Consider the following 110,604-nt stretch of genomic DNA (forward strand, 5'->3'; position numbering starts at 1 on the left):
CCTCGTCGACGACGACCTGCCCGGGCTCGCCGCCCTGCCGCGGCGTCCCGACGACGGTGACGTGCTCGTCGGCGGGGACGAACTGCTCGATGAGGGTCAGCGATTTCTCCCGGTCGTCGGGGTCCGGTAGCGCCTCGTGGTCCCGGAGGAACGCCCCGTCCGTCCTGCCGGGGAGGTCCTCGTCCGGGTCGACGGTCCGGTGTAACTCGGCGTCGGTGAACGCCCGGGCGCGTCCGGCCTCGACGCGGACCGCACCATCTCCGAGCGTGAACGGGACGTGCTCGACGCCGCTCGCGATAGCGCTCCACGTCTTCCGGAACCCGATCCGTCGCCGACGCTGGACCATCCACTCCGTGTGGACGGCGGGGACGCCGGAGAACGGAGTCGTCGCGTCAGTCTCGTGCTCGACGGACGGTACGCCCGAAATCGCCACGACGTCGTCGCTCGCGCCGGGTGGGACAGCGTCCGGTCCGTATCGCGTCGCCCGATCAAGGAGGCGGTGTTCGTCGAGCGAACTGGCCGCGACGGCGACCAGGTAGAACCCCCCGCCGGCCACGGCCGAGCCCGCCACCCACAGTTCTCCTTCTCCCGCCTCCGCGCCGCCAAGGAGCGGCAGGAACATCCACAGGACCGCGACTGCGAACAGTCCGATACCCTTCGTGCGGTCGAGTTCGACCTGCCGCGACAGGTGGTCGACGACCGCCGGTTCGAACCGCGGAATCGCGAACCCGACGACGATAACTATCCCCACCACTCCTGCGTACGAAACCACGCCCATGGCCGTTCAAGAGAGCAATCCACCAAAAGTCTATCCGCCACGGCAGGCTTTCTCGTCACCGTTTCCGGCCGCTCCTGATCAGTCGGCCACTTCACCGACGGCGCGCTCGCGTAACTCACCGGTCATGTGCAACCCGTGTTTGTCCGTCCGGCGGATGATCCGCTTGGCGGCCGACGACGAGAGGTACTTGTCTTCGATGGCCGCTCGCGCCACGACCCCGTAGCTGCTCGTGACCGTCGCGCCGAGACCGTGGGCCAGCGCCCGGAGGTGGGTGTCCTCCGAGAGGACGGCGACGGCGGTCCGGTCGTCGCCGTCGCGGTGGGCGAGCACGCCCGCCAGGACGGCCGCCTCGTGGGTCTCATCCTCCGTGTCGAGCATCGACTTCGCGCGCTCGAGCGCCTTCGAGGGAACTGCCGTCGAGACGTCCTCGTCTTCGAGGAACTCCGCGACGCCCGTCCGCGCGGGCTCGGAGTCCACCTCCGCCGTCACGGCGTCGGGAATGACGAGTCGCCCGTCGAGGTGCGTGAGCAGCGGGAGCTCGCCGATCTGGCCCAGCGAGTGGAGCACCGTGGGCCCGACGTAGATGCGCGTCATAGCTCGGTGGCTTCCTCGACGTCGCGCTCGACGTCCTCCGGCGAGAGGTGCGAGGTCAGGTGCGTGTCGTGGGCGTAGGCCAGCCACTCGGCCACCGAGCAGTCCGCGATGCGAGCTGCCTCGGCGATGGAGACGTCGTTCGACTGGTAGCGCTCTGCGGCCACGCGGAACCGCATCGTCTCCAGTCCCTCCCTGAGCGCCTTCCTGATCGTCGTACTGCGGTCCTCCGCGAGCAACTCCGCGACCTCGTCGAGGTCGGCTTTCTCCTCTCTGGGCAACCGGGCGCTGATGGTCGGCATGTGTACGCTTTCACACACCGTCCGACATAAATCCGTAGGGTGTCCGGGACCCCCCGGTAGAGGGTTTATCTGGTCGGCGAACCAACACGAACCACCGATGGAACTCGATAGCGAGGCCCTCGACACGGCGGAGGAGCGCGGCCAGTACCTTCTGGCGAAGGAGTTGCTGACCTTCATCGAGGAGTACGACGACGAGGTCGAACGCGGCGTCCTCGTCGACCGGCTGGAAGCCTACGCCGACGCGCTGGACGAGCGAGGCGTCCAGTCGGTCGACGCCGAGCAGATGGACGAACTCCTCGAGGCCGACCGAACGGACGCGGAGACCTGGGTCGATTCGGACGCCATCTACGACGTCGGCGACGGGTTCAGCGCGTTCCCGGCGCGGTGGCACGACGAGCTACGGGGGGAAGCCGACGTCCTGCGGTACGTCGACGTGATTGACGACGACCTGGCGGGCGGCGAGAAGGAGACGGCGACGGGGGCGACCGGCGACGGCGTACCCCAGGACCTCCTGCTTGACGCGGTGAGCGCGCTCGGACCCTATAGCCGCGACGGGGCGAAGTCGGAGATAGAGCGACTGCGCGAGGAAGGATACGTCGAAGAACTCGCCGACCAGCACCCGCACGCGCGCATCGTGCCGACCCACGAGTGACGACCGGATCTTTCCTCGCGGCGGAGTAACTGCCAAGGATTTTACCCCGGCCCCACCGAGAGGTGGCCAATGACCGACGTTGCGACGGCGTACGTGCCCGGCCACGTCACCGGCTTCTTCACCAGCGAGCGGGACGACGACCCGACGAAGGCGGGCTCCCGCGGCGGCGGCATCGCCCTCGACGACGGCGTCGAAGTGACGGTCCGACCCGCCGACGAGACCGCGATCTCGCTCGACGGCGTCGACCTGGAGATGGGCGCCGTCGAGCGAGTGCTCGACGCACTCGAAGCGACGGCGACCGTGACGGGCGAGACCGACCTGCCGCTGGGTGCCGGATTCGGCGTCTCGGGAGCGATGGCGCTCGGCACCGCCCTCGCCACCAGCGAGGCCTTCGACCGACCCCTGTCCGAGAACGAACTGGTTACCATCGCCCACGGTGCCGAGGTTCAGGCCGGGACCGGTCTGGGTGACGTCGTCGCGCAGGCACGCGGTGGGATCCCCCTCCGGCTCGACCCCGGCGGGCCACAGCACAACTACATCGACGCTATCCCCGAACGCACGCGCGTGGAGTACTACGTCATCGACGAACTCTCGACGGAGGACGTCCTCTCCGGCGACACCCACACGCTCTCGACCGCCGGGCAGCGCGCCCTCTCCCGGGTCGTCGGCGAACCCACCCTGTCGAGTTTCATGCGCGCCTCGCGCCAGTTCGCCCGCGAGGCCGAACTGCTCACGCCCGACGTCCGCGAGGTGGTGATGGACGTGGCCGACGCCGGCGGCGAGGCGTCGATGGCGATGCTCGGCGAGACGGTGTTCGCCCCCGGAAATGGGCTAACTGACGCCGGCTACGACGCTCAGGTGACGAGCGTCCATCCGGGTGGGGCGACGCTGCTGGACTGACCTGACGGTCGGTCGCCGAAAGAGCGCTCCTTGCGGGCTCGTGGGTCTGTGTCGCTTGCGAACAGGCGACGCGTCTGGACCGCGAAGCGGGGCGTCGCGCTCCCGCGGACCGCTTCGCGGCGACTCGTCAGGACATCGGCGGCTTTGGTCCCCCGATCTGACATAAAGCTGTGTACCGACCACGACCTCCGGTCCTCGTCTGAGGCGATGCCTTTTCTACAGTCGACGGTGAGCTAATTCTATGACCGACGTCGACGTCCCCGAGAGCCACCCACGGTACGAGTCCCTCCTCACGCGCCATCGCATCGAGGAGGGCGTGGAGAAGGGGATCACCTCGAAACAGGGCCTCATCGCACAGGGGCGAGGCGAAGCGTACGACTATTTGCTCGGCGAGCGGACCATCCCGACCGCCGACGCCGCCGCCCGGGCCGCCGCCGCCCATCTCCTTCGGGCCGACCACGCCGTTCTCTCGATCAACGGTAACGTCGCTGCGCTCGTCCCGGGTGAGATGGTCGAACTGGCCGAGGCGACCGGCGCGGACCTCGAAGTGAACCTGTTCAACCGGACGGAGGAGCGGATGGGAGCCATCGCAGACCACCTCCGCGAGCACGGCGCCGAGGGCGTCAAGGGGCTCACCGCCGACGGGCGCATCCCCGGCCTCGACCACGAGCGAGCGAAGGTCGACGCCGACGGCATCGGCGACGCCGACGTCGTGCTCGTCCCGCTGGAGGACGGCGACCGCGCCGAGGCGCTCGCGGAGATGGGCAAGACCGAACTCGTCGTCGACCTGAACCCCCTCTCCCGGTCGGCACAGACGGCGACGGTCCCCATCGTCGACAACATCATTCGCGCGATTCCGAACGTCACCGAGCACGCCCACGACCTCGACGGCGACCCCGAAGCCCAGAAGCAAGCCATCGACGAGTTCGACGCCCAGGCGGCGCTCGACGCCGCCGAACGGGCTATCCGCGGAGGTGACCTCGAATGAGCCTCCCGACGTACGTCTACGCCGACCGTCGGATACCCGACGAAGAGAGCGTCCGGGAGACCCTGGACTCGGAGACGCTCACGAAATTCGGCGACGACGAACGCCTCGAACGGCTCCACCGCGTGTTCTACCCGGCGTTCCGCGTCGAGTACGAGTACGAGACCGGGAAGGGGAAGCTCTTCGGGACGGAGACGAAGGGGGCCGTCGCCCTGCTCGACGGCCTCTGGGACGACAACGACCGCGCGCTCTCCCAGTACGCCGACGGGACCGACGATCTCGTCCGCCGGGCGACGAACGACTACGACTTCGGCGCCGACGTCCCGGGACTGGGCCGGTCCGTCCTCCTCCAGTTTCAGGTGACAAACGACCGGGCAGAGTCGCTGCTGCACAACCGGGTCACGGAGTATCGCGAACACGACCGCGACGGCCGGGCGGAGACGGCGAACGTCTTCCTGCGGAAACTCCGGGAGGCCTACGGCCTGCCGGGCGACTTCGACCCCGACGGATTCGAGGAAGTCCTCGGTATCGAGCGGATCTACCTCCCGTTCTGGCTCGCCGAGTTCCACTCGCCCCACAGTGACGACGTCGTGATGGTGAGCTTCCGGGACCCCGGGGAGTCGGTCGAGGCAATGCGACGCGACGCCTGGCTCTCGGAGTACGTCAGCGAGGACCCTCGCAGGCTCGCGACCTACGGATACGAGGTCGACAGGGACCGGCTCGAACGGAACATCCGCGAGCGGACGAACCAGGACGGGCAAAGCGGTGAGGGGGTCGACTCGATACCGGACGACCGCCGGACGCAGCCGACGAACCGTCCGGACGACGGCGCCCCGACGATCAACCGGGAGTCGCCCGACCCCACCGAGGAACGCGAGGTGGTCCAGCCCGACGGCATCGAGTTGCAGGCCGACCAGCTTGTCGAGCTCGATCCGGACCGGAGCTTCGCCGACGTCGGCGGGATGGCCGGCCTGAAGGAGACGCTCAACCACAAGGTCGTCCGGCCGCTGGAGGACCCCGAGGCGTTCGAGGAGTACGGCATCGGCGTCGTCAACGGCGTCCTCCTGCACGGCCCGCCGGGCTGCGGGAAGACGTACGTCGCCGGCGCGCTGGCCGGCGAGGTCGACCACGCGTTCGTCGAGGTGTCGCCCGCTGACGTGACGAGCAAGTACATGGGCGAGCCCGCACAGAAGGTTCAGGAGCTGTTCGCAGTCGCCCGCGCGAACGCGCCGTGTATCCTCTTCATCGACGAAATCGACGGCATCGCGGGCTCGCGCGACGGGGACAATAACATGAACTCCAGCGAGCAGCAACTCGTCAACCAGCTGCTGACCGAACTGGAGGGGATCGCCGACGAGGACGTCGTCGTCGTCGGCGCGACGAACCTCGTCGAGGACGTGGACGGCGCCATCCGGCGGTCGGGCCGGTTCGACGAGCGCGTCGAGGTGCCCCACCCCGGCGCCGAGGCCCGCCGAGAGATACTCAAGATACATCTCGCTGGACGCCCGACCGCGGAGGACCTCGACCTCGAACCGGCCGTCGATGAGACGGCCGGCTTCGCGGCGAGCGATCTGGAACTGCTCGCCGAGGACGCCGCCCGGCAGGCGCTCCGCGAGGACGCTCCCATCGGCACCGACCACTTGCTCTCGGCCGCCCAGGAAGCGGAGACGAGCATCGCCGAGTGGGTCGACCCGGCGGCGGTCGCCGAGGACGGCGTCGTCCAGCCCGACGGCGTCGACCTGCAGGCCAGTTCCCTCGTCGACGCCGACCCCGACCGGACCTTCGAGGACGTCGGCGGAATGAGCGAGCTCAAGGAACGGCTCGAAGAGACCGTCCTCGACCCGCTGGAAAACGCCGAGGAGTACGAGACGTACGGTATCGACGTGCTGTCGGGCCTGCTCCTCTACGGCCCGCCGGGCTGCGGGAAGACGTACCTCGCGGGCGCGCTCGCCGGCGAACTGGACCACAGCTTCGTCGAGGTGTCGCCGGCCGACGTGACGAGCAAGTGGATGGGCGAGCCCGCCCGGAACGTCGCCGACCTATTCGAGGTAGCGCGGGCCAACGCCCCCTGTGTGCTGTTCATCGACGAGATAGACGGCATCGCCGGCTCCCGCCGCGGCGGGATGAACACCAGCGAGCAGCAACTGGTGAATCAGCTGCTGACCGAACTCGAGGGGGCCGCCGAGGACGACGTCGTCGTCGTGGGCGCGACGAACTTCGTCGACGACGTCGACACCGCGCTGCGGCGCTCGGGACGGTTCGACGAACGCGTCGAGGTGCCGCCGCCGGACGCCGCGGCCCGCCGCGAGATACTCCAGATCCACCTCCGGGACCGCCCCGTCTCTGACGATATCGACTGGGACGCCGTCGTCGAACCGACCGACGGCTACGCCGCGAGCGACCTCGAACTGCTGGCCGAGGACGCCGCTCGCCACGCCCTGCGGGACGACTCGCCGGTCTCCCGGGAACACCTCGAAATCGCCGTCTGGGAGACCCAGTCCAGCATCGCCGACTGGGGCGGGCGAGACCGGTACCGGGAGGCCGAGGGAACGACCGATCTGGATCTCTCGGAGTAACTCTCTTCGTATCACCGCTATCAGCACCGATTGCACGTGGTGAGCTGACTGGTTGCTCGCACGCACGCTGTTCTCCTGACTGGTGCTGACAGGCGCATCGTCTGTTGGTTAGCAGCCGAGCGACCGGCACTTGGTTCACCCCCGAAATCGGGGTATACCGGCGCTCTCGTGGTTCGAACACGGGTATCTCTCCGGCGCTTGGCCAGGACACAGCCATCACTCCGCCGCCCGGACAGAACACAGTCATCGCCTCGGCGCCCAGCCAAACGGAAGGACTATGGTTTCAGCAGTGGTACCACTGGGTGGTATGACTGAGTTCGATCAGTTCAGCGACGTCGGCGAAGCGGAGGTAACGCGCGCCATCGGGCAGGAGTGGACCGAGGAGTTCATGGACTTCTCGGATTCGGACGTCATCATCGTCGGGGGTGGCCCCTCCGGGCTGATGGCTGCGAAGGAGCTCTCTGAGCGCGGCGTCCAGACGATGGTCGTCGAGAAGAACAACTACCTCGGCGGGGGATTCTGGCTCGGCGGGTTCCTGATGAACAAGGTGACCGTCCGATCGCCCGCCCAGGAAGTCCTCGAGGACCTGGACGTCGACTACAAGCAGTCCCAGGACAGCGAGGGGCTCTTCGTCGCCAACGGCCCGGAGGCCTGTTCCGGCCTCATCAAGGCCGCCTGCGACGCCGGCGCGAAGATGCAGAACATGACGGAGTTCACCGACATCGTCATCCGCGAGGACCACCGCGTCGGCGGCATCGTCATGAACTGGACGCCGGTCCACGCGCTCCCGCGCGAGATCACCTGCGTCGACCCCATCGCCGTCGAGGCCGACCTGGTCATCGACGCCACCGGCCACGACGCGATGGCCGTCAAGAAACTCGACGAGCGGGGCGTCCTGAACGCGCCGGGCATCGAGGACTCGAAGACCAACGCCGGCATGGACCAGACCGGGGACGACTCCTACGGCGCCCCCGGCCACGACTCGCCCGGCCACGACTCGATGTGGGTCGGTGAGTCCGAGGACGCCGTCGTCGAGCACACCGGCCTCGCCCACGACGGCCTCGTCGTCACCGGCATGGCCACCGCGACGACCTACGGCCTCCCGCGCATGGGCCCGACGTTCGGCGCCATGCTCGTCTCCGGCAAACGCGCCGCCCAGGTCGCCCTCGACGAACTCGACGTCGACGCCCCGGAGGTCGAACTGACCTCCCGCAACGTCGCGACGCCCGCCGACGACTAGCTTCCAGACCGACGGAAGTCGCCTCTGACACCTTCTTCCGTTTCCGTCCGTGACGAGCGACGGCGCCGTTTCGTTCCCGCCGGACCGGATAGAATGTATTACGGGGCTGCACGGAGAGAACCGTCTATGCTTCGGGAGGCAGGGTGGTATTCGTCCGCGATCGAATCGGGTGATCCCGCGTCGGTGGGGGCGGCGCTTCGGGCCGTCCGCATGACCTGGCCGAGCGACCGGGCCAGACTCGTCGAGGAGAACGTCGACTGGTGCCGGGCGAGCTACCGCGACGGCGACCCGTTCCAGCGTCGAGCAGTCGTCCGTTTCCTGCGGGAACTTGCCCGGGCGACGGCGGGCCTCGACGGGGCGGACCGGCCGCGGCCGCGGTCTGCTGCCGACACGTGGTGGGTCGTCGAGGAGATCCTCCTGGCGGCAGTTCGGGACGACGACCCGTCGGTCCGGCGGACGGCCGTCCGCGCGACGGCGGCCCTGGCGACGGCCTACGAGCGTTCGCTCGACGACCGGTCGGTCGAGCGCCTCGCCGGCCGCCTCAACACGCTCGCGACGGCCGGTAGCGACGGCGATACCGCCGTGGCGGTCCTCGCGGCCCTGCGGACCATCCGCGAGGAGACCGACCGCGACGTCGCGACCGACGGCCTCGCCTGTCCCCGGTGTGGCGACCACGTCGAGCGGTACGAACTCCAGGGGAGCCAGTCGCTGTCCTGTGTCGGCTGTGGCTACCTGGGCGTCCCCGTCACGAGCCCGGACGAGCCGACGACGCGGGAGACGTGGCCCGAGGCCGTCCAGCGATTCCGCGAGCGAGCGGCGGCGGACTAGCGTCGGCGCCGGACGACGATCGACCCGGACCGACCGTGCGGTGCCTGCGACTCAGAGTTTGAAGTCGTTCTCGTCGTCCTGCTCCTCCTCCGTCTGGAACTCCTCGGGTGACCGGCCGGCCGCGTCGACGACTTCGTCGGAGACGATCAGCGGACAGTCGGTCCGCAGCGAGAGGGCGATGCCGTCCGAGGGGCGGGCGTCGAACACCATCTCCTTGCGCCGGTCGTCGAGGTACTGCTCGGTGTCTATCTTCGCGTAGAACGTACCGTCGGCGAGGTCGTCGATCCGGACGCGGTCGATGGCCGCGCCGAACTCGGCGACCATCTCCACCATGAGGTCGTGGGTGAGCGGCCGCTCGAAGGGCTCGCCGTCGATCGCCAGTTGCATCGACTGGGCCTGGTCGGAGCTGACAAAGATGGGGACGACCTCCCCGCGCGCACGCAGGAGGACGACCGGCGCACCAGATCCCTCGTCGCCCACCCCGATGCCGACGCCCTCGACGATGGCCTCGTGTTCCATGTCAGTTGATTGGGAGTCGGGGTATGAAAAGCCTCGGCGTTTCGGAGGATCACGAACTGGGAACTGTCGAGATACCTCGGACAGCAACGGCTTGAAAGCCCCGAGCGTCTGAACTCGGGGAACTCGTTGCGCTCCTCGGCTTCGCCTGCGGTGCTTACTTCGTTCGCCTTCGTTCAGACGCTCGCCCCTTTCAGTCCTGCCCGAAGTCAGCTGATCGGTGTGCCGACTACCCTTGAACGCCGAGCCGTGGCCGACCCGTTTACGGTCCCCCGCACGAAAGGGACCGATAGTGATCGAGGAGAGCGCGGCGAACGAGAAGAGCGATGCCGACGACGACGCCGTGGCCGACGAGGGCTACGTGGTCGCGGTCAAGCCCTCGGCGCGGAAGTCGAACGCCGCCGTCGGGCGGTGGGTCAACCGGAACGGTCCGACGCGTCGGTTCCCGTCCAAGGCTCACGCTCGGGAGTGGGCGCGGGAGTGCGCCGGCCCGGGCGCGTTCGTCTGGATACAGGACGCCGTCCCGTGGGACGACGGGGAGACGGACGGCTATCTGGTCGGTGGCTCCAGGTGGCCCACTCCGGCGGAGACGCCGCCCGGGAACCAGGCCACGCTGGAAGACCAGTAGGACCGAATTGGTCCGGGCCGTGTGGCCGGCGACGCGCCATCCTCGTGGTCGTTTCTAAAGGTACACAAGGCCAGGCACAGAAGGAATCGCCATGAGCAATATCGACGTGGAGGCGGTCGAGGACATCGACGCGCCGGAGGGAGTCGAGGCCCCGGACTACGTGCTCTACGGGGGGAAAGGCGGAGTCGGCAAGACGACGATGGCCGCGGCGACGGCGCTGGCCAGCGCCCGCGACGGGACGGCGACGCTCGTCGTCTCGACGGACCCGGCCCACTCGCTGTCGGACACGCTGGAGACCGACGTCCCGGGCGAGCCGACGCAGGTCCGGGACGATATTCCGCTCTACGCCGCAGAAATCGACCCGGAGGCGGCCATGGACGAGGGGCCGTTCGGGATGGGCGGCGACATGGGTGGGCTCGAACAGCTACTCGGCGGGGGCGGCCCGATGGGCGGCGAGGGCGCCCCGTTCGGGGGTGGGGATGGGTCGGCCGATGACGGGCCGCTCGGCGAGGACGCCAACCCGCTCAGTTCGATGCCCGGATCCGACGAGGCGGCGGCTATCAGGCTCCTGCTGGAGTACATGGACGACCCCCGCTTCGACCGCGTCGTCATCGACACCGCGCCGACGGGCCACACCCTCCGCCTGCTCGAACTTCCGGAGGCGATGGACTCCATGCTCGGGAAGATTCTGACCCTGCGCGAGCGCCTCTCGGGGATGCTCGACGGACTGGGCGGGCTGTTCGGCGGCGACGACGGACCCGACGCGGAGGAAGAGATGCAGGACCTCGAGGAAGTCCGAAAACAGATCGAGAAGCTCCGGGACGTCCTCCGGGACCCGAACAAGACGGACTTCCGCATCGTGCTGGTTCCCGAGGAGCTCTCCGTCATGGAGTCCGAACGACTCCTCTCTCGCCTGGAGGGGTTCGGCGTCCCCGTCGGCACTATCGTCGTCAATCGCGTGATGCAGGATCTCTCGGACGTCGTCGACGCCGACGTCGCCGACGCCTACGTCGGTCCGAACCTCGACCACTGCGAGTTCTGCGCCCGCCGCTGGCAGGTCCAGCAAGGGGCGCTCCAGCGCTCCCAGGACCTGTTCCGCGGCCACGACGTCAAGCGGGTGCCGCTGCTGGCCGAGGAGGTCCGCGGCGAGGAACTGCTGCGCGTGGTCGCTGCGTGTCTGGACTGACGGCTCAGGCGCGTTGATACACGTCCCGGCTCCGTTCGTACTCGAGTTCGGTCGACACGGCGTCGGCGACGTCCGCCCCCCACTCGCGCTCGACGAGCCACAGCGCCAGGTCGATGCCGGCGGTGACGCCGCCGCAGGTGAGCACGTCGCCATCGTCGACGACGCGCGCGTCGACGACGTCCGCCTCACCCTCCCGGAGTTCCGCGAGTGCGCCGCCGTGGGTGACTGCGGGCCGACCGTCGAGCAATCCCGCCCGGTCGAGGATCATCCCACCGGTGCAGACCGACGCGACCGTCGTTCCCTGCTCGTGGCACCCGGCGATTCGGTCCGGCAGGACACCTCGCTCCGCCTCGGCCCAGGCACCGGCCTCCTCTCGGCTGTTCCACCCGCCGCCGGGGACGACGAGGTACTCGGACGCGTCGTCGACGGCGAGCACGCCATCAGGTTCGACGCGGAGTCCCTTGCTCGCCGTGACCAGATCGGCTACGTCGACGGCAAGCAGTTCGACGGTTATCGGGGCGCCTTCGCGGGCGGCCGTCTGCAACACGTCGTACGGACCCACGGCGTCTAGTTCCTCGAACCCCTCGAAGACGACGACGCCGACGGTCGAATCGCCGGACATGGCGGAACACAGGCGGAGGACGGCAAAATCGGTGTCGGAAGGGTTCTCACCGGTTCGAGGACGATTCCGGGACCCGTCGACGGCGTTCACTCCGCACGAGTAGCGAGGGTGTTCCATCGGACGCGTCGTCTCGATGGTCCTCGAGTAGTTCCAGTAGCGGTCGCAGGTCGTCGAAGTCGGCCCCACGCGACACGACGCAGGCACCCTCGTCCCATTCGACGTACCGGTAGTCGACGAGCTTCGGCAGGTGAACGTGGTGGGCCCGGACAGCTTCCTTGTCGACGTCGGGGATCTCGATAGCAGAGGAGAGGTACTCCGCGAGATACGCGTCGTTGGCCGCCACTATCTCCTGTGACGCGCTCGACAATCTCGGGACGGCTCTCGGTTCGTGGTCGAGCAAGTCGAGTAACAGCAGCCGTCGCTGGCGGTCCGCCAGTGCGTCGAACAGACGGTCGTTCGGTACCATTCCTGCCACTCCCCACGGCGCGCCGATGGACGGAAAGGTGTTAAAAAGTCCACAATTTCACGCGCATCGTTCGTATCGAGTAAACGGGTGACAGACTGATCTCGGTGGGTCGGGTCCCGGCGTGGGGCGATCGCAGCGTCGCGTACCGTCCAACGGAGGGGAGTACTGGCAGGGCTCTCGGGCAGCGCTGGTCGACGGCGCGAAACCGACCGTTCCTTTCGCACAGAAAGGATTTATATCAGGTGGACGAGGTCCGTTCATGCGCCGCCGAGGCCTCCTCGCGGTCGCCTCTAGTGCCCTCGCCGGCGTCGCTGGCTGTACCAGCGACGGGGGCGGCACCGAGTCGATGCCTGGTACGAACGCCTCATCGACCGACAGTGACGACAGCAGAACGCCCCCGGAAACGGACAGTCCGGAGACGGCCGGCGTGACGGACAGGTCCGTCAGCGTCGTGCTCGAGAGGGTAGAGTACGTCGTTAGTGCGTTCCCGATCTCGAGCGGTCGAGGGATCGACCCTGAGGACATCGTCCCCGCGGACGAAATTCCGGCGGTACTCCGTGATCCCCTCTTCGAGGCCCGCGACGGCGACTTCGAGACGGACTCGGTCTCGGACGCGATGCTGTCTGGCCTCGACGAGTTCCGCGATTACGCTCAGGGCACTCTCCACCCGTACGTCGAACTCGACGGGACGAGATACGAGTTCGATCCGTCGTTCCCGACGTTCGTCGCCGAACTCGGGGACGAGGCACTCGACGAGTACGACGCGGACAGACTTCTCCGGGAGGACGAGCAACGGGACGTCGAATCCGAGGCGGTGGACGACTTCGTGAGGGCGCTGACCACCCAGGGGACCCACGTACCACGGAGCGAGTACCGACGGTCGGTGGTCCCGGACGCAGTCGACGAGTTCCTCGCGGAGTACGACTACCTCGAGGATCACCACGGCGTCTCTCGGATCCAGACGGAACGACGGCACGCGGATCCGCCGTACACCATCGAACTGCGGGAACTGACGGACGAAGACATGTGGGGCCACCCGGTGGTCGAGGACACCGAGCTGGACGACGACCTCCTGGCGTTCTTCGAACGCGCACTGGCCTCGAACCACCGCGAACTCGTGACACCGTCACCGCGTCACATCCGGTACTTCACCGACGACGTGCCGGAATCGTACTTCGACTTCGTGGGTGAGCGGGGACCGCCGTACTTCCGGCTCGACGGAACTGTCTACTTCATCAGCGCCGGACGACCGCAGTACGACGGCGCCCCCGTCTCGGTTTCGGTCGACGACGGGGGCGCGGGTCGGAAGTTCACGCTGACAGTCTCTCCGTCGCCCGAGAAGGCGAACACGGACGTCGAGGACTCGTTCACGCTCACGAGCCGCGGTGCGCTGCCGAGCGTCCTGTCGGTCACGCACGAGGGAGAGCGGCACCTGCTGGACAGTCCCGCCTACGAGAAAGACCGATGGCGGGACGCTCCCGACGACCCGGACCGTGCCAGGCGCGCCACCAACGAAGTGCTGGAAACCGCAGACCCGGGGGACGAGTTCTCCGCGACCTACACCGTTCCCGACGAACTCCCCGGCGGGACGTACGTGAGTCGCGGTGAATTCGGCATCTCGTGGAGCCTGCCTGACCAGGTCCCGGGAGAAGGCGCTTCCTATCCCTTCGAACTCCTGATAACGGTCGAGTGAGAACCGGACTCGCTATTCCAGCACGAGCACGCGAAGGTCGTTGACGTTCGTTCCGGTCGGTCCGGTTCGAACCGTCGCGTCGCGTTCGTCGAGATAGCTTCCCGCATCGTTACGAGCCAGCGCGTCGCGGGCGGTTGCCCGGTCCTCGACCGTCGACGCGTCCACGATTGCGCCGGCCACCTCCGAGAACCCGTCGACGCCGTCGGTGTCGACGCAGGCGAGCACGGCCTCGGCTGGGAGTTCGACGGCGGCGGCGAGCGCGAACTCCTGGTTGGGGCCGCCCGACCCGTCGCCCTCGACGGTGACCGTGCACTCGCCGCCGGAGAGGACGACGGCGGGCGGTTCGACCGGGTCGCCCTTCGACAGCGCTTCCTCCGCTATCGCGACGTGGGTGAGTGCGGCTTCGCTGGCTTCTCCCCGGACCGTGGACGAGAGCACGAGCGGTCGGTAGTCGGCATCGCGCGCGACTTCGCGGGCGGCGTCGATGGCGGTCCGCCCGCTGGCCAGGACGTAGTTCTCGACGCGGTCGAACGCCGGGTGGTCGGCGGCGGCGGTCTCGGGGAAGTCGCCGACGTCGCCGTGTTCGAGGTGGAGGCGGACGTCCGGCGCCTCGACGTCGTACCGGTCGAGGACGGTCAGGGCGTCGGCGTAGGTCGACTCGTCCGGCGCCGTCGGGCCGCTGGCGATGACGGACAGGTCGTCGCCGACGACGTCGCTGAAGACGAGGCCGGCCACCGTCGCTGGCGCGGCCGTCGTCGCCAGCTGGCCGCCCTTGATGCGCGAGCAGTGCTTGCGAACGGCGTTTATCTCGTCGATGGTGGCGCCGCACGAAAGCAGGAGTTCGGTGACCGTCCGGAGCGGCGAGAGCCCGACACCGGAGACGGGCGCAGGCAGGAGGGCGCTGGCACCCCCGGTGATGACGGCGAGGACGAGCGTGCCCTCCTCGGCCGCGGCGGCGGCATCGAGGACCTGGCGAGCGCCTTCCAGCCCCCGCTCGCTGGGGACCGGGTGGTCGCCGACGACGACGTCGATTGGGCCGGTGTCGACGTCACTCGCCGGCAGTTCGTCGGTGACGACGACGCCGCCGGTGAGCCGGTCGCCGAGAACGGCTTCGAGCGCGGCGGCCACGCCAGCGGCGGCCTTGCCGCCACCGAGGACGACGACGTCGTCGAACGCCGCCAGGTCGTACTCGCCGTCGGCGATGCGGAGGACGTCGCCGTCGAGCGAGACCCGGTCGCGGATCACGCGTTCGGGCGTCGCCGCCTCGATACCGGCTTCGACGCACTCCAGCGCGAGGTCGTGGGCCGGCGTTCGCGCGAGGGACGGCCGGTCGTCGATCATACCAGCTTCTGCAAGAGCCGGAAGGCGAAGTCGCGGTACTTGCCGGGGAGGAACCTGGTCATGAGGGCAATCTTCGCGAACTCGCCGACGGGGTAGCGGGGCTCGGGGTCCGAAGCGTAGGCGGCGTCTCGGATCGTGAGGGCGACGGCCCGGGGCGGAATCGATAACGTCCCGCCGCCGCCCACCAGCGAGGCGTCGTCGTACATCTCGTAGAGCCAGTCGTACTCGGGCGTGTGATCGCCGGCTTCGAGTTCCTTCTCGAACCGGTCGTCGAAGGCGGTGTCGACGGGCCCGGGTTCGACCACCACCACGTCGACGCCGAAGCCGTCTACTTCGGCCCGGAGCGAGTCGCTCATCGCCTCGAGGGCGAACTTCGACCCGCTGTAGGCGCCGTTGCCCGGCGTCGCGATGCGCCCGGAGACGCTGGAGACGTTGACGATGGTCCCGTCGCCGCGCTCGCGCATGTGCGGGAGCGCCTCGCGGACGAGCCGATGGGGGCCGTAGACGTTGACGTCGAACTGGGCGTGGAGTTCCTCGAGAGAGACGTCCTCAAGTGGCCCGTACTGGCCGTAGCCGGCGTTGTTGACCAGACAATCAATCCGGCCCTCGGTGTCGAGGACTCGTTCGACGACACGCTCGCAGTCGCGCGCGTTCGTCACGTCGAGTTCGGCAGTCCGGCACCCCTCGTCGGCCAGGTCGGCGACGTCGTCTTCGTCGCGCGCCGTCGCCCAGACGGACCACGATTCGTCCAGGAACGCCAGCGCCGTCGCGCGACCGATCCCCGAGGAACAACCCGTAATCAGCACGGTCTTCGCCATACGCGGTGTGACGAAGCCCTGTCAGTTAAGACTCTAGTAGTTACGTCCGCTGATAGGTCGTCTCGCGAGCCCCTACGTCCGGAACTCGGCTTTCGACTCGTCGGCGTAGGAGTCCGCCATCCGGGTCGGCTCGGGGAGCTTGTACCCCGCACAGCAGCCCTCGACGACGTCGGCGGCCGTCTCGGCGCTGAAGCGGTGGCCCGGGCTGACGTACAGCGGGTTGACGTAGCGGTCTGCGTTCGCGTACTGGCGCGTCTGGAGCGCGTAGCCGATGACCGTTCCGGCTTCGGCCGTCTCGACCTTCGCGTTGGCCTCGATAGGAATTCGGGTCCCCACGTCGAACTTCTCGTCCAGCGACTGCGCCGGCGTGCCACAGAGCAGGCTCTTTGCGACGCCGACCGCTGGCAGGTCGAACAGGAGGCCGACGTGGGTCGCCAGCCCGGCCTCGCGGAAGTGGATCCGGCCGCTGCCGTCGACTAGCGCGAGATCGGGCTCGGACTCGAGCGCCTCGAACGCGGCGACGATGGCGCCGCCCTCGCGGAAACTGAGCAGGCCCGGAATGTAGGGGATCTCCGTGTCGACGACGGCGGAGACGCGCTCGACCACCTCGTCGCCCCGCGAGACGACGATAGCCGAGACGGCGCGGTCGTCGACGAACGCCTGGTCGACGCCGGCGACGAGCGGGGGGTCGGCGGACGCTTCCGTTGACGCCGTCGGCTCGCCGAGTCGCTGCTGGTCGGCGTCGTCTTCGCACACGTGTCCGACGTCGAACGCGAAGTCGTCGAGAAAGGTTGCCTCCCCGGCGATGTCGCGCTGGAGGGCCTCCATCTCCTCGCGGGAGAGCGCGGGGTCGGGGAGGAACTCGGGGCGAACGACCTCCATCGCTCAGAACCGACCGCGGCCGGGCCCCCCGGGACCGCCCGGTCCGCCCGGGCCCCGGCCGCCGCCGAACTGGAGTTGCTGTGGGGCCCGTTGTTGCCCTTTCATCTTAATCCCGTAGAGCAGACCGATGATCAGGCCGGCGAGATGGCCCATGTTGGCGACGTTCCCGGTCAGGATGCTCGGTCCCGTTCCGAAGATGCCGCCGACGCTCAGCGCGAAGTAGCCGATGGTAATGACCCAGATCGGGACCGGGATCAGGAACCAGATGTAGACGCGGAGGCTCGGGTTCAGGACGCTGAGGAAGGCCATGATAGCCAGGCCGGCACCGCTGGCCCCGAGAACTCCGTAGGGGGACCCCTGGAGCACGTTCAGCGCTATCTGTGATAGTCCTGCGAGTGCCCCAGAGACGATGAAGAGGGCAGTGAAGCGCTTCGAGCCGAGGTAATCCTCGACGATCCGGCCGAAGAAGAAGATGATGATGCTGTTGCCACCGATGTGCCAGAAGCCGCCAAGCGAGTGCGAGAAGATGGACGTGAACCAGGTCCAGACGTACTCGGGATGTTGTGGTGTCAGGACGAAAACGTCCCTGTAAACGTCAGCGCCGGCGGTGAACGCGACAATATGCTGCAGCAGGAACGTGATCCACATCAGCCCGAGGAACACGTAGGTCATGTTACCCCGGAAGTACCCGAAGAGTCCACCGGGGCCGGTGTTCAGCGACAGCCGGTCGGCGAGCCCACCCGACCCGCCGCGGTCCTCGACGCTGTCGTCGAACCCGCTGTCGAACACCCCTCCCGGGTCGTTCCATTGGTCCAGCCCGGGACAGTCGTGCGCCTCGGGGAGCCGGTGTTCGGCGCAGAAGGTCCCGCCGCAGTGGTGACACTGGTACGGCATGTTTTCGTTCTTGCCGCACACGTCGCAACTCGACATTGATGGGGAATTAGCGAGGCCGGTGCAAAGGGATTGTGCTTCGACGGATCGGGAGACGCCCAGCTGGATGTACTGGGGTTCCAGAATGGTCGTTCGCTGTCCATTTCACGGTGGCGTCGTGCGCTTCGGCGACGGTCGCGAGTCGACCGCTGGGGGTGGTCTCTGTCGAGTGAAGGTCCTCAGTCCAGGGAATCGACCCGGAACGCCGCCTCGGGAGTTCCCGCCAACCACTACTTCTACGTGGGGTCCCTACGCTCAGCCATGGCGGGTAACTCGAACGAACGGCTCGAATACGAGTGTGTCACCCTGCTCAAGGAGTTCGGCTTGAGCGAGTACGAGGCCTACACGTTCGTCTATCTCCTCCGGCTCGGATCCGGGACCGCAAAGGACGTCGCAGACATCGATGGCGTTCCCCGAACCCGCGTCTACGACGCGGTTGACACACTCCACGAGGCCGGTCTCGTCGACGTCCAGTATTCCTCGCCCAAGCGATTTACGCCCGTCTCACGCGAGACGGCGATCCGCAAACTCGAACTCCAGCGTGAGAACTACCTCACGAAGCTGCGCGCACTGTTCGACCAGCTCGAACCCGCCGAACCCCACCCCGAAGAGTTCGGCGTCTGGACAGTCGTCGATAGAGCGGCTGTCGCCAGTCGACTCGTCGAGTTCGTCGACGACGCCGAGGACGAAATTATCTACATGACGGTCGACGAACTCCTCACGGACGACCACCTCGCCGCGCTGAGTGCGGCCGAGGCGCGAGGCGTCGATATCCACCTCGGCAACGTCTCGGCAGACGTCGAATCCCGAATCCTGGACCGCGTCCCCTCCACGAAGAGCTTCGAAACCGCATGGAAGTGGGCCGAAGAGGGTGCGGGAAGCCTGCTCGTCACGGATAGGCGAACCGCCCTCGTGAGCGTCCTCGTCGACCGTGCGGACGCGTCTTCCATCGAGGAGACGGCGATCTGGGGAACGGGCGAGCGGAACAGCCTCGTCGTGGTGCTGCGAACCATCTTCACCTGGCGACTGTAACACCAGGCCGCCTGCTCCCGTTCGTTCGGGAACGCCCTCGCTCGCGCGGCTTTCACACTCGCTCGCGTCGTGCGGAAACGCTTCTGTTTCAGTGGCTCGACAGACGAGCGAAGCGAGTAAGGTCCCTCGAACCAAACGAATCGCCAATGAAGGAATTCGAGCGCAAGCAGTTGCTCGAACGCCTGGACCGGGAGGGCGCGACGGTGGGGGCGTCCATCCCCGAGGAGATCGAGGTCCAGGGCGAGGACCTGGACCTCCAGTCGTTCGTCTTCGAGATCAAGCGCCGGGACACCATTCCGAAGGGCGAGCGCGAGCGCGTGGAGACGGCGAAGAAGAACCTCCGGCGGGAACGGCTCCAGCGTCGCCAGCTGGTCGAGGAGGGCGAGGTCAGCTTCGAGGAGGGCGAAGCGCTGGTCGAGGACGTCGTCGGGATCGACCGGGCGCTCAATGCGCTCGAACAGCTCGGACCGGCCAACATCGAGGGCGAGGCACAGGCCCAGGAGATGGCCGATCGCAAGCGCTGGATGAAGTTCCTGCAGAAGGCGCTGGGCCACGAAGCCGCGGATTCGGGCACCGGACGAGCGAGCAGGGGACGATGAGCCGGAGCGAGCAGGGGACGATGACGGAGAGAGAAAGACAATGAGCCGAAACGCCGAAATCGCGAGCCGACTCGAAGAGTTCGCCGACCTGCTGGACGCGAAGGGCGTCGAGTACAAACCGCGGGCCTACCGCCGGGCGGCCGAGAACATCCGGGAGTACCCCGGCGCCATCGAGACCCTCGCGGCGGAGGGCGAGGACGCGCTCGACGACATCGAGGGCGTGGGCGACGCCATCGCCTCGAAGGTCGTCGAGTACGTCGAGACCGGCGACATCGAGGAGTTGAACGACCTCCGGGACGAGTACCCGATGGACATCGCCGCCATCACGAGCGTCGAAGGTGTCGGGCCAAAGACTGCGGGCACGCTGTACGAGGAACTCGGGATCATGGACCTGGACGACCTGGAGACCGCGGCGGAGGCCGGTGAGATACAGGAGGTCTCGGGCTTCGGCGCCAAGACCGAGCAGAACATCCTCGACAACATCGAATTCGCCCGCCAGACCCAGGAGCGCCAGTTGCTCGGGACCGCCCGTCCCTCCGGCGAGAGCATCGTCCGCTTCCTCGACGGTGTCCCTGCCGTCGACGACGTGGCGCTCGGTGGGTCGCTCCGGCGCTGGAAGGCCACCATCGGCGACGTCGACGTGCTCGTCGGAAGCGAGGACGGCGAGGCGGTCGTCGACGCCTTCACTGACTGGCCTGAGGCGGACTCCCTCATCGAGGCCGGAGACACCAAGGCGAGCGTCCGCGCCGACGGGGTTCGCGTCGACATGCGCGTCGTCGTCCCGCGGGAGTTCGGCAGCGCGCTGCAGTACTTTACCGGGAGCAAGGAGCACAACGTCGCCGTCCGGAACGTGGCGATCGACGCCGGCCTGAAGATGAACGAGTACGGGATGTTCGACGTGAGCGACCTCGACCGCGACGAGGCCGAGGCGGGCCAGCGGGCCGGTGAACGCGTCGCGGGCGACACCGAGGAGTCGATGTACGACGCGCTGGACATGCCCTGGATCCCACCGGAGATGCGCGAGAACCGCGGCGAGATACAGGCTGCCGTGGACGGCGACCTGCCCGACCTGATCGCGGAGGACGACGTCCGCGGCGACCTCCACACCCACACGGAGTGGTCCGACGGCGCCGACACCGTCGCGGACCACGTCCGGGCGGCGGCGGACTTCGGCCACGACTACGTCGGCATCGCCGACCACGCCACTGGTCCGGGCATGGTCGGCGGCGTCGGCCTGGACGACGAGGAGATCCGCGAGCAACTGAGCGAAATCAGGACCGTCGCCGACGACGCCGCAATCGACGTGTTCGCGGGCGTCGAGGCCAATATCGACGCCGACGGGGACGTCTCCGTCGGTGACGACCTGCTCGCGGACCTCGACTGCGTCGTCGCCTCGCCCCACTCCGGGCTGGACGGCGACGGCACCGAGCGGCTCGTCGCCGCGGCCGAACACCCCGCCGTCGATATCATTGGCCACCCGTCGGGGCGAATGTTGAACCAGCGGGCCGGCCTCGACGTCGACGTCGAGCGACTGGCGACTGCCGCCGCCGACCACGGCACAGCGCTCGAGATCAACGCCAATCCTTCGCGACTCGACCTCTGGGGCGGCGCCGTCAAGACCGCGATAGCGGCGGGCGCGACCATCGTGATCAACACCGACGCCCACTCGCCGCCGGAGTTCGCCAACGTCCGCTACGGCGTCCACACCGCTCGCCGCGGCTGGGCCGAGGCCGCCGACGTGCTCAACGCCCGCGACGCCGACGGCGTCCGCGAGTTCCTCCACGACTGACTCCGCGCTCGCCCCTTTCGTACCCATGCCGGACCGGCTCCTCCTCGATACGATGTGTGGCAAACTCGCCACCTACCTGCGGATGTGCGGCTACGACGCCGCGTACGCCCTCGACGCGGGTGAGGGGGAGTCGCTCGACAGCGACCGCGCCCCAAGCGACGACGACTTACTTGCACGTGCCGAGACCGAGGACCGCCGTATCGTCACCAGGGACCGTCAGCTCGCCGACCGTGCCGGGGACGCGGTGTTGCTGAAATCGAGAGACGTCACGGGCCAGCTTCGGGAACTCGCCGACGCTGGCTTCGATCTTGCCTTGCCCGACGAACCGTCGCGCTGCGGGAACTGCAACGGTCGCGTCGAGGCGGTGGACCCGATCGAACCGACGCCCGAGTACGCGCCGGACTCAGCGGAAACCGACGTCTGGTGCTGCGTCGACTGCGGCCAGCACTTCTGGAAAGGCAGCCACTGGGACGACGTGGCCGAGACGCTCGTAGGGTTGTGAACCTTCTCGCTACACTGACAGGGACTCCGCGACCTCGACGGCGCGGTCGGTCGATCCCTCGACGATGACGACCGTCGTGACGTCGTCCTCGGTCCAGAAGACGGCGGAGCGGTCGCCGAAGTCGGTCACGGACGCGTTCTGTCCGTCGACTTCGACGGTCGAGGCGTTCTCCGTCTCGCCGCTGAAGCGGTCGCTCGTCGTCGAGACGACGGTCACGTTCTCGCCGTCGAGTTCGTAGCGCTGGGAGACGACGGTCTCGCCCCCCTGGACCGTGACCGTGGCCTCGGAGAAGCTACTACCGTCGAGGCCCGGGAGGTCGAGGTCAGTGGCGTCCTGGGCCGCCGCGAAGCTCTCGTACCGGTCGAACGACCACGCCGTCAGCCGGTCCTCGGGCGGCTGGAACGTGCTCTCGTCGATGCTGACGTCGAAGAAGGTCTCCGTGACGTCAACCGTGGTCGTGTTCGTCCCGTCGGTGGTTTCGACCCTCAGGACGCGGTAGTCTTCCTGGGCGACCCACAGCGCCGTCACGTCGCCGACCTCCCCGCCGCCGGCGGGTCGGAGTTCGAGTTCGTAGGCCGGGACGCCGTCGACTTCGGTCGTGCCAGCCAGGGTCGCGGAGACGTTGTCCGTCTCGTTGCCGTCAGTCGGGACCGTCCACTCCAGTGCGTCGTCGTCCCCGGGAACCTGGCCCTGGTCGAACGGCGCCGCGCTGTCAGCGTCCCAGACGAACGTGCCTGCGGGCCCGACCGTCCACGTTACCGTCCCGTTGGTCCCGTAGCGGTACGTCTCGTCGCCGCGCTCGACGACCAGTCGCGAACTGTCCGGGTCGGCGACGGCGAAGGAGACGTTCGCCGTGGTCGTCGCCGACGCGTTGCTCGTGGTGAGGACCGCACGCCCGGCGATGGTGTCTGCGCTCTCGTATCGTTGCTCGACGCGGTCGAGGATCTCGTCGCCCGTCGGCTGCTGGCGCTGGTCGACGGCGTCGATGGCGCCGGCCGCGCCCGTCCCGATGCTACCGACGACCACGACCGCCAGGAGCAGGGCGACCGTGGTCCGAACGCTGTGGTGACGTCGTTCCATCGGGTGATCTTGGCCCGGGGCTGGAAAGTTGATTCTCGCCAGTTACGGGCCACTCGTTCTCACCAAACCTGATACCGTTCCAACACGACGGATCGACCGATGGGCTCCGCCAGCGCCGCGCCCGTGGTCGAACTCGCCGACGTCCGGAAGACGTACTACGTCGGCGGCGTCGTCGAGGCGATGGCCGGCGTGTCGCTCTCGCTCGACGCCGGGTCCTACACGGCCGTGATGGGACCGAGCGGGTCGGGCAAGAGCACCCTGCTCAACCTCGTCGGCGGCCTGGATACGCCCGACGAGGGTCGCGTCACCGTCGACGGGCGCGACCTCTCGACCGCCAGCGAGGACGAACTCGCGGCGGTCCGGGGAACCGACGTCGGTTTCGTCTTCCAGACGTTCAACCTGATGCCGCGGCTCACGGCCGTCGAGAACGTCGCCCTGCCGCTGGTCTTCGACGGCTGGGGCCGCGCCGACCGTAGCGAGCGCGCACGCGAGCTGCTCGAAGACGTGGGACTGGGCGACCGCCTCTCACACCTCCCGACCGAGCTGAGCGGCGGTCAGCGACAGCGCGTCGCCATCGCGCGTGCGCTCGCGACGGATCCCGCGATCATCCTCGCCGACGAACCGACCGGCAACGTCGACACGGAGACCGGCGACCGGATCATGGCGCTCCTCGGCGAGTTGCACGCCGGCGGCCACACCATCCTGCTGGTGACCCACGAGCGCCGCATCGCCGAGCACGCCGAGCGTATCGTCCACGTTCGCGACGGAACTATCGAGCGGATAGAGGACCTCGGCGACCGATGAACCCGCGAGAAGCGGTCTCGATGGCGGTGCGGTCGATCCGGTCCCACAGGCTCCGGTTGGTCCTGACCGTCCTGGGTATCGTCATCGGCATCGCCTCCGTCGTCACGTTCGCGACGTTCGGTGCCAGCGTCGAGGCGGAGGTCCTGGGTGACCTGGAGGGCTCGGGCGCGAACAACGTCTACGTCTTCGCGTCTCCCGAAGACGACGACGGGTTCGACCGGGCGGTCCAGCCGCTCTTTACGGCCTACGACGTGAACCAGATACGCGACATCGACGGCGTGCGGGCCGTCGTCCCCCAGGGGATCGTCCAGGTGGGCGCCGTCACCCACGGGAACGAGACGGTCGCCAGGCAACAGGTGACAGCGACGGTGCCCGAGACGTTCTCGAACGGTTCGACCGTCGCCGGCCGGCCGTTCGAACTGGGCGCCGCGGAAGCAGTGGTGAACGAGGAGGCTGCGACCGGGTTTCGGGACAACCTCACTGTCGGCGACGAACTGCGGCTGGAACTGTCCGACGGCGGGGCCCGGAACGTGACCGTCGTCGGTATCGTCAACGGGACAGCGGGCGAGTTACCCGTCGGCGGGTTCGGCCAGCAACCCCGGATCTACGTCCCAGCCGACCCGTTCTACCGGACCGTCGTCGAGAGCCCGACCGTCGGCGTCAACCAGCTGGCGTACCCACAGGTGACCGTCGTCGCCGACCCTGCCCGGACCGAGGCCGTCGAGCAGTCGGTCGCGGCGTACCTGGCGAACGAGTCGGACGCCGGCCAGCTGAAGAGCGACGACGTTGAACTCGTCGCCCGGACCAGCGGCGACTTCGCCGAACAGATCGGCGACGTGATCGGCCAGATCACCCGCTTCGTCACCGGTATCGCCGTGATCGCCCTCGTCGTCGGGGCCATCGGCATCGCCAACATCATGCTCGTCAGCGTCACCGAGCGGACTCGCGAGATCGGGATCATGAAGGCCGTCGGCGCCCGCAACCGCGACGTCATGCAGCTGTTCCTGTTCGAGGCCGCGCTGCTTGGGCTGGCCGGCTCCGCGGTGGGTGTCCCGCTCGGCCTCGTCGTCGGGTGGGCCGCGACGCGATACGCCGAGGTGTCGTTCGCGCTCGCACCGGTCTGGATGGCCCTCGCCGTCGCCGTGGGCGTGCTCGTCGGCGTCGTCTCGGGGCTCTACCCGGCCTGGCGCGCCGCCCGCGTCGACCCTATCGACGCGCTGCGCCACGAGTGACGGGGCTACTCCAGAACCACCTTATAGCCCCCTCGTCGTACCAACACGCGATGGCACTCTCGGAGGAGGCACGGGAACGGCTCGTGGACGTCGTCGAACTCCAGCCCACGAAGAACGCCGAACTCCAGGACCGGTGGGACATGGAGAGCGGGAGCGAGGTCCACCAGTTCCTCGAGAACGAACTCAAGGAGTACTACTACCGCAACGAGGACAGCCTCATCTGCGCGACGCCGGAGGCGGTCGAACTGGTCGGCGGCCCCGACGCCGAAGGGCAGACTATCGCCGTCACTGCGCTCCAGTCGGCGATTCTCGAGGTCATCGCCGGCCCCGACGAGGACAGCCAGAGCGTCGTCTCGGTGCTCCACGACGTGCGCGAGACGGGACGGGACCCGACCGTCGACGAGGTCCGCTCGGCCCTGCGAAGCTTGGTCGACAAGGGCGTCGTCGAGACGGTCAAGAAGACGGTGCCCACGTTCCGGCTGGCCGTCGAGCGCGACCAGCTCGACGTCGAGACGCTGGAGGAATAGTCGTCGTTCTCCGGGGTTCGTCGACGGTCACACGGGATTGCCGTCCACTGAAACCAGGCATTACAGGGCAACGATATAACACACCTGCCTGGGACCCAGAGAGTTACATTCGGCTAACTAATCCGCAGTGGTAATGGTGTCTTCATAGCCATCGATCGGCGCCGATTCAGCGAGGAAGCGATCGAGTCCGTCCGGTGCCGCAAGTACAATGGAGTCCATGGTTGGACCAACTGTAATGAAGCCGGCCTCCGCGAGTTTCGGGAGGTGGGTGTGATACAGCTTCGTCTTGATCTCGTCAATACTGGTGGCCCGTTCCATCCCCGGGTGGACCTCGTCCGAATCGGCAATCGCGGCTGCAAGTGGCTCGATGCCAACGTCTCCGGTTTTGTTTTTCAAATGATACAACACGTACCGACGATGTGGATGAGTCAGAAGGTCGAAGGTCTCGTTCAGTCGTGATGTATTCATCGTTGTCATCATCTATCGATTGGGCCGAAGCCGTATAATGTCTCCCTAGTTGTAATTATACACTTTTGATAAATCTACGTGGGGAGCGATGATTGATTGACTTTCCCAAGCAAAACGAACGGTAGCAGTCAAGCACGCCGTCATACCTTCAATAGTCCAACTAATGGCGCATTACTGGCGAAGATTATTCCTCAGTAGATTCGCTTTCTGACAGTGTGTCGGGTTTACCAGCCATCTCCTGGTGGAAATGATTCCAGGGCTGGATATGCTCCTCTGCAAGTATATTACTACTTATAATGCGGAGTCCAAGTGCGTCTAACTGCTCAGTACTTTCTTTCACGTCGGAGGTTGCTTCGGCCACGACTTCGATGTGGAGGTTCTCCTCACCCGACAACATCTCCCGGACATTGACGACGCCCTGTACGTCAAGTGCTTTCTCGGCCATTTCCGACCGTTTGGAGAGTTCAGTCGAACAGATAAACAGGACGCGCATCGGGTAGCCTGCCTCCTCGTAATTGATCTCTGGATTATACCCGAGAATGACCCCTTGCTCCTCGAGTTGCTTGATCCGATTATGGACTGTCGTCCCGGTCACGTCAGTTTCCTCGCCAATGTCTGTGTCAGTGGCACCACGGGCATCCACCTGAAGCAGGTGCAGGATACGGCGGTCGAGATTGTTGAGTGGATCATCGGCCATGTCACCTCATTCGGGAGCAAGTCAGTTGAATTACTTGCCCGGTTGGAGTGAGAAGGAATTGCGACAGGGTTTGCGGAGTCATTTCCCGACAAAACCGATTATGTCCGAGATAAAAACCAGTGATCTGTTTAGAGGTCTACCGATCGACGATTCGTCGGGATAGCCTCTGAAGAGTCAGAGACCATAGATACCGCTACTCCAGTCCCGGCCGCTCACGCCGTCGCTGGTCGGCGAGCAGTCGCTTGATACCCTTTCCAGGGCCGCCCTCGATTGGCCAGCCACGCGAGCGCCAGACCGGTGGTTCGGGTTCGAACGACGGACAGGAGTGTCGACACTCGCTGGCGGTCGGCGTCCGCCCCTTCGCCGTGCAGTGGGGGACGAAGCCCGTCTCGTCAGCCCGAAGCTGGAAGTGCCGGCAGTCTGGTCGCATCGTGTCGGCGAACGACCGCCAGCCACGTTCGTAGGCTCGCTCGGCGATTTCCAGGCGCTTCTGTGCCTTCCACTCGGGGTCGGCGTACTCGAACCGGCCCGCCGTCGTCGCGTGCTCGCTCGGACCGGGATTCTCCAGGATCTGGGTCCCGGGCTCGTCGACGGCGAGCGTCCGTGGATGCCAGGAAGTCTCGGCCTCGTCCGCGTCGACGTCGAGCGTCAGGACGCCGGCGTCGACCGGCAGGTCCTCCAACAGGATGGGTTCGACCGTCTCGCCGGTGGCGGCTGTGGCGACCCACACCTCGTCGGCCAGGCCGAGGGCGACGTCGCGGTGGAGTTGCGGCGCCAGGTCGCGGGCCGCGCTGGCGTCCAGGTCCGGTTTGTTCTCGATGGCGACGACGCGCTCGACCCAGTCGGGATACTCGTACGTGCGCCGAATTTCTATCTTGTTCCCGCGCTTGCGGGTGTCGAGAATGCCCCGGTCCCCCGCCCGATGTATCGCCTCGCGGACGTACTGCCAGGGGTAGCCCGGGTCCGGGAGGGCGTCCTGGTACCACTCCCACTCCGCGGGCGCGTGGGGAAGGATATCGAGGAGGTCCGAGTCGAGGCGCTTCTTGCCGAAGCGGGCTCGCTGGCGGAGCCCCGCGGGGTCGCACTCGACGACGATGGTGTCCCACCGGCGTCGTTTCGTGCCGAGCTGCCGGGCGACGATGGCGGGTGGGTCGTTCGAACCAGTGGGTGGCCAGTTGTCCTCGGCCCACTGGCAGACCCGCAGTTCGAACGCGAACTCGCTGTCGACCACACCGGCCGAAAGACCCGGGGCGTAATATACTGCCCGACGCGGGAGCGAGGGACCGGTTCCGATATCGTACCGTTGCGAGACGAGCTCTAGCGTCTGGTTTCGACCCGCCTCGACGGCAGTTTTAAGACCGTGACGCGTAGCTTCACGGGTATGTCTGAGGACGAACGGGAGGACGATCGGGACCAGACGGCCGCGGAGACGTCGGACGACGCGGTGACCGAGGACGACCGCAATGCCGGCGGGGCTGCGTCGGCCACCGGAGCGGCCGAATCGGCTGCCGATGGCTCCTCGACCGCCAGCACGGGTGCATCTTCGGCAGCCAGCGACGCGGTCGGTGACACCAAGTACTGCACGGACTGCGGTGCCGAGATCAGTCGCGACGCGGAGATCTGTCCGGAGTGTGGCGTCCGCCAGGTGACCCCCGGGTCCGGATCGAGCGACGAGAAGGAGTCCGGCGTCAGCGCCGTCCTCTCCTTCCTCCTCCCCGGCGTCGGGCAGCTGTACAACGGACAGGTCAGCCGCGGTGCCATCGTCTTCGTCGGCTGGATGGTGTGGGAGTTCGTCGCGTTCGTCGTCACGACGCTGACGCTCGGCATTTTCTTCCTCGTCTGGGCCCCCGTCGAACTGTTCGTCCACGTCGTCGCCGCCTACGACGCCTACGACCAGGCCGAGAAGATCAACGCCGGCCGGATCGTCGTCGACTGATAGTGGTGGTTGTAACTTTGTACCGGCGTTCGACGGTACCGGCCACGTCGAACGACAGTACGGGCTTATAACCACCACTATGATCCGGATGCGCCGCTCTCGGACCGGGGTGAACTGGGAACGGGACCGCGTTATCGGACCCGCTACTCCTCGACTTCTTCTTCGTCCTCGCCCGCTTCGAGTTTCTCGTCGAGGAACTCGTGGGCCTCTTCGAGGATCTCGCGGGGGCCGTCCTGCGTGACCGTGTTGATCGCCTGTTCGTAGTCGCGCCACTGCAGGTCGCGGTGTTCGTTGGACAGTTCTGCCGACGCCTCGTACGATTTCGCGACGAACAGGTGGACCGTCTTGTGGATGGTCTTCCCGTTCGCCTCGAAGACGTAGTCGTAGTCTTTGCGAAAGCCGTCTAACAGCCGGAAATCGCCGATTCCGGCCTCCTCTTTCACTTCGCGTATGGCGGTCTGTTGTAGCTCCTCTTCGCCCTCGACCCCACCTTTGGGGAACTCCCAGTCACCCGGGCGGCTCTTGAGCAGCAGGTACTCCCGCCGGCCACGCGTGTCGCGAAAGAGGATGGCTCCCGCGCTCGTGGCCTCTATCATTATCAACGGGTATACGACCGTAACTTAAGAGCATATCGGACGCCCGACGGCCAGACCGGGTGCAGCGACGCGCGCGTGGCCACTAGTGGTGGACGAGTGACATGCCGCCCACGAAGAGGTGCGCTTTTCACCCTCGCATTCGGACGGATCGACAGATGCCGTTCGTCACCAAACTCACCCTGGAAAGCGGGGACCGGCACCGTCTCGACGACGTCGTCGACGACATCAAGCGCCGCGCCTCGCGCAAGGGCGTCGAGTTGAAGGGGCCACACCCGAGCCCCCCCGAGCACCTCCGGGTGCCCCAGTCGAAGACACTCGGCCCAGGGAGCGCCCGCTTCGAGTCCTGGGAGTACACCGTCTACACGCGCACCATCGAGATCGTCGGGTACGAGGACTTCGCCCGCGACGTCGCCGGCAGCGAGTATCCCGAGGGGATCCACGTCGAGGCCGAAGTCGAACAGCGAACGCACGCAGGCAACTGATCCCCGGCTCTCAGGCAACTGATCCCCGGACCCCCGGCAACTGATCCTAAGTTCTCCGGCGTCGTCGCTCGGGTATGGACGACGACCGCTTCGACCGACTCGTCTCGCTCCGACGCGAGTTACACCGCCATCCAGAGCCCGCGTGGTGCGAGTTCTACACGACCGCGCGAATCATCGAGGAGTTAGACCGCATCGGCGTCGACCGCCAGTACGTCGGTCCGGACCTCTACTCGCCCGAGGACCGCCTCGCCGTCCCCGACGCCGACGAACTCGACCGCTGGTACGACCGCGCACGCGATGCCGGCGCTGACCCCGACGTCCTCGAACGACTCCGAGGTGGCAACACCGGGGTCCTCGCCATCCTGGAGAAAGGGGACGGACCGACCGTGGGCCTGCGCGTCGACATCGACGGACTCCCGCGCGAGGAGTCGACCGACCCGGGTCACGTTCCCGCGGACGAGGGGTTCCGTTCGGAGACCGGCGCGATGCACGCCTGCGGCCACGACGCCCACGCCGTCTTCGGCCTCGGCGTCCTGGAGGCCGTCGCCGAGAGCGACTTCGAGGGGACGCTGAAAGTTCTCTTCCAGCCAGCCGAAGAGGTCGTCGGCGGGGCGAAACCCGTCGCCGAGAGCGGCCACCTCGACGACGTCGACTCGTTCCTGGCCGTCCACGTCGGTCTCGACCACACGACCGGCGAGGTCGTCGCCGGCATCACCGACTTCCTCGCCGTCAGCCAGTTCGCGGCGAACTTCACCGGCGAACCGGCCCACGCCGGCGGTCACCCGGCCCAGGGCCGCAACGCCGTCCAGGCGATGGCAGCCGCCGTCCAGAACCTCTACGCCATCCCGCGAAACGAGGGCGGCGCGACCCGCGTCAACGCCGGCGTCGTCGAGGGCGGCACCGCGACGAACATCGTCCCCGAGCAGGCCACCATCGAGGGCGAGGTCCGCGGCGAGACGACCCAGCTCATGGAGTACATGCGCGAGCGCGCGGACGACGTCCTCGACCACGCCGCCGGGATGCACCAGTGCGAGGTGTCGGTCGAGACGACGGGTGAGGCTCCCAGCGCCGAGAACGACGACGTGCTCGTCGACCTGGCCTACGACGTCGCGGGCGAGATTCCGTCGATATCTTCACGTCTTCGAACCGACCCGCTGGGCGGGAGCGAGGACGCGACCTTCCTGATGCGCCGGGTGCAAGAGCAGGGCGGGCTAGCGGCGTACGTCGCCGTCGGAACTGATCATCCGGGCGGGCATCACACGGCGACGTTCGACGTCGACGAGGACTCCATCGCTATCGGTGTGGACTGGCTGAGTGCCGTCGTCGAGAAACTCGGCACGAATGCAGGAAACTGAACCGGGACCGGAGTACACTCAGTACTTCGCGTCGGCGCCGGTGACCTCGTATATCTCGTCCATCAGGTCGTCGCGCTCGGACTGCCACTGGTCGAACCTGTCGGGACTCGACGGGTACGACTCGTAGTGGTCCTTCAACTGGTCGGCGAGCCCCTTCGCCTTGTAGAGGTCGTAGATGGTGCCCCAGTGGCCGAAGCTCTTCATCGCTGTCTTGAGCTTGAGTCCCAGGCTGATCTCCGCAGACCCCGAGTACAGCGCGTCGGCGATCTTGTTCGCGGGCAGCGAGGCGAGCAGCCCCATCAGGTCGTCGACCTCGACGGCGGTCGTGAAGATGTTGTAGACGTCCAGCGCCGCGTAGCGGGCGCCGAAGTGGTCCATCACGCGCTCGTTGTAGCGCCAGAGGGCGGCCTCCTGGTCGGTGGTGCCGTCCTCGATGGCCTCGATGGCCTGCTCACCGGCGTACTGGCCGGCGTAGGCCGCGCCGGCGATGCCGCCGCCGGTGGTGGGGTTGACGTGACCAGCGGCGTCGCCGACAGCCATGTAGCCCGGGGCGACCGCCGAGTCGTAGGGCCGGCGGGTCGGGAGAGCGGCGCCGAGTTTGTCCTTCACCTCTGCGTTGCGGAACTCAGAGCGCCCCTCCAGGTCTTCCTTGAGGTCGTCGACGAGTTCCATGGGCTCTTCGTTCATCTGGAAGCCGAGGCCGACGTTTATCTCCGTGTCCGTGCGCGGGAAGTACCAGAGGTAGCCTGCGGCGCGGTCCGTGGGCTTGAAGACGAGCGCGTCGTCCCAGGGGACGGGCTCCTCAGTCTCGACGATCTCGCGGTACGCCGAGCAGAACTGCGAGTAGGTGACGTTGGTGTCGAACGTCGCGTCGTCGAAGTCGACCTTGTCCTGGAGCAGCGAGAGCGACCCCGCGGCGTCGACGACGACGTCGGCCTCGTAGGTGACGGGGTCGCCCTTGCGGACGGCCGATAGGCCAGTGACGACGCCATCGTCGTCCTGGGTGACGTCTTTGACGACGGTGTCGTAGTGGAACTCGACGCCCGTCTTCGCGGCGCCCTCGATGAGGAGGCGGCCGTACTCCCAGCGGTCGATGACGGCCAGTTCGCCCGGGACGGGAATCTCGAGGACGGTGTCCTCCTGTGGGATCTCGAAACGACCGTGGTCGACGCCGGTGTTGGTGAAGGCGTCCTCGATCTGTGATTTGGGGATGGCGTCGGGGAAGTTGCTCGCCCCCTTGAGCGCGTCCCCACAGGCGATGTGACCCGCCTCGGACTCGTCTTTGCGCTCGACGACGACGACGTCGTACCCCTCGCGGGCGAGCGTGGCCGCGGCGTAACAGCCGGAGGTCCCCGCGCCGACGACCGCGACGTCGACGGACTCGGTGCGGGGCGTCGCCGACGCGCCGTCGGCGGAACCGGGCTTCGTAGTGGTCATGGCATGGTCTGCTGGCCCGAGGGAGAAAACTCTTTATTCACTTCGCGGATACCTGTCGCTTCGCTGGGGTTAGGTGCCGATTAGCCAGTGACAAACGTTTTGTCGGGCGGTTCCGAACCCCGGGGCATGACCGACTACACCGTGGAGTTCGTCGGGACGGGGGAGACGATCACCGTCTCCGACACCGAGACGATCCTGGGGCGATGCATCGAGGAAGGGATCGCCCAGGAGTACTCCTGTCGCGTCGGGATGTGTCTCGCGTGTTCGGCGGAAATCGTCGAAGGCGAGGTCACCCAGCCCGCTGCCAGGGGACTCTCGGAGAAAGAACGGGAAGCCTACGCGCTGACGTGCATGGCCAGGCCGGCATCCGACCTCGTTCTCGACCGTGGAAAGTACCCACCGTCTATCGAAGGCGGCACATCCGCGGTCGCCGGCGACGACGCGGCGGCGGCCGACGACTGACGAGTTTCGGTTTCTGGCGGAAATTAAAGAAACAAAGTATTATGTGGTCCTTTTGCCGGTAAACGGTCTGTTAACTCCGTCTGAGCGATTCTAGATCGCGGTCTGTGGAAGGACAGGTCATATATGGTAGTGGTGCGTATGGGGTAGTAGACACCTGCACCTTCGCCAGGGGACGGCTGTCGAAGACTGACACACGTTCACAACCATGACCAGCCGCGTATACAGACTTCACTCGACGCTCGAACTGCCACTGGAAGACACATACGACTTCTTCGAGGACGCCGATCTCCCCCCAGAGATCAACGACGTGGACATCACCCGTCGGAACAACACGCTCATCATCAGCGCGGTGTCGGACGACGAAGAGATCAGCAAGTACACGCCGACGGCTCAGCTGAAAGCCAGCGTCACCGAGAACCGCGTGTACGAGGAACTTCCCGAGGAAGAAGAGAGCGGTCCTGGCCCGAGCAGCGGCCCGGGTGGCCCCCAGTGGGGCGCGCTGGAAGAGGAAGAGGAGGAGATTCCCTCGGAACTCGTCGAATACGCCTGTTTCAAGGGCGACCGGGAGACCGTCCTCCAGAACACGGCCCTGCAGTATCCGATGTTCCTGGTACTGTGTGAGGTCGCGCGGAACGCGGAGAAAGGGACCCTTACCGCCATCGCGTGCGTCGACGACGAGCTCGAGGCGGTCCGTATCGTCGACGGCGAGGACCGACCCGCGACGATCAACGTCGTCGAAGAACCGCGCGAGGACGAGGCCGCCGAGGGCGTCAACTGGCGCGACAACAAGTTCATCTCGTAGCCGTTTGACGGGCTATTCTTTCGCCGACCAGCGTTCGCGGAGTCACGACGCTGTCCTGCACTCGGTGACCACCACCGGATACAATTAAGGCCGTACTTCCATAATCACTGCATATGCCCGAGCGCGGCCCGGAGGGGACGTTCCGATCGACGGTCACCACGGCGGACGTCGTCGAACTCTTCGACGTCGTCGACGGCCCGGTCTTGGGCTCCGCCGACGTCGCGAATCACCTGGGATGTACGCGTGATACGGCCAGGCGGAAACTCGATTTGCTGGAGAAGCGCGGCCTGGTCGCCTCGCGGATGGTCGGACGTACCAAGGTGTTCTGGCGCGTCGACCGGTCCAGCGACCTCCGGGAGTGGCTAGACCGCGGCGAGGGAGCGTAGCGGAAACTGGCTTTCGGAGCCGGTCACAGAGCGACGAAAACGAAGAGTACGGATGCGGCTCCGACGAGGACGCTCGGAAGCGCGACGGCGACGTAGACGAGTCCGTTCCACATGTACACTTTCCCACCGTCGAGCGGACCGACCGGGAGCATGTTGAACCCCGCGAGAATGCAGTTGATCAGGACCCCCGCTCCGCCGATGGTGAGTAGTAGGCCCGAATACGAGTAGTCGACGCTGCCGATTCCGAGGGTTCCGCCCGGGACGACGAACGAAGCGGCGAGGATAACTCCGAAGCCGACCGCCAGAACGAGGTTCGACACCGGTCCGGCCAGGGCGATGAGCCCGCGTTCGCGGCGCGGGACGTCGCGTCGGTGGTAGACGCCGCCGGGTGCGGCGAAGATGAACCCGCCGAGGGCGGTGGCGACGCCGAGTACCAGCATGCCGTAGTGGGCGCGAAACGCCGCGGCACGGCCGAACTGGATGGCAACCATCCGGTGGGCCAGCTCGTGTACCACGAACCCGACGCCGGCGGTTAGAAAGCTGAGCACGAACAGGTAGGCCGTTAGCTCCGGCATCTCTCTCGCCGAGTCCAGCAGGCCCCGCCCGCCACCGGCGAACAGGACGCCGAACGAGATGCTCAGAACGACGTAGGAGAGGGCGAAGTCCCGAAGCTCCCACCGGCTCGGACGATATCCCGATTCGACGTCCGACGTCGACCGTATCTCCTTCGGCGGCGGCGCCCGATTACCGCCCGGGCGCCAGCTCACGGCCGGTCACCGATAGTTCCCCTCGTGCGTTCACTCACCTTTTTCCACCCAGATACAGTGAGAAATTGGACTGGTTGTAAAAAGTTACCGCTCACTCTTCGGCGCCAGCGCCCCACGTCCAGGCGGATACCGCTATCTCGGCCTCTCCGACCGCCGCCGGTCGCGTCGTCTTTCCGGGCCCGGAATCCAACCTGATTAACGGGTTGCTAAGGACGGCCTACCGTGAAAACAGTGGCTATGGGGTGCCTAACTCCCCCGGCATCCAAAAAGTACTTACAGCCTCTCCTAATTACATCTCATTACCGATGTCAGAGTCAGAGAGTTTCCCCGACTACCTCGACGTCGACTACGCCGACGGCGAGGGCGAGTCGCCCGAGGACTATCCCTCCGTCAACCACAAGATCGAGAAGGCGATCGAAGTCACGAAGGAAGGCCTCGAACAGTACGACAACCCGGTCATCATGTGGACCGGCGGCAAGGACTCGACGCTGACGCTGTACTTCGTCAAGGAAGTGGCCGACCGTTTCGACCTGGAGGTTCCCCCGGTCGTCTTCATCGACCACTACCAGCACTTCGACGAACTCATCGACTTCTGCAAGCACTGGGCCGACGAGTGGGACCTCGACGTCATCTGGGCGCGTAACGAGGACATCGGCGACTACGTCGACGAACACGGCCTCGAACCGGGCGACGACATCCCGGTCGACGCGCTCTCGGAGCACAACCAGCATCACGTTCGCAACCTGCTCGAGTACGAGGAGGACACGTTCCCGTTCCTGCTCGACACCTACGTCGGGAACCACCTGCTCAAGACCGTCGCGCTCAACGACACGCTCGAGGAGTACGACGTCGACGCCGTCCTCTCTGGCGTCCGCTGGGACGAACAGGAGGCCCGTGCCGACGAGACGTTCTTCTCGCCGCGACACGACCCCGACATCTACCCGCCCCACGACCGCGTCCAGCCCATCCTCCAGTTCGCCGAGGCCGACGTCTGGGAGGCCTTCTGGAACTTCGTCGTGCCGGACACCGTCGAGGACTTCCCCGACGAAGGCTACGTCCCGCAGGGGCAGGACGACCTTCCCGAGGGCATCGAGAAGGACGACGTCCCCGTCTCGCCGAAGTACTTCGCCGGCTTCCGCTCGCTCGGGAGCGAAGTGAGCACCGACAAGTCCGCCCAGGAGCCCGCGTGGCTCCAGGACATGGAGAACACCACCGAACGCGCCGGCCGCGCCCAGGACAAGGAGGACCTCATGGAGCGCCTCCGCGACCTGGGCTACATGTGACGTAGGCGAGTCGTTTTCGAGCGGTTTTCTTCTAGCCGCGTGCGCGGTCGTGACACAACACTCAACAGTCCACCCGTTGCAGGGTCAGTCATGAGCGAGGAGTACGACTGGCTGACGCTGGACGACGACGAGGAGATACTCTGGGAGGGAAAGATATCCCAGAAGTCGATGATAGGCACCTACGTCGTCGGGGTGCCGCTGATCCTCTTGCTTGGCCTCGGGCTGTTGATAATCGTGCCCTCGTACCTGATCGTCAAGCACACGGACTACGTCATCACGAGCAAGGGCGTGTACAAGAAGACCGGCATCCTCAGCCGCTCGGTCACCGCGATCGAGTACGAGAAGATCCAGAACACGGCCTTCTCCGCGGGGCCGGTGGCCCGGTACTTCGGCTACGGCGACGTCGACATCAGTACGGCTGGCGGGTCGGGCGTCGAGATGAAGCTTCGCGCCGTCGAGGACCCACAGGACGTCCAGAAGCGCCTCTCCCGGCTCGTCAAGCGCGCCCAGGGCGCCCGTGGCGAGGAGGAGTCTGACGGGAAGGCGGACGTCCTCGACGATATCCTGGTCGAGCTCCGGGCGATCCGCCAGTCGGTCGAGACCAGCGGCGCGGACGGCCCGCGAGAGACGAGCGGCCGCGCCGACAGATGAGTCTCCCCGACTGGGCCCCGGCGTCGGCCGACGAGACCGCAGTCTGGCAGGGAAAACCGCGCGCTCGCGTCGTGCACTGGGGCGTCGTCGTCGGCGCACTGGTCGCGGTGACGATCCTCGGCGTCGGCGGGTTCCTCTGGCAGACCGGTGCCATCGGACCCCTCCTCCTCACCGCGTTCCTCGCGGTCGCCGTGTTGGGATTCGCCGTGCCGGCCGGTTCCGCCTATCTCTGGCGGGCCCACACCGACTACCTCCTGACGGAGGCGGCGCTGTACCACCGGACCGGTGCCGTCTGGGTCACGGTCACCGAACTCGGTCTCGACAAGGTCCAGAACAGCGCCTACTCACAGGGCGTCTTCGGGGCGATGTTCGACCACGGGACCGTGACGGTGGACACCGCCGGGAGCGAGGGGGCCGAACTCCGGCTCCGCGCACTCGACGACCCGGACGACGTCCACCGCCTCGTCGCGGAGCGGGCGGGGGCGGCCGGCGGCGAGGACCATATTCCCGGGACGGTCGAGCAGTGGCGAGTGGTGCTTGACGAGGTTCGACGGCTCAGGATCGTCCTCACGGCTGACTGAACCGGTATGGGGTCCGGCCGCCAGCTGGAAATCGTGGCCCGAAAGCGGCACAATATATTCATACGGTTGGCCACAGAGTCACAGACATGGCGACAATTTCGACCGACGTCAACCGCCCATACCTTCCCTCCGACGGTGCGAAAATCACGGCAGAGATCGACGTAGAACCGGGCGAACAGGACCAGAGCGTGCGCCGACACGTCGCGCTGTGCATCGACACCAGCGGATCGATGGGCGGCGCGAAGATCCAGCAGGCCCGTGACGGGGCCGCGTGGGTGTTCGGACTGCTCGACGACGACGACTACGTCAGCCTCGTCGGCTTCGACACCGACGCGACGGTCCACATCCCCACGACGCGCTGGGGCCGACTGGAGCGCGACGAGGCGATGGACGCCGTCGAGGACCTGACTGCAGGCGGTGGCACCGACATGTTCGGTGGGCTGGCGTCGGCCCGCGAGGAACTCGCGTCCTCGCGCGCCGGCCCAGACGCCGTCAAGCGCCTCCTGCTGCTCTCGGACGGCAAGGACAACGAACACGAGCCCGACGACTTCGAGGAACTCGCCCGCGAAATCGACAACTCGGGCGTCCGCATCCAGTCCGCCGGCATCGGCGAGGACTACAACGAGGACACCATCCGGACGCTCGGAACGACCGCCCGCGGCACCTGGACCCACCTCGAAGCGCCGGGCGACATCGAGGAGTTCTTCGGCGACGCCGTCGAGCAGGCCGCCTCCGTCGTCGCGCCGGACGCACAGGTCGAACTCGACGTGGCCCCCGGCGTCGAGGTGAGCGAGGTGTACCGCGCGCTCCCGCAGGCCCAGGAGGTCGACGTCGAGTGGGAGGAAAACGCCGCGGTGGTGAAGCTTCCCGACCTCACCGAGCGCGAGCACCAGCGCGTCGTCCTGAAGATACACGCGCCCGCGCGTCGTGAACTCGAAGAAGTGACCCTCGCCGACGTGACCCTCTCCGCGCGCGGCGACACCGCGAACGACGACGTCACGGTCGAGTACACCGACGACCAGGAGTTGCTCGCCGAGCACGACGAGTCGGTCTCCATCGACCACAAGCAGACCGTCATCCGGACGGAACTCGGCAAGGGCAACGTCGAGGCCGCCGAGACCCAGGTCGAGAAGATGACCGTCGTCCACGGCGAGGACGCCGAGGCCGTCCAGGAGGCCGACCGCCAGACCCAGATCGTCAAGGAGGGCGGCCGCGCCGAGCAGAGCCAGGCCACCCAGATCGTCGACGACGGCGACCGGCTCGGATGACCGGTCGACGGGACGATACGGGAGGTATCCGCCGATGAGCGCCACCGCGCTCGCCAGCGGCGACCTCGTCGCCGGCCGTTACCGCATCGAGAACGAGGCCGGCAGCGGCGGCTTCGCCATCGCGTACGAGGCCGTCGACACGCAAACCGGTGACACGGTCGCAGTGAAGGTTCCCAACACCGCCGGGTCGAGCAACGACGCGGCCGTCGTCGAGGAGTACTTCCTGAAGGAGGCCACCGCGCTGGAGAGCATCCGCGACGCGGGCGGCCACCCGAACGTGATGAACCTCCTCGACCGCCACGAGGACGACGACGGCCCCGTGCTCGTCGTGGAGTTCGTCGACGGCTACGAACTGGACGACGCCATCGACAAGACCGGGCCGCTCGACCCCGCAGAAGTCCGCGAGGTGGGCGTCGGCCTCTGTGGCGCGATGTCGTTCCTGCACGAGAACGAGATCGTCTATCGCGACCTGAAGCCGGACAACGTCATGCTTACTGAGCGGAACGGACGCGTCACGCCGGTGCTCATCGACTTCAACACGGCCACGGGCTTCGACGCCTCCGGGGAGGCCGAGGACTCAGGGACGACGATCCTGGGCCCCTACAAACCCCGGGAGGTCGCCGACGCGAGTCGCTCGGAGGCCCGCCAGGGCCCCTGGTCCGACGTCTACTCCATCGGGAAGATCCTCCTCTTCCTGCTGAAGGGGACGGTTCCGAAGATGGACGGCGTCGACCCGCGGGACTTCGGCGTCGACTGTCCGCCCTACCTCGCCGAAATCGTCGAGCGGGCGACGGCGACGAGCTACGAGGACCGCTATCACAACGCGACGGCGATGGAGCACGTCCTCCGCGAGAAGGACCCGACGCCGCCGCCGCAGGCCTCGGTCCGCTACCTCCAGCAGGAGGACCGCTACACCATCCACGTCGGGGACACCATCGGTCGCGAGGACGCGGTGGGCCCCTCGCCCGCCGTCGCCATCCAGGACGACGACGAGTACATCTCGACCGTCCAGGTCCAGTTCGACGTCGACGACCACGGGAACTGGGTGTTGCGCGACCGGAGCCTCAACGGGACGTACGTCCAGACCGGCGACGGCTGGCAGCGCGTCCTCGGCGAGGCCGGCCGCGAGCGCCTGCGCGAGCAGGGCGAGGACCCGACGGACCGCCACGGCAACGTCCCGCCGACCACCTTCCGCCTGCAGGACGGCGACCTCGTCGCGCTCGTCCACCCGAGCTACGGGGTCACCTTCGAGTTCCACCAGCACTGAACCATGGACTACGCTACCAACTACGACGTCGGGGACCGCAAGCGCGGCGGGGGTATCAACGAGGACAGCGTCGCGCTGTCCGTCTTCGAACAGGGCCACCGGTCGGGAGTGACCACGGACGGGGTCGGCGAAGATCGAACCGGCGAGCGAGACGACGAGGACCCGCCGGCGAACCGGAGCGCCGCGGTGTTCGCCCTCGCCGACGGCGCGGGCGGCCACGACGCCGGTGACGTCGCCTCCTACCTGGCGACGACGGTCATCTGTGAGGAACTGGCACCCGTCGTCGCCGAGGCGAGCAGGCGGAACCCCGACGCCTTCGCTGTCGATATCGACGAGTCGCTGCTGCCCGACCGGCCGACCGCCACTGACCTCCAGACGGCCGTCGCGGATGCCATCGTCGCCGCCCACCGTGAAGTCGTCCGGTACGCCGCCGAGAGCGGGACCCAGGCCTACACGACGGCCGTCGCGGGCGTCGTCGTCGACGGCGAAGTCCACTACGGCTGGGTCGGCGACAGCCGCGCCTACCTCGTCAACGGCGCGCGCCAGTCCATCGAACTGCTCACGAAGGACCACGGCGTCGTCCAGGAGCTACACGACCGGGGCGAAATCGACGACGTCGCGGCCCACGTCCACCCCAGGGGCAACGAGATAACGCGCGCACTCGGCGGCGCCGGCGACGGCGACCCGGAGACGGCGTCGGTCCCCGTCGAGACCAACTCCGTCACGCTGTTCGCCGAGGACGTCCTGCTCGTGACGAGCGACGGGCTGATCGACGCCCAGACCGACGCGCCCGCGCTGTACGAGCGATACGTCGAGGCAGGCCGGAGCGACGAGGCCGCCGAGGTCGTGCGCGAGGCCGTCGTCACGGACGAGGAGATCCGCGACCTGGTTCTCGGGTCGGACTCGCTGGACGACGCCGCGTCGGGCCTGATCGACCTGTCGAACGAACGCGGCGGAAAGGACAACCTGTCGGTCGTCCTGGCCCGCGACCCCGAACTCCCGTCGACCCCTGGCGATGACGAAGGGATGCCGGTCAGGGCCGTCGACCCGGACGACCCGGTCGAGGACCGGGAGACCGTGATCGTTCCCGAGGAGTGACTGCCTCCGAAGCTTTCCGAGGAGCGGCTGACCCCGAAGCGTGAGCGCCCCCGTCTCGGGCCCACTGGAGTGTATTTTTCCGGTTCGCTGACGGAAACTATTTTCACCACCTGGGTATAGTGTATTCCCAGGCATGTCCGAGAGTGACACGGCGTCGGTCGAATGCCCGCTCTGCGGCGAGGCGTTCGACCCGGCGGCCGCTGGGGGCTGGTGTACAAACTCCGACTGTGGCGAGTGGCAGTACGAAGCCGACGCCACGTCGGACGAGCAATCGGTGGGTGCGGAGGATTCGGGCGACGACGGCGACCCGCTCGCCGACGTCGCCGACGATTCGGAGTCACCGGACCCACCGTCGTGGATGGAGGAGTCCGACGACGAATCGGCCGACGAGGAGGCCGACGCCGCCAACTCCGACGAGAACACGGAGTCGGACGAGTCGGCGGCAGGCGAGGAATCCGCTGACGAGTGGGGCGGTGCTGACGCGGACGCCGAGGCAGACGTCGAGGAAACCGAAACAGACGACGCGTCGGCGGCAGACGCGGACGACGGCGCGGCCGACGCGGAGTCGTTCGACTGCCCGGGCTGTGGCACCGAGCTCGCGGCCGACGTCAACTTCTGCCCCGACTGCGGCGCGGACGTGAGCAGTTTCCCGGCCGACGACGGCGCCGGCGACGAACTCGCCGCCTGTCCGTCCTGTGGCGGCGACGTCGACGCGGACGACAGCTTCTGTGCGCAGTGCGGCGAGGACCTCGACGCCCACCGCGGCGGCGCGAGCGTCCTGACGGAGTGTCCCGACTGCGGAACCGACGTCGGTCCGGACAACAGTTTCTGTGCGGGTTGCGGGGCCGACCTCGACGCCGCCCGCTCGGGTGCCGCTGTGGGAGCCGGCGACGCATCGTCCGGCGATAGCGCGCCCAGTGCGCTCGCGCTGACCGCCCACGGCAAGACCGTCGTCGCCGGTGATGGCGACATCGTCGGCCGGGAGATACGGTCGTTACTGACCGAGGCCGGCCGTCCGGAGGACGAGGCGGTTCGCGTCCACCGCGAACACGTCCGGTTCGTCCGCGAGGACGGCCAGTTCTACGCGGTCGCGCTCGGCCAGAACCCGACCCGCGTGAACGGCACGTCGCTGACGAAAGGCGACCGGGAGGCGGTCGCGCCAGGCGACGAACTCGAACTCTCCGACGTCGTCACCCTGGACGTCGAAGCGGCCTGACCACGCTGCCGGTAGTTTCCCCGTTCCGATCGCAGCGTATAACGCGGCGAGTCGAAGCTGTCGCGTAACAGCTTTCCCACCCGGCGAAAAACACCCTCCAAGCAATGTCAGGACGCCGACGGCGCGAACTCGCCGATTCGTTTCGCCTCGTCACTGGTGACGAGCAGTGGTTCCTCCGCGACCTGCTGGTCGGCGTCGTCGCGGCCGTCGTCTGGATCGGCGGGACGGGTGCGCTCGCCGTTCAGGTTGCCGACGTACTCGGGGTTTCACTCGGGCTCGCGGCCGGGGAGAGCCCGTCGCCGCTCGCGGTCGGCCTCTTCGCCGTCCTCTGGCTCGCCGTCCCGGCCGTCGCCGTCACGGTCCGTATACGGCGACGGACGCTGAACCTCCGCGGCAACGTCGAACAGTACTACCGCTTCGAACATCCGGCCACGTTACTCGCGCCGCCGACGCTCCTCGTCGTCGTGGCAGTCGTGGTCGGACTGGCCCTCGGCGGGTTCCCGTGGTACTTCTCCCTGGTGTTGCTCCCCGTCGGCCTGTTCGCCCTGGTCCGGACGCTCGCCTTCACGTACCGGGTGTACTCCTTTTCGCACCCGCTCGTGGTGCAGTTCCTCGCCGTCGTCTCGACTGTCGTGGCGTTCGGAAGCGCGCTGGCGGCCGTCGGGACGGCGACGGGACGGGGCCAGCTCGCGGAACGGGCGCTCCGCGCGGCGGGGCTCCCGGCGTGGGTACTCGGGTCCGTTTCTGTGGAGGGGTTCGTCGTGTCGGGCGTCGCCGCGGTGGCGGCGTTCCCGCTCGCCCTGGCCCTGGCGTACGTACTGGTCCAGACGGTCGTCTCGCTCGGCGTTCGGCTGGTCGAACCCGACGTCGACCGGTCTTCGATGCGGACTGGCCAGCGATACCCGCCATTCCTGGACTCGACGACGCCGGTCGGGACCCCCGCCGATACGTCGGATTCGTCAGCCGGGTCGACTGGCACGGACACCGACACCTCGACTGCCGACCGGGGGCCGACCGAATCGGACGGGGACGGGACGGATTCGGAGGATTCGGTGGAATCCGACGACGACGGGGAGGACCTCGACGACGTCAGTAACACGCGCGTGTTCACGCCGCCCGCCGACGACGGAGACGGCGGGTTCGGGTCCACTACGGCCGGCGAGACGCATGCAGTCCCGGGGACCGGCGACGAGGGGCCGTCCGCGACCGGCGGCCGTGACCGCTGTGACGCCTGTGGCGAGTCCTTCTCGATGGAGGCGGACGTCCGGTTCTGTCCCAACTGTGGAACCGCGCTGGACGGCGAGTGAGCGACCGCGGGTTTCGCGGCTCCTGACGCGTCAGGCCAGCGGCCGGAACCACACGGCCGCGAGCAACAGGGCGAGAAAGACGTAGGACCCGCGGATGAGGAGCATCGTCGCGAGTTCGGCGTCGGCGTTCCGCGAGAGCACGGCCACGAGACCGAACGCGAGAGCTGCGAGTGCCGCGCTCGGCGGGATGGAACTCATCACGACGGCCATCCCGAGCACGGCGACCATTCCCAGGAACATCAGTCCGTAGGCCAGCTGCCGTGCCCGAGTTCGCCCGAGGACGACGGCGACGGTTCGCTTGTCGATGGAGCGGTCGTACTCGACGTCGGTCGAGTCGTCGATGACCTTGATCCCCGAGAGGACGACCAGGAAGACGACGGCCAGTGCCACGACGACGGGCGCAAGCCCGGCCGTCTGGACGTAGAACCCGCCGAGTAGCGCGAAGGCGATGCCGGTCGGGTAGCCGACGCTCGCGGTGACCGGATGCATGTCGAGTCGGGGGGCGTGGTGGTAGCCGATGAGCCACCCCGGGAGCGTGATCAGGGCGGCCCAGACGTCGACGAGCGCGAACAGGCCGAGCGTGCAGGCGAAGAACCCGACGGAGGCGCCGGCCAGCGCGAGACGACAGCCTCGTTCCGAGAGCGGGTGGTCGTCGTCCTCGCCGCGGCCGTAGAAGTCGACGTAGCCGTCCTTCACGTGGGCGGTGTAGAGGCCGAAGAAGACGGCGGCGAGGTGGACCCCGGCGAGCGGGAGGGAGAACTGGTCGGCCAGTAGCCCGCCGAACAGCGACGCCGCGAGCGGCGGGAGCATGAAGACGGGGTGGATCTGCGAGGCGAGCGCCCGAACGGCGGCCGCGACGCCGGATCCGTGCCGCGCGATTGCCATGTGCGGTCAAAGGGGCGCTCGTGTTAAAAATCCAATCAGAGTGTGGGGTGGTCGGCCCGCTCGCTTACCGCCAGTTCCCCCGGTCGAGGACGAATCCGGAGACGTGCGAGGCGAGGTCACGGGCGTCGCGTTCGGTGGGCGCGTGGAGTTCGCCGGAGACCGGTCCGGCCTCGCCGCCGACGCCCTCCGTCTCGGAGACGGGATCTGTCCCGGTGGGGTAGGGGCGTCGCGAGCGGACGCGGTCGCGCAGGGCCTGGAGGGCGGCCTGGGTCAGTTCGGCGTCGAGGTGCTGGAGGTCGTAGTGGACGACGTAGCCGCGCGCGGCGTCGCGGACGGCGAGCACTGGCTGGCCGCGTTCGGCACAGCGCTCCCAGAGAGCCCGCTGTTCGTCGACCGTCTCGTAGACGGGGACGTTCGAGGACGCCAGGTAATCCATCGGTGTGACTGTACGGACTGGAGCACTATTGGCCTGTCGTCGGGCCCGGTGACAGTTCGCCGGACGGCGTCGCGATCGAGGGATAGAAACTCATACCGGATCGATCACGCGCCGGGTGCCGTCGCGGACGGACCGCCTGTGCGGCGGTCAGGGTCGGACTGCCTGTGCAGCGTCGTCCATAATCTCGAGGGCCTCCTTCAGCGTCTCGACGTCGACGGCGTAGGAGATGCGCGCGTACCCCGCGCCGTGCTCGCCGAAGGCCTCGCCCGGCACGACGACGACGCCGCGGTCGATGACCTCGTCGACGAACCCCTCGGGGACCTTCGGCATCGCGTAGAAGGCGCCCTGGGGCGTCGGGCAGTCGAGGCCGGCGTCGGCCAGCCCGTCGACGAGGACGTCGCGGCGTTCTTCGAAGGCGGCGGTCATCTCGGTGACAGCGTCCTGGGGTCCGTTCAGCGCGGCCTCGGCGGCGTACTGGGACGGCGCGGCGGCGCAGGCCTGGGCGTACTGGTGGACGCGCAGCATGCGTTCGACGCGCTCGTTCGATCCCGTCACCCAGCCGAGTCGCCAGCCGGTCATCGAGTAGCTCTTCGAGCAGCCGTTGACTACCACGACGTTGCCGGTGTCGTCGAACTCCGCGGGCGAGCGGTGTTCGCCGTCGAAGACGATGTGTTCGTACATCTCGTCGGAGATGCACAGCACGTCGTGGTCGCTGGCGATGCGGGCGAACTCCCGCATGTCCTCCGGCGACTGGACGGCGCCGGTCGGGTTCGCGGGGCTGTTGACGACGAATGCGGCCGTGTCGTCGGTGATAGCCTCCTCGACGGCTGCGGGGTCCATCGTGAGGTCCTCGCGAAGCGGCACGGGCTTGGGCGTCCCCCCCGCGAGTTTCGTCAGCGCGTCGTAGGAGACAAACCCCGGGTCAGGGAAGACGACCTCGTCACCGGCATCGACGTGGGCCTCGATGGCGATGTGGAGCGCTTCACTCCCACCGGCGGTCGCGATGATATCCTCGGGGTCGACGTCGAGGTCGTTGTCCCGCGCGTGCTTGTCGGCGATAGCCTCTCGCAGCGACTCGGTCCCCTTGTTCGACGTGTAGGCGTCGACGTCGCCGGCTCGAATCGCCTCGATGGCTCCCTGCCTGGCGTGCTCGGGCGTCGGGAAGTCGGGCTGGCCCAGCCCGAGGTTGATGGCGTCCTCGCCGGCCGCCTCGAACACCTCCCGGATGCCGCTGATCGATATCGCCTCCACGCGCGCGGAGAAGTCGGTCATACTCTACGGGGTGTCGCGCTCGCCGATAACTCTTGGTGGTCCGCCGCGGTCGAAGAAAGAAAAGTCGACGTGGTTCGGCTCGTTCGGCCGCTCGGTCAGTAGTTCTGTCGCCTGATGGCCAGGACCGACGCGCCGGCGAACGCGAACGTCCCGGCGATCAGTCCGCCGGGTGCCGATCCGGGGACGAACCCTCCAGCGACCGGGTTACTCAACGACTCGCTGGCCGGTCCTTCACAGGACTCGACGGTCCCGCTGTCCGGGAGTTCGTCGGGGTCGCCGGGGAACGTGCAGGTCTCTCCGCCCGCCCCGACGACGGCGCCGGTGACGTCGTAGGTCGTCGACGTCCACTGGGCCTCGACCGGCTCGTTCGGCTCCTTGAACAGGGACGGTTCCATCGTCGTTCCCGCGTCGCCATCTTCGGCGGTGAACGAACTACCGGTCCACTCCCACCTGACGAACGGTTCGCCCTCTGGACAGTCACCGGATCCGGCTCCACCTACTGTGGGTGCTCCATCGTCGGTGGTACAGAGCAGGACGTAGCTGATCTCGGTGCGTCCATCCTCTGTTTCCGTATCGGTGTCCGGCGTATCGGTTTCCGGGGTGTCGGTATCTGGAGTATCCGTATCCGGCGTATCGGTATCCGGGGTGTCAGTGTCCGGTGTATCGGTGTCCGGTGTGTCAGTGTCCGGCGTATCGGTGTCCGGGGTGTCGGTATCCGGCGTATCGGTATCCGGGGTGTCAGTGTCCGGTGTGTCGGTGTCCGGGGTGTCGGTATCTGGGGTGTCCGTGTCTGGCGTGTCGGTATCCGGCGTGTCCGTGGCAGTCTCCGTCTCCGTCTCGGTCATCGGCGCGTCAGTCGGCTTCTCGGTCCTCGTCTCGGTGTCGGTATCAGTCTCAGTCTCCGTCTCTGTCGGCTTCGCCGTCTCGGTGTCAGTCGGCTTCTCCGTCTCGGTTTCCGTCGTCACGTCGCCGCAGTCGCTGTCCAGGAGGTACGCGGCGCCGGCGTCGGTCTCTCCGTCGTTGTCGTTGTCAGGCGCACCGACGAGGACAGCCGGTCCGCCGTCGTCGGTCACGTTGCCGGCGCCGGAGACGGCGTGACCGGCGCGGTCATCGGCGGCCTCGCCGTAGAACGTGGACGTTGCGTCACCGAGTGACTGGAACGCCGGAGGTGACTGGGCTCCGGCGACGACGTAGGCGCCACCAGAGTCGTTCCCGTTCTCGTCGTGGCCGGGCGCGCCGACGAGCAGGTCGTCGATTCCGTCACAGGTGACGTCGGCCGGGCCGGCGTCGGAGACGGACCAGCCCGCCAGGTCGCCCTCACGGTCGCCCGTCAGCGTTCGGTCGGCATCGGCCAGGGAGCGCACTCCGTCGGCGTCGGCGCCGCCGTAGACGACGTAGGCCGCGCCGGTCGCGTCGACGGCGTCGGCGTCGTGGTACGGCGCGCCGACGACGACGTCCGCGACGCCGTCGTCGTTCACGTCACCGGCGCTGGACACCGACCACCCGGCGCGGTCGCGGTCCGAGGCGCCGGTGAGGATCAGGTCGGCCGAACCGAGGCTGACCGTCCCCGAGACGTCGGTGGAGACGACGTAGGCGCCGCCGGCACTCGTCGTCTCGTTCGTCTCGCCGGACCAGTTCATCGCGCCCACGACGACGTCGGCCGTGCCGTCGTCGTCGACGTCACCGGCACCGGAGACGGACCAGCCCGCCAGGTGGCCGGCCGACTCGCCTTCCATCGTCGCCGCGGCCGCGTCGTCGAGCGTGGCGGTCCCGTCGGCGTCCGCACCGGGGACCAGGTACGCGGCGCCCGCCCCGTCGTTCGCGTAGGGCGCTCCGACCAGGACCGCGTCGTCACCGTCTGCGTCGGTCGCGTTCGACACCGACCAGCCCGCGCGGGCGTCCGCGTCGGTGCCCTGCAACGTGGCGTTCGCGTCGGCGAGGCTCATATTCGCGGGGAGCGAGTCGCCACCGTAGACGACGTAGGCCGCACCGGTGTTCGACCCGGTCGAGTCGTGGTTCGGCGCACCGACGACGACGTCGTCGTAGCCGTCGTCGTTCACGTCGCCCGCGTGCGAGACGGACCAGCCGGCCATGTCGTCGGCCGAGGCGCCGACGAGTTTGACGTCGGCGTCTTCCAGCTCCACCTCGTCGGTGTCGACGGGCCCGTAAACGACGTAGGCCGCGCCGGCGTCCTCGCCGCCGGTGTCGTTGTGCGGCGCGCCGATGATCAGGTCGTCGACGCCGTCGCCGTTGACGTCACCGGCGCTGGCTACCGATCGCCCCGCGGTATCGTTTACGTCTTCACCGTGGAACACCGTGTCCGCGTCCGAGAGGTTCGTCTCGCCGGAGAGCCCGTCCGGTTCGGCTTGCTGTGCGACCTGTGACTGGCCGCCGGTCGTGACGGCGCCGGCGGTAATCACCATCGTGCTCGCGACCACGAGGAGTGTGATCGCGACGACTGTCCCGTTCGACACCGCTGTCGTGGAGATTCGCTTTGAAAGCATTCCTTCGACGGTACCCGACCAGTCACCTTTGTTATAAATAGAGAAACGAGAGTAAGGGATATTACCGGTCGAAGCCGGGCGAGTAACTCGCGACGATCCGACCGACAACGTGCGCTTACAGGAGTACTGACGAGCGCGTCAGAACCGTCCTGTACCGATTCGAAAAACACAACCGGATTCTGTCACATCCGTCGCGAGGCGGAGGGACGTTTGCCTCCGCCGTCTCCCCGTCGGACTGACAGGACCTGGCACGACCGAGTTAAGCCGACGCACTCCCCGGATAACGGTGGCTTTCGAAGACCAGAGTAGACCGCCCGGACCACGACGCCGCGCATCGCGCTCCCCCTCCGCCGGCTACCACGCTTCCTCAGTGGCCGAGGGAAGTGAAGCGAATATTACTCCTCGACCGCGTCACGGAGGTCGTCGATGTGCGTTTCGAGGCGGCGGAGCGTCGCGTCCGCGTCGGTGTACCCGTTGTCGTACTCGCTGTAACAGTCGTCGGCGCTGGCCAGGAACTCCCGGACGGTCGCTTCGATGTCGTCCATACGTCCCGTTCGTCGCGGGACGGTTGAAAGCTGGCGGTTCCGGTCCGTGAGACTCGAACTGGTCACAGACTGCGTGGCGTCAGGTTGATAGCCGGGCGGCACTGACCCGCCGCCCATGGAACTGGCCTACCGGGACCGGGCGCTCGTTCTCGACGACGTCCTCGTGCTGGCGGACCTCCACGTCGGGAAGGGGGAGACGGCGAACCTGGAGGTTCCGGTCGGCGACAGCGCGGACATGACCGGGCGCTTCGAGGCGCTGGTGAGCGAGGGCGACGTCTCGGCCGTCGTCGTCGCCGGCGACTTCCTCCACTCGTTCGGCACGATCCCCCGGACGGTCGAGGAGACGGTCCGGGAGGTCTCTCGCATCGGCGAGGCGTACGACGTCGAGATCACCGTCACGCCGGGGAACCACGACCCGATGATCGAGTCGCTCTGGGGCGGCGCGATCCGGGACGAGTACCGCGTCGGTGACACGGTGGTCCTCCACGGTCACGAGACGCCAGACGCCGACGCCGACCGGTACGTCGTCGGCCACGACCACCCGACCATCGTCATCGAGGGGCAGCGCCGACCATGTTACCTCTACGGTGAGGACGCCTTTCGCGGTGCCGACGTCCTGATGCTCCCCTCGTTCAACCGCCTCGTCCGCGGCGTCAGGGTCAACGGGATGTACGCCGGTGACTTCATGTCACCCCTCGTCCGAAGCGCCGAGGCGTTCAGGCCCATCGTTCGCGACGAGGACGCCGACGAGACCCTGGAGTTCCCGCCGCTGGGGGAGTTCCGCCGGATGCTGTAGGTTCCGCTGGATGCCGTCGGGGCGCGGTCTGCAGGAATCTGGATCGATCCCGGAAGCTATTTTGGCCGCGGCGGCGCTCGCTCCCACATGGCTACGACGCAAGTCGCACTCGCGCTCATCGGAACGACGCTTCTCGGATTCACCCTCCTCTGCTGGGGGACGGTGTACTACGTCCCGCGGATCCTGAACGGCGAAGACCACGCCGACGACCCGCACGCCGACGCCGGTCGCCCGAGCTGAATCCGGGGTCGGTACCGCTCCAGCACAGCTCCGGCACTGCTCCGTCACCGCGCCGGTACCGCTCCGTTATCGCCCCAGTTCTTCGACGACTGCGTCCGCTGCCACCCGTCCGCTCTCCAGCGCACCCTGTATCGACGACCACCTGGTGTAGTCCCCGGCGAGGAACACCGGCCCGTCCGGGTCGTCGACGGGGGGCAGGCCGACGCGGAACCCCGGCGGCTGGGCGAACTGTGCGAACGGAACGCGGTCGGTCGCGACCAGTTCAAGGTCCGCCAGGTTGGCCTCGGGGTACCACGACGCCATCGTCTCCTGCACCGACTCGAACAGCGCCTCGTCGCTCTCCTCGCGCTCGCCCAGGAACGTCGCGCTGTACAGTGTCGCGTCGCTCGGCGCGTACTCGGGCGCGACGGCTGACAGCGGGGCCACCTGATTCGGGCCGGACTCGTCGGCGTTGAGCACCAGGCGCTTGCCCGTCGGGAGACCGGTCCGGGACTGGCGCGCGACGGAGAGGGTGACGCAGCTTCGTGCCTCGGTCGGAATCGAGCCGACGCTGGTCAGGTCCCTGGCGGTCGGCGGGTCGGTCGCCACGACGACGGCGTCGGCGACGACGGTCTCGCCGTCGACCGTGAGGACGGCCTCGGCCGAACTGGACTCGACCGACGACACCGTCGCATCGGTCTCGATCGTCGCTCCCGCCATCTCCGCTCGCTTCGCTAGCTGGTCGGGAATCGCGCCCATGCCCGCGGCCGGCACGCCGATACGCCCCTCCGAGAGCATCTTGAACGTGTACTCGAAGACGAGGCTGTCGGTCTCCAGGTCCCGATCCAGCGTGATGCCGCCGTAGAACGGCGCCGCGAAGTTGTCGACGAACTTCGTCGAGAACCCGACCCTGTCGAGGTACTCCCGGGTGCTCGTGCCGCCGCGATTCAGTATCTCGCCGGTCGTACGTCCGGCGAGTTCCCGCTGGAGGATGAACAACCTGAGCTTGTCGCCGAACGTGACGTCTCCGTTGAACAACGTTGCCAGCGCGTCCGTCGGCGCCCGGCGCGGGTCGACGAGCACCGACCGCTCGCCGGGGCGGGCGATGGTCGCGCCCGGCGTGAAGTACCGCAGATCGAGCGCGTCCAGGTTCAGCTCTCGACGGACGGCGGGGTACGCCGAGAACAGCACCTGGAACCCGCGATCCACCGTGTAGCCGTTCAGGCGGCGGGACCGGACCCGGCCACCGACGCGTGATTCCCGTTCGAACACCGTCACGTCCGCGCCCGACTCGGCGAGGTGACGGGCCGCGACGAGTCCAGCGAGCCCGCCACCGGCCACGACGACGTCGCTCATGGTCCACGTTCGAGGACGAACCGGAAAGGATCGACGGTGGTAGGCGTGGATTTTCGATAGTAGCCTCCGTCAACTGGTCTACGTCCCGTACGAAGGCCACGCGCACGCACCAGAAAGGACTGCAAAACGTAGTGAACAATTGATAGGGATATCGTGTCGGCCTCCCACGTGCCAGCCATGGCAAGCGCCGAACTGGCCATCGCGGTCGCGATGGTCGTCGTGGTCGTACTGGTCGCCGTCCTCGTCTCGCGGATTCAGGAGTGGCGATGGTACAGTCCGTTGAGCGGCGCCGGGAGCGGGACTGGTGAGGTGGAGCCCTCGTTTCCGGCAGTGGATAAACCGGGTGGGATCGTCAGGTGGCTGACCACGGTCGACCACAAAGACGTCGGAATCCTCTACGGGGTGTTCGGGCTCGTCTCGTTCGCCTGGGGTGGAATCGCCGTCGTCATCATGCGAACGGAGTTACTGTTCCCTGCACAGACGCTCGTCGATTCGAACTTCTACAACGCCCTCCTGACGAGCCACGGGATCACGATGCTGTTCCTCTTCGGGACGCCGATGATCGCGGCGTTCGGGAACTACTTCATCCCGCTGCTCATCGGCGCCGACGACATGGCGTTCCCGCGGATCAACGCCATCGCCTTCTGGCTGTTGCCCCCCGCGGCGGTACTCATCTGGGCCGGATTCTTCGTTCCGGCGTTCGGTCCCTCACAGACGTCGTGGACGATGTACCCCCCGCTGTCGATCGAACAGCCGGGTCCGGGTCCGGACCTGATGTTGCTCGGCCTCCACCTCTCCGGGATCTCGACGACGATGGGGGCGATCAACTTCATGGCGACCATCTTCACCGAGCGCGGCGAGGACGTCAACTGGGCGACGCTGGATATCTTTAGCTGGACCATCCTCACGCAGTCCGGTATCATCCTCTTCGCGTTCCCGCTGCTGGGCAGCGCGCTCATCATGTTGCTGCTCGACCGAAACCTCGGCACGACGTTCTTCACCGTCGACGGCGGGGGCCCCATCCTCTGGCAACACCTGTTCTGGTTCTTCGGCCACCCCGAGGTGTACATCCTCGTGCTCCCGCCGATGGGCGTCGTCAGCTACGTGCTCCCGCGCTTCTCCGCGCGCAAGCTGTTCGGATTCAAGTTCGTCGTCTACTCGACGCTGGCCATTGGCCTCCTGAGCTTCGGCGTCTGGGCCCACCACATGTTCGCGACTGGTATCGACCCGCGCCTGCGTGCGTCGTTCATGGCCGTCTCGCTGGCCATCGCGATACCGAGTGCGGTCAAGACGTTCAACTGGATCACGACGATGTGGAACGGTCGACTCCGCCTGACAGCGCCGATGCTGTTCTGTATCGGCTTCGTGTTCAACTTCATCATCGGCGGGGTCACGGGCGTGTTCCTCGCCGCCGTCCCCGTCAACCTCATCATCCACGACACCTACTACGTCGTCGGCCACTTTCACTACATGGTCATGGGCGTGATCGGTTTCGGCCTGTTCGCGGCGCTGTACTTCTGGTACCCGGTCGTCACCGGTCGGCGGTACCAGCGCACGCTCGCGAAGTGGCACTTCTGGCTCTCGATGGTCGGGACCAACGTCGTCTTCTTCACGATGATGGTGCTCGGCTACCTGGGTATGCCACGCCGCTACGCGGCGTACGATGGCATCACGGCCGGTCCCCTCGCACAGTTCACGACGCTCCACCAGGTGACGACCGTCGGCGCGTTCATCCTGTTGCTCGGGCAGTTGCTCCTCGTCTGGAACGTCGTCACGTCGTGGGTCGACGGTCCGGTCGTCCGGGACGGGGACGTCTGGAATCTGGAACAGGACGGGCTCCTCGGTCGTGAGTTCCGATGGTTCGACCGCGAACTCGCCGTCGAATATACCGCCAGTGACGGGGGCGAGGACACCGCCGACGACGATCCGTAGAGATTTACTTCCGGCTTGCCAGACACCGATATGACGACTGACACGGCGTTTCGCGTGTTCGAGTGTCTCGATTGCGGACGGACGGTCGACGACGTCGGGGTCGCGTATCGCTGTCCCGACTGCGACGGCCTGCTCGGGGCCTCCTACGACGAATCGGCCTTTCCGGATCGAGCCACCGTCGCCGCGCGTGACGCCACCGGTCCGCGCCGCTACACCGAGTTTCTCCCGTTCAGTGCCGACGCGACCGTCTCTCTCGACGAAGGCAACACGCCGGCCGTAGACTGCCCGTCGCTCGCTGACGACCTGGGCGTCGCGACGGCGCTGATCAAGGACGAGGGGCGCAACCCGACGGGCGCGGCGGCGGACCGCGGGCTCTCGCTGGCCGTCACGGCCGCAGTCCAGCGCGACGCGACCGACGTCGCACTCCCGACGACCGGCAACGGCGGGCAGTCCGCCGCGGCCTACGCCGGCCGTGCGGGTATCGACTCGCACTCGTTCGTCCCGACGCGCTGTCCGTTCGTCAACAAGGCGATGGTCAACGTCCACGGCGGCGACATGAACGTCGTCGAGGGCCGGTACGCCGACGCGCTCGCCGCCTACGAGGACGCCGTGGCCGACGGCGAGGAGTGGGCGCCCGTCGGCCCCGCCTCGCCGTACCGCCGGGAAGGCGCCAAGACCGTCTACTTCGAACTCGTCGAGGCACTCCGCTGGGAAGCGCCGGATGCCGTCGTGGTTCCGGTGGGTCACGGAAACGTGATCGCCGGTCTCGCGGCCGCCATCGACGACCTTGACGCCGCGGGTATCGTCGCGGACAGTCCACGGCTCTACGCCGTCCAGCCCGAGGGCTGTCCGCCGGTGTACGACCGCTGGGCCGAACAGGGGCAACTCGACTCGGTCGAGACGCCCGACACCATCGTCGGCCCCCTGGAGATCGGCGACCCGGCCGCCGGGGACCTGGCCGTCGACGCGGTCGACCGGACCGACGGCCGGGCCGTGGTCGTCGACGACGACGCCATCCTGGAAGCCGGCGCCGACGCGGCGAGCGAGACCGGCGTCGAAGTCGGTGCCACCGGCGGCGTCGCCGTCGCTGGCGCGCGCGCACTTGCAGACGACGGCCACCTGGACGCCGACGATACCGTCGCACTGCTCAATCCGGTCGCTGGAAGTAAAGAGGCCGACCTGCTGCGGAGCTACCTGATGAGCCAGGGAATGTAGGCGACCGGCGGAACGACCGGACGGAAGCGCCGCTCACTCCGCTGCATGTTGCTTGGCCGTGGTGTAGGCCTCGCGGACGCGCTTGAAGGCGTCCTCGTCGCCGCCGCGGTCGGGGTGGACCTCCTTGACGCGGCGTCGGTAGGCTCGCTTGACCTCCTCCAGCGTCGCGCCCGCCGGGAGGCCGAGTTCGCGGAACGCCGCCGTCGCGGGGTGGACCTTGTCCCGGTCGGCCTGCGTCCCGAAGTCGACCTCCGGCGTCTCGAAGGGCAGACGCGCGCCGAGCTGGACGCCGGGCATCTCGTGTTCGACGAGCACCGGCGTCGTCGGCGACCGCTCGATGCGGTAGAACGCGCGCGCGTCGAAGGTGATGGCGACGTCGCGTTTCGGGAGGTAGAAAGCGACGTGCTGACCCTCGACGAAGTGGTCCTCTGCGTAGGACTCGTCGATGGCCTGGAGGTACGCCCGGAGCTCGTCGCGGCGCCGTCCCTCGCCGTCGCCCCGGCCGTCGCTCGTCGCCGTCGGCGTCGGATAGAGCCGGTTAGCGACGAGGAAGAGCCCGGCGACGACGACGCTGCCGAGTACGCCCAGCAGCGTGCCGACGAGGAGCCACTCCGGAAACGGTCCCAGTTCCGCGAGCACGTGGCGCCCTTGGCAGCGAGCGATTAAGAAAGAATCGCCGCGGCCTCGCTGGCCAACGGCCAGTCCCTATCCGATGTAGCGCAGGTCTTCGTCCGAGGGCGTCGCGGGCCCCTGCTCCATCTCCTGAATCTTCCGGACGACCTCCTCCATCTCCTCGGCGCGCTCCTCCAGCGACGCGTAGTCGACGTCGAAGCCGATCAGGTCCTGGAGTATCTCGAGGACGGCCTGGGCGCTCTTGGGGTCGACGAGGTAGCCCGACGTCTCGCCCATCAGGCAGGCTGCGGGGATGTCACGCCGTTCACTCAGACCGAGAAGCAAGCCGGAGACGCCGACGATGCCACCAGCGGGCTCGTTGTCGCGGAACTCGACGCCGACGCCTTCGAGTTCGTCGGTCAACTCGTCGACCGTGGCGGCCCCGAGGACGTCGTACTCCTCGATGAGTTCGCCGGTGGGGACGCCACCCAGCGCGTACACCGTCTCGACGCCGACCTCCTCGGCGACGTCGAGGAAGGCGTCGGTGAGGCCGTAGTGGCCAACGTTGTCCTGGGCCTGGTGGTCGCCCGAGAGCACGAGCACGTCCTGGCCCTCGTCGGGGGTGACGGCGTGGAACTCGGCGTTGGCCAGTTCGGCGTGCCCGTCCTCGACGCTGACCTGCGGCGGGAAGTGCTGGGAGTACACCCGCGCGAGGAGTTCGCTCTCGAGTTCCTCGAGGAGGTGCTCGGCGGCCAGTTTGCCGACGTGTCCCACGCCCGGGAGCCCCTCGACCAGCACCGGCGCGTCGAGATCGACGTCCGCGACCCACTCGATTTCGAACTCGTCCATGCGCCTAGTCGCGGCGTCGGCGCTTAAGAGACCGTCGATACTTGCCGTGTGGGTCCTCGGGGTTGAAGGGCGCAGGAGCGCTGTTGACGGCGTCTGCGCCGCATTCGGGACAGGTGCTCTCCAGCGTGTACACTGGGCGGTCGTGGGCCGCGCGCCAGTCCGAGCAAACGTGGATGTCGGCGCGCATTGGTAGAAAGAACCGCTCGGTTACTCGTCGTCGACGTTCCGCTCGCGGTGGAACCCGGTTGTCCCGCCGTGGCCGTCGACGACGGCGCGGGCGCGGTCGGCGCTCTCTTCGAGCTGGGACTCGGCCTGCTTGTAGTCGGGGGCCTGCACGCGGATGCGGTACTCGGGCGAGCCGACGTAGGTCACCTCGAGGTCGACCTCCTCAGGGACCTCCCCGTTCCCCTCGGCGGCCTGGAGCGCCTCCTTGATGCACTCGACGCCGTCGCTCTCGGGACAGGTCAGGTCGACGTAGCCCGTGACTGTGACGTAGGGCACCGAGACGTTGTCCCGGGCGGTCTCGACGATGGCGTCGATCTCGTCCTCGTCGAGGTCGGTGTCCTCGAGGGCCTCGTGGCCGTGGATGGCGGCCTGCTCGAAGCCGTCGTACAGCGAGCCGAACTCGGCCAGCAGCGCGTTGGCGATGGCGGAGTACTGCTCGTCCTCCATGTCCTCGCCGAAGGCCAGTTCCATCCAGTTGTCGGCCTTCTGGGCGTTCTTCCACTCCTGGATCTTGTCCTTGCGCTGGTGGTCGTTGACGTCCTTGATCGAGAGGTTGATCTGTCGCGAGGACTCGTTGACGTCGAGCACCTTCACGACGACGGTCTGGCCCTCACTGACGTGGTCACGGACGTTCTTGATCCACCCGCTGGCGACCTCGCTGATGTGGACGAACCCGCGCTTGTCCTCGTACTCGTCGAGGTCGACGTAGACGCCCCTGTCTTCGTTGACGTCGTCTACTTCGCCGACGGCGAGTTCGCCGGGTTCCGGCCAGCCACTGAACTTCATCGGTGTGCGACGGTTTCGAGGACCTCACCCTCGATGTCCGCCTCGCCGCCGGTGGGCCGCACGAGCGTGTGGCCACAGACGGCGCAGGCGACCTCGGAGGCGGCCTTGCTGAAGACGGTCTGTTCGTTCTCACAATCCGGGCACTCGACGGAGAGGAAGCTTCCTGGCATGATTTACTCCTGGAACGTCAGTCGACCGGCGCGCCATCCTTCACGGAGGTGGGCCTTGCCGCACTCGCTGCAGCGGTACTTCAGGTCCGTCTTCTTGGTGGGCTTGTCGCCACCGGGGACCTTCGAGAACTTGCCGTCGTTCCCGATGCCGGAGTTGCGCTTCTCCTGTCGGTCGATCCACTTCATCCCGGTCTGGCGCCCGGTACGGACCTTCTCGACCTCGTGTTCCTGGTGCTCGTTGCAGTGCGGACAGTACGTATTGAACCGGCGTGGCATCTCCATAGATATCTACCTTACGGCGAGATTAGACATGGTTGCTTAAAACCCGTTTGGTTCGTTGCGCCCCTGAGCGTCCTTCACGATGGGATTGGGGTGACAGGCCTTCACCGTGTCGAACGTACTCTAGAGCTACAAGAACGGGAAACGACGCGGTGCGGTCAGGAAGCGTGACCCGGAGCGGACGCGACGGGTCCGGGGAGGAGTGGTGGAGTCATTCGCGAGCGCAGGAAGGCGCCGAGCGGAGCGAGGGGCCTTCGGATGAGCGAACGGCGAGCGAAGCGAGCCGTGAGCGCGTGACGGAGTCCGCGCGAGCCATGCAATTCCCTGGAGGAATGAAAGGGCGAGGCCCGCTGGACGAAGCCCGGTGAAGCAAGCACCGCAGCGAAGCGAGGAGCGCAGCGAGCCGCGCGAGTCGAGCGGGCCGAGGGCTTTCCTCTGGTTGCGGTATCGTTGCCGACTACTACCGTAACGGCCGAACGAACTGCGCCCTTGACAACCCGGACAACAACGCCTCACTTTCCTCGCTTCGAAGTCACTAAGTAGAGCGTCCACAAACCCAGGCGCATGAAGAAGCTGATCATCCACGGGAACCCCGGCGTCAGGAAGGGCGGCGTCATCGAGTACGACGGGGAGGAGTGGAACGTGTTCGCCGTCAACGTCCAGGGCGAGTGGCACGGGCCCGAGGAACCCCAGCTCTGGTGTACCATCGGGAAGGACGACGAGCGCGAGACGTTCCAGTACCAGGACTTCATTCCGATGCACCTGGAGACGGAGAACGTCGACGCGGAGGCGGTCGACGTCCTCCAGCGGAAGTCCCAGGCCTGAGGACGGTCGCTTCGATTCTGCGGTCTATTCCGGCAGTTCGTCGCCGTCGATCCGGTAGAGCGTCACCTCTCCCCACGTCCGGTGGGCGCTCACGCCGTCGACGTCGCCGACGGTGATCTCGCCGTAGTTGTTGCGCTCGGCGGGGCCGACGTAGACGTAGCGGACGTCGTACTCCGCGAGCAGTGCGGCCTGCTGATCCGGCTGGCCGGTGTAGATGGTCTCGACGTGGCCGAGTCGCTCGCGGTAGACCGTGTCGTTGCGGTACTGGGCCTCGTGGTGCCAGCCGAGCACGGTCGGGATGCCGGTCATGCTGGCGGGCGCGCTCGAACCTTCGCCGTCGGGGGGATACCAGCTGTATCCCGCCGGAGTGCCGGTGACGATCGTCGGTCGCCCTTCGACGTTCGAATCGAGCCACCGGATGGCCTGGGCCTCGTCTGGGTGGCTCTCGTTCATCCAGGCGCGCCCGTCGAGCGTGGGGCCGTCGCTCCCGGCGACGTCGTTCTCGGCGAAGTGCGAGGACAGCGCGAGGCCCGCGTACAGCGACGCCGAGACGAGCAGGAGCGCGGTGAAGACGTGGGCGGCCGCCGGTTTCCAGGTCGGGGTCGAGCGGGCCGGCCAGCCGTCGAGAATCCCGGCCAGCGCGACGCCGCCGGCGACGGCCCAGAGCACCCACACCTGCATGTAGGTCTTGAAGACGGTGTTCATCCGGCCGACGTTCTCGGCGACGAAGACGAACTCGACGAGGGTGACCAGGCCGGCGCCGGCGACGACGAGGACCATCTCGAAGCCGACGGGGGAGGACCCGAGTACGCCGTCCCGGGCGACGCTAGATTCGACATCGCCGACCTGCCCGCCGTCCGAACTCGCCGTCGGCGTCGTTCGCAACTCGTCGAGGTGGACGGGGCCGCGCCGGAGGACCCAGCCGCCCAGGATCAGCGGGAGGAACAGGCCGAGCGCGGCCAGGTCCACCGACGCGGCGAACGCGGCGATCCCGAACGCAACGAGGCCGACGATGCGGGCGGTCTCACGGTCCGTCGCGTCGGCGGTCTGACGGTAGAGGTACGGGACGAACGCGGCCAGGAAGACGCCGTGGACGAGGAGGAGTTCGACCAGGGCCGAGCGGTCGGGGAGGAACGCCACCTCCCGACCGCTGGCCGCACCGAGCCAGAAGGGGAGCGACCAGAGGAGGCCGAGTGCGAGGACGACGGCTGCTGCGCCCAGTCCGAGCGCGAGGCGTGCCCCCTCGTCGCGAAGCCTGGTCTCGTCAGCGTGGCCGCCGGCGCCAGCGGGGAGCAGGCTCCGGGGGTCGGCCGGCGCGAGAATAACAGTGAGGGCGACCAGCCCGCCGACCGAGGGGAACGACCAGGTGTTGACGACGGCGACGAGTCCGGCCAGCGGCGGCAGACAGCCGAGGAGGAGCGCTCGGCGGCGCCGGACTTCGGTGGCTGGCGTCTGGTAGTAGGTGAAACAGAGCGCGGCCGCGAGCAGGAGGAACGCCGTGCTCATCATGTGGGCGTGCAGGTCGCCGTTGAGCCAGGAGAAGAAGGGGAACTCGTCGATGACGAACGCGGCGCTGGGTTCGAAGCCGGCGAAGTCGGCGACGTCGTCCTCGATGACCCGGCTGGCGTCCCAGTAGCCAAAGGCTGACGGGCCGCCGTCGGCCAGCCCTTCGACGGGGAGCCCGCTGGTCTCGGCGAGCCAGTTCGCGGGGCCGTCGGGCAGGAACCAGACGAGGAACTTCACTGGCGTCGAGAGGTTGCTCGCGATGCCGACGAAGAAGGCGCCGAAGACGCCAGCGGTGCGCCGGGAGAGTCCACGCTCGGCGGCGACGGAGCCCGCCAGGCCGTAGACCGCGGTGACGAGCGCGGCGTAGAACCCCGCCAGCGCGAGGTTGTACGCGTAGTGGCCGGCGGTCCCCGTAATCTTCGTCAGGATCGCCGCGACGAGGTGACCGCCGTAGTAGTAGGCGACCGGCTCACCGGCGAACCACATGTCCTCCGGCGGGAGGCGGTCGGCCCTGAGGAGCGACTTCAGCAGGCCGAAGTCGAGGAACTTCTCGCCGCCGATGGGGCGGATGCCCGGGTCGGCCGACCGGATGGCGACGAGGAAGAGGAACGCGACGGTGAACACCGTCGCGATTTCCAGGTAGAGCCCGCGGTCGACCGTCTCGCCGCGGTAGCCCGCGTACGCGGCGAGGGCGACCAGGACGAGCACACCGAGCCAGACGCCGGCGGTCAGCGACAGGCGGCCGACGAAGTAGGTGACGAGCCAGAGGACGGCCAGCGCCAGCGGCAACGCGACGCCCACGCCGCGGTCGGCGAAGCGGGGGAACAGCGCCGACGCGAGCGTCGCGCCCGCGTAGAGGAGGGCCAGGTAGACCAGGAGCCACAGCACGACGAGGCCGAATTCCATTATCGGACACAGCGCAAGCCGGAACTATACGTTTTTTGAACCGACGTGCCCGTTCGACGCAACTGGGTCGGGCCCGGTCCAGCCACCCGGTTCCTGTGAGCGCGACACATGTCGAACCGTTTTTACTCGCGCCCCGGGTGGGGGTATCTAATGGCGCGGTCCGTCGGTATCGTGGTCCCCGCGTTCAGGCCCGACGTCGAACGCCTCCGCCGGTACGTGCGCGACCTCGACGAGGCACTGGACCCGGACGCGATCCGAATCGAACTCGACGATCCGAAGGAAGCAGTGCCCGGTGAGCTCGCGGACCTGCCGGCCACGGTCAACGCCGTCCCGTATCGTCGCGGGAAGGGTGCGGCCGTCACCGCCGGCTTCGAGGCCCTGGACACCGACGTCCTCTCTTTCGCCGACGCCGACGGGTCCACGCCCGCCGAGTGGTTCGCGGTTATCGTGGATCGCGTTCGCGACGGCGAGGCCGACCTGGCCGTCGGGTCGCGGCGTCACCCCGACGCGACGGTCCAGAGCCACCAGACGCTCGCCCGGCGATTCCTGGGCGACGGGTTCGCCTGGCTCGCCGGCCAGTTGCTCGACGAGGCGCTGTACGACTACCAGTGCGGCGCGAAGGCCATCGACGCCGAGGCCTGGGCGATGGTCCGCGAGCACCTCTACGACGCCGGCTTCGCCTGGGACGTCGAACTCGTCGCCATGACCGCCGCGCTCGACCTGCACATCGACGAGGTGCCCATCGAGTGGCAGGACCAGCCCGGCTCGACAGTCTCGCCAGTTCGGACGTCCCTCAGGATGGCACGCGCGCTCGTGACCGCGCGTCATCGCGCGAAACAGGTCAGGAACAGTCGCCTCCACACCGCCATCGCCGCCCGACGCGAGGAGCCGACGGCCCTCGTGGAGAAAGATGAGTGACTCGACGCCCGCCGTCGGTGAACTCCTCTCCGGCGTCCGGTTCGGGAAGTTCGCCTCCGTCGGCGTCGTCGGCGCCATCAGCGACAACACGGTCCTGGCAGTCCTCACGCTGCTCGTGGGCGTTCAGGAGATGTGGTCGAAGGCCGCCGGCGTCGAGACGGCGATTCTGGTGATGTTCCTCGTCAACGAGCACTGGACGTTCGCTGGCGCAGGCAAGGCCGGCCGCGGCCCGTTGCTCAAGCGCCTGGTGAAGTCCCACCTCGTCCGCTCCGGCGGCGTCGCCATCCAGCTCACCGTCTACTGGTTCCTCACACAGGAACTGACCGTGGAGCTGCCGGTGTTCGGCGTGGACCTGTGGTTCCTCGCTGCGAGCCCCATCGCCATCGCCATCGCCATGTTCGTCAACTACGTCTTCGAGAGCCTGTTCACCTGGCGAGTCCACGATACGTAACACCGCGGGAGGCGTTCCCGGACGGCAGTTGGATCACAACCCTTAATAAACCGACTCGGGTATGAATGTAGTAGCGGGATGGGATAGCCAGGAGATTCCGGCGGGCTCATAACCCGTAGATCGGTGGTTCAAATCCACCTCCCGCTATCATTTTGCGGACGCAACGACGAAGAACGAAGTGATGAGTCCTGCGTCCGCAAATGGAGTATAGAGTGGATTTGAGCCCTGGAAGACGAGCGTCAGCGAGTCTTCCTCCGGTTAAAATCCACCACCCGAGCCCTGTCGAAATCTAACTCTTCAACCACGATTCGACCGCTGGGTAGGTGGAGCGTACTGACCACTGGTGGTCCTGCGGGGTGTCGTTAATCTCTGTAGTGTCGCGCTGAATACAGCGCACGTCTCTCTCTCGGCGGGCTCGCAGCGAAATGTCGATACCGATCGCAGCGGCCACGAGGGCCCTGGACGAACGAGCAGGCAGCCATATAATGACCTCCTAGCAAAAATGACGCCTCAATAACTAACCGCGTCCCTGTGTTGGGTCAAAGCGTACTATGGCACTGTATATGGACGTTCACCGAGACGTGGATGCAAGCGTCGAGGATGTTGTCGAAGCTCACAAAAAAGACATCGAGGCTCAGGAAAAACACGGCGTGAATTACCTGAATTATTGGGTAGACGACGACGAGGGGGCCGTCTTTTGCCTCTTTGAAGGCCCCAGCAAAGAAGCGGGTGAGAAGGTTCACGAAGAAGCACACGGTCTCACCGCAGACGAAATCTTCGAAGTCGAAGAGGGTACATGAATCAGACCTGCTGAGACGTCTTCCCTTCGCGACTCGTCGGATTCACACTCCGTATTCAGCGCGCAGTTCACGACGACTATACGATGGGGGCGCTACATACGTGTCCCCTGAGCCCGCTGTACAGACCGCAACCACGTCGAATTTTGGCACTGCTGTGGATTTCAACAGAACCCTCTGTCTCCATTGTGGAAGCGATTCTCAACTGAGGCCGGGGAATCGACTTTCGAGCCGAACGATTTTTAGTGGCACGAACTGAGTTGATTTTAACGGAGAGCAGAGGGGGTCACAAAATGGGGACACTCACAGTCGACGATCAGACGCTGTCGTTCGAACAGATCGCACGAGGGGAAGCGGACCAGAGGTTCGTCCTCGTCGTCGAGTACCGCGGCGCGGCCGGCCTCGAGTCGGCGACCGTCGATCTCGACGTCACGTCGCGGCGGGACGCCACCAAGGACGTTATCGAGGACGCCCTGACCGCGTGGTACGAAGGCCAGTCCGAGGTCACGGTCGAGTCGTTCGAAGTCGTCGAACGGATCGAGTGTCGGCGTGGGGACGCCCTCGACCGGGGCGAGGATCCGGCCGACGAACCTGAAGTAGAACCCATCGACGGTCCCGAACCGGGCGTCGACGCGGACGCGCTTGCCGAGGGCGACCGCGTCGCCTACTACGTCGAAGGGCCACACAGCGCCGTCTACGGGTACATCGCCGAGGGGGTCGTCGAGAAGGTTCCGCCCTGGCACCGGGGCGTGCCGGGCCAGGGAGAACTGATCGCCGACAGGGCCGTGCTCGACGTCGGTGACCGGACGCGGGAGGTTCCCCTGGAGTGGATTATCGGGTCCACCGCCGACTCGACGGTCGCCGACGCAGTGGACCGGCCGTATCCCGCATAGCTCGGGAAAAAGGGGGCGTCACTCGAGCTACACACACCGCTCGTCAGTACGGTTCAGTCGGTGCAGAAATTCCTACCCGCTCCCACACAGGCCTGGTCGCTCGCTAGTCGTCGCCGTGCTCGTCGACGATGACGACCTCGCCGTCGACGACGTCGACGTTGATGAGCGTCTTGGCCTCGTAGCCGGCGTCGGCGAGTTTGTTCTCGCCGTCGACCTTCTTGATGACGCTGACGATGTCGCGGACGTCGGCGCCGATTTCGTCCAGCGCGCCGGTGAGGGCCGCGAGCGTCCCGCCGGTCGAGAGCACGTCGTCGAGGAGGAGCACGCGGTCACCCTCGTAGACGTCGTTGACGTACATCTCGTTCTCGGAGTAGCCCGTGACCTGTGAGAGCGCGACCTCGCCCTCGAGGCCGTACTGGCGCTTTCGGACGACCACGAGCGGGATGTCGGTCATGAGCGAGACGGCGGTGGAGATGTGGATGCCCATCGCCGCCGGGGTGACGATCTTGTCGACGTCTTCGAGTTCGGCCTTCCGGATGATCTTGATGACGATCTCGCGGAGCAATTCCGGCCGCAGCATCGGCACGCCGTCGCTGATCGGGTGGACGAAGTAGTGATACCCGTTCTTCTCGATGATCGGTGCATCGAGCAACGACTGCTTGAGCTGATCCATGCTGGCGGTACTGCGAGGCGGCACAAAAACCCACCGTCAACGCTCTGCTTTGTCGAGGTTCGAGTGTCGGGTCCGTCGTGGCGCCGTCGGCGGACTAGACGAGGTCGACCAGCTCTGCGAGGACCCGTACCATCGGCAACGCGTGGCTGTCTCCGAGGGCGAAGTATTCGACCGTGACGAAGAGGAGGAAGGTCGTCGCCGCCGCCGTCGCGAGCCCGATCGAGAGCGCGCCGAACTGGCCACACTTCCCGACTGTTCGGCCCGTGAGGGCCCAGGCTCCGACGAGCCCCGCCGTACTGAGTGCGAGGAGCGCGTGAAACTGGAACGCTTCGCCACGCCCTGGGGTGAGGAGGACGAGTGCGACGAACAGGAGCTGGCTTCCGACCAGTAACCCCGCGCTATACGTCCAGGCGAACGTCCGCCAGTGTCGGGTCAGGACGGCGCCGACGGGCGGAAGCCGCACGAGCCCGTACACTGCGACCGGATAGAGCGGGAAGAGATAGCGCACCGTGACCTGGGCGTGAACCGGTAACCGGGAGACGTACACGAGCGAGTAGCAGACGGCGAACACGACGACGAAGGCGTCGACCGGTGGAATGTGTGGTCGGAGTCGAGACGAACCTCCGTAGGCCCTCAGCCTCGTCCAGGCTGCCGGTATCACCGCGACGAGCCCGGCGACGACGGGCGCCGATTCGAGGAAGGAGAGGTTCGCACTGGGCGCGTCCTGTGCCCGCCTGGCGACGCGGTCGACGTAGCCGCTGCGGACGAACGAGTGGTAGACCTGGTCGGGCCGGGTCGAGAGTTTCGACAGGCCCTGCGAGAGCAACTCGCCGAACGTCGCGAGCGCCTCGAACGCCGACTCGACCAGTGCGAAACCCAGGAGGAGAATCGGTCGTGTCGACCAGCCCTCGCGTCCATCACGAGCGCTGCCTTCGGTCACCGTGCTGGTCTCTTCGTTCGACTCGTTCCCGGCGGCGGAGTGCTCCGGCACAGTATCGGTCTGGGTGTCACCGCCAGCGGCGTCTGGATTCGATCCAGAACGGCCATCTATCGCGAGGTCCGCATCGGGGGGCGCGTTCCGAAGCGCACGCGGGACGGTCAGCGGGTCGCCGGTGAGCGCGAAATTCGTTGCCAGCATCGGGACGAGGGAGAGGAGGAACGCGCCGCCGACGACCGCGAGCGAGCGGGCGTCGTTCGCCGGCGCCGAGGGGACGTCGACGACCACGAGCGCGACCAGCACGACGAGCGCCTCCGGGGCGTGGACCCAGGCGAGCAGGCCGACGAGGACGTACGCGAGTGCGCGCGATTCCGTCGCGTACGCCCGCTCCCCGTTGCGGCTACGAGTGATGGCGAACGCGACGGCGAGCACGACGGCGGCCGTGAGGACGTGTCGTTTGGGAACCGCGGCCCAGAACGGGAGCGGCGTGGCGAGCGTGACGAGGACCGTCGCTATTACGGCGCGCCGGCGGTCGTGGAGTTCCCGGACCAGTCGGTAGGCGAAGACGCCGACGAACGCCGCGCCGACCACGTGGACGATCTGGAGGGCGATCAGGTGGTGCTGGACGGGGTCGAGGGGCGTCGCCAGCGCGACGTTCAGTGAAAACAGGCCGAACACGGCGACGCTGCCAGCGTACGTCGCCGTTCGTCGACGATCCAGAATCCGGCCGGCCAGAAGCGTCGCGGCAAGGAGGGTGAGACACCAGGCGGCGACGACGACGATTCGGAGGTCCGCGACGAGTTCCAGCGCTCTGAGCAGATAGACCAGCGGCAGTGCGGCGAAGATGACGCCGTAGTTGCGCGAGAACAGCTCGCCGTCGTACCACTCTGCCCCCGGCGTCTCCAGGCCGGGTCCGTATGCCGCGGTCGTCATGTCCAGGGACCCGTGCTCCAGCGCGTAGAGCCCGTTCGCGATGGTGTAGCTGTCGTTGATCAGGAACGCCGTCCGCCAGGTCAGTCCGAACAGGCAGAGACTCAGGAGGAAGATCAGGAGTCCGATGCGGTCGCCCCAGAGTAGCGAGAGTGCCCTCCGCCGGAGCGGACTGGTCGAATCGTCCCACCCCGGCCGGACGCTCATCCAGTCACCTCGACGGTGACGTTCCGCTCGGCCAGCCGTCGCTCGGATTCGTTCGAGCGCAGGAACACCGTGACACTCCCGTCGTAGCTCCGACTCTCCACGCGCGAGGGTTCGATAGCGTCCCGTTCGAGCGAGAGCCCGTACGCTCCCGTATCGGCTGCCGTCACGAAGTGGGTCGTCGAGCGCGAGTACCCCAGCGCGGGAATCGAGAACTGGTAGGCGAGCAACGGCGTTCCGGTGACGTTCGCCACCGTGAGTGTCGCGTCCGGGACGAGGACGTAGTACTCGCCCGAACCGAAGCGACCGGACGTGATTTCGGTACTCGATGGGAGTGAGACGTCAGTGACCGTCGCGTCGCCGCCGTCGAACGAGGCTCGTTCTGGAGCGGTCGTGAAGTCGACCACTCCGACGAGCGGTCCCGAAACGAGTGTCGTCGCGAGCACGAGGCCGATAACCCCGTAGACGACGCCCCGTTCCGTATTCATCGTCCCAACGGAGAGTAACCCCGCAGATAAATCCATCGTGCCTGCGACGTCGGTGATCTACACACGTCGCTATCGTGTCTGAATCACAGCGTGAAAGCGCGTAGTCTCTTCCGGAGTGAAGCGTTCTCAACGTCTATCCGGGACGCTGAAATCCGGCCCACTAGTCGTCGCCGGGGCTCTCGTACTCCGAGAGCGTCATCTCGCGCCCGTGCAGGTTCTGGTACCCGGCCGATATCGTGAGGACGATGGCGATAACCGTCGCCAGCACGAGCGGTGGAATCCTGGTGAACGGAAAGAGGCCCACCCACAGCGTCGCGACGAGGGCCAGGCTGACCGCGCCGACGGAGAGGTAGTACTCGCGCCAGGGGAACTCCCCGCCGGGGACGATCTCGAGGTACACCGTCAGGTCGTCGGTCTGCGACGTCGTGTCGATGACGCCGTCGTCGGAGTCGTACGCGACGATGCCCACGTCGGCCATGCGCGGGAGGTGCGTCTGCTGGAGCGTCGTGTAGACCCGCTTGCGCTGTTTCTTCGAGATGCCCTCGCAGGAAGTTTCGTACTCCCAGGCGGCGACTTGCGTCGCCAGGTCGCCGAGTTCCACCGGCCCGCCGTGCCGACGGAGGTACTGGAGAACGAATCGCCGTCGCTTGTTCTGCAACACATCGAATATCTCCCCCTTCGAGAGGTCCTGGACACCCCTGCCCACGTTCGTGACTTGCTCTGTCTGGTTACTCATAGTGACGTCAATCCCCTGCGTCGGCCCCATCGACGCCGTCGCGGCTGTCGTTCTACGTTCCCGCATGTGGTGGCCCACTATATAATCGCAGCGGTGGCTGGGAGATGTAGCTGTTACTCACGTACAGTCGATACGACAGAAGAGACTGCAGAAGGTAGTTCAGGCGCTGGGGCCTTCCCAGGTGGCCAAGGTCGCCGAGTTATCTCCAGACTGGCCTGTGTAGGTCACTCGAACGGTAGCTGAGTCTAAACTGGAATGTGGTACAATTCCGAAGGTCGTTCCTGCTTGGACATTGCTGCCAACCCATTGACTGCCGCCCGCTGTACTATCTAAGGTAAGGGAGGTAACTGTCTTCGCGGAGTCAAGAGTCCCACCCGAATTATTGCCTGGGGCCGGGTGGAAATCGTTGCTTGAGGTGACACTGAGTCGAGCGGGACCGATGGTGTCACCTCCGTTGTGGGTTATCGATAGGTTCTCTTGACCGGAACTATCATAATCGAAGCTAAAACTCGCCTGCGGGGCGGTGTTGCTGACCTGGTCACCCAGGCCGAGGACGAACGTCGCGATGACGGCTGCGAGGATGACCGTGATAGCGACCATCAGAATGACGCCGATGACAGGCGACACGGCGTCATCGTCAACGATGATTGATTTAATATTCATTGTGTTATATTCGATTAGGCTGCAGGACCGCTCCACGTACCGAGTGTTGCGGAACTACCACCGTTGCTGTCAGAGTACGTGACCCGGATCGTAGAGCCTTCGTAAACCTCGACAGAGGCACTCGATCCAGCGGCCACGGAACTACCTGAAAACACGTTGGTGCCATCGGCCGAGTCTCCTGGACTCGCGATGATCGACAGTGCAGACGAGTCAATCGTGTCTCCTCCTTCGTGAGTCACAGTTAGCGCACCAGATGCTGAATTCGAGGTGCCGCTAATGTCTTTAGCGGCTGTACCGCCTTCTTCGTAATCGAAACTGAAACTCGCCTGCGGTGCGGTGTTGCTGACCTGGTCACCCAGGCCGAGGACGAACGTCGCGATGACGGCCGCGAGAATCACGGTAATGGCGACCATCAGGATGACGCCTATCACTGGTGATACGGCGTCGTCGTCTGAGAGGAGTTCTTTGAGTTGCATGGTTTTGGTATGCGACACGCACCCAGTGGCTGGAGAATCGCCCGTCTGCACGGGGATCCCAGCGTGCCGTGAGTCGTGTGTGTTGGCAAGGAGGCAATACCCGGTATAAAAAGTTCGCACCCGAGTACAACGAGTGATAACCACTCAGGTGAATTTGGATTGCTGGGATCGCTGGAGGACGGAAGTTAGGCTACGCTCGTGAATGGAGAAACACTCACTCCGAGCTGGATCGAGAGCCTGTAAGGTAGTGCACGACGACCATCGGCGAAATCTCTACAGCGACAGAATCACGATGCCGAGCGTCGCGAAGAGGGCGAGGACGAGGATGCTCGTCCCGATGGAGGCCCGCAGCGGGTGCGCCGGGCGGTCCTCGGTGTCGATTCCGTCGCCGGTCACGCGCCGGCGGAGTTCGTCAACGACTGCGGTGGGCGAGGTCACGGCGTAGGTGACGCCGCGGGCGACCCGGACGGCCAGGCGGTCGACGGCGGCGTAGAGTTCGGTGACGCCACGGACGAGGCCCCGCGTCGCGTAGAAGGTCAGGGGGTTGTACGCCGAGTCGACGTCGCGGACGCGACCGAGTTTGCCGAGAGGCTTCTTCGTCGCGACGAAGAGGACCAGGCCGGCGAGGGCGAGCGCGACGCCTTCGACGAGGTGGGCAATGGTGTACGTCTTGTACACGTGCTCGACGACGGCGCCGTCGGTGACGTCGAAGGGGAGGAGGGAAAACAGGGCGGCGTCGGAGACGCCGTAGACGACGCACAGCACCGCGACGACGATCATCGCGACGCTCTGGCCGCGGTTGGCGTCTTCCACCTCGCCATCGTGCGTTCCGTGGAAAAAGGCGTAGTAGCCGAACTTGATGAACGACGCGAAGGTGCCGACGCCGCCGACGAGGAGCATGATTTCCAGCCCGGTGTAGTCCGCCAGCTTGAACGCGTAGTCGAAGGTGTAGTGACTCGCCGAGATGACGATGCCCTTGCTGACGAAGCCGTTGAAGAAGGGGAAGCCGGCGATGGAGAGCGCGGCGACGGTGAAGGCCGTGGCAGTGATGGGCATCTCGCGGGCGAGGCCGCCGAGTTTCTTCAGGTCCTCCTCGCCGGTGCGGTAGATGACGACGCCGGCGGTCATGAACAGCAGGCTCTTGTAGAGAATGTGGTTGAAGACGTGGGCGAAGGCGCCGGCCTGGGCCAGCGCCGTCCCGATGCCGACGCCGGCGATCATGTAGCCCACCTGGGACTGGATGTGGTAGGAGAGCAGCCGGCGCATGTCGTTCTGGAGCAGCGCGTAGAAGACGCCGAACACGGCCATCGCGCCGCCCATGTAGGCTATCCACACGTTGCCGTCGGGGAACGCCCGATACATCCCGTAGACGCCGGTCTTCGTCGTGAACACGCAGAGGAAGACGCTGGCAGCGATGTGCGGGCGCGGATAGGTGTCGGGCAGCCAGGCGTGGAGGCCGACGAAGCCGACGTTGACGCCGATGCCGATGGCGGCCATCGCCAGCGGAAGCTCTGTGAAGGGCGCCGACGCGGTCGCGATGCCCGTGCCGTCGAAGACGAACGTGTCCGTGATGGTGTAGTGCCAGATGATTGCACCCATCAACAGGCTGCCGCCGATGCCGTGGAAGACGGCGTACCGGAAACCGGCGCGGACGGCCTTCCCGCCGTAGTGCCAGACGAGCAGCGTGCTCGTGACGGCCATCAGTTCCCAGAAGAACAGGAGCGTGAGCCAGTCGCCCGCCGTCACCGCGCCGACGCTCGTGGCGACGTACGAGAGCGCGAAGGCCGTCTGTCGACTGTCCGCCTCCGAGGCGTAGGAGTACAGCACTGCGACGGCGCCGATGAGGCCGAAGATGATCGCCATCAGACGGCTGAACTCGTCGACGTGGACCAGTGCGGTCTTGAACCCGAGGAACTGGAGGTCGGTGAGGTACGTCCCCGCGGGCACGACGACGGCCCAGGCGGCGGTCGCACCGGTCGCCAGTATCCCCAGGGCGTGCCCGATTCGTCGGGGAAGTACCGCGACGGCGACGGCTACGGCCAGCAACACGACGGCCGGCGGAACTGCGGTGAGTGCGGACATCAGAGCCCCACCCCCGGGAGGTCGCGGACGATGCGCTGGACGATCTGCAGGAAGACGGCGGCGTGGGGGACGACGCCGAGCAGGAAGGCGCCGGTCGCGGCCGCGAGGATGGGGCCGAGCATGAACCAGGTGCTCTCGCCGCCGCGCCAGTTGCGTTTCTCCCAGCCGCCGGCGGGCGGCCCGGCGTAGTGGCCCTCGTGGGCGCCCTGGCTCTCGCCGAGCATCTCGTCGACGTCCACGTCGGGGTCGGCCGCCGCGGCCGCCTCGGCCTCCTCGAGGTCCATGTCCTCGTCGACGTCACCGTCGACGTCGTCGCCCCCTCGACCGTCGCCGTCGGCCCGGAGGATCTCGCGGCCGCCGTAGGGTCCCTCGATCAGCGGTTTGTCGTCGTGGCTTTCGGGGGACTCGAAGTACGCCTGGTAGACGATGGGCCAGAAGTAGGCGATGTTGAGCACGCCCGAGACGAGCAGTGCGCCCGCAAAGATGGCCTGCTCGGCCTGGATGGCACCGATCAGCAGGTACCACTTGCTGACGAAGCCGGCCACGAGCGGGATGCCGGCCATCCCGGCCGCCGCCAGCGCGAACGCGGCCATCGTCAGCGGCATCCGCTTCCCGATGCCGGCCATGTTACTGATGTCGTCGGTGTGGGTCTCGACGTGGATGATCCCGGCACAGAAGAACAGGGTGAGCTTCATGAACGCGTGGGCGGGGATGTGGAGGAGGGCGCCGACGAGCGCGTCTCCGCTGAGCAAGCCGAGTCCGAGGACGATGTAGGACAGCTGGCTCACTGTGGAGTATGCCAGTCTGCGCTTGAGGTTGTCCTGCCGGAGCGCGATGACGCTCGCGGTGAGCAAGGTGATAGCGGCCACCGTCGCCAGCGGTACGCCGCCGCCGATCTGTTCGACTGTCTCCGGGCCGAACACGTCGAGGACGACGCGGGCCAGGCCGAAGACGCCGCTCTTGACGACGGCGACGGCGTGGAGCAGGCCGGAGACGGGCGTCGGGGCGACCATCGCGTCCGGGAGCCAGGAGTGCATCGGCATGAGCGCGGCCTTGACGCCGAAGCCGGCGACGAGTAGCGCGAACGCCGCCCGTGCCAGCATCGGGTCCGCCGTCGCGAGCGCGGCGATGCCACCCGGCGTGAACCCGGTCGTTCCAGTCATCCAGAACACGAGCACGGTGCCTGCGAGCACGGCGACGCCGCCGCCGAAGGTGTACGCGAGGTACTTTCGACCCGCGCTCCGAGCCTCGGGCGTCTCGTCGTGGGTGACCAGCGGGTACGTCGCCACCGTCAGCAGTTCGTAGAAGACGAACAGCGTCAGGAGGTTGCCGGCGAAGGCGACCCCGATGGCGGCCGCGAGACTCGCGGCGAAGGAGGCGAAGTAGCGCGTCTGGGCGTGTTCGTCCAGCCCGCGCATGTAGCCGATGCTGTAGAAGCTGGTGACGATCCACAGCAGGCTCGCCAGCAGGCCGAACAGGAGCCCCAGCGGGTCCACCCGGAGGACGAGTTCGATACCGGTGGCGAACGTCCCCAGTGAGGCCTCGTAGCGCTCGCCCGCGAGCACGCCGGGGACCATACTGGCCACGATCAGGAACTTGGTGACCGCCGCCGCGACGGTGACGGCCTCCCGGCGGTTGGGCCGGCCGCGTGCCGCGTAGATCAGCGGAATCGCCACGGCGGAGGCAAGCACTGCGAGCAGCGGTCGGAGTGAGGTGAGATCGGTCATGGGAGGAATGGAAGCGAGTTTTCGAGCGCTTGTTCTACGCCGGGGAACGCGAGGCCGAGCGCCACCGCGAGCACGGCCGCAGTCACGGCGACGGCGACCATCCCCGGCGAGACGGCGGCGTCACCGCCGTCGGGGATGGCCGCGCCGGCCGCTTCGGGTTCGGCGACGGCCTCGGCCTCGGCAGCCGTCGGCGCGTCCGTGAAGTACATCGACTCGACGAGGCGGGCGAAGTACGCCAGCGTGAGCACCGTGCTCAGCAGCAAGACGGCGACGAGCGCCCACGCGCCCACCTCGACGGCGCCGAGGACGATGTACCACTTGCCGACGAAGCCGACGGCCGGCGGGACGCCGACCATCGAGAACGCGAGGACGGCGAAGGCACCCGCGGCGACGGGCGCGCGGTCGGTCAGCCCGGCGTACTCCTCGATGGTCCGGGCGCCGGTCTTCCGTTCGATGATCCCCGCGGTGGCGAACAGGCCGCCCTTCATCACGGCGTGGCCCACGAGGTGGATTATTGCGCCGACGACGGCCGTCGAGGAGGCCACGGCGAACCCGGCTATCACCAGGCCGAACTGCGAGACGGAGGAGTACGCGAGCATCCGCCTGACGTCGCGCTGGGAGACGGCCAGTGCGGAGCCGACGACGACGCTTATCGCGGCGACGGCGAACAGCGCGTCCTGGGCCAGCGGCACCGCGGCGAAGAAATCGACGGTGAACACGGAGAAGACGACGCGCGCCAGCGAGTACGCGGCGACGGTCGAGACGAGCGCCGATATGAGCGTGCTCACCGAGTCGGGCGCACTGGCGTAGGCGTCAGGCTGCCAGGTGTGGACGGGGTACAGCGCCACCTTCACCGCGAGTCCGGCGGTCATGAGGCCGAACGCAGCGAGTATCAGGGTCGACGTGTAGCCGCCGGCGACCTGCGGAATCTTCGTCGCGAGGTCGGCCATGTTGAGCGTCCCCGTCGCGACGAGTAGGTAGCCAACGCCGAGCAGGTACAGCGACGCGCCGAACGTCCCGATGATCAGGTACCGCAGCGCGGCGACGGCGGCCGCGTCCTGGTCACCGCTGGCGACCAGGGCGTAGGCGGCGAGCCCGGTTATCTCCAGGAAGACGTAGAGGTTGAACACGTCGCCGGTGATGCTCATCCCCGACAGTCCGGCGACGAGCAGCAGGTAGAGGGTGTAGAAGCTGTTCGTGTGGGGTCCGGCGCGGCGCGCGTACGCGAGCACGCCCAGCGAGACGACCGAGACGAGCCCGACGACGGCCGCGGAGAGGCCGTCGACGACGAGTTCGATGCCGTACGGTGCCGCGAAGCCGCCCACCTCGTAGACGACTGGCTGGCCGCCGGCGACGGTGGCGACGAGCCAGGCGGCGAGTGCGGCGTGGACACCGAGAGTCAGCGTCGCGACCGACCACCCGGCGCGGTCGGTGAGCAGTCCGACGAGTAGCGGCAGCGCACCCCCGACGATGGGGGCCACGACCAGCAGAACGGGCACGTGTTCAATCATGGTAGAGCTGTCGCAACACCTCCTCGTCGAGCGTCCCGTACTCGTCGTAGATACGGACGACGAGCGCGAGCGCCACCGCAGTCAGCGCCACGCCCACGACGATGGCCGTCAGGATGAGCACGTGGGGAAGCGGACTCACGTACGGCCCGCCGCCCTCGTGGACGACCGGTGCGGCCCCGCCCTCGACGTACGCCGCGGTGATGAAAAAGAGGAAGATACCGGTCTGGAAGATGTTCATCCCGATGACCTTCTTGATCAGGTTCGTCGATTCGACCAGCATGTACACGCCGATGCCCAGCAACAGGACGACGGCGTAGTAGTTGTAGTGTGTCAGGAGGGCGTCTATCACGCTCACGCCTCCTCACCTCCGTCTGCGTGGCCGAACCCGGCCGAGAGGACGAAGAACAGGCCGACGACGACGCCGGCCACGATGCCCCCGATGGCGAGTTCGACCAGTTCGATGCCGTACTTGCTGGCGTGCGAGATGTAGGGCGCGTAGACGTCGTACTGCAGGAACGCGCCGTCGAGCGCCATCGCACCCAGGCCGATGCCGGCGAACGTCAACACGCCGAGGGACGTCAGCCCGACGATGGCGCGGGCGTCGATCCACTCCCGGGTCGCGTCGATGCCGAAGGCGAAGGCGGTCATCATGACGACGGACCCGGCGATGACGCCGCCCTGGAACCCGCCGCCTGGAGAGTCGGCCCCGTGAAGCATGATGAACAGGCCGAACGTGAGCACGAAGGGCGCGACGACCCTGACGGTGGTCATGATGATGGGACTCTCGACGTACAGCGGCGCCCGCTCGCGTCCGCTCATGCGAACGCCTCCTTGCGTAGTACCGTCAGCGTCGCTACGCCGGCGACGAAGACGACCACCGCTTCACCGAGCGTGTCGAACCCGCGGTAGGCGGCGAGCACGGCGGTGACGGCGTTGTGCACCTCGGTCTCCTCGTAGGCGTTGTCGAGGTAGTAGTCGGTCACCTCGCCGGAGCCGACGGGCGAGTCGGTCGCGCCGACCGCCGGGAGCGCGGGGACTGTCGCCCCCATGACGAGAACGAACGCGCCGACGGCCAGCACCGTCCGGGGCCGGACTCGTTCGAAGAGCTGGTCTTCCGACGGTCGCACGGTGTTGGCCAGCGCGATGAGGAGGAGGATGGTCATCACGCCGGCGCCGACGGCGGCCTCGGTCAGGCCGACGTCGGGCGCCTGGAGCAGCACCCAGATGATGGAGATGCCCAGGCTGTAGGCGGCGAAGGCCATCACGGCGGCGAGCGTGTCCTTCAGCAGGGCCGCGCCCAGCGCGCTCGTCAGCACGAACGCGAGGAGGACGACCTCGAGGACGGACGGGGTCACGGCTCACCTCCGGCGTCGGCGTCGTCGGTGGTCCACGGCTCGATACCCTGGTCACGGGCCGCACGGGCGATGGCGTGTGCCGCGGTGGGGTTGGTCAGGAACATGAACAGGAGCAGGAAGACGGCCTTGACCGTGGCCAGCTGCGCGTCGATGACGAGGGCGACGCCGCCGAGCGCGAGCACCGCCCCGAGCGTGTCGCTCTTCGAGGCGGCGTGGGTCCGGGTGTAGACGTCCGGTAGTCGAACCAGCCCGACGGCCGCGACGAGGCCGAAGAAGGCGCCGCCCGCGACGAGCGCGACGGCGGCGTACTCGGAGATGGCCATCAGAGCACCCCTCCGTGTTCGACGCTGAACTTCGAGATGGCGATGCTCAGCAGGAAGTTGAGCAGGGCGTACACCAGCGCGATGTCGAGGAACATCTGATTGTCGTAGGCACCGGCGACCAGCGCGATGGCGATGACGGTGTTCGTCCCGACGACGTTGACCGCGACGACGCGGTCGTGCATCGTCGGCCCCTGGAGTATCCGGTAGAGACCGACGATGGCGAAGGCGACGAACGCGCCGGCGCCGAGGAGCAGCGCGGCCTCCACGTTAACCATCGTCGCCCTCCTCCCCGCGCTCGCGCGGGCTCGGTATCCTGGCCGCCGCGCGGCCCCAGAAGACGAAGCGGACGGCCCGTTCGAGACTCCCCTCGAAGAGGCCGTCGCGCGTCGCTTCGGTCAGCGAGTGAACGACGAACGACTGCTCGGTCACGTCGACGGTCAGGGTGCCGGGGGTCAGCGTGATGCTGTTGGCCAGTGTCGTCACAGGGGTGTCGCCCCAGACGGCAGCGTCGAACTCGACCATCTCTGGGTCGATGGGGAGCGAGGGGTGGAGCACGACGTAGGCGATCTGGAGGTTCGCCTTCGCGATCTCCCAGAGCAGGTAGGGGGCGTAGACGGCCATGCGGACGGTCTGGACGGCGAGGTGAGTCAGGGAGGGCTGGTGACCGAACACGATGGGTGCGAGCAGCGCGGCGACGAGGCCGGCGGTGAGCCCGCCGGTCACGAGGTCGAACGTCGTCCACGCGCCCAGCGCCTGGTAGAAGAGGAACGAGGCGCCGAAGATGGCGACGTACTTCCGCGCGGTGCCAGTGCGACCGAGGACGGTCTGTCGGCGCGGCCGCTCGACGGGTGCCTCATCGACGTCGAGGTCGCGACGCTGTAGTTCCGTCGCCAGCGGCCAGAGCATCGGTGCGCCCGACCCGGGGTCGTACTCCGGGTCGAGGACGACCCGGTCGAGGTCGTGGTCGGTCGCGTAGTCTGCCAGCGCGTCGGCGTACTGGTCCGGGCTGAACAGGTAGCGGTCGGCGCCGACGACGGCCAGTTCGACCTCGACGGACGCTTCCTGACCGGCGCGGTCCTCGTCGGCCCACACGGAGACGCGGTCGAGGAGTTCGTGGTCGTCGCCCAGGTCCGCTGGACCGGTCGGGTCGACGGCGCGGGCGCTCTCGAAGACGACGAAGTGGATCGTCGCGGGCGCCCCGTCCGACGCGGCGGCCGCCTCCTCGACGGCGTAGGCGACCGTGTTTCGCAACGTCACGGAGTCGGCCACTGGCACGAGCAAACGACGGGCCTCTTTCGATGTCACAGTCGTGGGAAATCTCGCTGCAGCGCTGTCTGGCGAGCGATTCAGTTGTCGTCCGACATTCACCCTACCACAAGGATAACTATTTCGTAACCGGTCGACCAGCGGGGCCCGAACGCCCGGATCAGATCAGTTCGGCGACGAGTTCGTCGGCGATCCGGGCACCGAGTCCGTCCTTCGATCCCTCGTACTCGCGCGCGTTCTCGCCGTCGACTATCAGTGCCCGGGTCCCGTCCTCCCCCATGACGGTCGCGTCGTTCGCGACGACGAACGCGAGGCCCGCTCGCTCCTGTATCTCACGGGCACGCTCGATGAGCTGATCGTCGTCCGCGTCGGTCTCGACTTTGAACCCGACGATGGGGAGGTCGGGGTGGGCCTCCCGGACAGCGTCGATGAGCTTGGGCGTGGGTTCGAGTTCGAGCGTCAGCCGCTCCTGCCCGGAGGGAATCTTCTCGGGTTCGCCGTCCATCGTGTAGTCGGAGATGGCGGCGGCCGAGACCAGCGCGTCCGCTTGCTGGCCCAGATCCGCCACCACGTCGGTCATCTCCGCGGCCGACTCGACGTCTCGTACGCCCGCGTACGGCACGTCCGATCCGTCGTGAACGAGCGTGACGTCCGCCCCGCGAACGTAGCACGCGCGAGCGACCGCACGCCCGGTCTTGCCGGATGCCCGGTTCGAGAGGGTCCGTACCGGGTCGATCGACTCCGTCGTCGCCCCGCTGGTCACGGCGACGTGCCGGCCCTCGAGGGGCGAGTCGGTCGCGGCGCGCGCGGCGTCGGTGACGATGGCCTCCTCGCTCGCGATCTTCGCCTTCCCTTCCTCGATCCGGGGGTCGACGAAGTCGACGCCCCACTCCTCGACGCGGTCGATGGCGTCCAGCACGCCCGGATGGTCGTACATCGGTTCGTGCATCGCGGGCGCGACGACGACGGGGACGCCCGCCCCGAGCGCCGTCGTCGCACACGTCGTCACGGGCGTGTCGTCGACCGCGGCGGCGATCTTGCCGACCGTGTTCGCGGTCGCCGGCGCGACGAGCAACACGTCGGCCCAGCCGTCGACGCCGCACAGTTCGACGTGTTCGACGCGTCCCGTCAGCTCCGTCACCACGTCGTTCCCGGTGGCGTACTCCAGCGCCCAGGGGTGGACGATGCCCCGGGCGCTCCCCGTCATCACCGCCCTGACCGTCGCACCCCGGCGCCGGAGTTCGTGGGCCAGTTCGACGGTCTTGACGGCCGCGATCGACCCCGTGACGCCCAGCGCGACGTTCGCTCCCTGCAACATTGCCCGTAGATTGTCCTGCCTGTCATTTAAGCACCGCCACTCAAACAGACGTGTTCGGTGCGATCTGTCACCCGAGAACGGATTTTAGGCGGTCGGTAACGTCGCGATAGACGTCCGCATTCCCGCTCATGGACGGCTGTGAGAGATTACGAGGAAGATAAGTATAGTTCGCCCGCGCGTCTGCATACGACGATGGGCCAACTTTCGGTGCGGCAGTCCGAATACGCTATTCGGCCGTACGAGGCCAGCGACTTCGACGGATTTCTCGACCTCTACGCGCAGGTTTTCGACACCGACCGCGACCGGGAGTGGTTCGACTGGAAGTACGGCGACAACCCCTACGTCGACCACGTTCCGATACTCGTCGCGGAACGGGACGGCGACCTGGTGGGTGCCCGGCCCTTCTTCGCGCTCGACGTGTCGGTCGGCGGCGAGCGCCGCCTGGCACTCCAGCCGGCCGACGCGATGGTCCACCCCGACCACCGCCGTCAGGGCCTGTTTACCCGGATGACCGAGGCTGCGATCGAGAAGTACGACGAGGGGGAACCAGCCTTCTTCTTCAACTTCCCCAACCACCGGTCCGCGCCGGGGAACCTGAAACTGGGGTGGAAGCGAGTCGCCGATCGGCCGACGTACTATCGTGTCCAGGATCCGTCTGCCATGGCGACGAGCCTGTCGGCGCCGTGGAGCACAGTCGCGGCGCTCGGCCTGCGGCCAGTGGTCGGCTGTCACAACTGGCTGTCCGACCGTCGGACGGATACCGCCGACGGCGTGACGGTACAGCGTCGCGAGACGGTTCCGTCAGCGACACTCGCGTCGCTGGCCGCGCCGGAGGACCGGAACGGGATCCGGGCGTGGCGGGACGAGCAGTTCTACGACTGGCGGTTCGACAATCCCGTCTGGACCTACGACGCCTACGTCGCGGTGGACGGTAGTGACGCGGTCGCGGCGATGGTCACCGGGACGGGGGTCAGCGCGGGCATCGTCCAGACGAAGATCGTGGACGTCCTTCCACTGCCAGACGACGCTGTCGGTGGCGGTCGCACCGCGGACTGTCTCGACGCGTTGCTCGGGCGAGCGGTGCGGGACAACGCCGAGTCGGACGTCCTGACCGCACCGGCGACGCTTCCGCATTCGGTCGCCGTCGGGCGCGGGTTCAGGCGCGACGACAGACCGCCGCTTTCGCGCGTCGCGACCCAGACGACGCACGTCGTGCGGTCGCTGACCGGGGAGTGGCGCGTCGACGGGCTCGACGTGACTGACCCGGCGAACTGGCGTCTCACCTTCGCCGAGAAGGACTCGAACTAGTGCCGCGCCCGATACGGCGGTAGCGATCGTATTACTATACGATTCATCTGCCTGGGAGTACGCATGAGCCGTCAGGAGCCTGTCCAGCGGGAGTACGCCGTCCGGGAGTTCGAGTCGAGCGACCTCACGGCGTTCCTCGACCTGCACTCGGAGACGTTCGAACCGAACTACGGTCCCGAGTGGTTCGCGTGGAAGTACGAAGACAACCCCTACGTCGACCACGTCCCCATCCTCGTCGCGAAACGGGGCGGTGAGCTCGTCGGTGCGCGTCCGTTCTTCGCGCTCGACCTGGCCGTCGACGGCGAGCGTGCGCTGGCGCTCCAGCCCGGAGACACGATGGTCCACCGCGACCACCGGCGTCAGGGCCTGTTCACCCGGATGACCGAGGCTGCCATCGAAAAGTACGGCGAGGGGGAGCCGGCCTTCTTCTTCAACTTCCCCAACCACCGCTCCGGACCGGGCTACCTGAAACTCGGCTGGGAGACGGTCGGTGAAGAGACGACGTACTATCGGATACAGAACACGAACGCGTTCGGACTCGACGAGTCGGCGGCGTGGAAGTCGGTGGCCGGCGCCGCTGGACTCGCACTCGGCGGCTACAACCGCCTGTCTGACTTGCGGACCCGGTCCCCCGACGGCGTGACTGTGCGGCGCTACGAGTCGGTTCCGGCCGAGACAATGGCGGACCTGGCGGCCAGCGAGACGTCGAGTGGCATCCACGTCTGGCGGGACGAACAGTTCTACGACTGGCGCTTCCAGACTCCCGCGTGGGACTACGCGGCCTACGTCGCCGAGCGGGACGGCGAGCCGGTCGCCGGGATGGTCGTCGGCACCTCCGTCGAGTCCGGACTCCGCACGACGAAGGTCACCGACGTCGTCCCGACGCCGGACGGGGAGGCGACCGACGCGCAGGACGCGCTCCTCCACCACCTGGTTCGCGACTACGCAGAATCCGACATCCTGGCCGCGCCGTCGGCATTGTCGCGGTCAGCGCTCGGGCGCGCGGGGTTCCGGAGCGACGACCGGCCGCCGCTGGGCAGCGTCGCGAACCCGACGACGCACGTGGTCCGGTCGCTGACCGGCGACTGGTCCCACAACGGCGTCGACATTACCGACGCGTCGAACTGGCGGCTCACCTTCTCCGAACAGGACACGAGCTAGCGGTCGCGCGATGGCCCGGCTCACGACGACTTTCTATTCGTCGTCGTCCACTGACGGGTGCATCGTCGGCGGTTCGACGGCCGGATCCTCGAAGTATTCTCGCATCGTCTCCGCCGACCGGTCGGCCCGTCGCTGCCACTCCGCCTCGCCGATCTCCTCGCAGCCGGGCGGGACCTCGCGCCCGCGGCCGGTGAAGTACCCCTCCGGCGCGACCCAGTCGTTGTAGAACGGCACCTCCGAGTCCTCGACGACGGTTCGGCCGACCGTCGCGCCGTGGCCAGCGGCGACGATGGCCTGGTGGTACGTGCCGGCGAGCCGGCCAGCGGCGTACAGGCCGTCGACGGCCGACCGGCCGAACTCGTCGACGTCGACGTATCGTTTGCTCCCCCGGTCGATCAGACCCAGGTCGAGGTCGTCCAGGTAGGTGGCGTCTGACCACGAGGCCGCGACGACGCAGTCGGCAGACAGGTCCCGGCCGTCTTCGAGCGCGACCGTGAAGCCAGCGCCGTCGTCGGAACGGTCCTGGTCGGCAGCGCCTTCGTCGACCGGCGTGACGTCCACGACCTGTCCGTCGACGAACTCCGCGCCCGCGTCGTCGACCTGGTCGCGGGTCATCTCCAGCAGGAGTCGTGCGTTGACGCCTGCGGGGAACCCGGGGACGTTCTCCAGATGCGCGTTGCGCGCGAGGATCGGTTCGCCGGCCGAGACGACGCGGGTCGGGAGCCCCGCTCGCGCCGTGAACAGCGCCGCCGAGAGGCCGGCGACGCCGCCGCCGACGACGACGACGGATTCTGACTCGTCACTCATGGAGGGATGTGGGGCAGGGGTGGACAAAAAAGAGGGTTACCCGAGGTCGAACTGGGCCGCCGCGGTCTCCATGTCCTTGTCCCCGCGACCGCTCAGGTTGACGAGGAGCGTGTCGTGGTCGCCCTCCTCGGCGAGTTGCTTCGCCAGCGCGATGCCGTGGGCCGACTCCAGCGCGGGGATGATCCCCTCGGCCTCGCTCAGGTCGCGGAAGGCCGCGAGCGCCTCGTCGTCGGTGATGCCGCGGTACTCACAGCGGCCGACTTCGCGGAACATCGCGTGCTCGGGGCCGACGCCGGGGTAGTCCAGGCCCGCTGAGACGGAGTGGACCTCGACGTCGTCGTCGATGACGCGCGTCTTCATCCCGTGGAGGACGTCCTCGGTCCCGGTGTCGAGCGGCGCGGCGTGGCGCTTCGAGTCCGCGCCCTCGCCGCCGCCTTCGCCGCCGTAGAAGTCGACATCGTCGTCGTCACGGAACGCGTGGAACAGCCCCATCGCGTTCGAGCCGCCGCCGACGCAGGCCACGGCGGCGTCCGGGAGCTCACCGGTCCGCTCCAGGAACTGCTCGCGGGCCTCCTCGCCGATGACGGACTGGAAATCCCGAACCATCCGCGGGAACGGGTCCGGGCCGACGACGCTGCCGACGAGGTAGTGGGTGTCCTCGACGTTGCCGGCGAAGTCCTCGAGCGCGGCGTCGACGGCGTCGGCCAGCCCCTCGTCCCCGCGAGTCACCTCGTTGACCTCCGCGCCCATCAGGCGCATGCGGAAGACGTTCATCGTCTGGCGCTCGACGTCTTTCTTTCCCATGTAGATCTCCGTGTCGAGGTCGAATAGCGCGCCGACCATCGCCGTCGCGGTGCCGTGCTGGCCGGCGCCGGTCTCGGCGATGAGCCGGGACTTGCCCGCTTTCTTCGCCAGCAGGGCCTGCCCGACGCAGTTGTTGATCTTGTGGGCACCGCCGTGGAGCAGGTCCTCGCGCTTGAAGTAGACGTCCGTTCCCCACTGCTCCGAGAGGTTCTCGGCGTGGAACAGCGGCGTCGGCCGGCCGGCGTAGTCCCGGAGGATCGAACGGAACTCCGCCTGGAATTCGTCGGTAGACGTGACGTCCTCGAACGCGGCGGCCAGGTGCGCCAGTGGTTCTTTCATCACGTCTGGCACGTGTCGTCCGCCGAACTGTCCGAACTCGCCCGAACGCTCCTCGTCGTTACTCATACGTCACACCGTATGCCGGGTCGCCTACAAAGCTCTATGGACCGAGCGCTCCCCGCCCGCGGCACGACGTGACAGTTCGTCGAAGGACGAACGCTCAAGGCGGAGCGCGCCGATGGACCCACGTGGACAACGTCGAGGTCAGTACCGTCGTCTACCTGCCGCCCGCGGAGGTCTACGAGTTCCTCCTGGACTTCCCGGGCTACGCGAAGTACTCTAAGTACCTCGAATCCGTGACCCAGGACGGCGACGGTTCCTCGGGAACGCGCTACGGGCTCACCTTCGCCTGGTGGAAGGTCTCCTACACCGCGCGCTCGGAAGTGACCGCCGTCGACCCGCCGGAACAGATCGACTGGAAACTCGTCAAGGACATCCACGCCCACGGGCACTGGCGAGTCGACCCGGTACCAGAGGCCGCACCTGCCGGCGAGGACCACGCCTCCCGCGTCGCCCTCTCGATCCGGTTCGACCCCGACACGGCCGATTCGGGCACACTCGACCTGCCGCGACTCGTCTCGCTGGACTGGGTCATCGGCAAGGTGAAACCCCTCGTGCAGGACGAGGCCGAACGGATCGTCGAGCGCATCGTCGCCGACCTCGAGGGTGAACCCCGCGAGGTCGACCTCGAGATACACACGACGCCGGACTCGGTGTGATCCGCGGGAAGAAACGAACTCGAAACGGCTGTCGTCGCTACGCGTCGGGCTGTTCGTAGTCGCCGCCGAACTTCATGAAGAAGTACGCCAGGCCGAGCGTCGCCGCCATCACGAACGACGCCGCGACGCCGAGGGACTTGGCGCTGTCGGGCAGCGTGGCCCCACCACCGCCTCCTCCGCCGCTCCCGCCGCCCCCGATAGTCGGATAGTCGGAGCCGACGACGATGGCACCTTTCATGCCGACGGCCTCGTGGGGGACGCAGTGGTAGTTGTACACGCCGTCTTCCTCGAACGTGTACTCGAAGGTCGTCCCGGCCTCGGCGACCGGATCACCTGATTCGAAATCGCCGTCGTTCGAGACCACGTTGTGGGCGCCGCCCTCACCGGTCCACTCCCAGACCACCGTCGCGCCGTTGTCGACCTTGACGGCCGCCGGTGTGAAGGCGAGGCCGTCGCTGCCGCCACCGACGTCGACCGCGACTTCGCCCTGTCCGGTGGCGTCTTCGGCACTTCCGCCGAACTCGTTTGCGTCGTCGAGGTAGCCGCCGAAATCCGGCGGTCCGCCGCCACCGCCGCCACCACCGCTACTCTCGTTCCCGCCACTCTCGTTCTCCTGGGCCGACGCGGCGCCCGCCCCCGCGATGGCGGCTGTCCCCGTCGCCGTCCGGAGGAACGTCCGGCGCGACACGTCCGCAGTACCGTCGCTCATGTGCTGGAGTTCGGAATCGCCCGTAGTGAATCCACCGTTTCGTACTGGCTGGTTTTCTCGCGGTCCCCGTCCCGGTTCGAACGAGCGCTCGGCCCGCCGTCCGAATCGGTTTTGCGCGTCGAATACACGACCGACACCGCATCCGCAACCTCTTTTCGTCGCCTTCCCTTCGGTTTCGGTGATGGCTACCGAACAGACTCCCGAGAGCGCGCCGCTCGCACAGGAGATGCCGACGCTGGGACTCGGCACCTGGCAGAACGAGGACCCACAGCAGTGTGCGGAGAGCGTCAGGACCGCGCTGGAGATGGGGTATCGCCACGTCGACACGGCCCAGATATACGGCAACGAGGCCGCCGTCGGCGACGGCATCGCCGCGGCGGACGTCGACCGCGAGGACGTCTTCCTCGCGACGAAAGTCTGGAACACAAACCACGCCCACGACGACGTGATTTCGAGCACCGAGGAGAGCCTCGACAAGCTCGGCGTCGACTCGGTGGACCTGCTGTACGTCCACTGGCCGTCGGCGAACTACGATCCCGAGGACACGCTCTCGGCGTTCGCCGAACTGAAAGACAGGGGGCTGATCGACCGCATCGGCGTCTCGAACTTCGAACCCCACCACCTCGACGCCGCCCGCGACGCCGTCGACGACCCCATCTTCGCGAACCAGGTCGAGATGCACCCGTTGCTCCCCCAGGAAGAACTCCGCGAGTACGCCGAAGGGACCGACGTGGAACTGGTCGGCTACTCGCCGCTCGCACGCGGGCAGGTGCTCGACGTCCCCGAGATCCAGGACGTCGCCGAGAAACACGACGTGAGCGAGGCCCAGGTCAGCCTCGCCTGGCTCCGACAGAAGGGCGTCACCGCCATCCCGAAAGCGACCAGCCGGGACCACGTCGCCGACAACTGGGCCAGCCTGGGCCTGGAACTCGACGACGAGGACGTGGCCGCCATCGACGGCATCGACCGCACGGAACGGCAGGTGAACCCCGGCTTCGGGCCCGATAGCTGGGACTGACCGCGATCCGACGCACCGGCCGACGCCCGCCGTTCGGGTCCCGCCGTCGTCTCCCTTTCTGTCACTCAGGACGCCCGTGCGAGAAGAATTAAAGGCCGGGCTGTCGAACGAGTCAATATGTCCGTCGGGAACGAGCCGGGTATCGTCGGGGGTATCCAGATCGACTTGCAGCGGCTCCACGAGACGTGGATGGAGATCGTCTGGCCGCGCCAGCGCGGCGCCAACGACACCGTCCTCGGCAAGTGGACGCCGAACACGCAGGGCCAGATGCTGCTCTACCGCGTCTGGTCGGCCCTCGGCGTCCCGGTCATCGCCGTCGTCTACCCGCTCGTCCTGCTCGGTGCGGTCGTCCGCTTCCAGACGCGACGCATCGACGGGACGGCGACTCGCCTCGGCCTCGTCGGCGTCGTCCTCCTCTCGCTAGTCGTCTGGGGCGCGCTGACGGCGCTCGCACAGTTTCAGCTCGACATGGCGGCCGGTGGCGTCGTCGCCATCGCCGCCGCCAGCGGGGTCGCGACGATATCCGCGGCGCTCGCCCTCGCGACCCGCCGCGTCGGCGGTCGGGGAACGACGGTGCTCCTGTCCTATCCGTTCGCGATGACGGCCATCTTCCTGCCACCCGTCGTCGCGGCGCTGTTCTCTCCCGCGATCGGGAACGTCATCCTCCCCGGGAGCCGCGACTTCGCGAACGTCCTGCTCGACAACGTCGCCCGACCGCTCGGCCTCTACGAGTTCTTCGTCGGGAACTTCTCCATCGAGGGCGTCGGCTACGCGCTGATGTGGCTCGGCATCTCCGTCCCGCTGGGCTGGATCCTCGGCCTGCTGGTGACGCTCGCCGACGCCGTCCGCCCGACGGAGTAACTGGTACGTTTTTCACGCGTCGTCGCTAACTCGCCCCTATGGAGTTCAACACGACCGTCACGGGAGCGGCCTTCGTCGTCCTGTTCGCGATTCTCGCCGGTGGCACGCTCACGAGCGGGATGCCGACCCCGATCACGATGATGATACTGCCCGGTCTGCTGGTGTTCATGCTCCTGACGCTGTACGTCGGCGTCAAGCACGGGGAGTACCGGGCCAGCGTCTCGAACTGACGACACCCCGTCTAGGGCGACGCGTCGTCCGGCAGAATGACTCGTTCTTCGGGTACGTCTCCGCCGTCGGCAGCAACTGCGACTGTCCCGACTTCTCCCTCCCCGAGGAGCACTGTCGCGCCCGCGCGCACGGGCGCGAGTAGCCCCGCGACGATGGCTCCGGGTTCGGTGACCGGCGCCCTGAGAGCGATTCTGTCCTCGCTCGTCAGGTCGAACTCCGAGACGACGCGGTGGCTCGCGGCGAGCAGGTCGCCGTGGGTGTAGGTCCGGTCCGCGGCGAGCACCGCGTTTTCCGGCCCGAACTCACCCGGTGGCTGGAGTGGGTTCTCGCTCCACGCCTCGCGCTCGAGGTGGGCGATCCGCGGGTCCTCCGGCGGCCCACCGTAGGCGATCGGTTTGGTGCCCGGCCCCGCCTGGTAGTCGTCCATCCAGTCGCTCGGGGCGATCAGGACTTTCGAATCGACGGCCCCCGGCGGGTCGAGGTCGACGACCGCGCCGTCGAGGGCCGCACCCAGGAACGCCTGGAGTGCGTCGGGGGACTCGCGGATCCAGCCCGGTACGTCGTCGGCCACAGGCGCTTTCGGCCCGGCGACGATGGCGACGCGCGCGCCTTCCCGGACGCCGTAGTGGCGGAGGAGGTTCCCGACCTTCCACGCGTTCGTACAGAAATCCCGATAGCTGAACGGCGTGGCTCGCTCGGCCGGTTCGAAGAGCGCGCCCTCGCGCTCGCGCGCCTCCGCGACGAGGTCACCGATAGTCTGCATGGACGGGAATTCACCGTCGGGGAAGATAGTGGCGACGATCGAATCCATTCCGGTCGATGCCGCGACGCGGGAGCGCTCGTCGAGAGCTGCCTACGACTTCGTTGCAGGCGACTCGCGAAACACTCCTGACGTACTCACCGAAATCTGTTACACTTTTGACACCAGGGGTCGAATCCACGACCTGTCTGTGCTATGCAAGCATTCGTCATGCGTTCGATCGGCGAGACTGGTATCGTGGAGAAAGACCGTCCGACACCTGGACCGAACGACGCCATCGTCAAACCGACGAAGGGGCTGATCTGTACGTCCGATTGCCACACGGTCCACGGGGCGATCGGCGAACGGGAGGACCTGACGCTCGGTCACGAAATCGTCGGCGTCGTCGACGAAGTCGGGGACGAGGTCTCGGAATTCGAGGCGGGGGACCGCGTCGCCGTCGGCGCCATCACGCCGGACTGGAACTCGCTCGCGGCCCAGGACGGACATCCCTCCCAGTCGAACGAGGCGCTGGGCGGCTGGAAGTTCGCCAACGTCAAGGACGGGACGTTCGCCGAGTACGCTCACGTCAACGACGCCGACGGGAACATGGCACACATCCCCGACGGCGTCACCGACCACGAGGCGACCTACGTCGCGGACATGCTCTCGACCGGGTTCGCCGGCGCGGAGAACGCGGCCATCCCCATGGGCGGAACGGTCGCCGTCTTCGCCCAGGGGCCCGTTGGACTGATGGCGACGAAGGGGGCCGTGCTCCAGGGCGCCGGTGAGATCATCGCCGTCGAGACGATGGACAACCGCAAGGAACTCGCCCGGGAGTACGGCGCCGACCACGTCGTCGACTTCGCAGACGTCGACCCCGTCGAGGCGATCATGGACCACACCGACGGTGAGGGCGTCGACGCCGCAATCGAGGCGCTCGGGGCCGACGAGACGCTCCAGGACTGCATCGAGGTCACGAAACCCGGCGGAACGATATCGAACGTCGGCTACCACGGCGAGGGCGAATTCCGCCACATTCCGCGGGTCGAGTGGGGCGTCGGTATGGCGGAGAAGGACATCGTCACCGACCTCTGTCCCGGTGGCCGCCTGCGGATCAGTAGAATGCTTCGGCTGATCGAGACCGACCGCGTCGACCCCACGAAGATGACGACCCACGAGTTCGACTTCGAGGAGATAGAGACCGCCTTCGACATGATGGACACGAAGGAAGACGGGATGATCAAGCCGCTGATCCACTTCGAGTAATCCGTGTGCTGGGAGCGGTCGCATTTCGAAGGGACGGGGCCGTCGCGTGCGTCCCCCGCGGTCCGCAACGCAAAAACGGACGGCGCTGGTTGAGCCTCTATGAACGCACAGGACCGCGTTTCCGCGTTCGTAGCCGAACACGACCTCGACGCACCGGTCGCGTACCGACTGCTCGACCTGACGTCGGAACTCGGAGAGCTGGCGAAGGAGGCCAACGAGTCGACTGGTTACGGCGACGAACCGACCGACGTCGAGCTATCGGCGGACGAACTCGGCGACGCAGTGTTCTCCTTGCTGGCGCTGTGTGACCGGGCCGACGTCGACGCCGAGGACGCGCTGGCGAGTGCGATAGAGAAGTACGAAAAGCGGCTGGAGACGAGCGGAACGGCTGGAAGTGGCGAGTGATTACAGCGAGTTCTTGATCTTCTCGAAGAAGCCCTCTTCGACCTCGACTTCCTCGCCGCCGGCCTCGGCGAAGGCTTCGAGGGCATCTCGCTGTTCCTCGTTCAGGCTCTCGGGCGTAACGACCTGGACCTGGACGTAGAGGTCGCCGTGGCCGCGCCGGCGGAGGTGGGGCATCCCCTTGCCGCCGAGGCGGAACACCTCGCCGCTCTGGGTGCCGGCGGGGACGTCGAACTCCGCCTTGCCGTCGAGGGTCGGCACTTCGACGGTGTCGCCGAAGACGGCCTGCGGGAAGGAGACGGCGTGGTTGTGGCGCAGGTCGTCGCCGTCGCGCTCGAAGTCGGGGTGGTCGCGGACGCTGACCTCGATGAGGAGGTCGCCGTTGCGCGCGCCGCGGTCGCCCGGCGCGCCCTCGCCGTCCATCCGGAGCGTCTGGCCGTCGCGGATGCCGGCGGGGATCTCGACGGAGAGGGTCGCTTCGTTGCGGACGGTCCCCTCGCCGCGGCAGGTCGAACACGTCTCGTCGTACAGCGTCCCCTCGCCCTCGCAGCGGCGACAGGTCTGGGTCTGCTGGACGCGGCCCATGGGCGTCTGCTGGACGCGGGTCTGCTGGCCCTGGCCGTTACACTGCGGGCAGGTCCGCGAGTCGGCGTCCGCCGGGTGGCCCCGCCCGTCGCAGTCGGAACAGGTCTCGGGTCGCCGGACGGTCAGTTCCTGCTCGACGCCGTCGTAGGCGTCTTCGAGGTCGATGGTCAGCGTCGTCCGCAGGTCCTGGCCCTGCTGGGGGCCGCTCCGGCCGCGACCGCCGCCGCCGAAGAACTGGTCGAAGATGTCCTGCATGCCACCCATGCCGCTGGCGCCGCCGAACGGGTCGCCGCCACGGCGGCCGCCACCGCCGCCGACGCCGCCGTGTTTCTCTGCCTGCTCGAAGCGCTCGTGGCCGACCTGGTCGTACATCTGACGCTTCTCCTCGTCGGTGAGGACCTCCTTGGCCTTCTGGACCTTCTTGAACTTCTCCTCGGCGTTCTCCTCGTCGGAGACGTCCGGGTGGTACTGCTGTGCCTTCTTTCGGTACGCGTCCTTGATCTCGTCTTCGCTGGCGTCGCGTGAAACCCCCAGCACCTCGTAGAAGTCCTCGCTCATTCGTTGTCCCACTGTAATTCGTTGAAACACTTCAAAAGAACGGGTCGCGACCGGTGGGATACGTCCAGGTTCGAACACGCCGTCCAACGACGTGCCGCGGCAACTGGTCGGCTGCTAATAACGGCGTATTAACTGTGGGACGGGGACGAACAACGGTACCCTCCGTCCGTTTCGTCCCGTGTTCTCACGAGAAACGGCGCGCGTGGGCGTCGTCTGAACGACGAGTCTCCACTCGTCGCTTAGCTGTCAGATAGTAATGCCGGGGGACGCGCTATCCCGCTCCGTATGGTCGACTTTAGCAGGCGAGCGTATCTGAGAGCCCTGACAGCCGCAGCCGGCAGCGCGACCGCCGCGACTGGAGTCCAATCGGGAGCGCTCGAACGAGTCGCCGCCCAGACCGATGCGGACGGACAGTCCGGCAGCGACGGCTTTTCACAGGCCGCGCCGTGGTCCCAGGACGGGGCCGGCGCGGCGAACACCGGCGCTGCCCCGACGAGCGGTCCCCGGACTGACCTCCAGGTCGAGTGGAGCTACACGGACGTCGATGCGTGGGGGATCGAAAGCGCCCCGGCGCTGGTCGACGGCACGTTGTACGTAACGTCGCTGAAGACCGACATCGGCTATACCTCGCGCGTCCACGCAATCGACGCGACGGACGGATCGGAGATCTGGACGATCGAGGCCGGCTCCGGCGAAATGGACCCCGAACACGGGCACCGGAACGAGTCGACGCCGGCGGTCGCGGACGGGCGGGTGTTCGTCGGCGACGGCCCCTTGCTGGCGCTAGACGCAGAAGACGGCACGGAGCTGTGGCGGAGTGAGATGGTCGTCCGTGGGTCGGTGCGAGCGGCGAACGGGACGGTGTACACTGCGACCGACGACAACGTGATCACCACCTTCGACGCCGCGGACGGGACAGAGCAGTGGCGCTTCGACCCTGCGAGCGATACGGTAGACTGGTCGGCGTACGCGGCCCCAGCAGTGGCCGACGGGACCGTTTACGGAACCGCACGCGTGAACCCCGACGACGGCGACTCCCGGTCGGTAGGGTTCGCGCTCGACACCGAGACCGGTGACCGGCAGTGGGTGACCGAGTTCCCCGCAGCGCAATCGGGCAGTGCTTCCGCCCCCGCAGTGTCCGACGGATCGGTCTACGTCGACGTCGGGGACCTCTTCGCGCTCGACGCGGCGACCGGCGACGTGCAGTGGTCGGAGTCGGACGTCGACTCTCCCGTCGTTCAGGACGGAACGGTCTACGCGTTGCGAGACGGGGGCGCCTTCGTGGCCCTGGACGCCGGAACTGGCGAACGGCAGTGGCAGACCGTCTGGGAAACCGAACGCGACCCGGGGGGCCGAACCGACCTCGTGGCGACGGAGGATTCGCTGTACGTGGGAACGTTCATCGGCGGCGTCTTCGCCTTCGACGCCGAGACCGGCGAGCAACTGGGTCAGGCCCCGGACGGGGGATTCAGCGACGGCCACAGCCCGCCTACTGTCGCGGGCGGCACGGCGTTCGTCGGTGTGTGGAACGCGGACTCCGGCCTCTACGCGATCACCGAAGGGGATGGATCGTCAGGGTCGTCCAAACCGCCGGAACCCGAGGTCGAACTCCGCACTGGACCGGACCAGTCCTACTGTGTCGGAAGTCAGATCACGTTCATCCGGGAAGCCTCCGGGCCCGGTTCGACGAACGACTTCGGCCAGGACGACTACACCTGGAAGATGGACTTCGACACGGGCGACGGCGAGTCCGGGGCTTCCGAGCCGATGACCGAAACTGCCGGCGAACTCGTCCGGCACACGTACGACGAACCCGGCACGTACGAGGTCGCAGTCGTTGGGGAAGGCCCCGACGACCGGACCGTGCGGGACACGGTCACCGTCGACATCGCCGAGTGCGCGGGACCGACTGCGCGCATCGAGACCGAGCCCGCCGACGCCGAGAGCAGGGACCTCGCTCTGATGGACGAGGTGACGTTCAGTGCCGAGCCATCGGAAGCCGAGGCCGGCGTCGAGCGCTACGAGTGGGACCTCGACGGTGACGGCGAGTTCGAGAAACACGGCGACGCCGAGACGGTCGTTCTCGGCGAAGAGTGCAGGGAGGAGACGCTGACGGCGTCGCTGCGCGTCGTCGACACGCAGGGGGCGACCGACACTGCGTCGGTGACCGTCTCGACGATGGCCGACGACGCCTGATAGTAGTGGTTGTAAGCCCGTACCGGCGTCCGGCCGGACGCCGGTAAAAAGTTACAACCACCACTATGAGCGGGTCCGACTGGAACGACTGGTCTGCCCCGACAGTCGAACGTTCGGTCGTCGCGTCCGGCGCCCGGCGGTCAGCGGCCGAACAACGAGGCTTTACGTGCCAGCCGCGAGTCAGGTCGACGTGATGCGGGCGAGTCTCTCCGACGACGTACGTGGTGCAGTCGGCGCCGAGCGCGTGGCCGCCTGGTTTCTGGTCCTCCTCGCCGCCGGGTTCGCCGTCGCGATCGTGCTCCAGCCCGGGCTGATCGCCGCGTCACCGCCCGACGCGACGTTCTCCGGATCCTACGACGAAGCGACCGGGACGCTGACCCTCCAGCACGCCGGCGGTGACGCCATCGAGGACGGCCCGACGTCGTCACTCGTCGTGGTCGTCACCGACGCCGACGGCGAGAGCGCGCAGAACGTGACCTGGGCCGCAGACGGCGGCGACGCCGTCGCGGCCTACCCCGTCGAATCCGGCGACAGTATCGCTGTCGACGACCCCTCGGTCGACAGCGACGACGACGGCAACGCCTTCGACGGGGACGCCACGGTCGGGTTCGAACTGGACGACGGCGACACCGCCGCCGTGGTCTGGCGGGGCCGACCGCTCGGTGCGCCCGGCGAGGTGACGACGACGCTCGACACGGTGACGGTGTCGACCGGGTCGTGAGCGGTCGACGCTGCTCTGGGTGACAGGTTTCTTACTAAATCGTCGTTCAGGGAACACTCTTTGACGTCCTCGCCGTCTGTGAACATATGGCAACGGAGTACGTTCCCGTCGCCGACGCAGACGAGTTGCGCGAGGCGGGGCGCGACGTCGTCTCGGCGGGCGGGCACGCGGTCGCACTGTTCCACCACGAGGGCGAGGTGTACGCCGTCGACAACCGCTGTCCTCACATGGGATTTCCCCTCTCGAAGGGGACCGTCGACGACGGGCTCCTGACGTGTCACTGGCATCACGCCCGCTTCGAACTGGCCTGCGGCGACACGTTCGACGTCTGGGCCGACGACGTCCAGACGTTCCCCACGGAGGTCCGCGACGGCGAGGTGTACCTCGACCCGGACCCCGAACCGGACGTCCCGCCGGCAACGCGCTGGCGCAATCGACTCGTCGACGGCATGGGCGAGAACCTCGGCCTCGTCGTCGCCAAGAGCGTCATCAATCTGGATTCGCTTGGTGAGGGGTTCGGGACACCGCTGGAGACGGCCGTCACCTTCGGGACGAAGTACCGGTCCTCCGGCTGGGGCCGCGGGCTGACCACCCTCGGGGCGATGGCGAACCTCTACGACGACGTCGCCCACGACGAGAAACTGCGGGCGCTGTACGTCGGCATCGGTTCCGTCGCGGACGACTGCGCCGGCGAGCCACCGCGATTCGCCCAGTACGAACTCGGCAACGCGGGCCTGTCGAAAGAGCGCCTGAAGTCCTGGTTCCGGGAGACCTGCGAGGTCCGGGACGAGGACGGCGCCGAGCGCTGCATCAGGACCGCGGCGAATATCCTCCCGCCCGAGGAGGTCGCCGAAATCGTCGTCGCTGCAGTGACGGACCACCTGTACGTGAACGCCGGCCACACGCTCGACTTCGTCAACAAGGCCTTCGAGACGCTGGACCACCTCGGCTGGGACCACGCCGAGGACGTGCTGGCGTCGGTCGTTCCCCAGATCACCGACGCGAACCGGGCCGAGGAGACGTCGGCCTGGCGACAGCCGGTGGACGTCGCTGCACTCTGCTTCGACGCGTTCGAGTCGCTCGACGACCTCGTCGCCGCGGGCGAGGGCGCCTCCTGGGAGCGCCCCGACGACTTCGTCGACGTGCTCCTCGACGACGACCCGGAGGCCATCGTCGACGCACTCCAGGACGCGATTCGGGACGGCGCGACGAGCGAACAGCTCTCCCGGGCAGTCGCGCTCGCGGCGACGCGCCGGGTCGCCCAGTTCGCCACGAGTAACGAGTTTTCAGACTGGGACACGGTCCACCACACGTTCACCTACGCTAACGCCGTCTCCCAGATCTCCCGGCGGACCGACGCCGTCGAGGTGTACCGGGCCTGCCTCGACGGCGCGATGGCGGTGTACCTCGACCGATTCCTCAACCAGCCCGCCGCACCGATTCCCGACGTCGGCGACGGTGCGTCAGACGCCGAACCCGATGCCATTCGCGAACAGTTGCTCGCGACGTTCGACGAACAGGGGCGGGTCGAGGAGGCCGCACGGCTCGTCAACGATCACTTCGAGGCCGGTGGCGACGCGGCCGATCTGAAACAGACGCTCGGCGAGGGACTCTTGCGCGAGGACGCGGGCTTTCACACGCTCCAGAACGTCGAGGCGGCTTTTCGGCAGTTCGACGCCGCGGATGCAGAGCGCGACCGTCGGCTACCGCTGGTGGCGACGGCGCGGTACCTGTCTGCGCACTCCCCGACTCGCCGCGAGCGAGAACAGACGTTTACCATCGCCAGACGGCTCCACCGGGGCGAGTCGATCCACGGCGAGTCGTAGCACGCGGAAACTACTGATTCCAGGGGGCGTCGTCGTACTCGACGTGTCTGTCCTCACGTTCGATGCCGTTGATCGCCGTCAGGTCTTCCTCGTCGAGCGAGAGGTCCAGACTTGCCCAGTTGTCGGCGATGTGGTCCTCTGTCGTCGCCTTGGGAATGGCGACGACGTTCTCCTTCTCGCGGAGCCACGCGAGGCTGACCTGGGCTTCGCTGACGCCGTGTTTGGCAGCGACGTCCTGGATTTCTGGAACGTCGAACACGTCGCCGCGAGCCAGGGGTGAGTACGCCACCAGATAGTAGTCGTGCTCCTGTGCGTGGTTCACCAGGTCGTCCTGCTGGAGCAGCGGGTGCATCTCGACCTGGTTCGCGAACAGCGGTTCGTCCAGGACGTCGATGGCCGTCTCGACCTGCCGGGGCTCGAAGTTCGAGACGCCGACGTTTCGGGTGACCCCCGCCGCCACCAGGTCGTCGAAGGCCGACAGCGTGTCCTCGGGGTCGTAATTCCCCAGCGGCCAGTGGACGTACAGCAGGTCGAGGTACTCCACGCCCAGGCGGTCGAGACTCCCGTGCGCCGTCTCGACGACCTCGTCGTACGCAACCCCCGTCGACTCGTAGTGGACCTTCGTCGCGAGGAAGACGTCCTCGCGGTCGACGCTCGCCCGCGCGATCCCCTCGCCAACGTGCTCCTCGTTGCCGTATGCCTCTGCCGTGTCGACGTGCCGATACCCCATCTCGAGGGCCGTCTCGACAGCGTTCGTGCACGCGTCGGGGTCGGTGTTCTCCCAGGTCCCGATGCCGACCGGTGGTAACTGCGTCATACGTACGGGGTCCATTCGGAGAACAATGGGTGTTGTTGTTCACTTCCCGCGTCCGGGGGCGTCCCCCGATGCGACCGGCGCGTGCCACGGACCGCCATCAGCGGACGATGGTGACGGGGACCGGCGACCGGTTCGAGACGGTCTCTGCGACGTTTCCGACGAGAAACCGGTGGGCCGCGCGCTGCCAGTCCTCGCCGTGTGCACCGATCACTATCGCGTCGTACTCTTCGGCACGCTCCACGATATTCCGGGCCGGGTGGCCCGAGTCGACGACGGTGTCCACCGCCTGCCCGCGCTCGTCGGCTATCTCACGGGCGCGTTCGAACACCGGGTCGGCGCGTTCGGCACTCGCCTCGTCGACGTCGTCTTCCAGGGCGAGCGCCATCGCCTCGCCCATCATCATCGAGGGAACCCCGACGACGTGCAAGACCGTCACGTTCGCGTCGGGATGATTGTCGAGTGCGTACTTCAGCGCCTCCTCCGCGTGGTCGGAGTCGTCCATCGGAACGAGGATGTCTGAGAGCACGTCTGCAGAAAGGTCGGGCAGCCACCTAAGTCCCTCCCCGGTCGGCCCAGGACTGCCGACTGGGGCGAACTCCCGGTGAGCAGACGAGCCGACGACTCGGACTCGTCCTCGTCGCTTTCCTGAAAAAGACTCGCTTCGCTCGCTTTTTCAGACATCGTCGGACGGCTTCGCCGCCCGACGAGCCTGCGCTCACGGCGTTCGCGCAGACACCGGAAGACTTCGCTCCGCTCGTCTTCCGAGCCCAAGAAGACTCGGAGTCGTCCGTTCAGTCCTCGTCTTCGTCGCTTTCCTGAAAAAGACTCGCTTCGCTCGCTTTTTCAGACATCGTCGGATGGCTTCGCCGCCCGACGAGCCTGCGCTCACGGCGTTCGCGCAGACACCGGAAGACTTCGCTCCGCTCGTCTTCCGAGCCGACGACTCGGAGTCGTCCGTTCAGTCCTCGTCTTCGTCGCTTTCCTGAAAAAGACTCGCTTCGCTCGCTTTTTCAGACATCGTCGGACGGCTTCGCCGCCCGACGAGCCTGCGCTCACGGCGTTCGCGCAGACACCGGAAGACTTCGCTCCGCTCGTCTTCCGAGCCCAAGAAGACTCCTCAGACTCGTTTCACTCGTCTTCGTCGTCTTCTTGGACGTCTTCGAAGTCTGCGTCGACGTACTCCTCGCCCTGGCCGGCAGCCCCACCGGCCGCGGCACCGCCGGGACCTGCGCCGCCCATGCCGCCCATGCCGCCGGCACCGGCCGCTCCGCCCGCAGCGCCTGCGGCGCCTTCGGCGGCCTGCTCCTGGTACATCTGCTTGCCGATCTCCTGGAGCTGTTCGGTGAGGGCCTCGGTGACCTCCTCGTAGTCCTCTGTGTCGGCGTCCTCGTCTTCGAGGGTCTCCTGGACCTCGTCGATGGCGTCCTCGATGTCGGCGATGAGGTCGTCGTCGACGTTCTCCTCGTTCTCCTCGATGAGAGTCTCCGCGCGGCGGATGGAGGCCTCGGCCTCGTTGCGGGCCTCGATGCGCTCGCGGCGTTCCTCGTCCTCTTCGGCGTGCTGTTCGGCCTCTTCCTGCATCTCCTCGATCTGTTCGTCGGAGAGGCCGGCGCCGCCCTCGATGGTAATCTCCTCGGAGTTCCCGGAGCCCTTGTCCTCGGCGGAGACGTTGACGATGCCGTTCTCGTCGATGTTGAACGACACCTCGATCTGGGGGGTGCCGGCGGGCGCCGGCGGGATGCCGCTCAGTGCGAACTCGCCGAGCAGTTCGTTCTCCGCGGCGATCTCTCGTTCGCCCTGGAAGACGCGGATCTGGACCTGCGTCTGGTTCGCGGCGGCGGTGGTGAATATCTTGGACTCTTCCGTGGGAATCGTGGTGTTCTTCTCGATGAGGCGCTCGAAGAGGCCACCCTTGACCTCGACGCCGAGCGAGAGCGGGGTGACGTCGAGCAGGACGATGTCGTCGACGTCACCGGAGAGGACGCCGCCCTGGATGGCCGCGCCGAGCGCGACGGCCTCGTCGGGGTTGACGTTCTTCTTCGGCTCCTGGCCAGTGAGGTCCTCGACCTGGTCCTGGACCTGGGGCATCCGCGTCGAGCCACCGACCAGGATGACCTCGTCGATGTCGCCCTTGTCGTAGCCGGCGTCGTCGAGGGCCTGCTCCGTCGGACCGACGGTGCGCTCCGTGAGGTCCTCGGTGATGGACTCGAAGGTCGCGCGCGTGACCTTCGTCTCCAGGTCGAGCGGACCGTCGTCAGTCGTCGCGATGAACGGGAGGTTGACGCGGGTCTCCTTGCGGGAGGAGAGTTCGATCTTCGCCTCTTCGGCGGCGTCCTTCAGACGCTGGAGGGCCTGGCGGTCGTCGCGGAGGTCGATGCCGTGTTCCTCCGCGAACTCGTCGGCGAGGTAGTCGATGAGGGCCTCGTCCCAGTCGTCGCCACCGAGGTCGTTGTCCCCGTTGGTCGCGACGACCTCGTAGACGCCGCCGCCCAGGTCGAGGATGGAGACGTCGAACGTGCCGCCACCGAGGTCGTACACGAGGACGGTCTGGTCGGAGTCGTCGTCGAGGCCGTAGGCCATCGCGGCCGCGGTCGGCTCGTTGACGATCCGCTCGACCTCGAAGCCGGCGATCTCGCCGGCGTCCTTCGTGGCCTGACGCTGCCGGTCGTTGAAGTACGCCGGTACCGTGATGACGGCCTTCTCGACGTCGTCGCCGAGGTACTCCTCGGCGTCGTGTTTGATCTTCTGGAGGATCATCGCCGAGACCTGCTCTGGCGTGTACTCCTCGCCCTCCAGTTCGACCGAGTAGTCGTCCTCGCCCATGTGCCGCTTGATGGACTGGATCGTCTGGTCGGGGTTCTTGACGGCCTGGTTCTTCGCGGGCTTGCCGACGAGGCGCTCCCCGTCGTCGAACGCGACGACGGACGCGGTCGTGCGGTCACCCTCGCTGTTGACGATAATCTCGGGGTCGCCCCCCTCCATGACCGCGAACGCGCTGTTCGTGGTCCCGAGGTCGATTCCGAGAATCTTGTTGCTCGCCATCTTGTCTGCCTATATCCAGTTGTGCCGGTTAAAAGTTGCTAGACGCGACGAACGCGAACGAGCCGGAGGGGGTCGCCTCCGTGCGGTTTGGCGATTCTCTGACCTGTGTGACCGGTGGGTATATACAGCCCCGCAAACCAACCGTTCTCGGGTTCACGCAGGGGGCTCGAACCGGGCGATGACCGGCCAGTGATCGGAGGGGGACCGCCAGTTGGCCGCGCGGTCGGTGAGGACGGCGTGCGTCGTCGCCGACAGCGACCCGTTCGCGAAGACGTAGTCGATCCGCTTGCCCTTCTCGCGGTCGTAGCCGTGGTACGTCTCGTAAGGGCCGTACGGTCGCTCGACGTGCTCGCGTACGTCGTCGAGAGCGTCCGCGAGTATCTCGTAGGCCCGAGAGCCCGGTCGGCAGTTGCAGTCGCCGGTGAGGATCACCGGCCCGTCGTGGTCGGCGAATCGTTCCCGGAGTATCTTCGCGCCCTCGGAGCGGGCACGCTCGCCGTCGACGTCGAGGTGGACGTTGTAGTGGTCGATCGTTTCGCCGGTCGATTCCACGTCGACGGTGACGTGCGTCGCCAGGCGCGGGAGCGTCGCGTCCCAGGCTGGACGGCGGTCGGTCCGGTCGGGCGCCAGCCAGAACGTCTCGGTATCGACGATGGTCGCCCGGTCGCGATGGACCCCGATAGGTGTGTGTTCGCCGATGTCGCGGTCCTCGCCGAACCACTCGTACTCCGGCAACGACTCGCGCATGTCGTCGGTCTGGCCGAGCCAGCACTCCTGGAGGCCGACGAGGGTCGGTTCGTGGTACCTGATCAATCCGGCGACGTCGGCGACCCGGTCCGGCCACTCGACGGCGACGTCTTCCAGCCCCTCGTAGAGGACGTTGAAGGTGAGGGCCGAGATGGTCACGGCTCACAGTACGGCCGCGTCGCGTATTCCTCTTGCGCCGACTGCCGCCGACGAGGCACCTTTCGCCGTGCCTGCCGGCGACGACTGCCCCAGTGGTCGTTGGCCGGACCCACCTTTATGTGGCACCTCTGGCTTGACTTACGGGAGCAATGACGATCACAGCCGACCAGCGCGAGCGCCTCGAACGCCTCCACAGCGCACTGGTGAACGACGTCACCGACGAGATGGGGATCCGCGACAACGTCATCCCTGGCACACGCATCCGCCCGGTCTGGTCGCGCGAGCCGACCGTCGGAACGGCCCACCCCGCCCAGCGCGTGGAGATTGGATACGACGAGGGCGAGGACGACGAGGAGGACGTGGCCGCCGAGGACATCGACTTCTTCCAGTACCTGGAGGCCGTCGAGGAGGGCGACTTCGTCGTGATGGCCGCGCCGAAGGACACCGAAGTCGGCCTCTGGGGCGAACTCCTGAGCAGCATCGTCCAGGAGAACGGCGCGACCGGCGCGCTCATCGACGGGCCGACGCGGGATTCCCGCCTCATCGAGGAACACGCGTTCCCGGTGTGGTCCGACGGCCACAGCTCCATCGAGTCCTTCGGCCGCGTCAGCTTCCGGGAGTGGGACGTCCCCGTCGAAATCCACGGCGTGACCATCTCTCCGGGCGACGTCATCTTCGCCGACTACGAGTCCATCGTCGTCCTCGACCCCGATATCGTCGACGACGTCATCGAACAGGGTGAAGAAGAGCTGGAGACCGAGAACAAGGTCCGGTCGGACATCCGCGACGGGGACAGCGTCTACGAGGTCTGGGACCGGTACGGGACGCTGTGAGACGACGCTTTGTCGCAGTCCTCACCACGTATTGCGTCGGAGCCGGTCACTCTGCCGCGGGACGGTTGTCCGCCGAGCCAGGAAGAAACGTCCGGACAAATTGGATGCAAGCAGCAAGCGAAACGAACCCACCAGCAGCGCCCGCATAGACCCAAAGTCCCGCGTCCTGATGATTCGTGAGGACGTAGCCCATATTCGCAATAGCAACCACTCCGACTCCAAGCAGGAACGTACCTAGCAACATCCAGCGTCGGAGTGAACGTAGCAGCGCCGTTGTCTCGGAGGGCATGGAACGTGGATTTGGAGCGACCAGTAACAATGTATCGATACTTCAGGCTGCTGGTCAGTTCGCACACCTGTCGACTGGCTGTTTCGGACGACCAGATACCTGAAGAAGCGGATTTCGATAGAGCCCGAGACGACAACCGACGTCGAACCGCCGCTGTTACTCCCCGCTGCCGTCGCTGACGGTGACCTGTGCCTCACGCAGCACCGAGTCGGCCATGACGTAGCCGGGCCGGTGAACTTCGGCGATGGTCCCCTCGGGCTGGTCTGAGTCGACGCGGACCAGCACCTCGTGTCGGTGGGGGTCGACGTCCTCGCCGGGTTCGGGTTCGACGACCTCGACGTTCTCCTGATCCAGTTCGTCGTCGAACTGCCGCAGGGTCGACTCGACGCCGCCCCGGATGTCGGTCCCCTCGTCCTGATCGAGCGCGCGCTTGAGGTTGTCGCGCACGTCGAGCAGCCGGGTCACCAGGTCCTCGGTGGCGCGCTGCTGTTCGTCTTCGCGGCGCTTCTCCATGCGCTTCTTGTAGTTCTGGAAGTCCGCTTGCTTGCGCTTGAGCTTCTCCGTGAGGTCCTCGTTCTCGGACTCCTTGGCCTCGAGCTCCCCTTCGAGTCCGTCGATGCGGGTCCGCAGCGAGGCGAGTTCGTGGGCGACGTCCGCCGGATCGGACTCCCGGACGCGCTCGACGAGCGACTCGTCGACGTCGCCGTGGACCGCGTCGGAATCCTCGACGGCGCCGGACGCGGCGTCCCCGTTCGCCACCTCGTCGGCCGGCCCGGCTTCGCCGTCTGCCCGACTCGCCTCGGTCCCGTCTCCGGCGCCCGCCGACTCCCCCTCGACAGTCGCGTCGCCGCCGCCTGACTCGTCCTGTTCGCTCATACACGGGACAGGGGCACGAGCGGATAAAAGAATTCAGAAATCCGCCTCGGTCGGCACGTCGGCGGTCGGGGGACTGCCCAGGATGCGAGACGGAACTCGGTGATCGGATTTGTTCGACTCGAACGCCGATATACTCACTTCGTTCGTCTATCGAGCCCGGCCTCACGCAGTTCGACCGGACGCCGGTATGGGCTCACAACCGGCACTATAAGTGGCCACGCTCGAAATCGACGCGCAATCGTGACTCGCGACTGGTTGAGACGTGTTTCCGACGCGAGCCCGGTCGCCGGGGGCGTCGCGTGGGCGGGCCTCGCCGTCACCGACGCCCTGGGCCAGATCGACGCGATACTCGCGTTCGCGATGCTCGTGCTCGTCCCCCTCGGCGTCGGACTCGCCGATGCGCCGCGGCGGGACGGGTCGCGCGCGCGTTGGTACCAGATAGCCGTCGCGTTCCAGCCAGCCGCGGCGATTTCTGGCGTTGCGTCCCTCGCGGTCACTCGGGGAACCACCGCGACGCTCCTCGCAGTCCCCTGGCTCGTCCTGACCGCGCTGGTGGCCGGATTCGGCCTGTGGCGACTGCTCCAGCGCGGCCCGTGGCCGCTCTCGGAACTGACGCTCGACGCTGGCCTGGTCTACGTCGCCGTCGGGGGCGGTGCCCTGCTGTTCGACCGCGCGGCCATCTCGCTGTTCTTCGAACCGATCCTGATCACGCTCACCGCGGTCCACTTCCACTACGCGGGATTCGCTCTCCCCGTCGTGGCGGGGCTCGCGGGCCGGGCGGCGGCCGGGGACCACCTCGGACGTACCCGGCGAGTGACGACCGGGATTATCGCCGTCGGGCCGGGAATCATCGCGACCGGGATCACGGCCGCGGCGCTCCAGATCCCGTTCGCGGGCCCCGTCGAGTTCACGTCGGTCGCCTTCTTCACGACCGCCGTCGCGCTGTTCTCCATCGCCGTCCTCGTCGACGTGCTTCCCGGTCGCGAATCCCGACTCCAGCAACTGTTCGTCGGAACGGCGTCGCTGGCGGTGACGGCGTCGATGGGATTCGCCGTCTGCTACGGCCTGGCCCGGTGGACCGGCGGGACGTACTTCGGCATCCACGCGCAGGCGTTCACGCCGATGGTCCGCTACCACGGTCAGCTCAACGCGTTCGCGTTCGCGTTGCTCACGCTCGTCGGCTGGCGACTCTCGCCACCGGAATCGACCGCTCGCGCGCCCGGCATCCCGTTCAGTCGACTCGCGGGCGGTCGGCGGATAGGGCGCGACTTCCTCGACCGGCGGGGGTACGCGACCGAAGACGCCGCGTCGGGAATGATGGCGAGTGTCGACGACTACGCCTGGGACGGGTTCGACCCTGACGAAGTGGCGCCGTCGGTCCGGCGCTTCTACGAACACTCGGGGGAGTACCTGCTCTCTGTCGAACCGGACTGGAATCGTCCGTGGGGGTCGCTCGTCCCGGTCTACCGCCTCTTCGCCACGCGGATGGAACAGCTCACCTTGCCACTCTCGGCCGTAACCTCGGAGGCGGCGCTCAGGGGAACGGTCGCCGGCGTCGACGGCCCGGACGACCACGCCGGCTCGCGGGCCTGGATACGGTCGAACGCGCACGCGACGGACGGCGACGACCGAATGACCTACGTCGCCACGTACGGTCGGTACGTCGCCGACGGCACGGCCTACCTCCGGGCGACGTTCCCGCTCCCGGGCGCCAACCTCACCGGCCTACTCCGGGCTGAGAACTCCGGCTCGGACGACGGGGGGCTCCGACTCACCTCGTACGCCGTACCCGGCAACGCAGACGACGCTGGCCTCTCCCTCGTCGTCCGGGGGTTCGGAATCAGGCTCCCGCTGGACGAGACGCTCGTCATCGAACCGGATGCCTCCGAACCTGGGGACAGCACCGGGGCCGTCACCGCCGTCCACGAGATACGGCTGCTCGGCCACCGCGTCGTCACCCTGGACTACGACGTCGAACTGGCGTCCGAGCACAGCGGTTAAGCGCCGCGGTCTCTGAGAACAGTCCGTGTCGCTCGCGCTCACCTACGAGGAGGGAACGATCCGGCTCGCTGGTGACGTCCCCGAGGGGTTGCCCGGTGTCGAGCGGGACGACCGCTCGAAGACAGCGCGGGCGCCCGCCTACCGGTACGCGGCCCTCCGTGACGCCCTCGCCGAGCGCGACGTTTCTGTCGACGACGCGGTACTCGACTTCCCCACTCTCTCCCTCGAATCCAGCTACGAGCTCCGGGCGTACCAGCAGACTGCGCTCGATGCCTGGCGGGAGGCCAACGAACGTGGAGTGCTGGAACTCCCAACCGGCAGCGGCAAGACGGTCATCGGCATCGCGGCCATGGAGGCCCTGGACACGCCGACGCTGGTGGTCGTCCCGACGGTAGACCTGCTCGACCAGTGGCAACGGGAACTGGCGACGGAGTTCGACCGCCCCATCGGCCGACTCGGCGGCGGCGAGCAGCGCGTCGAAGACGTCACCGTGTCCACGTACGACTCGGCGTACCTCCGGGCCGACGAACTGGGCAACCGGTTCGGTCTCGTCGTCTTCGACGAGGTCCACCACCTCGGCGGCGAGGGGTACCGCGACGTCGCCCGGTTGCTCGCCGCGCCGGCCCGTCTCGGACTGACGGCCACGTTCGAGCGACCGGACGACGCCCACGAGGTGGTCGCCGACCTGATCGGACCGGTCGTCCACCGCCTCTCCGTCGACGACCTGGCCGGCGAGCACCTCGCCGACTACGACGTCAAGCGGGTCGAAGTTTCACTCACGGACGAGGAGCGCGAAGTGTACGAGGACCACCAGTCGACGTTCACCGACTACCTCGCCAGGTCCGGCATCCGGATGCGCTCGGGGAGCGACTACCAGGAACTGGTCAAGCGCTCCGGGAGCGACCCCGAGGCGAGAGCGGCGCTGCTCGCCAAACAACGCGCGCGCGAGGTGATGATGAACGCCGACCGAAAGGTCGAGACGCTCGCTGACATCCTGGACCGGCACTCGGACGACCGTATCATCGTCTTTACCGCCCACACCGACCTCGTGTATCGCCTCTCCGAGCGATTCCTGATCCCCGCCATAACGAACGAAACGGGGACCAGCGAACGGCGTGAGATACTCGAGAAGTTCCGCGACGGGTCGTACTCCCGAGTCGTCACGGCGAACGTCCTCGACGAGGGCGTCGACGTGCCCGACGCGAACGTCGCCGTCGTGCTGTCGGGCAGCGGTTCAGAGCGCGAGTTCACCCAGCGCCTCGGCCGCGTTCTCCGACCGAAAGCGGACGATGGGAGGGCGGTCCTCTACGAACTCGTGAGCGAGGAGACGGCCGAAGAGAACGTCGCGGCGCGACGTCGGTAGCCTGGCGACGGGCGTCACGAAGCTCACCGTCGAAACGGACCGCGGAGAGATACGGGTTAGCAGACCGCTCAGCCGCCGTTTCTCGGCAGGGTGAACCTGAACGTCGATCCCGCTCCCGGCTCGGAGTCGACCCAGATGTCGCCGCCGACGGACTCGCTCTGCTCGTCCGTCGAGCCCACGCTCGCTTCCTTCGCGTCGACGCCGATTGACTCACTCCGGTCGTCTCTCGAGCCCGGCCTCGCTGCGTTCGGCTGGACGCCGTGGCGCTCGACGATCCGTTCACACAGCGCCAGCCCGATTCCGGTTCCCGAGTGGTCGTCGGGCGCGTGGAGTCGCTGGAACACTTCGAAGACGCGCTCGCTGTCCGTTCCCGGAATTCCGATCCCCTCGTCACGGACCGAGAAGACGTACTCCGCGCCGTCTCGCTCGACGGAGACGTCGATCCGGGGCGGTTCCTCGCCGCTGTACTCGATGGCGTTGTCCAGCAGGTTCTGGAACAGCTGGCGTAACTGCCCTCGGTCGCCCCGGACTCGTGGTAACTCCGCTGCCGTGATCTCCGCGCCGCTCTCTGCGATTCGCACCTGCAGGTCCGCACGGACGTCCGCGAGGACCTCGTCGAGGTCTACCGGATCGAAGGGGTCGCCCCGCGTCTCGACCCGGGAGTACTCCAGTAGTCCCTCGATCATCGCCCGCATGCGGTCGGCACCGTCGACGGCGAACTCGATGAACTCCTCGCCGTCCGCGTCGAATTCGTCAGCGTAGCGCCGGTCGATCAACCGGAGGTAGCTCGACACCATCCGCAGGGGTTCCTGGAGGTCGTGCGAGGCGGCGTAGGCGAACTGTTCGAGGCGTTCGTTGGACTCCTCGAGTTTGTCCACCAGTTCTTCGAGGCGTCGCTCGCGGTCGACCCGTTCGGTGACGTCGCGCCCGATTCCCGCGATGACCGTCTCGCTCCAGGGGTCCTCGAGCGTGGTAGCGGCGAACTCGAAGGGGATCCGTTCGCCGTCGCTGGTGCGGAAGTCGAGCTGGACCTCGACGGAACCCGTCTCGAAGGCTGTCCGGACCGCGGCTTGGATCTCGTCCTGGTCGTCCTCGCCGAAGAAGTCCGTCGCGTGCATCGACGCTATCTCGTCGGGCGCGTAGCCGGTCACTTCCCGCAGACTCTCGTTCCAGCGCCTGAGGTTCCCCGACTCGTCGAGGACGTAGAACACGTCGTCGATGGCGTCGAGCACGTCGTCCGTGTACCGCCGGTGGCGTTCGAGTCGTTCGTTCGCCGTCGCCAGTTCGTCGACCGTTACCTCGAGTTCGTGGGCCCGTGTTCTGGACTGGCCGTTGTGGATTCCGGCCGCGAGCCCCGCGACGCTCGCGAGCGCGGTCAGGATCAGTACGCTCCCCAGGCCGTCTACGCTCTCGCCGGGCTGGAGACTGTAGAATCCGAGGAGGCCGAGCATCAGAACCAGTCCGCCGAGACTCCAGCCCGCGACGGTCGGTTGGAACTCGTCGCGGATGTCGAAGTGCGGCAACCGGTACCCGGTGTACAGGACGACGAGGCCGGGGCCGGCTATCAACGCGAAGACGATGAACTCGCCGATAGAGACGGCTTCGCCCGCCGAAACGACCGTCCACCAGACCGCCAGCGCGACGTACAGTCCACCGAGGGCGAGGATGGCGCGTCGGCCACCGACCAGGGAGAGAACGCGGTACCAGGCGGCCATTGATCGATCTGAGGCGGACGGTTCGTATCAACCTAGCGTTGCAGGGCGGACGAAGGGGCCTGCCTGGAGGATGGACGCTGTCAGTTCACCAGGTCGAGGGGGTCCCCGAACTCGACGTCCCGCTCGGCGAGCAGTTCGAGGAACGCTTCGAACAGCGCGGGCGTGTTCCCGCCGTCGTGGAAGAGGACGACGTCGTCCCCCGGCTGGTCGAACCGGTCGTCGACCGCAGCCACGTGGTCGCGGAGTTCGGCCCGTGAATCGGCTTCCCAGTCCTCGACGCTGACCGTCCAGTACCAGTCGCGGTCGCCGTCCCGGTTCTCGCCGTCCCAGTCGTACTCGATCCGTGAGGGGTCCGGCGGCGTGAACTCCTCGGCTTCGAGCACCTCCTGGAAGCGATCTGCACGCTCGCCGCCCTTGTCTCCGTAGGGAAACCGGAACAGCCGGGCGGGGCGAGTCACCCCGGCGTCGGCGTACACGTCCTCGACGAGCGCTTCGGTCTCCGCGACCTCTTCCCGGACGTCGTCGACCGAGAGTTCCGAGGCGTGCTGGTGCGAATAGGCGTGATTGCCGATGTGGTACCCGGCCTCGACGGCCTGGCGCGCGTGGTCGGGGTACTCGGCCAGGCGACGCCCCTCGCAGAAGAACAGCGCGGGAACGTCGTGGTCCTCGAGGATGGCGAGTTTCTCGGGCAAGGTCTCGGTCGGCGCGTCGTCGACGGTGAGATACGACGTCGTCATCCCGTGGACGTCTCTCCCCGAACGCTATCAAACTATGGCCGCCCCCGCTGGTGGTTACGTTCGTTCGCCAGGTGACAGCCGGTGCATCTCCATCCGACGGAGACAGTCGAGGGCCATCTGGATATCCCTGGTCTCCTCCTGGCAACCACATCGAGTGGACGCTTTTCCCGCTCGTCGAGGTACCGGGACACATGGAATCCGGAGTGCCGCCGGCGGTCGAGGCGTTACTGACGGGTGACCGCGTCGTCGCACACCTGGCGACGTCGACCGACGACAGACCGCACGTCGCCCCGGTGTGGTACCGCTACGAGGACGGGACCGTGGAGGTCGTGACGACCGGGCGAAAGCTGGCGAACGTCCGCGAGAACTCCCGCGTCGCGCTCTCCGTCCAGCACGACACAGACGGCCATCCGGAGTGGGCGGTCACGCTCCGCGGGACGGCGACGGTCGTCGAGGACGAGGCGGCGAACCGCGCGGCGAACCGGCGGATCAACGAGAAGTACGGCGCCGAACCCGACGACTGGTCGGAGAATACACTGGTGCGCATCGACGTCGGGTCCGCGGACCTCCAGCGATACTGATACCGGCCTGGATTCGTGGCGGCCAGCCGTCGGAACCGCCGAGTGCGGAGCACATTAGTAGCGACGCTACTGATCCGAGGACGTGCTGACGAAGGACCTGCTTCGCGTCTCCCGGGCTGGCGGCGGCTACCAGCCCCGCTTCGCGAGCGAGGCCGACGAGGCCCTCGCCGCGAGCGTCCTGGGCGTCTATCAGGGCCACGTCGGCGAACCGCGCGCACACCTCCAGCAGGCTCTGACCGACCTCGAAGCGGACGCCGACGACTTCAAACTCGTTCGGGGGCTCGCCAAACTGGTCGACCGCGAGGCGACCTTCGAGACGAAAGCGCCAATCCCGCCCGAGCGCGTCCGGCGGACGGTGTTCACGGCCGCCGAAGCGGCGGGTGTCGTCGTCACGAGCGACGACCGGGACGCGGCGCTGGCCGCCGCCGCGGACCAGCTGGGCAGTGAACCGGACGCGCTGGAGCAGGCGCTCTACGCCGACCGCGAGCGCGCGCAGGTGCTCACCGCCGTCGACCCGCGATGGGGGCCGGCCGACCTGGTTCGGCAATACAACCACTCGCTGGCGCAGACGGCCCTCTTCGACGCGACCGAGGTCCGCGTCAGGAGTTCCGATCCGAAGGCGCTCGTGTCTGCCGTGAAGCGACTCCGTCTGATGTACGAAATCCGAAAGCGAGAGGACGGACAACGCGAGGTCGTCGTCACCGGTCCCGACTCGCTCTTTCGAACGACGCGACGCTACGGAACTCGGTTCGCCCGACTCCTCCGGACTGTCGCGAAGGCCGAGGAGTGGGAACTGGAAGCGACCATCGACGACAGGGGCACCGAGCGCACGATGCGACTGTCCGACGACGACCTAGTTCAGGTCCCCGACGCCGACCCCATCGCGGAGGTGAGCTTCGACAGCGGCATCGAATCCGACTTCGCTGCCCGCTTCGAGGCCCTCGACCTCGACTGGGAACTGGTCCGCGAACCCGAGCCGCTGGAGGCGGGGAGCCGGGTCATGATCCCCGACTTCGCGTTCGACTACCAGTTCGCCGACTTCCGGATCTTTTTCGAGATTATGGGGTTCTGGACGCCCGAGTACGTCGAGAAGAAGCTGGACCAGCTCGACACGCTCGAAGACGTGGAGATGCTCGTCGCCGTCGACGACAGCCTCGGCGTCGGCGAAGACATCGAAGCCCGGGACCACCGGGCGATTCCCTACACCGGGTCGGTGCGGATCAAGGACGTCCGGGACGCACTGCGGCGATACGAGGACGACCTCGTCGCCGAAAGCGTCGCCTCGATTCCAGGCGAACTCCGACCCGAGGCGGACGTCGTTTCGCTCGGCGAGGTCGCTGGTGAGCACGGGACGAGTGAGCAGGCGCTCGACGACGTGGGCTTCCCCGACCACGAGCGGATCGGACAGACGCTCGTCCGGGAACGCGTCCTCGAGGAACTCGCGGCGGAGCTGGAGTCCGGGCTCTCACTGTCCGACGTGGAAAACCTGTTCGACGCGCACGGAATCGGGGAGGACAGCGCACTCCTCTCGGCGCTGGGCTACCGGGTCGAGTGGGACGGCCTCAGTGGCGGAACGATCCGGTCGAAGCAGTAGCGGTGTCACGGTCGGTGCGGACGGCTCTGCCCCCGGAAACCCACAGAATCGTCCCCGACCCGCACCCGTACCCCACTAGTCAGCCCCTCTCCACTTGTGTCCCACTCCCCGAGGACGAGTGCCGGCCGACGTGCGTACTGTCCCGGCACCCCCCTCACCACGGACCGCACGGTGGTTCACTAGTCCCCTGGCAGGGCCCTCGCGGTCCGTTTTTCACGGACGAGACGCGTCGACCGCGGTCATCACTCGACGACGAGTTCGTCGACGGTGACGCTATCGTAGACGGCCTCGCTCGTCTCCGCCTCGGAGTGGCTACAGACGGCGAGGCCGACGGCGAGCGAGTCGTCGAGGTCTATCCGGTGCTGGTCGAGCGCCTGCCACTCGTCGCCGTTTCTGGAAAACGAGAGGGTCACCTCGTCACCGATGACGTCGATGCGGTACCACTGGTAGACGTCGTACGGTTCCTCGAACTGGTCGCTCGCGGCGTCTTCGCCACGGTGGGCGCGCCACAGCGTCTCGGTTCCGTGACTCTCGGTCGCACCGACGAAGCCGAACGCCGCGTCGTCGTCCAGCCCGTCCCGTACCATCAGGCCGGCTTTGCTGTACTCCTGTACTCCCTCGAAGGCGTCGAGGTGGCCTTCGACTCTGACGGGATTCGACGCGTCGCCGTAGACGAAGTGGAACTCGTCGATGTCCTGCCAGATGTCCCTGCCGTTCCCGACGACCGTCCAGCGGTCCGTCGCCTCGTCGTACGAGGCCCGGCCGGGGACCGAGACGTCGCCGACGTCGGCGCGTTCCGAGAGTTCGATGGCTCCAGCGGGGACGGCGGTCACTGGCGTGACGACGGGACAGTCGGTCACCTCGAACCGGGCGCCGGAACCGCGCTCGCTGTCGGTGACAGTCAGTTCCCAGTTCTGCTGGTTCACCGTCTCGGTGACGATGGCCAGTCCCGTTCCAGTCCCCTCCTCGGAAG

The 110,604-nt window shown here is 67.2% G+C and carries 114 protein-coding genes and 1 tRNA gene (2 of these 115 running past the window's edge); 56 read left to right on the plus strand and 59 right to left on the minus strand.

Translation table 11 applies throughout. The annotated features are described in order from the left end of the window. From AC5FRV_RS02205 to AC5FRV_RS02215, 3 genes are all read right to left on the minus strand, one after another. Positions 1-751 carry the 5' portion of a hypothetical protein gene (locus AC5FRV_RS02205; RefSeq protein WP_493559487.1) on the minus strand. Its footprint begins 215 nt before the window's first position, so only the first 751 of its 966 coding nucleotides appear in the window; it begins with the start codon at positions 749-751; the stop codon falls past the left edge of the window. A 105-nt stretch (positions 752-856) separates the two neighbouring features. Beyond that, complete coding sequence (locus AC5FRV_RS02210) at positions 857-1,372, minus strand: PIN domain-containing protein (RefSeq protein WP_493559488.1); 516 nt, start codon at positions 1,370-1,372, stop codon at positions 857-859. After that, on the minus strand, positions 1,369-1,671 hold the full coding sequence (locus AC5FRV_RS02215) for a UPF0175 family protein (protein WP_493559489.1): 303 nt from the start codon (positions 1,669-1,671) through the stop codon (positions 1,369-1,371). The genes AC5FRV_RS02210 and AC5FRV_RS02215 overlap by 4 nt, the downstream gene beginning before the upstream one ends. A 97-nt stretch (positions 1,672-1,768) precedes the next feature. Here AC5FRV_RS02215 and AC5FRV_RS02220 point away from each other — a divergent pair, with 97 nt between their 5' ends. From AC5FRV_RS02220 to AC5FRV_RS02245, 6 genes are all read left to right on the plus strand, one after another. After that, positions 1,769-2,323 carry a hypothetical protein gene (locus AC5FRV_RS02220; RefSeq protein ID WP_493559490.1) on the plus strand — a complete coding sequence of 185 codons (555 nt, stop codon included), beginning with the start codon at positions 1,769-1,771 and terminating at the stop codon, positions 2,321-2,323. A gap of 69 nt (positions 2,324-2,392) precedes the next feature. Beyond that, a complete protein-coding gene (locus tag AC5FRV_RS02225; protein ID WP_493559491.1) occupies positions 2,393-3,223 on the plus strand; it encodes a pantoate kinase in 831 nt (276 codons plus the stop codon). A gap of 241 nt (positions 3,224-3,464) precedes the next feature. Then, entirely contained in the window at positions 3,465-4,211 is a 747-nt protein-coding gene (locus AC5FRV_RS02230; protein WP_493559492.1) for a 4-phosphopantoate--beta-alanine ligase, read from the plus strand. Beyond that, a complete protein-coding gene (locus AC5FRV_RS02235) occupies positions 4,208-6,784 on the plus strand; it encodes an AAA family ATPase (RefSeq protein ID WP_493559493.1) in 2,577 nt (858 codons plus the stop codon). The genes AC5FRV_RS02230 and AC5FRV_RS02235 overlap by 4 nt, the downstream gene beginning before the upstream one ends. Before the next feature lie 307 nt (positions 6,785-7,091). Then, a complete protein-coding gene (locus AC5FRV_RS02240) occupies positions 7,092-8,024 on the plus strand; it encodes a sulfide-dependent adenosine diphosphate thiazole synthase (RefSeq protein ID WP_493559494.1) in 933 nt (310 codons plus the stop codon). Between the two features lie 126 nt (positions 8,025-8,150). Beyond that, positions 8,151-8,852 (plus strand): hypothetical protein, encoded by a 702-nt coding sequence (locus AC5FRV_RS02245; RefSeq protein ID WP_493559495.1) that lies wholly within the window; start codon positions 8,151-8,153, stop codon positions 8,850-8,852. A 51-nt stretch (positions 8,853-8,903) separates the two neighbouring features. Here the strand turns inward: AC5FRV_RS02245 and AC5FRV_RS02250 are convergent, their stop codons facing one another. Beyond that, positions 8,904-9,371, minus strand: a complete 468-nt coding sequence (locus AC5FRV_RS02250; RefSeq protein WP_493559496.1) for a bifunctional nuclease family protein — start codon at positions 9,369-9,371, stop codon at positions 8,904-8,906. Positions 9,372-9,660: 289 nt separating this feature from the next. Between AC5FRV_RS02250 and AC5FRV_RS02255 the strand changes: the two genes are divergently transcribed. Beyond that, positions 9,661-9,996 carry a DUF8081 domain-containing protein gene (locus AC5FRV_RS02255; protein WP_493559497.1) on the plus strand — a complete coding sequence of 112 codons (336 nt, stop codon included), beginning with the start codon at positions 9,661-9,663 and terminating at the stop codon, positions 9,994-9,996. Positions 9,997-10,087: 91 nt separating this feature from the next. Continuing rightward, entirely contained in the window at positions 10,088-11,182 is a 1,095-nt protein-coding gene (locus tag AC5FRV_RS02260) for an ArsA family ATPase (RefSeq protein WP_493559498.1), read from the plus strand. 4 nt (positions 11,183-11,186) lie between these two features. Here the strand turns inward: AC5FRV_RS02260 and AC5FRV_RS02265 are convergent, their stop codons facing one another. Together AC5FRV_RS02265 and AC5FRV_RS02270 are read right to left on the minus strand one after the other, a co-directional pair. Further along, positions 11,187-11,804 carry a DJ-1/PfpI family protein gene (locus AC5FRV_RS02265; RefSeq protein ID WP_493559499.1) on the minus strand — a complete coding sequence of 206 codons (618 nt, stop codon included), beginning with the start codon at positions 11,802-11,804 and terminating at the stop codon, positions 11,187-11,189. Between the two features lie 46 nt (positions 11,805-11,850). Then, positions 11,851-12,270 (minus strand): hypothetical protein, encoded by a 420-nt coding sequence (locus AC5FRV_RS02270; protein WP_493559500.1) that lies wholly within the window; start codon positions 12,268-12,270, stop codon positions 11,851-11,853. A 259-nt stretch (positions 12,271-12,529) separates the two neighbouring features. On the opposite strand from AC5FRV_RS02270, the gene AC5FRV_RS02275 reads away from it, so the two are divergent. Further along, a complete protein-coding gene (locus AC5FRV_RS02275; RefSeq protein ID WP_493559501.1) occupies positions 12,530-13,963 on the plus strand; it encodes a hypothetical protein in 1,434 nt (477 codons plus the stop codon). Between the two features lie 12 nt (positions 13,964-13,975). Here AC5FRV_RS02275 and AC5FRV_RS02280 read toward each other — a convergent pair whose 3' ends face one another. The 4 genes from AC5FRV_RS02280 to AC5FRV_RS02295 all read right to left on the minus strand — a co-directional run bounded on the left by AC5FRV_RS02280 (position 13,976) and on the right by AC5FRV_RS02295 (position 17,934). Beyond that, the gene (locus AC5FRV_RS02280) at positions 13,976-15,304 is read right to left on the minus strand and encodes a glycerate kinase type-2 family protein (RefSeq protein WP_493559502.1); all 1,329 of its coding nucleotides are present in this window, start codon (positions 15,302-15,304) and stop codon (positions 13,976-13,978) included. Then, positions 15,301-16,122: an SDR family oxidoreductase gene (locus AC5FRV_RS02285; protein ID WP_493559503.1), complete on the minus strand. Its 822-nt coding sequence runs from the start codon at positions 16,120-16,122 to the stop codon at positions 15,301-15,303. The genes AC5FRV_RS02280 and AC5FRV_RS02285 overlap by 4 nt, the downstream gene beginning before the upstream one ends. A 72-nt stretch (positions 16,123-16,194) precedes the next feature. Then, positions 16,195-17,004: an endonuclease V gene (locus AC5FRV_RS02290; protein WP_493559504.1), complete on the minus strand. Its 810-nt coding sequence runs from the start codon at positions 17,002-17,004 to the stop codon at positions 16,195-16,197. A gap of 3 nt (positions 17,005-17,007) precedes the next feature. Next, complete coding sequence (locus AC5FRV_RS02295) at positions 17,008-17,934, minus strand: rhomboid family intramembrane serine protease (RefSeq protein ID WP_493559505.1); 927 nt, start codon at positions 17,932-17,934, stop codon at positions 17,008-17,010. 261 nt (positions 17,935-18,195) lie between these two features. On the opposite strand from AC5FRV_RS02295, the gene AC5FRV_RS02300 reads away from it, so the two are divergent. From AC5FRV_RS02300 to AC5FRV_RS02315, 4 genes are all read left to right on the plus strand, one after another. Beyond that, positions 18,196-18,966, plus strand: a complete 771-nt coding sequence (locus tag AC5FRV_RS02300; protein ID WP_493559506.1) for a TrmB family transcriptional regulator — start codon at positions 18,196-18,198, stop codon at positions 18,964-18,966. Positions 18,967-19,112: 146 nt separating this feature from the next. Continuing rightward, positions 19,113-19,565 carry a DUF5788 family protein gene (locus AC5FRV_RS02305; RefSeq protein WP_493559507.1) on the plus strand — a complete coding sequence of 151 codons (453 nt, stop codon included), beginning with the start codon at positions 19,113-19,115 and terminating at the stop codon, positions 19,563-19,565. Positions 19,566-19,605: 40 nt separating this feature from the next. Then, complete coding sequence (gene polX / locus AC5FRV_RS02310) at positions 19,606-21,354, plus strand: DNA polymerase/3'-5' exonuclease PolX (protein WP_493559508.1); 1,749 nt, start codon at positions 19,606-19,608, stop codon at positions 21,352-21,354. Between the two features lie 25 nt (positions 21,355-21,379). Then, positions 21,380-21,856 (plus strand): Mut7-C RNAse domain-containing protein, encoded by a 477-nt coding sequence (locus AC5FRV_RS02315; protein ID WP_493559509.1) that lies wholly within the window; start codon positions 21,380-21,382, stop codon positions 21,854-21,856. Between the two features lie 9 nt (positions 21,857-21,865). On the opposite strand, the gene AC5FRV_RS02320 is transcribed toward AC5FRV_RS02315, so the two are convergent. Continuing rightward, positions 21,866-22,936 (minus strand): LolA family protein, encoded by a 1,071-nt coding sequence (locus tag AC5FRV_RS02320; protein ID WP_493559510.1) that lies wholly within the window; start codon positions 22,934-22,936, stop codon positions 21,866-21,868. A 99-nt stretch (positions 22,937-23,035) separates the two neighbouring features. Between AC5FRV_RS02320 and AC5FRV_RS02325 the strand changes: the two genes are divergently transcribed. The 3 genes from AC5FRV_RS02325 to AC5FRV_RS02335 are packed head-to-tail and all read left to right on the plus strand — an operon-like array spanning position 23,036 to position 25,499. Next, positions 23,036-23,740 carry an ABC transporter ATP-binding protein gene (locus tag AC5FRV_RS02325; RefSeq protein WP_493559511.1) on the plus strand — a complete coding sequence of 235 codons (705 nt, stop codon included), beginning with the start codon at positions 23,036-23,038 and terminating at the stop codon, positions 23,738-23,740. Next, complete coding sequence (locus AC5FRV_RS02330; RefSeq protein ID WP_493559512.1) at positions 23,737-24,972, plus strand: ABC transporter permease; 1,236 nt, start codon at positions 23,737-23,739, stop codon at positions 24,970-24,972. The genes AC5FRV_RS02325 and AC5FRV_RS02330 overlap by 4 nt, the downstream gene beginning before the upstream one ends. A gap of 50 nt (positions 24,973-25,022) precedes the next feature. Then, positions 25,023-25,499, plus strand: a complete 477-nt coding sequence (locus AC5FRV_RS02335; protein ID WP_493559513.1) for a DUF5797 family protein — start codon at positions 25,023-25,025, stop codon at positions 25,497-25,499. Positions 25,500-25,616: 117 nt separating this feature from the next. On the opposite strand, the gene AC5FRV_RS02340 is transcribed toward AC5FRV_RS02335, so the two are convergent. From AC5FRV_RS02340 to AC5FRV_RS02350, 3 genes are all read right to left on the minus strand, one after another. Beyond that, a complete protein-coding gene (locus AC5FRV_RS02340) occupies positions 25,617-25,976 on the minus strand; it encodes a DUF7344 domain-containing protein (RefSeq protein ID WP_493559514.1) in 360 nt (119 codons plus the stop codon). A 175-nt stretch (positions 25,977-26,151) separates the two neighbouring features. Beyond that, entirely contained in the window at positions 26,152-26,664 is a 513-nt protein-coding gene (locus AC5FRV_RS02345) for an Lrp/AsnC family transcriptional regulator (RefSeq protein ID WP_493559515.1), read from the minus strand. Positions 26,665-26,857: 193 nt separating this feature from the next. Further along, positions 26,858-27,895 (minus strand): DUF5787 family protein, encoded by a 1,038-nt coding sequence (locus AC5FRV_RS02350; RefSeq protein ID WP_493559516.1) that lies wholly within the window; start codon positions 27,893-27,895, stop codon positions 26,858-26,860. A gap of 150 nt (positions 27,896-28,045) precedes the next feature. Here AC5FRV_RS02350 and AC5FRV_RS02355 point away from each other — a divergent pair, with 150 nt between their 5' ends. Next, positions 28,046-28,600 carry a zinc ribbon domain-containing protein gene (locus tag AC5FRV_RS02355; RefSeq protein WP_493559517.1) on the plus strand — a complete coding sequence of 185 codons (555 nt, stop codon included), beginning with the start codon at positions 28,046-28,048 and terminating at the stop codon, positions 28,598-28,600. Between the two features lie 143 nt (positions 28,601-28,743). Here the strand turns inward: AC5FRV_RS02355 and AC5FRV_RS02360 are convergent, their stop codons facing one another. Beyond that, positions 28,744-29,196, minus strand: a complete 453-nt coding sequence (locus AC5FRV_RS02360; protein WP_493559518.1) for a bis(5'-nucleosyl)-tetraphosphatase — start codon at positions 29,194-29,196, stop codon at positions 28,744-28,746. 155 nt (positions 29,197-29,351) lie between these two features. Between AC5FRV_RS02360 and AC5FRV_RS02365 the strand changes: the two genes are divergently transcribed. Together AC5FRV_RS02365 and AC5FRV_RS02370 are read left to right on the plus strand one after the other, a co-directional pair. Continuing rightward, complete coding sequence (locus AC5FRV_RS02365; protein ID WP_089816998.1) at positions 29,352-29,678, plus strand: uS10/mL48 family ribosomal protein; 327 nt, start codon at positions 29,352-29,354, stop codon at positions 29,676-29,678. A 74-nt stretch (positions 29,679-29,752) separates the two neighbouring features. Continuing rightward, positions 29,753-31,033, plus strand: a complete 1,281-nt coding sequence (locus AC5FRV_RS02370) for an amidohydrolase (RefSeq protein WP_493559519.1) — start codon at positions 29,753-29,755, stop codon at positions 31,031-31,033. Positions 31,034-31,051: 18 nt separating this feature from the next. On the opposite strand, the gene AC5FRV_RS02375 is transcribed toward AC5FRV_RS02370, so the two are convergent. Next, positions 31,052-32,470: a geranylgeranyl reductase family protein gene (locus AC5FRV_RS02375; protein WP_493559520.1), complete on the minus strand. Its 1,419-nt coding sequence runs from the start codon at positions 32,468-32,470 to the stop codon at positions 31,052-31,054. A gap of 126 nt (positions 32,471-32,596) precedes the next feature. On the opposite strand from AC5FRV_RS02375, the gene AC5FRV_RS02380 reads away from it, so the two are divergent. From AC5FRV_RS02380 to AC5FRV_RS02390, 3 genes are all read left to right on the plus strand, one after another. Next, positions 32,597-32,932, plus strand: coding sequence for a 2Fe-2S iron-sulfur cluster-binding protein (locus tag AC5FRV_RS02380; RefSeq protein ID WP_089817001.1), 336 nt, complete (start codon positions 32,597-32,599; stop codon positions 32,930-32,932). A gap of 205 nt (positions 32,933-33,137) precedes the next feature. Beyond that, positions 33,138-33,734 (plus strand): DUF7110 family protein, encoded by a 597-nt coding sequence (locus AC5FRV_RS02385; RefSeq protein ID WP_493559521.1) that lies wholly within the window; start codon positions 33,138-33,140, stop codon positions 33,732-33,734. A 113-nt stretch (positions 33,735-33,847) separates the two neighbouring features. Then, positions 33,848-34,120: a hypothetical protein gene (locus AC5FRV_RS02390; RefSeq protein ID WP_493559522.1), complete on the plus strand. Its 273-nt coding sequence runs from the start codon at positions 33,848-33,850 to the stop codon at positions 34,118-34,120. 23 nt (positions 34,121-34,143) lie between these two features. On the opposite strand, the gene AC5FRV_RS02395 is transcribed toward AC5FRV_RS02390, so the two are convergent. After that, positions 34,144-34,842, minus strand: coding sequence for a site-2 protease family protein (locus AC5FRV_RS02395; protein WP_493560145.1), 699 nt, complete (start codon positions 34,840-34,842; stop codon positions 34,144-34,146). 350 nt (positions 34,843-35,192) lie between these two features. On the opposite strand from AC5FRV_RS02395, the gene AC5FRV_RS02400 reads away from it, so the two are divergent. From AC5FRV_RS02400 to AC5FRV_RS02435, 8 genes are all read left to right on the plus strand, one after another. Continuing rightward, positions 35,193-36,170, plus strand: coding sequence for a phosphoadenosine phosphosulfate reductase family protein (locus tag AC5FRV_RS02400; RefSeq protein ID WP_493559523.1), 978 nt, complete (start codon positions 35,193-35,195; stop codon positions 36,168-36,170). Between the two features lie 90 nt (positions 36,171-36,260). Then, positions 36,261-36,821, plus strand: a complete 561-nt coding sequence (locus AC5FRV_RS02405) for a PH domain-containing protein (RefSeq protein ID WP_493559524.1) — start codon at positions 36,261-36,263, stop codon at positions 36,819-36,821. Beyond that, positions 36,818-37,402, plus strand: a complete 585-nt coding sequence (locus tag AC5FRV_RS02410) for a PH domain-containing protein (protein WP_493559525.1) — start codon at positions 36,818-36,820, stop codon at positions 37,400-37,402. The genes AC5FRV_RS02405 and AC5FRV_RS02410 overlap by 4 nt, the downstream gene beginning before the upstream one ends. Before the next feature lie 86 nt (positions 37,403-37,488). Continuing rightward, entirely contained in the window at positions 37,489-38,670 is a 1,182-nt protein-coding gene (locus tag AC5FRV_RS02415; RefSeq protein ID WP_493559526.1) for a vWA domain-containing protein, read from the plus strand. 34 nt (positions 38,671-38,704) lie between these two features. Next, the gene (locus AC5FRV_RS02420; RefSeq protein WP_493559527.1) at positions 38,705-39,937 is read left to right on the plus strand and encodes a serine/threonine protein kinase; all 1,233 of its coding nucleotides are present in this window, start codon (positions 38,705-38,707) and stop codon (positions 39,935-39,937) included. 3 nt (positions 39,938-39,940) lie between these two features. Continuing rightward, complete coding sequence (locus tag AC5FRV_RS02425) at positions 39,941-41,035, plus strand: PP2C family protein-serine/threonine phosphatase (RefSeq protein WP_493559528.1); 1,095 nt, start codon at positions 39,941-39,943, stop codon at positions 41,033-41,035. Positions 41,036-41,168: 133 nt separating this feature from the next. After that, on the plus strand, positions 41,169-42,251 hold the full coding sequence (locus AC5FRV_RS02430; protein WP_493559529.1) for a double zinc ribbon and FHA domain-containing protein: 1,083 nt from the start codon (positions 41,169-41,171) through the stop codon (positions 42,249-42,251). Positions 42,252-42,355: 104 nt separating this feature from the next. After that, positions 42,356-43,558, plus strand: coding sequence for a hypothetical protein (locus tag AC5FRV_RS02435; protein ID WP_493559530.1), 1,203 nt, complete (start codon positions 42,356-42,358; stop codon positions 43,556-43,558). A 30-nt stretch (positions 43,559-43,588) separates the two neighbouring features. Here AC5FRV_RS02435 and AC5FRV_RS02440 read toward each other — a convergent pair whose 3' ends face one another. The 5 genes from AC5FRV_RS02440 to AC5FRV_RS02460 form a co-directional block, all read right to left on the minus strand. Further along, positions 43,589-44,443, minus strand: a complete 855-nt coding sequence (locus tag AC5FRV_RS02440) for a UbiA family prenyltransferase (RefSeq protein WP_493559531.1) — start codon at positions 44,441-44,443, stop codon at positions 43,589-43,591. Between the two features lie 64 nt (positions 44,444-44,507). Continuing rightward, complete coding sequence (locus tag AC5FRV_RS02445; protein ID WP_493559532.1) at positions 44,508-44,879, minus strand: hypothetical protein; 372 nt, start codon at positions 44,877-44,879, stop codon at positions 44,508-44,510. 147 nt (positions 44,880-45,026) lie between these two features. Next, the gene (locus AC5FRV_RS02450; RefSeq protein ID WP_493559533.1) at positions 45,027-46,151 is read right to left on the minus strand and encodes a pyridoxal phosphate-dependent aminotransferase; all 1,125 of its coding nucleotides are present in this window, start codon (positions 46,149-46,151) and stop codon (positions 45,027-45,029) included. Positions 46,152-46,246: 95 nt separating this feature from the next. Next, on the minus strand, positions 46,247-48,655 hold the full coding sequence (locus AC5FRV_RS02455; RefSeq protein ID WP_493559534.1) for a hypothetical protein: 2,409 nt from the start codon (positions 48,653-48,655) through the stop codon (positions 46,247-46,249). Positions 48,656-49,050: 395 nt separating this feature from the next. Further along, positions 49,051-49,200, minus strand: coding sequence for a hypothetical protein (locus AC5FRV_RS02460; RefSeq protein WP_177227475.1), 150 nt, complete (start codon positions 49,198-49,200; stop codon positions 49,051-49,053). A 115-nt stretch (positions 49,201-49,315) separates the two neighbouring features. Between AC5FRV_RS02460 and AC5FRV_RS02465 the strand changes: the two genes are divergently transcribed. Together AC5FRV_RS02465 and AC5FRV_RS02470 are read left to right on the plus strand one after the other, a co-directional pair. Then, on the plus strand, positions 49,316-49,996 hold the full coding sequence (locus AC5FRV_RS02465; protein WP_493559535.1) for a metallophosphoesterase: 681 nt from the start codon (positions 49,316-49,318) through the stop codon (positions 49,994-49,996). A gap of 87 nt (positions 49,997-50,083) precedes the next feature. Then, complete coding sequence (locus AC5FRV_RS02470; protein ID WP_493559536.1) at positions 50,084-50,236, plus strand: hypothetical protein; 153 nt, start codon at positions 50,084-50,086, stop codon at positions 50,234-50,236. A gap of 66 nt (positions 50,237-50,302) precedes the next feature. Here AC5FRV_RS02470 and AC5FRV_RS02475 read toward each other — a convergent pair whose 3' ends face one another. After that, positions 50,303-51,571, minus strand: a complete 1,269-nt coding sequence (locus tag AC5FRV_RS02475) for an FAD-dependent oxidoreductase (RefSeq protein WP_493559537.1) — start codon at positions 51,569-51,571, stop codon at positions 50,303-50,305. Positions 51,572-51,748: 177 nt separating this feature from the next. On the opposite strand from AC5FRV_RS02475, the gene AC5FRV_RS02480 reads away from it, so the two are divergent. Both AC5FRV_RS02480 and AC5FRV_RS02485 read left to right on the plus strand, forming a co-directional pair. Further along, positions 51,749-53,503: a cbb3-type cytochrome c oxidase subunit I gene (locus tag AC5FRV_RS02480; protein ID WP_493559538.1), complete on the plus strand. Its 1,755-nt coding sequence runs from the start codon at positions 51,749-51,751 to the stop codon at positions 53,501-53,503. 30 nt (positions 53,504-53,533) lie between these two features. Beyond that, on the plus strand, positions 53,534-54,718 hold the full coding sequence (locus AC5FRV_RS02485) for a threonine synthase (protein ID WP_493559539.1): 1,185 nt from the start codon (positions 53,534-53,536) through the stop codon (positions 54,716-54,718). Positions 54,719-54,751: 33 nt separating this feature from the next. Here AC5FRV_RS02485 and AC5FRV_RS02490 read toward each other — a convergent pair whose 3' ends face one another. From AC5FRV_RS02490 to AC5FRV_RS02515, 6 genes are all read right to left on the minus strand, one after another. Beyond that, positions 54,752-55,357, minus strand: a complete 606-nt coding sequence (locus AC5FRV_RS02490; RefSeq protein ID WP_493559540.1) for a J domain-containing protein — start codon at positions 55,355-55,357, stop codon at positions 54,752-54,754. Positions 55,358-55,423: 66 nt separating this feature from the next. Beyond that, positions 55,424-56,179 carry a proteasome assembly chaperone family protein gene (locus AC5FRV_RS02495; protein WP_493559541.1) on the minus strand — a complete coding sequence of 252 codons (756 nt, stop codon included), beginning with the start codon at positions 56,177-56,179 and terminating at the stop codon, positions 55,424-55,426. A gap of 4 nt (positions 56,180-56,183) precedes the next feature. Next, a complete protein-coding gene (locus tag AC5FRV_RS02500; RefSeq protein WP_493559542.1) occupies positions 56,184-56,366 on the minus strand; it encodes an RNA-protein complex protein Nop10 in 183 nt (60 codons plus the stop codon). Positions 56,367-56,386: 20 nt separating this feature from the next. Continuing rightward, positions 56,387-57,190 carry a translation initiation factor IF-2 subunit alpha gene (locus AC5FRV_RS02505; RefSeq protein WP_493559543.1) on the minus strand — a complete coding sequence of 268 codons (804 nt, stop codon included), beginning with the start codon at positions 57,188-57,190 and terminating at the stop codon, positions 56,387-56,389. Further along, positions 57,187-57,360, minus strand: coding sequence for a 30S ribosomal protein S27e (locus tag AC5FRV_RS02510; protein WP_493559544.1), 174 nt, complete (start codon positions 57,358-57,360; stop codon positions 57,187-57,189). The genes AC5FRV_RS02505 and AC5FRV_RS02510 overlap by 4 nt, the downstream gene beginning before the upstream one ends. A gap of 3 nt (positions 57,361-57,363) precedes the next feature. Beyond that, on the minus strand, positions 57,364-57,642 hold the full coding sequence (locus tag AC5FRV_RS02515) for a 50S ribosomal protein L44e (protein WP_089817024.1): 279 nt from the start codon (positions 57,640-57,642) through the stop codon (positions 57,364-57,366). Between the two features lie 561 nt (positions 57,643-58,203). On the opposite strand from AC5FRV_RS02515, the gene AC5FRV_RS02520 reads away from it, so the two are divergent. After that, entirely contained in the window at positions 58,204-58,464 is a 261-nt protein-coding gene (locus AC5FRV_RS02520) for an HAH_0734 family protein (protein ID WP_493559545.1), read from the plus strand. Positions 58,465-58,488: 24 nt separating this feature from the next. Here AC5FRV_RS02520 and AC5FRV_RS02525 read toward each other — a convergent pair whose 3' ends face one another. Next, positions 58,489-60,876 carry a DUF2298 domain-containing protein gene (locus AC5FRV_RS02525; protein WP_493559546.1) on the minus strand — a complete coding sequence of 796 codons (2,388 nt, stop codon included), beginning with the start codon at positions 60,874-60,876 and terminating at the stop codon, positions 58,489-58,491. A 150-nt stretch (positions 60,877-61,026) separates the two neighbouring features. Here AC5FRV_RS02525 and AC5FRV_RS02530 point away from each other — a divergent pair, with 150 nt between their 5' ends. The 5 genes from AC5FRV_RS02530 to AC5FRV_RS02550 all read left to right on the plus strand — a co-directional run bounded on the left by AC5FRV_RS02530 (position 61,027) and on the right by AC5FRV_RS02550 (position 63,935). Then, positions 61,027-61,794 carry a glycosyltransferase gene (locus AC5FRV_RS02530; RefSeq protein ID WP_493559547.1) on the plus strand — a complete coding sequence of 256 codons (768 nt, stop codon included), beginning with the start codon at positions 61,027-61,029 and terminating at the stop codon, positions 61,792-61,794. Then, positions 61,787-62,245: a GtrA family protein gene (locus AC5FRV_RS02535; protein ID WP_493559548.1), complete on the plus strand. Its 459-nt coding sequence runs from the start codon at positions 61,787-61,789 to the stop codon at positions 62,243-62,245. Before AC5FRV_RS02530 ends, AC5FRV_RS02535 begins: the two co-directional genes overlap by 8 nt. 72 nt (positions 62,246-62,317) lie before the next feature. Next, positions 62,318-62,392, plus strand: a tRNA-Met gene (locus AC5FRV_RS02540). A 404-nt stretch (positions 62,393-62,796) separates the two neighbouring features. Then, positions 62,797-63,045, plus strand: coding sequence for a DUF4242 domain-containing protein (locus AC5FRV_RS02545; protein WP_493559549.1), 249 nt, complete (start codon positions 62,797-62,799; stop codon positions 63,043-63,045). 290 nt (positions 63,046-63,335) lie between these two features. Beyond that, a complete protein-coding gene (locus AC5FRV_RS02550; RefSeq protein WP_493559550.1) occupies positions 63,336-63,935 on the plus strand; it encodes a hypothetical protein in 600 nt (199 codons plus the stop codon). A 103-nt stretch (positions 63,936-64,038) separates the two neighbouring features. On the opposite strand, the gene hpt is transcribed toward AC5FRV_RS02550, so the two are convergent. From hpt to coaBC, 16 genes are all read right to left on the minus strand, one after another. Further along, on the minus strand, positions 64,039-64,608 hold the full coding sequence (gene hpt / locus AC5FRV_RS02555; RefSeq protein WP_089817031.1) for a hypoxanthine/guanine phosphoribosyltransferase: 570 nt from the start codon (positions 64,606-64,608) through the stop codon (positions 64,039-64,041). A gap of 94 nt (positions 64,609-64,702) precedes the next feature. Then, positions 64,703-66,682, minus strand: a complete 1,980-nt coding sequence (locus AC5FRV_RS02560) for a hypothetical protein (protein WP_493559551.1) — start codon at positions 66,680-66,682, stop codon at positions 64,703-64,705. Then, entirely contained in the window at positions 66,679-67,167 is a 489-nt protein-coding gene (locus AC5FRV_RS02565; RefSeq protein WP_493559552.1) for a hypothetical protein, read from the minus strand. Before AC5FRV_RS02565 ends, AC5FRV_RS02560 begins: the two co-directional genes overlap by 4 nt. Before the next feature lie 160 nt (positions 67,168-67,327). Continuing rightward, positions 67,328-67,903: a DUF7344 domain-containing protein gene (locus tag AC5FRV_RS02570; RefSeq protein ID WP_493559553.1), complete on the minus strand. Its 576-nt coding sequence runs from the start codon at positions 67,901-67,903 to the stop codon at positions 67,328-67,330. 159 nt (positions 67,904-68,062) lie between these two features. Continuing rightward, positions 68,063-68,566, minus strand: a complete 504-nt coding sequence (locus AC5FRV_RS02575) for a type IV pilin domain-containing protein (RefSeq protein ID WP_493559554.1) — start codon at positions 68,564-68,566, stop codon at positions 68,063-68,065. Between the two features lie 14 nt (positions 68,567-68,580). Beyond that, positions 68,581-69,042 (minus strand): type IV pilin domain-containing protein, encoded by a 462-nt coding sequence (locus AC5FRV_RS02580; RefSeq protein ID WP_493559555.1) that lies wholly within the window; start codon positions 69,040-69,042, stop codon positions 68,581-68,583. A gap of 273 nt (positions 69,043-69,315) precedes the next feature. Beyond that, complete coding sequence (locus AC5FRV_RS02585; RefSeq protein ID WP_493559556.1) at positions 69,316-71,124, minus strand: Na(+)/H(+) antiporter subunit D; 1,809 nt, start codon at positions 71,122-71,124, stop codon at positions 69,316-69,318. After that, positions 71,124-72,851 (minus strand): proton-conducting transporter transmembrane domain-containing protein, encoded by a 1,728-nt coding sequence (locus AC5FRV_RS02590; RefSeq protein WP_493559557.1) that lies wholly within the window; start codon positions 72,849-72,851, stop codon positions 71,124-71,126. Before AC5FRV_RS02590 ends, AC5FRV_RS02585 begins: the two co-directional genes overlap by 1 nt. Continuing rightward, positions 72,848-74,362 (minus strand): monovalent cation/H+ antiporter subunit D family protein, encoded by a 1,515-nt coding sequence (locus tag AC5FRV_RS02595; protein ID WP_493559558.1) that lies wholly within the window; start codon positions 74,360-74,362, stop codon positions 72,848-72,850. Before AC5FRV_RS02595 ends, AC5FRV_RS02590 begins: the two co-directional genes overlap by 4 nt. Further along, a complete protein-coding gene (locus tag AC5FRV_RS02600; protein ID WP_493560146.1) occupies positions 74,355-74,711 on the minus strand; it encodes a cation:proton antiporter subunit C in 357 nt (118 codons plus the stop codon). The genes AC5FRV_RS02595 and AC5FRV_RS02600 overlap by 8 nt, the downstream gene beginning before the upstream one ends. Positions 74,712-74,713: 2 nt before the next feature. After that, the gene (locus AC5FRV_RS02605) at positions 74,714-75,181 is read right to left on the minus strand and encodes an MnhB domain-containing protein (RefSeq protein ID WP_493559559.1); all 468 of its coding nucleotides are present in this window, start codon (positions 75,179-75,181) and stop codon (positions 74,714-74,716) included. Beyond that, the gene (locus tag AC5FRV_RS02610; protein WP_493559560.1) at positions 75,178-75,717 is read right to left on the minus strand and encodes a DUF4040 domain-containing protein; all 540 of its coding nucleotides are present in this window, start codon (positions 75,715-75,717) and stop codon (positions 75,178-75,180) included. Before AC5FRV_RS02610 ends, AC5FRV_RS02605 begins: the two co-directional genes overlap by 4 nt. Beyond that, positions 75,714-76,040 carry a monovalent cation/H(+) antiporter subunit G gene (gene mnhG / locus AC5FRV_RS02615; protein WP_493559561.1) on the minus strand — a complete coding sequence of 109 codons (327 nt, stop codon included), beginning with the start codon at positions 76,038-76,040 and terminating at the stop codon, positions 75,714-75,716. Before mnhG ends, AC5FRV_RS02610 begins: the two co-directional genes overlap by 4 nt. After that, on the minus strand, positions 76,040-76,315 hold the full coding sequence (locus AC5FRV_RS02620) for a cation:proton antiporter (protein WP_493559562.1): 276 nt from the start codon (positions 76,313-76,315) through the stop codon (positions 76,040-76,042). Before AC5FRV_RS02620 ends, mnhG begins: the two co-directional genes overlap by 1 nt. Further along, positions 76,308-77,345 (minus strand): monovalent cation/H+ antiporter subunit E, encoded by a 1,038-nt coding sequence (locus AC5FRV_RS02625; protein WP_493559563.1) that lies wholly within the window; start codon positions 77,343-77,345, stop codon positions 76,308-76,310. The genes AC5FRV_RS02620 and AC5FRV_RS02625 overlap by 8 nt, the downstream gene beginning before the upstream one ends. Before the next feature lie 121 nt (positions 77,346-77,466). Further along, on the minus strand, positions 77,467-78,624 hold the full coding sequence (gene coaBC / locus AC5FRV_RS02630) for a bifunctional phosphopantothenoylcysteine decarboxylase/phosphopantothenate--cysteine ligase CoaBC (RefSeq protein WP_493559564.1): 1,158 nt from the start codon (positions 78,622-78,624) through the stop codon (positions 77,467-77,469). Between the two features lie 192 nt (positions 78,625-78,816). Between coaBC and AC5FRV_RS02635 the strand changes: the two genes are divergently transcribed. Together AC5FRV_RS02635 and AC5FRV_RS02640 are read left to right on the plus strand one after the other, a co-directional pair. Next, positions 78,817-79,932 carry a GNAT family N-acetyltransferase gene (locus tag AC5FRV_RS02635; protein WP_493559565.1) on the plus strand — a complete coding sequence of 372 codons (1,116 nt, stop codon included), beginning with the start codon at positions 78,817-78,819 and terminating at the stop codon, positions 79,930-79,932. A gap of 63 nt (positions 79,933-79,995) precedes the next feature. Next, on the plus strand, positions 79,996-81,093 hold the full coding sequence (locus AC5FRV_RS02640; protein WP_493559566.1) for a GNAT family N-acetyltransferase: 1,098 nt from the start codon (positions 79,996-79,998) through the stop codon (positions 81,091-81,093). 33 nt (positions 81,094-81,126) lie between these two features. Here AC5FRV_RS02640 and AC5FRV_RS02645 read toward each other — a convergent pair whose 3' ends face one another. After that, positions 81,127-81,900: an FAD-dependent oxidoreductase gene (locus AC5FRV_RS02645; RefSeq protein ID WP_493559567.1), complete on the minus strand. Its 774-nt coding sequence runs from the start codon at positions 81,898-81,900 to the stop codon at positions 81,127-81,129. Between the two features lie 36 nt (positions 81,901-81,936). Continuing rightward, positions 81,937-83,109, minus strand: coding sequence for a tryptophan synthase subunit beta (trpB, locus tag AC5FRV_RS02650; RefSeq protein WP_493559568.1), 1,173 nt, complete (start codon positions 83,107-83,109; stop codon positions 81,937-81,939). A 122-nt stretch (positions 83,110-83,231) separates the two neighbouring features. On the opposite strand from trpB, the gene AC5FRV_RS02655 reads away from it, so the two are divergent. Next, the gene (locus AC5FRV_RS02655) at positions 83,232-83,762 is read left to right on the plus strand and encodes a type II toxin-antitoxin system RatA family toxin (RefSeq protein ID WP_493559569.1); all 531 of its coding nucleotides are present in this window, start codon (positions 83,232-83,234) and stop codon (positions 83,760-83,762) included. A gap of 37 nt (positions 83,763-83,799) precedes the next feature. Here AC5FRV_RS02655 and AC5FRV_RS02660 read toward each other — a convergent pair whose 3' ends face one another. Continuing rightward, the gene (locus AC5FRV_RS02660) at positions 83,800-84,471 is read right to left on the minus strand and encodes a halocyanin domain-containing protein (RefSeq protein WP_493559570.1); all 672 of its coding nucleotides are present in this window, start codon (positions 84,469-84,471) and stop codon (positions 83,800-83,802) included. A 181-nt stretch (positions 84,472-84,652) separates the two neighbouring features. Between AC5FRV_RS02660 and AC5FRV_RS02665 the strand changes: the two genes are divergently transcribed. The 3 genes from AC5FRV_RS02665 to AC5FRV_RS02675 all read left to right on the plus strand — a co-directional run bounded on the left by AC5FRV_RS02665 (position 84,653) and on the right by AC5FRV_RS02675 (position 86,580). Beyond that, the gene (locus AC5FRV_RS02665) at positions 84,653-85,489 is read left to right on the plus strand and encodes an aldo/keto reductase (protein ID WP_493559571.1); all 837 of its coding nucleotides are present in this window, start codon (positions 84,653-84,655) and stop codon (positions 85,487-85,489) included. Positions 85,490-85,606: 117 nt separating this feature from the next. Then, complete coding sequence (locus AC5FRV_RS02670) at positions 85,607-86,350, plus strand: hypothetical protein (protein WP_493559572.1); 744 nt, start codon at positions 85,607-85,609, stop codon at positions 86,348-86,350. 38 nt (positions 86,351-86,388) lie between these two features. Then, positions 86,389-86,580 carry a DUF7333 family protein gene (locus AC5FRV_RS02675; protein ID WP_493559573.1) on the plus strand — a complete coding sequence of 64 codons (192 nt, stop codon included), beginning with the start codon at positions 86,389-86,391 and terminating at the stop codon, positions 86,578-86,580. A gap of 11 nt (positions 86,581-86,591) precedes the next feature. Here AC5FRV_RS02675 and AC5FRV_RS02680 read toward each other — a convergent pair whose 3' ends face one another. After that, complete coding sequence (locus tag AC5FRV_RS02680; protein WP_493560147.1) at positions 86,592-87,344, minus strand: hypothetical protein; 753 nt, start codon at positions 87,342-87,344, stop codon at positions 86,592-86,594. A 192-nt stretch (positions 87,345-87,536) separates the two neighbouring features. On the opposite strand from AC5FRV_RS02680, the gene AC5FRV_RS02685 reads away from it, so the two are divergent. Both AC5FRV_RS02685 and AC5FRV_RS02690 read left to right on the plus strand, forming a co-directional pair. Beyond that, positions 87,537-88,589: an NAD(P)-dependent alcohol dehydrogenase gene (locus AC5FRV_RS02685; RefSeq protein WP_493559574.1), complete on the plus strand. Its 1,053-nt coding sequence runs from the start codon at positions 87,537-87,539 to the stop codon at positions 88,587-88,589. Between the two features lie 99 nt (positions 88,590-88,688). Beyond that, positions 88,689-88,994 (plus strand): MazG nucleotide pyrophosphohydrolase domain-containing protein, encoded by a 306-nt coding sequence (locus AC5FRV_RS02690; RefSeq protein WP_493559575.1) that lies wholly within the window; start codon positions 88,689-88,691, stop codon positions 88,992-88,994. On the opposite strand, the gene dnaJ is transcribed toward AC5FRV_RS02690, so the two are convergent. Continuing rightward, complete coding sequence (dnaJ, locus tag AC5FRV_RS02695) at positions 88,995-90,134, minus strand: molecular chaperone DnaJ (protein ID WP_493559576.1); 1,140 nt, start codon at positions 90,132-90,134, stop codon at positions 88,995-88,997. It lies immediately after the preceding gene. A 285-nt stretch (positions 90,135-90,419) separates the two neighbouring features. Here dnaJ and AC5FRV_RS02700 point away from each other — a divergent pair, with 285 nt between their 5' ends. From AC5FRV_RS02700 to AC5FRV_RS02710, 3 genes are all read left to right on the plus strand, one after another. Further along, positions 90,420-92,330 carry an outer membrane protein assembly factor BamB family protein gene (locus AC5FRV_RS02700; protein ID WP_493559577.1) on the plus strand — a complete coding sequence of 637 codons (1,911 nt, stop codon included), beginning with the start codon at positions 90,420-90,422 and terminating at the stop codon, positions 92,328-92,330. Between the two features lie 166 nt (positions 92,331-92,496). Further along, positions 92,497-93,051: a hypothetical protein gene (locus tag AC5FRV_RS02705; protein WP_493559578.1), complete on the plus strand. Its 555-nt coding sequence runs from the start codon at positions 92,497-92,499 to the stop codon at positions 93,049-93,051. 86 nt (positions 93,052-93,137) lie between these two features. Next, a complete protein-coding gene (locus AC5FRV_RS02710) occupies positions 93,138-94,877 on the plus strand; it encodes a Rieske (2Fe-2S) protein (RefSeq protein WP_493559579.1) in 1,740 nt (579 codons plus the stop codon). A gap of 10 nt (positions 94,878-94,887) precedes the next feature. On the opposite strand, the gene AC5FRV_RS02715 is transcribed toward AC5FRV_RS02710, so the two are convergent. The 4 genes from AC5FRV_RS02715 to AC5FRV_RS02730 form a co-directional block, all read right to left on the minus strand. After that, positions 94,888-95,694 (minus strand): aldo/keto reductase, encoded by an 807-nt coding sequence (locus AC5FRV_RS02715; protein ID WP_493559580.1) that lies wholly within the window; start codon positions 95,692-95,694, stop codon positions 94,888-94,890. A gap of 97 nt (positions 95,695-95,791) precedes the next feature. Then, entirely contained in the window at positions 95,792-96,220 is a 429-nt protein-coding gene (locus AC5FRV_RS02720) for a universal stress protein (RefSeq protein ID WP_493559581.1), read from the minus strand. Positions 96,221-96,822: 602 nt separating this feature from the next. Further along, positions 96,823-98,736: a molecular chaperone DnaK gene (dnaK, locus tag AC5FRV_RS02725; protein WP_493559582.1), complete on the minus strand. Its 1,914-nt coding sequence runs from the start codon at positions 98,734-98,736 to the stop codon at positions 96,823-96,825. 153 nt (positions 98,737-98,889) lie between these two features. Beyond that, the gene (locus AC5FRV_RS02730) at positions 98,890-99,642 is read right to left on the minus strand and encodes an endonuclease/exonuclease/phosphatase family protein (protein WP_493559583.1); all 753 of its coding nucleotides are present in this window, start codon (positions 99,640-99,642) and stop codon (positions 98,890-98,892) included. A 149-nt stretch (positions 99,643-99,791) separates the two neighbouring features. Between AC5FRV_RS02730 and AC5FRV_RS02735 the strand changes: the two genes are divergently transcribed. Beyond that, on the plus strand, positions 99,792-100,475 hold the full coding sequence (locus AC5FRV_RS02735; RefSeq protein WP_493559584.1) for an RraA family protein: 684 nt from the start codon (positions 99,792-99,794) through the stop codon (positions 100,473-100,475). 445 nt (positions 100,476-100,920) lie between these two features. Here AC5FRV_RS02735 and AC5FRV_RS02740 read toward each other — a convergent pair whose 3' ends face one another. Beyond that, positions 100,921-101,640, minus strand: coding sequence for a nucleotide exchange factor GrpE (locus AC5FRV_RS02740; RefSeq protein ID WP_493559585.1), 720 nt, complete (start codon positions 101,638-101,640; stop codon positions 100,921-100,923). 240 nt (positions 101,641-101,880) lie between these two features. Between AC5FRV_RS02740 and AC5FRV_RS02745 the strand changes: the two genes are divergently transcribed. Both AC5FRV_RS02745 and AC5FRV_RS02750 read left to right on the plus strand, forming a co-directional pair. Further along, the gene (locus AC5FRV_RS02745; RefSeq protein ID WP_493559586.1) at positions 101,881-103,641 is read left to right on the plus strand and encodes a YndJ family protein; all 1,761 of its coding nucleotides are present in this window, start codon (positions 101,881-101,883) and stop codon (positions 103,639-103,641) included. 25 nt (positions 103,642-103,666) lie between these two features. Continuing rightward, the gene (locus AC5FRV_RS02750) at positions 103,667-105,004 is read left to right on the plus strand and encodes a DEAD/DEAH box helicase family protein (protein WP_493559587.1); all 1,338 of its coding nucleotides are present in this window, start codon (positions 103,667-103,669) and stop codon (positions 105,002-105,004) included. A gap of 68 nt (positions 105,005-105,072) precedes the next feature. Here AC5FRV_RS02750 and AC5FRV_RS02755 read toward each other — a convergent pair whose 3' ends face one another. Both AC5FRV_RS02755 and AC5FRV_RS02760 read right to left on the minus strand, forming a co-directional pair. Beyond that, a complete protein-coding gene (locus AC5FRV_RS02755; protein ID WP_493559588.1) occupies positions 105,073-106,719 on the minus strand; it encodes a sensor histidine kinase in 1,647 nt (548 codons plus the stop codon). 80 nt (positions 106,720-106,799) lie between these two features. Then, positions 106,800-107,456: a polysaccharide deacetylase family protein gene (locus tag AC5FRV_RS02760; protein WP_493559589.1), complete on the minus strand. Its 657-nt coding sequence runs from the start codon at positions 107,454-107,456 to the stop codon at positions 106,800-106,802. Between the two features lie 191 nt (positions 107,457-107,647). On the opposite strand from AC5FRV_RS02760, the gene AC5FRV_RS02765 reads away from it, so the two are divergent. Together AC5FRV_RS02765 and AC5FRV_RS02770 are read left to right on the plus strand one after the other, a co-directional pair. After that, positions 107,648-108,037 (plus strand): pyridoxamine 5'-phosphate oxidase family protein, encoded by a 390-nt coding sequence (locus AC5FRV_RS02765; protein WP_493559590.1) that lies wholly within the window; start codon positions 107,648-107,650, stop codon positions 108,035-108,037. 82 nt (positions 108,038-108,119) lie between these two features. Beyond that, a complete protein-coding gene (locus AC5FRV_RS02770; protein WP_493559591.1) occupies positions 108,120-109,631 on the plus strand; it encodes a DUF790 family protein in 1,512 nt (503 codons plus the stop codon). A 242-nt stretch (positions 109,632-109,873) separates the two neighbouring features. On the opposite strand, the gene AC5FRV_RS02775 is transcribed toward AC5FRV_RS02770, so the two are convergent. Next, positions 109,874-110,604: the 3' end of an ATP-binding protein gene (locus AC5FRV_RS02775; protein WP_493559592.1), read on the minus strand. The gene runs 1,297 nt beyond the window's last position; 731 of the gene's 2,028 nt are visible here — the last part of the coding sequence; the start codon falls outside the window, past its right edge; its stop codon occupies positions 109,874-109,876.

Source organism: Halomicrobium sp. HArcel3 (genome assembly GCF_058933135.1).

Bases quoted from the DNA above. Each gene is read 5' to 3' on its own strand.
- AC5FRV_RS02250 (WP_493559496.1), bottom strand. From the start codon at position 9,371: ATGGAACACGAGGCCATCGTCGAGGGCGTCGGCATCGGGGTGGGCGAC.
- AC5FRV_RS02670 (WP_493559572.1), top strand. From the start codon at position 85,607: ATGTCCGTCGGGAACGAGCCGGGTATCGTCGGGGGTATCCAGATCGAC.
- AC5FRV_RS02495 (WP_493559541.1), bottom strand. From the start codon at position 56,179: ATGGACGAGTTCGAAATCGAGTGGGTCGCGGACGTCGATCTCGACGCG.
- AC5FRV_RS02595 (WP_493559558.1), bottom strand. From the start codon at position 74,362: ATGATTGAACACGTGCCCGTTCTGCTGGTCGTGGCCCCCATCGTCGGG.
- AC5FRV_RS02330 (WP_493559512.1), top strand. From the start codon at position 23,737: ATGAACCCGCGAGAAGCGGTCTCGATGGCGGTGCGGTCGATCCGGTCC.
- AC5FRV_RS02570 (WP_493559553.1), bottom strand. From the start codon at position 67,903: ATGAGTAACCAGACAGAGCAAGTCACGAACGTGGGCAGGGGTGTCCAG.
- AC5FRV_RS02760 (WP_493559589.1), bottom strand. From the start codon at position 107,456: ATGACGACGTCGTATCTCACCGTCGACGACGCGCCGACCGAGACCTTG.
- AC5FRV_RS02680 (WP_493560147.1), bottom strand. From the start codon at position 87,344: ATGCAGACTATCGGTGACCTCGTCGCGGAGGCGCGCGAGCGCGAGGGC.
- AC5FRV_RS02425 (WP_493559528.1), top strand. From the start codon at position 39,941: ATGGACTACGCTACCAACTACGACGTCGGGGACCGCAAGCGCGGCGGG.
- coaBC (WP_493559564.1), bottom strand. From the start codon at position 78,624: ATGTTGCAGGGAGCGAACGTCGCGCTGGGCGTCACGGGGTCGATCGCG.
- AC5FRV_RS02585 (WP_493559556.1), bottom strand. From the start codon at position 71,124: ATGTCCGCACTCACCGCAGTTCCGCCGGCCGTCGTGTTGCTGGCCGTA.
- AC5FRV_RS02575 (WP_493559554.1), bottom strand. From the start codon at position 68,566: ATGAATATTAAATCAATCATCGTTGACGATGACGCCGTGTCGCCTGTC.
- AC5FRV_RS02375 (WP_493559520.1), bottom strand. From the start codon at position 32,470: ATGACCACTACGAAGCCCGGTTCCGCCGACGGCGCGTCGGCGACGCCC.
- AC5FRV_RS02280 (WP_493559502.1), bottom strand. From the start codon at position 15,304: ATGATCGACGACCGGCCGTCCCTCGCGCGAACGCCGGCCCACGACCTC.
- AC5FRV_RS02265 (WP_493559499.1), bottom strand. From the start codon at position 11,804: ATGTCCGGCGATTCGACCGTCGGCGTCGTCGTCTTCGAGGGGTTCGAG.
- mnhG (WP_493559561.1), bottom strand. From the start codon at position 76,040: ATGGCCATCTCCGAGTACGCCGCCGTCGCGCTCGTCGCGGGCGGCGCC.
- AC5FRV_RS02415 (WP_493559526.1), top strand. From the start codon at position 37,489: ATGGCGACAATTTCGACCGACGTCAACCGCCCATACCTTCCCTCCGAC.
- AC5FRV_RS02580 (WP_493559555.1), bottom strand. From the start codon at position 69,042: ATGCAACTCAAAGAACTCCTCTCAGACGACGACGCCGTATCACCAGTG.
- AC5FRV_RS02300 (WP_493559506.1), top strand. From the start codon at position 18,196: ATGGCGGGTAACTCGAACGAACGGCTCGAATACGAGTGTGTCACCCTG.
- AC5FRV_RS02405 (WP_493559524.1), top strand. From the start codon at position 36,261: ATGAGCGAGGAGTACGACTGGCTGACGCTGGACGACGACGAGGAGATA.
- AC5FRV_RS02455 (WP_493559534.1), bottom strand. From the start codon at position 48,655: ATGCTTTCAAAGCGAATCTCCACGACAGCGGTGTCGAACGGGACAGTC.
- AC5FRV_RS02635 (WP_493559565.1), top strand. From the start codon at position 78,817: ATGGGCCAACTTTCGGTGCGGCAGTCCGAATACGCTATTCGGCCGTAC.
- AC5FRV_RS02210 (WP_493559488.1), bottom strand. From the start codon at position 1,372: ATGACGCGCATCTACGTCGGGCCCACGGTGCTCCACTCGCTGGGCCAG.
- AC5FRV_RS02340 (WP_493559514.1), bottom strand. From the start codon at position 25,976: ATGACAACGATGAATACATCACGACTGAACGAGACCTTCGACCTTCTG.
- AC5FRV_RS02450 (WP_493559533.1), bottom strand. From the start codon at position 46,151: ATGACCGACTTCTCCGCGCGCGTGGAGGCGATATCGATCAGCGGCATC.
- AC5FRV_RS02335 (WP_493559513.1), top strand. From the start codon at position 25,023: ATGGCACTCTCGGAGGAGGCACGGGAACGGCTCGTGGACGTCGTCGAA.
- AC5FRV_RS02370 (WP_493559519.1), top strand. From the start codon at position 29,753: ATGGACGACGACCGCTTCGACCGACTCGTCTCGCTCCGACGCGAGTTA.
- hpt (WP_089817031.1), bottom strand. From the start codon at position 64,608: ATGGATCAGCTCAAGCAGTCGTTGCTCGATGCACCGATCATCGAGAAG.
- AC5FRV_RS02235 (WP_493559493.1), top strand. From the start codon at position 4,208: ATGAGCCTCCCGACGTACGTCTACGCCGACCGTCGGATACCCGACGAA.
- AC5FRV_RS02700 (WP_493559577.1), top strand. From the start codon at position 90,420: ATGGTCGACTTTAGCAGGCGAGCGTATCTGAGAGCCCTGACAGCCGCA.
- AC5FRV_RS02685 (WP_493559574.1), top strand. From the start codon at position 87,537: ATGCAAGCATTCGTCATGCGTTCGATCGGCGAGACTGGTATCGTGGAG.
- AC5FRV_RS02715 (WP_493559580.1), bottom strand. From the start codon at position 95,694: ATGACGCAGTTACCACCGGTCGGCATCGGGACCTGGGAGAACACCGAC.
- AC5FRV_RS02515 (WP_089817024.1), bottom strand. From the start codon at position 57,642: ATGGAGATGCCACGCCGGTTCAATACGTACTGTCCGCACTGCAACGAG.
- dnaK (WP_493559582.1), bottom strand. From the start codon at position 98,736: ATGGCGAGCAACAAGATTCTCGGAATCGACCTCGGGACCACGAACAGC.
- AC5FRV_RS02505 (WP_493559543.1), bottom strand. From the start codon at position 57,190: ATGAAGTTCAGTGGCTGGCCGGAACCCGGCGAACTCGCCGTCGGCGAA.
- AC5FRV_RS02530 (WP_493559547.1), top strand. From the start codon at position 61,027: ATGGCGCGGTCCGTCGGTATCGTGGTCCCCGCGTTCAGGCCCGACGTC.
- AC5FRV_RS02765 (WP_493559590.1), top strand. From the start codon at position 107,648: ATGGAATCCGGAGTGCCGCCGGCGGTCGAGGCGTTACTGACGGGTGAC.
- AC5FRV_RS02510 (WP_493559544.1), bottom strand. From the start codon at position 57,360: ATGCCAGGAAGCTTCCTCTCCGTCGAGTGCCCGGATTGTGAGAACGAA.
- AC5FRV_RS02660 (WP_493559570.1), bottom strand. From the start codon at position 84,471: ATGAGCGACGGTACTGCGGACGTGTCGCGCCGGACGTTCCTCCGGACG.
- AC5FRV_RS02525 (WP_493559546.1), bottom strand. From the start codon at position 60,876: ATGGAATTCGGCCTCGTCGTGCTGTGGCTCCTGGTCTACCTGGCCCTC.
- AC5FRV_RS02270 (WP_493559500.1), bottom strand. From the start codon at position 12,270: ATGGTACCGAACGACCGTCTGTTCGACGCACTGGCGGACCGCCAGCGA.
- AC5FRV_RS02220 (WP_493559490.1), top strand. From the start codon at position 1,769: ATGGAACTCGATAGCGAGGCCCTCGACACGGCGGAGGAGCGCGGCCAG.
- AC5FRV_RS02400 (WP_493559523.1), top strand. From the start codon at position 35,193: ATGTCAGAGTCAGAGAGTTTCCCCGACTACCTCGACGTCGACTACGCC.
- AC5FRV_RS02380 (WP_089817001.1), top strand. From the start codon at position 32,597: ATGACCGACTACACCGTGGAGTTCGTCGGGACGGGGGAGACGATCACC.
- AC5FRV_RS02500 (WP_493559542.1), bottom strand. From the start codon at position 56,366: ATGCGCGCCGACATCCACGTTTGCTCGGACTGGCGCGCGGCCCACGAC.
- AC5FRV_RS02755 (WP_493559588.1), bottom strand. From the start codon at position 106,719: ATGGCCGCCTGGTACCGCGTTCTCTCCCTGGTCGGTGGCCGACGCGCC.
- AC5FRV_RS02465 (WP_493559535.1), top strand. From the start codon at position 49,316: ATGGAACTGGCCTACCGGGACCGGGCGCTCGTTCTCGACGACGTCCTC.
- AC5FRV_RS02645 (WP_493559567.1), bottom strand. From the start codon at position 81,900: ATGAGTGACGAGTCAGAATCCGTCGTCGTCGTCGGCGGCGGCGTCGCC.
- AC5FRV_RS02665 (WP_493559571.1), top strand. From the start codon at position 84,653: ATGGCTACCGAACAGACTCCCGAGAGCGCGCCGCTCGCACAGGAGATG.
- AC5FRV_RS02285 (WP_493559503.1), bottom strand. From the start codon at position 16,122: ATGGCGAAGACCGTGCTGATTACGGGTTGTTCCTCGGGGATCGGTCGC.
- AC5FRV_RS02225 (WP_493559491.1), top strand. From the start codon at position 2,393: ATGACCGACGTTGCGACGGCGTACGTGCCCGGCCACGTCACCGGCTTC.
- AC5FRV_RS02470 (WP_493559536.1), top strand. From the start codon at position 50,084: ATGGCTACGACGCAAGTCGCACTCGCGCTCATCGGAACGACGCTTCTC.
- AC5FRV_RS02355 (WP_493559517.1), top strand. From the start codon at position 28,046: ATGTCTGAGGACGAACGGGAGGACGATCGGGACCAGACGGCCGCGGAG.
- AC5FRV_RS02215 (WP_493559489.1), bottom strand. From the start codon at position 1,671: ATGCCGACCATCAGCGCCCGGTTGCCCAGAGAGGAGAAAGCCGACCTC.
- AC5FRV_RS02640 (WP_493559566.1), top strand. From the start codon at position 79,996: ATGAGCCGTCAGGAGCCTGTCCAGCGGGAGTACGCCGTCCGGGAGTTC.
- AC5FRV_RS02565 (WP_493559552.1), bottom strand. From the start codon at position 67,167: ATGAATACGGAACGGGGCGTCGTCTACGGGGTTATCGGCCTCGTGCTC.
- AC5FRV_RS02240 (WP_493559494.1), top strand. From the start codon at position 7,092: ATGACTGAGTTCGATCAGTTCAGCGACGTCGGCGAAGCGGAGGTAACG.
- AC5FRV_RS02545 (WP_493559549.1), top strand. From the start codon at position 62,797: ATGGCACTGTATATGGACGTTCACCGAGACGTGGATGCAAGCGTCGAG.
- polX (WP_493559508.1), top strand. From the start codon at position 19,606: ATGAGCCGAAACGCCGAAATCGCGAGCCGACTCGAAGAGTTCGCCGAC.
- AC5FRV_RS02485 (WP_493559539.1), top strand. From the start codon at position 53,534: ATGACGACTGACACGGCGTTTCGCGTGTTCGAGTGTCTCGATTGCGGA.
- AC5FRV_RS02385 (WP_493559521.1), top strand. From the start codon at position 33,138: ATGACCAGCCGCGTATACAGACTTCACTCGACGCTCGAACTGCCACTG.
- AC5FRV_RS02475 (WP_493559537.1), bottom strand. From the start codon at position 51,571: ATGAGCGACGTCGTCGTGGCCGGTGGCGGGCTCGCTGGACTCGTCGCG.
- AC5FRV_RS02360 (WP_493559518.1), bottom strand. From the start codon at position 29,196: ATGATAGAGGCCACGAGCGCGGGAGCCATCCTCTTTCGCGACACGCGT.
- AC5FRV_RS02275 (WP_493559501.1), top strand. From the start codon at position 12,530: ATGCGCCGCCGAGGCCTCCTCGCGGTCGCCTCTAGTGCCCTCGCCGGC.
- AC5FRV_RS02245 (WP_493559495.1), top strand. From the start codon at position 8,151: ATGCTTCGGGAGGCAGGGTGGTATTCGTCCGCGATCGAATCGGGTGAT.
- AC5FRV_RS02550 (WP_493559550.1), top strand. From the start codon at position 63,336: ATGGGGACACTCACAGTCGACGATCAGACGCTGTCGTTCGAACAGATC.
- AC5FRV_RS02440 (WP_493559531.1), bottom strand. From the start codon at position 44,443: ATGGCAATCGCGCGGCACGGATCCGGCGTCGCGGCCGCCGTTCGGGCG.
- AC5FRV_RS02420 (WP_493559527.1), top strand. From the start codon at position 38,705: ATGAGCGCCACCGCGCTCGCCAGCGGCGACCTCGTCGCCGGCCGTTAC.
- AC5FRV_RS02390 (WP_493559522.1), top strand. From the start codon at position 33,848: ATGCCCGAGCGCGGCCCGGAGGGGACGTTCCGATCGACGGTCACCACG.
- AC5FRV_RS02590 (WP_493559557.1), bottom strand. From the start codon at position 72,851: ATGACCGATCTCACCTCACTCCGACCGCTGCTCGCAGTGCTTGCCTCC.
- AC5FRV_RS02445 (WP_493559532.1), bottom strand. From the start codon at position 44,879: ATGGATTACCTGGCGTCCTCGAACGTCCCCGTCTACGAGACGGTCGAC.
- AC5FRV_RS02740 (WP_493559585.1), bottom strand. From the start codon at position 101,640: ATGAGCGAACAGGACGAGTCAGGCGGCGGCGACGCGACTGTCGAGGGG.
- AC5FRV_RS02305 (WP_493559507.1), top strand. From the start codon at position 19,113: ATGAAGGAATTCGAGCGCAAGCAGTTGCTCGAACGCCTGGACCGGGAG.
- trpB (WP_493559568.1), bottom strand. From the start codon at position 83,109: ATGAGTAACGACGAGGAGCGTTCGGGCGAGTTCGGACAGTTCGGCGGA.
- AC5FRV_RS02430 (WP_493559529.1), top strand. From the start codon at position 41,169: ATGTCCGAGAGTGACACGGCGTCGGTCGAATGCCCGCTCTGCGGCGAG.
- AC5FRV_RS02675 (WP_493559573.1), top strand. From the start codon at position 86,389: ATGGAGTTCAACACGACCGTCACGGGAGCGGCCTTCGTCGTCCTGTTC.
- AC5FRV_RS02690 (WP_493559575.1), top strand. From the start codon at position 88,689: ATGAACGCACAGGACCGCGTTTCCGCGTTCGTAGCCGAACACGACCTC.
- AC5FRV_RS02295 (WP_493559505.1), bottom strand. From the start codon at position 17,934: ATGTCGAGTTGCGACGTGTGCGGCAAGAACGAAAACATGCCGTACCAG.
- AC5FRV_RS02410 (WP_493559525.1), top strand. From the start codon at position 36,818: ATGAGTCTCCCCGACTGGGCCCCGGCGTCGGCCGACGAGACCGCAGTC.
- AC5FRV_RS02560 (WP_493559551.1), bottom strand. From the start codon at position 66,682: ATGAGCGTCCGGCCGGGGTGGGACGATTCGACCAGTCCGCTCCGGCGG.
- AC5FRV_RS02365 (WP_089816998.1), top strand. From the start codon at position 29,352: ATGCCGTTCGTCACCAAACTCACCCTGGAAAGCGGGGACCGGCACCGT.
- AC5FRV_RS02315 (WP_493559509.1), top strand. From the start codon at position 21,380: ATGCCGGACCGGCTCCTCCTCGATACGATGTGTGGCAAACTCGCCACC.
- AC5FRV_RS02325 (WP_493559511.1), top strand. From the start codon at position 23,036: ATGGGCTCCGCCAGCGCCGCGCCCGTGGTCGAACTCGCCGACGTCCGG.
- AC5FRV_RS02520 (WP_493559545.1), top strand. From the start codon at position 58,204: ATGAAGAAGCTGATCATCCACGGGAACCCCGGCGTCAGGAAGGGCGGC.
- AC5FRV_RS02535 (WP_493559548.1), top strand. From the start codon at position 61,787: ATGAGTGACTCGACGCCCGCCGTCGGTGAACTCCTCTCCGGCGTCCGG.
- AC5FRV_RS02435 (WP_493559530.1), top strand. From the start codon at position 42,356: ATGTCAGGACGCCGACGGCGCGAACTCGCCGATTCGTTTCGCCTCGTC.
- AC5FRV_RS02320 (WP_493559510.1), bottom strand. From the start codon at position 22,936: ATGGAACGACGTCACCACAGCGTTCGGACCACGGTCGCCCTGCTCCTG.
- AC5FRV_RS02480 (WP_493559538.1), top strand. From the start codon at position 51,749: ATGGCAAGCGCCGAACTGGCCATCGCGGTCGCGATGGTCGTCGTGGTC.
- AC5FRV_RS02230 (WP_493559492.1), top strand. From the start codon at position 3,465: ATGACCGACGTCGACGTCCCCGAGAGCCACCCACGGTACGAGTCCCTC.
- AC5FRV_RS02460 (WP_177227475.1), bottom strand. From the start codon at position 49,200: ATGGACGACATCGAAGCGACCGTCCGGGAGTTCCTGGCCAGCGCCGAC.
- AC5FRV_RS02710 (WP_493559579.1), top strand. From the start codon at position 93,138: ATGGCAACGGAGTACGTTCCCGTCGCCGACGCAGACGAGTTGCGCGAG.
- AC5FRV_RS02345 (WP_493559515.1), bottom strand. From the start codon at position 26,664: ATGGCCGATGATCCACTCAACAATCTCGACCGCCGTATCCTGCACCTG.
- AC5FRV_RS02605 (WP_493559559.1), bottom strand. From the start codon at position 75,181: ATGAGCGGACGCGAGCGGGCGCCGCTGTACGTCGAGAGTCCCATCATC.
- AC5FRV_RS02735 (WP_493559584.1), top strand. From the start codon at position 99,792: ATGACGATCACAGCCGACCAGCGCGAGCGCCTCGAACGCCTCCACAGC.
- AC5FRV_RS02620 (WP_493559562.1), bottom strand. From the start codon at position 76,315: ATGGTTAACGTGGAGGCCGCGCTGCTCCTCGGCGCCGGCGCGTTCGTC.
- dnaJ (WP_493559576.1), bottom strand. From the start codon at position 90,134: ATGAGCGAGGACTTCTACGAGGTGCTGGGGGTTTCACGCGACGCCAGC.
- AC5FRV_RS02260 (WP_493559498.1), top strand. From the start codon at position 10,088: ATGAGCAATATCGACGTGGAGGCGGTCGAGGACATCGACGCGCCGGAG.
- AC5FRV_RS02290 (WP_493559504.1), bottom strand. From the start codon at position 17,004: ATGGAGGTCGTTCGCCCCGAGTTCCTCCCCGACCCCGCGCTCTCCCGC.